104 protein-coding genes, 1 tRNA gene, 3 rRNA genes and 1 riboswitch are annotated in these 112,961 nt (G+C 72.9%); of the genes, 57 read left to right on the plus strand and 51 right to left on the minus strand.

What is annotated here, in order from left to right; translation table 11 throughout:
• Positions 1–89 precede the first annotated feature (89 nt).
• Positions 90–860 (plus strand): nucleotidyltransferase domain-containing protein, encoded by a 771-nt coding sequence (locus ACN265_RS13290; RefSeq protein ID WP_421407739.1) that lies wholly within the window; start codon positions 90–92, stop codon positions 858–860.
• A gap of 128 nt (positions 861–988) precedes the next feature.
• Here ACN265_RS13290 and ACN265_RS13295 read toward each other — a convergent pair whose 3' ends face one another.
• Positions 989–1,735, minus strand: a complete 747-nt coding sequence (locus tag ACN265_RS13295; RefSeq protein ID WP_421407741.1) for an SAM-dependent methyltransferase — start codon at positions 1,733–1,735, stop codon at positions 989–991.
• A gap of 164 nt (positions 1,736–1,899) precedes the next feature.
• Positions 1,900–3,246: a DivIVA domain-containing protein gene (locus tag ACN265_RS13300; RefSeq protein ID WP_357934739.1), complete on the minus strand. Its 1,347-nt coding sequence runs from the start codon at positions 3,244–3,246 to the stop codon at positions 1,900–1,902.
• Between the two features lie 1,212 nt (positions 3,247–4,458).
• Between ACN265_RS13300 and ACN265_RS13305 the strand changes: the two genes are divergently transcribed.
• From ACN265_RS13305 to ACN265_RS13325, 5 genes are all read left to right on the plus strand, one after another.
• Positions 4,459–5,973: ribosomal RNA gene (locus tag ACN265_RS13305) — 16S ribosomal RNA — on the plus strand.
• 389 nt (positions 5,974–6,362) lie between these two features.
• Positions 6,363–9,475: ribosomal RNA gene (locus tag ACN265_RS13310) — 23S ribosomal RNA — on the plus strand.
• Positions 9,476–9,570: 95 nt separating this feature from the next.
• Positions 9,571–9,687 (plus strand): 5S ribosomal RNA (gene rrf, locus ACN265_RS13315).
• The 16S, 23S and 5S rRNA genes sit together here, the layout of an rRNA operon.
• Before the next feature lie 288 nt (positions 9,688–9,975).
• Positions 9,976–10,563, plus strand: a complete 588-nt coding sequence (locus tag ACN265_RS13320) for a DNA-binding response regulator (RefSeq protein WP_421407743.1) — start codon at positions 9,976–9,978, stop codon at positions 10,561–10,563.
• A gap of 110 nt (positions 10,564–10,673) precedes the next feature.
• A complete protein-coding gene (locus ACN265_RS13325) occupies positions 10,674–11,366 on the plus strand; it encodes a LuxR C-terminal-related transcriptional regulator (protein ID WP_420117862.1) in 693 nt (230 codons plus the stop codon).
• A 200-nt stretch (positions 11,367–11,566) separates the two neighbouring features.
• On the opposite strand, the gene ACN265_RS13330 is transcribed toward ACN265_RS13325, so the two are convergent.
• The 17 genes from ACN265_RS13330 to ACN265_RS13410 form a co-directional block, all read right to left on the minus strand.
• A complete protein-coding gene (locus tag ACN265_RS13330; protein WP_421407745.1) occupies positions 11,567–13,333 on the minus strand; it encodes an ATP-binding cassette domain-containing protein in 1,767 nt (588 codons plus the stop codon).
• On the minus strand, positions 13,330–14,997 hold the full coding sequence (locus ACN265_RS13335) for an ABC transporter ATP-binding protein (RefSeq protein WP_421407746.1): 1,668 nt from the start codon (positions 14,995–14,997) through the stop codon (positions 13,330–13,332). The genes ACN265_RS13330 and ACN265_RS13335 overlap by 4 nt, the downstream gene beginning before the upstream one ends.
• A 70-nt stretch (positions 14,998–15,067) precedes the next feature.
• On the minus strand, positions 15,068–15,187 hold the full coding sequence (locus tag ACN265_RS13340; RefSeq protein WP_067312693.1) for a SapB/AmfS family lanthipeptide: 120 nt from the start codon (positions 15,185–15,187) through the stop codon (positions 15,068–15,070).
• Positions 15,188–15,268: 81 nt separating this feature from the next.
• Positions 15,269–15,388 (minus strand): SapB/AmfS family lanthipeptide, encoded by a 120-nt coding sequence (locus ACN265_RS13345; RefSeq protein WP_067312693.1) that lies wholly within the window; start codon positions 15,386–15,388, stop codon positions 15,269–15,271.
• Positions 15,389–15,469: 81 nt separating this feature from the next.
• Positions 15,470–15,589: a SapB/AmfS family lanthipeptide gene (locus tag ACN265_RS13350; protein WP_088647629.1), complete on the minus strand. Its 120-nt coding sequence runs from the start codon at positions 15,587–15,589 to the stop codon at positions 15,470–15,472.
• A gap of 69 nt (positions 15,590–15,658) precedes the next feature.
• Positions 15,659–18,265, minus strand: a complete 2,607-nt coding sequence (gene lanKC, locus ACN265_RS13355) for a class III lanthionine synthetase LanKC (protein ID WP_421407748.1) — start codon at positions 18,263–18,265, stop codon at positions 15,659–15,661.
• A gap of 276 nt (positions 18,266–18,541) precedes the next feature.
• Positions 18,542–19,240 carry an aspartate/glutamate racemase family protein gene (locus tag ACN265_RS13360; RefSeq protein WP_088647631.1) on the minus strand — a complete coding sequence of 233 codons (699 nt, stop codon included), beginning with the start codon at positions 19,238–19,240 and terminating at the stop codon, positions 18,542–18,544.
• On the minus strand, positions 19,237–20,538 hold the full coding sequence (locus ACN265_RS13365; RefSeq protein ID WP_421407749.1) for an NAD(P)/FAD-dependent oxidoreductase: 1,302 nt from the start codon (positions 20,536–20,538) through the stop codon (positions 19,237–19,239). Before ACN265_RS13365 ends, ACN265_RS13360 begins: the two co-directional genes overlap by 4 nt.
• Positions 20,539–20,550: 12 nt before the next feature.
• Entirely contained in the window at positions 20,551–21,426 is an 876-nt protein-coding gene (locus tag ACN265_RS13370; RefSeq protein ID WP_357927817.1) for a family 3 encapsulin nanocompartment shell protein, read from the minus strand.
• Positions 21,427–21,472: 46 nt separating this feature from the next.
• Entirely contained in the window at positions 21,473–22,318 is an 846-nt protein-coding gene (locus ACN265_RS13375; RefSeq protein WP_421407750.1) for a class I SAM-dependent methyltransferase, read from the minus strand.
• 45 nt (positions 22,319–22,363) lie between these two features.
• Positions 22,364–23,191, minus strand: coding sequence for an SDR family NAD(P)-dependent oxidoreductase (locus ACN265_RS13380; protein ID WP_421407752.1), 828 nt, complete (start codon positions 23,189–23,191; stop codon positions 22,364–22,366).
• Between the two features lie 5 nt (positions 23,192–23,196).
• Positions 23,197–24,153, minus strand: coding sequence for a sulfotransferase (locus ACN265_RS13385; RefSeq protein WP_421407753.1), 957 nt, complete (start codon positions 24,151–24,153; stop codon positions 23,197–23,199).
• Positions 24,150–25,322 carry an MFS transporter gene (locus ACN265_RS13390; RefSeq protein ID WP_421407755.1) on the minus strand — a complete coding sequence of 391 codons (1,173 nt, stop codon included), beginning with the start codon at positions 25,320–25,322 and terminating at the stop codon, positions 24,150–24,152. The genes ACN265_RS13385 and ACN265_RS13390 overlap by 4 nt, the downstream gene beginning before the upstream one ends.
• Positions 25,319–26,680: a DegT/DnrJ/EryC1/StrS family aminotransferase gene (locus tag ACN265_RS13395; RefSeq protein ID WP_421407758.1), complete on the minus strand. Its 1,362-nt coding sequence runs from the start codon at positions 26,678–26,680 to the stop codon at positions 25,319–25,321. Before ACN265_RS13395 ends, ACN265_RS13390 begins: the two co-directional genes overlap by 4 nt.
• Before the next feature lie 481 nt (positions 26,681–27,161).
• Positions 27,162–28,571 (minus strand): RCC1 domain-containing protein, encoded by a 1,410-nt coding sequence (locus ACN265_RS13400; protein ID WP_421407760.1) that lies wholly within the window; start codon positions 28,569–28,571, stop codon positions 27,162–27,164.
• A 572-nt stretch (positions 28,572–29,143) separates the two neighbouring features.
• A complete protein-coding gene (locus ACN265_RS13405) occupies positions 29,144–30,517 on the minus strand; it encodes a M23 family metallopeptidase (RefSeq protein WP_421407763.1) in 1,374 nt (457 codons plus the stop codon).
• A 123-nt stretch (positions 30,518–30,640) separates the two neighbouring features.
• A complete protein-coding gene (locus tag ACN265_RS13410) occupies positions 30,641–31,234 on the minus strand; it encodes a LysE/ArgO family amino acid transporter (RefSeq protein WP_421407764.1) in 594 nt (197 codons plus the stop codon).
• Between the two features lie 69 nt (positions 31,235–31,303).
• Here ACN265_RS13410 and ACN265_RS13415 point away from each other — a divergent pair, with 69 nt between their 5' ends.
• Positions 31,304–32,185 carry a LysR family transcriptional regulator ArgP gene (locus ACN265_RS13415; RefSeq protein WP_421407766.1) on the plus strand — a complete coding sequence of 294 codons (882 nt, stop codon included), beginning with the start codon at positions 31,304–31,306 and terminating at the stop codon, positions 32,183–32,185.
• 48 nt (positions 32,186–32,233) lie between these two features.
• On the opposite strand, the gene ACN265_RS13420 is transcribed toward ACN265_RS13415, so the two are convergent.
• Positions 32,234–33,187, minus strand: a complete 954-nt coding sequence (locus ACN265_RS13420; RefSeq protein WP_421407768.1) for a GlxA family transcriptional regulator — start codon at positions 33,185–33,187, stop codon at positions 32,234–32,236.
• A gap of 101 nt (positions 33,188–33,288) precedes the next feature.
• Here ACN265_RS13420 and ACN265_RS13425 point away from each other — a divergent pair, with 101 nt between their 5' ends.
• The 6 genes from ACN265_RS13425 to ACN265_RS13450 all read left to right on the plus strand — a co-directional run bounded on the left by ACN265_RS13425 (position 33,289) and on the right by ACN265_RS13450 (position 37,562).
• Positions 33,289–33,945, plus strand: coding sequence for a DJ-1/PfpI family protein (locus ACN265_RS13425; protein WP_421407771.1), 657 nt, complete (start codon positions 33,289–33,291; stop codon positions 33,943–33,945).
• Between the two features lie 9 nt (positions 33,946–33,954).
• Complete coding sequence (locus tag ACN265_RS13430; RefSeq protein WP_421407773.1) at positions 33,955–34,287, plus strand: hypothetical protein; 333 nt, start codon at positions 33,955–33,957, stop codon at positions 34,285–34,287.
• Between the two features lie 140 nt (positions 34,288–34,427).
• Complete coding sequence (locus ACN265_RS13435) at positions 34,428–35,375, plus strand: hypothetical protein (RefSeq protein ID WP_421407775.1); 948 nt, start codon at positions 34,428–34,430, stop codon at positions 35,373–35,375.
• A 260-nt stretch (positions 35,376–35,635) separates the two neighbouring features.
• Positions 35,636–36,310, plus strand: a complete 675-nt coding sequence (locus tag ACN265_RS13440; protein WP_421407777.1) for a DUF6308 family protein — start codon at positions 35,636–35,638, stop codon at positions 36,308–36,310.
• On the plus strand, positions 36,307–36,570 hold the full coding sequence (locus ACN265_RS13445; protein WP_420118793.1) for a hypothetical protein: 264 nt from the start codon (positions 36,307–36,309) through the stop codon (positions 36,568–36,570). Before ACN265_RS13440 ends, ACN265_RS13445 begins: the two co-directional genes overlap by 4 nt.
• Complete coding sequence (locus tag ACN265_RS13450) at positions 36,567–37,562, plus strand: hypothetical protein (protein WP_421407778.1); 996 nt, start codon at positions 36,567–36,569, stop codon at positions 37,560–37,562. The genes ACN265_RS13445 and ACN265_RS13450 overlap by 4 nt, the downstream gene beginning before the upstream one ends.
• A gap of 174 nt (positions 37,563–37,736) precedes the next feature.
• Here ACN265_RS13450 and ACN265_RS13455 read toward each other — a convergent pair whose 3' ends face one another.
• From ACN265_RS13455 to ACN265_RS13470, 4 genes are read right to left on the minus strand one after another with little or no spacing between them, the layout of a single operon-like run.
• Complete coding sequence (locus ACN265_RS13455; protein WP_421407780.1) at positions 37,737–38,060, minus strand: hypothetical protein; 324 nt, start codon at positions 38,058–38,060, stop codon at positions 37,737–37,739.
• On the minus strand, positions 38,057–39,250 hold the full coding sequence (locus ACN265_RS13460; protein WP_421407782.1) for a WXG100 family type VII secretion target: 1,194 nt from the start codon (positions 39,248–39,250) through the stop codon (positions 38,057–38,059). The genes ACN265_RS13455 and ACN265_RS13460 overlap by 4 nt, the downstream gene beginning before the upstream one ends.
• A complete protein-coding gene (locus ACN265_RS13465; RefSeq protein ID WP_421407783.1) occupies positions 39,247–39,567 on the minus strand; it encodes a type VII secretion target in 321 nt (106 codons plus the stop codon). Before ACN265_RS13465 ends, ACN265_RS13460 begins: the two co-directional genes overlap by 4 nt.
• Positions 39,554–39,955 (minus strand): YbaB/EbfC family DNA-binding protein, encoded by a 402-nt coding sequence (locus tag ACN265_RS13470; protein ID WP_421407785.1) that lies wholly within the window; start codon positions 39,953–39,955, stop codon positions 39,554–39,556. The genes ACN265_RS13465 and ACN265_RS13470 overlap by 14 nt, the downstream gene beginning before the upstream one ends.
• 285 nt (positions 39,956–40,240) lie before the next feature.
• Here ACN265_RS13470 and ACN265_RS13475 point away from each other — a divergent pair, with 285 nt between their 5' ends.
• Both ACN265_RS13475 and ACN265_RS13480 read left to right on the plus strand, forming a co-directional pair.
• Positions 40,241–40,882 (plus strand): hypothetical protein, encoded by a 642-nt coding sequence (locus ACN265_RS13475; protein ID WP_204928380.1) that lies wholly within the window; start codon positions 40,241–40,243, stop codon positions 40,880–40,882.
• A 154-nt stretch (positions 40,883–41,036) separates the two neighbouring features.
• Positions 41,037–42,503: an SDR family NAD(P)-dependent oxidoreductase gene (locus tag ACN265_RS13480; RefSeq protein WP_421407787.1), complete on the plus strand. Its 1,467-nt coding sequence runs from the start codon at positions 41,037–41,039 to the stop codon at positions 42,501–42,503.
• Positions 42,504–42,538: 35 nt separating this feature from the next.
• Here ACN265_RS13480 and ACN265_RS13485 read toward each other — a convergent pair whose 3' ends face one another.
• The 4 genes from ACN265_RS13485 to pip all read right to left on the minus strand — a co-directional run bounded on the left by ACN265_RS13485 (position 42,539) and on the right by pip (position 46,941).
• Complete coding sequence (locus tag ACN265_RS13485) at positions 42,539–42,910, minus strand: hypothetical protein (protein ID WP_421407790.1); 372 nt, start codon at positions 42,908–42,910, stop codon at positions 42,539–42,541.
• A gap of 115 nt (positions 42,911–43,025) precedes the next feature.
• Complete coding sequence (locus tag ACN265_RS13490) at positions 43,026–44,600, minus strand: glutamate synthase-related protein (RefSeq protein ID WP_421407792.1); 1,575 nt, start codon at positions 44,598–44,600, stop codon at positions 43,026–43,028.
• A gap of 58 nt (positions 44,601–44,658) precedes the next feature.
• On the minus strand, positions 44,659–45,792 hold the full coding sequence (locus ACN265_RS13495) for a peptidoglycan-binding protein (protein ID WP_421407794.1): 1,134 nt from the start codon (positions 45,790–45,792) through the stop codon (positions 44,659–44,661).
• A 195-nt stretch (positions 45,793–45,987) separates the two neighbouring features.
• Positions 45,988–46,941 carry a prolyl aminopeptidase gene (gene pip / locus ACN265_RS13500; protein ID WP_421407796.1) on the minus strand — a complete coding sequence of 318 codons (954 nt, stop codon included), beginning with the start codon at positions 46,939–46,941 and terminating at the stop codon, positions 45,988–45,990.
• A gap of 51 nt (positions 46,942–46,992) precedes the next feature.
• Here pip and ACN265_RS13505 point away from each other — a divergent pair, with 51 nt between their 5' ends.
• The 4 genes from ACN265_RS13505 to ACN265_RS13520 all read left to right on the plus strand — a co-directional run bounded on the left by ACN265_RS13505 (position 46,993) and on the right by ACN265_RS13520 (position 51,836).
• The gene (locus tag ACN265_RS13505; RefSeq protein ID WP_421407798.1) at positions 46,993–47,523 is read left to right on the plus strand and encodes a MarR family winged helix-turn-helix transcriptional regulator; all 531 of its coding nucleotides are present in this window, start codon (positions 46,993–46,995) and stop codon (positions 47,521–47,523) included.
• A 139-nt stretch (positions 47,524–47,662) separates the two neighbouring features.
• Entirely contained in the window at positions 47,663–49,282 is a 1,620-nt protein-coding gene (locus tag ACN265_RS13510) for a protein kinase domain-containing protein (RefSeq protein ID WP_421407800.1), read from the plus strand.
• Positions 49,283–49,375: 93 nt separating this feature from the next.
• Positions 49,376–50,377, plus strand: a complete 1,002-nt coding sequence (locus tag ACN265_RS13515; RefSeq protein WP_421407803.1) for a mechanosensitive ion channel family protein — start codon at positions 49,376–49,378, stop codon at positions 50,375–50,377.
• 205 nt (positions 50,378–50,582) lie between these two features.
• Entirely contained in the window at positions 50,583–51,836 is a 1,254-nt protein-coding gene (locus ACN265_RS13520) for an MFS transporter (protein ID WP_421407805.1), read from the plus strand.
• 39 nt (positions 51,837–51,875) lie between these two features.
• On the opposite strand, the gene ACN265_RS13525 is transcribed toward ACN265_RS13520, so the two are convergent.
• Positions 51,876–52,271, minus strand: a complete 396-nt coding sequence (locus ACN265_RS13525; RefSeq protein WP_421407807.1) for a YchJ family protein — start codon at positions 52,269–52,271, stop codon at positions 51,876–51,878.
• A 63-nt stretch (positions 52,272–52,334) separates the two neighbouring features.
• On the minus strand, positions 52,335–52,985 hold the full coding sequence (locus ACN265_RS13530) for a C39 family peptidase (protein ID WP_357927746.1): 651 nt from the start codon (positions 52,983–52,985) through the stop codon (positions 52,335–52,337).
• 513 nt (positions 52,986–53,498) lie between these two features.
• Here ACN265_RS13530 and ACN265_RS13535 point away from each other — a divergent pair.
• Entirely contained in the window at positions 53,499–54,503 is a 1,005-nt protein-coding gene (locus ACN265_RS13535) for a phosphotransferase family protein (protein ID WP_421407809.1), read from the plus strand.
• Positions 54,504–54,516: 13 nt separating this feature from the next.
• Here the strand turns inward: ACN265_RS13535 and ACN265_RS13540 are convergent, their stop codons facing one another.
• From ACN265_RS13540 to ACN265_RS13555, 4 genes are all read right to left on the minus strand, one after another.
• Positions 54,517–55,626 carry a magnesium and cobalt transport protein CorA gene (locus tag ACN265_RS13540; protein ID WP_421407811.1) on the minus strand — a complete coding sequence of 370 codons (1,110 nt, stop codon included), beginning with the start codon at positions 55,624–55,626 and terminating at the stop codon, positions 54,517–54,519.
• A 71-nt stretch (positions 55,627–55,697) separates the two neighbouring features.
• Positions 55,698–56,330, minus strand: coding sequence for a class F sortase (locus ACN265_RS13545; RefSeq protein WP_421407813.1), 633 nt, complete (start codon positions 56,328–56,330; stop codon positions 55,698–55,700).
• Between the two features lie 110 nt (positions 56,331–56,440).
• Positions 56,441–56,932, minus strand: a complete 492-nt coding sequence (locus ACN265_RS13550) for a hypothetical protein (protein WP_357927740.1) — start codon at positions 56,930–56,932, stop codon at positions 56,441–56,443.
• Positions 56,933–57,237: 305 nt separating this feature from the next.
• The gene (locus ACN265_RS13555) at positions 57,238–58,098 is read right to left on the minus strand and encodes a class I SAM-dependent methyltransferase (RefSeq protein WP_357927738.1); all 861 of its coding nucleotides are present in this window, start codon (positions 58,096–58,098) and stop codon (positions 57,238–57,240) included.
• A gap of 109 nt (positions 58,099–58,207) precedes the next feature.
• On the opposite strand from ACN265_RS13555, the gene ACN265_RS13560 reads away from it, so the two are divergent.
• A complete protein-coding gene (locus tag ACN265_RS13560; protein ID WP_421407816.1) occupies positions 58,208–59,473 on the plus strand; it encodes an MFS transporter in 1,266 nt (421 codons plus the stop codon).
• Positions 59,474–59,501: 28 nt separating this feature from the next.
• Here the strand turns inward: ACN265_RS13560 and ACN265_RS13565 are convergent, their stop codons facing one another.
• Both ACN265_RS13565 and ACN265_RS13570 read right to left on the minus strand, forming a co-directional pair.
• The gene (locus ACN265_RS13565) at positions 59,502–60,572 is read right to left on the minus strand and encodes a Gfo/Idh/MocA family oxidoreductase (RefSeq protein ID WP_421407819.1); all 1,071 of its coding nucleotides are present in this window, start codon (positions 60,570–60,572) and stop codon (positions 59,502–59,504) included.
• Between the two features lie 74 nt (positions 60,573–60,646).
• Complete coding sequence (locus ACN265_RS13570; RefSeq protein WP_420115404.1) at positions 60,647–61,744, minus strand: serpin family protein; 1,098 nt, start codon at positions 61,742–61,744, stop codon at positions 60,647–60,649.
• Between the two features lie 99 nt (positions 61,745–61,843).
• On the opposite strand from ACN265_RS13570, the gene ACN265_RS13575 reads away from it, so the two are divergent.
• Positions 61,844–63,022: a lycopene cyclase family protein gene (locus tag ACN265_RS13575; RefSeq protein ID WP_421407821.1), complete on the plus strand. Its 1,179-nt coding sequence runs from the start codon at positions 61,844–61,846 to the stop codon at positions 63,020–63,022.
• Between the two features lie 13 nt (positions 63,023–63,035).
• Here the strand turns inward: ACN265_RS13575 and ACN265_RS13580 are convergent, their stop codons facing one another.
• Complete coding sequence (locus tag ACN265_RS13580) at positions 63,036–64,142, minus strand: serine hydrolase domain-containing protein (RefSeq protein WP_421407824.1); 1,107 nt, start codon at positions 64,140–64,142, stop codon at positions 63,036–63,038.
• A 115-nt stretch (positions 64,143–64,257) separates the two neighbouring features.
• Between ACN265_RS13580 and rnhA the strand changes: the two genes are divergently transcribed.
• Complete coding sequence (gene rnhA, locus ACN265_RS13585; protein WP_421407826.1) at positions 64,258–64,722, plus strand: ribonuclease HI; 465 nt, start codon at positions 64,258–64,260, stop codon at positions 64,720–64,722.
• A 68-nt stretch (positions 64,723–64,790) separates the two neighbouring features.
• Here the strand turns inward: rnhA and ACN265_RS13590 are convergent, their stop codons facing one another.
• Positions 64,791–65,042, minus strand: coding sequence for a hypothetical protein (locus ACN265_RS13590; protein ID WP_420115408.1), 252 nt, complete (start codon positions 65,040–65,042; stop codon positions 64,791–64,793).
• Positions 65,043–65,126: 84 nt separating this feature from the next.
• The gene (locus tag ACN265_RS13595; RefSeq protein ID WP_421407828.1) at positions 65,127–65,975 is read right to left on the minus strand and encodes a pentapeptide repeat-containing protein; all 849 of its coding nucleotides are present in this window, start codon (positions 65,973–65,975) and stop codon (positions 65,127–65,129) included.
• A 234-nt stretch (positions 65,976–66,209) separates the two neighbouring features.
• Between ACN265_RS13595 and ACN265_RS13600 the strand changes: the two genes are divergently transcribed.
• Positions 66,210–67,685, plus strand: a complete 1,476-nt coding sequence (locus ACN265_RS13600) for a flavin-containing monooxygenase (RefSeq protein ID WP_421407829.1) — start codon at positions 66,210–66,212, stop codon at positions 67,683–67,685.
• 48 nt (positions 67,686–67,733) lie between these two features.
• Positions 67,734–68,642 carry an SDR family NAD(P)-dependent oxidoreductase gene (locus ACN265_RS13605; RefSeq protein WP_421407831.1) on the plus strand — a complete coding sequence of 303 codons (909 nt, stop codon included), beginning with the start codon at positions 67,734–67,736 and terminating at the stop codon, positions 68,640–68,642.
• Between the two features lie 62 nt (positions 68,643–68,704).
• Here the strand turns inward: ACN265_RS13605 and ACN265_RS13610 are convergent, their stop codons facing one another.
• Positions 68,705–70,153, minus strand: coding sequence for a cryptochrome/photolyase family protein (locus ACN265_RS13610; RefSeq protein ID WP_421407834.1), 1,449 nt, complete (start codon positions 70,151–70,153; stop codon positions 68,705–68,707).
• A gap of 292 nt (positions 70,154–70,445) precedes the next feature.
• On the opposite strand from ACN265_RS13610, the gene ACN265_RS13615 reads away from it, so the two are divergent.
• The 4 genes from ACN265_RS13615 (at position 70,446) to ACN265_RS13630 (ending at position 74,579) form a co-directional block, all read left to right on the plus strand.
• A complete protein-coding gene (locus ACN265_RS13615; protein ID WP_421407837.1) occupies positions 70,446–71,834 on the plus strand; it encodes an MFS transporter in 1,389 nt (462 codons plus the stop codon).
• Between the two features lie 67 nt (positions 71,835–71,901).
• On the plus strand, positions 71,902–72,990 hold the full coding sequence (locus ACN265_RS13620; protein ID WP_377682259.1) for an S-(hydroxymethyl)mycothiol dehydrogenase: 1,089 nt from the start codon (positions 71,902–71,904) through the stop codon (positions 72,988–72,990).
• Complete coding sequence (locus tag ACN265_RS13625) at positions 72,987–73,616, plus strand: MBL fold metallo-hydrolase (RefSeq protein WP_421407840.1); 630 nt, start codon at positions 72,987–72,989, stop codon at positions 73,614–73,616. Before ACN265_RS13620 ends, ACN265_RS13625 begins: the two co-directional genes overlap by 4 nt.
• Before the next feature lie 270 nt (positions 73,617–73,886).
• Entirely contained in the window at positions 73,887–74,579 is a 693-nt protein-coding gene (locus ACN265_RS13630) for a hypothetical protein (RefSeq protein ID WP_204928351.1), read from the plus strand.
• A gap of 54 nt (positions 74,580–74,633) precedes the next feature.
• Here ACN265_RS13630 and ACN265_RS13635 read toward each other — a convergent pair whose 3' ends face one another.
• From ACN265_RS13635 to ACN265_RS13645, 3 genes are all read right to left on the minus strand, one after another.
• Complete coding sequence (locus ACN265_RS13635) at positions 74,634–76,259, minus strand: alkaline phosphatase D family protein (RefSeq protein WP_421407841.1); 1,626 nt, start codon at positions 76,257–76,259, stop codon at positions 74,634–74,636.
• Positions 76,260–76,382: 123 nt separating this feature from the next.
• Positions 76,383–77,804, minus strand: a complete 1,422-nt coding sequence (locus ACN265_RS13640) for an MFS transporter (RefSeq protein ID WP_421407843.1) — start codon at positions 77,802–77,804, stop codon at positions 76,383–76,385.
• A gap of 121 nt (positions 77,805–77,925) precedes the next feature.
• Complete coding sequence (locus tag ACN265_RS13645) at positions 77,926–78,162, minus strand: hypothetical protein (RefSeq protein WP_204928348.1); 237 nt, start codon at positions 78,160–78,162, stop codon at positions 77,926–77,928.
• Between the two features lie 139 nt (positions 78,163–78,301).
• Here ACN265_RS13645 and ACN265_RS13650 point away from each other — a divergent pair, with 139 nt between their 5' ends.
• On the plus strand, positions 78,302–79,459 hold the full coding sequence (locus ACN265_RS13650) for a geranylgeranyl reductase family protein (RefSeq protein ID WP_421407844.1): 1,158 nt from the start codon (positions 78,302–78,304) through the stop codon (positions 79,457–79,459).
• Positions 79,460–79,492: 33 nt separating this feature from the next.
• On the opposite strand, the gene ACN265_RS13655 is transcribed toward ACN265_RS13650, so the two are convergent.
• Positions 79,493–80,527: an NAD(P)-dependent alcohol dehydrogenase gene (locus ACN265_RS13655; RefSeq protein WP_421407845.1), complete on the minus strand. Its 1,035-nt coding sequence runs from the start codon at positions 80,525–80,527 to the stop codon at positions 79,493–79,495.
• A 79-nt stretch (positions 80,528–80,606) separates the two neighbouring features.
• On the opposite strand from ACN265_RS13655, the gene ACN265_RS13660 reads away from it, so the two are divergent.
• Entirely contained in the window at positions 80,607–80,783 is a 177-nt protein-coding gene (locus tag ACN265_RS13660; RefSeq protein ID WP_204928345.1) for a hypothetical protein, read from the plus strand.
• Positions 80,784–80,850: 67 nt separating this feature from the next.
• On the opposite strand, the gene ACN265_RS13665 is transcribed toward ACN265_RS13660, so the two are convergent.
• Positions 80,851–82,653 (minus strand): bifunctional metallophosphatase/5'-nucleotidase, encoded by a 1,803-nt coding sequence (locus tag ACN265_RS13665; RefSeq protein ID WP_421407847.1) that lies wholly within the window; start codon positions 82,651–82,653, stop codon positions 80,851–80,853.
• A 234-nt stretch (positions 82,654–82,887) separates the two neighbouring features.
• Here ACN265_RS13665 and ACN265_RS13670 point away from each other — a divergent pair, with 234 nt between their 5' ends.
• Positions 82,888–83,790, plus strand: coding sequence for an SDR family oxidoreductase (locus tag ACN265_RS13670; RefSeq protein WP_307826437.1), 903 nt, complete (start codon positions 82,888–82,890; stop codon positions 83,788–83,790).
• Positions 83,791–83,833: 43 nt separating this feature from the next.
• On the opposite strand, the gene ACN265_RS13675 is transcribed toward ACN265_RS13670, so the two are convergent.
• Both ACN265_RS13675 and ACN265_RS13680 read right to left on the minus strand, forming a co-directional pair.
• Positions 83,834–84,487 carry a nucleotidyl transferase AbiEii/AbiGii toxin family protein gene (locus tag ACN265_RS13675; RefSeq protein ID WP_421407848.1) on the minus strand — a complete coding sequence of 218 codons (654 nt, stop codon included), beginning with the start codon at positions 84,485–84,487 and terminating at the stop codon, positions 83,834–83,836.
• Positions 84,484–84,816, minus strand: coding sequence for a hypothetical protein (locus tag ACN265_RS13680; RefSeq protein WP_204928342.1), 333 nt, complete (start codon positions 84,814–84,816; stop codon positions 84,484–84,486). Before ACN265_RS13680 ends, ACN265_RS13675 begins: the two co-directional genes overlap by 4 nt.
• 389 nt (positions 84,817–85,205) lie before the next feature.
• Here ACN265_RS13680 and fdh point away from each other — a divergent pair, with 389 nt between their 5' ends.
• The 8 genes from fdh (at position 85,206) to ACN265_RS13720 (ending at position 94,529) form a co-directional block, all read left to right on the plus strand.
• Positions 85,206–88,511, plus strand: a complete 3,306-nt coding sequence (gene fdh, locus ACN265_RS13685; protein WP_421407849.1) for a formate dehydrogenase — start codon at positions 85,206–85,208, stop codon at positions 88,509–88,511.
• Positions 88,504–89,577 carry a 4Fe-4S dicluster domain-containing protein gene (locus tag ACN265_RS13690; RefSeq protein WP_421407850.1) on the plus strand — a complete coding sequence of 358 codons (1,074 nt, stop codon included), beginning with the start codon at positions 88,504–88,506 and terminating at the stop codon, positions 89,575–89,577. The genes fdh and ACN265_RS13690 overlap by 8 nt, the downstream gene beginning before the upstream one ends.
• A 191-nt stretch (positions 89,578–89,768) precedes the next feature.
• Entirely contained in the window at positions 89,769–90,767 is a 999-nt protein-coding gene (gene nrfD / locus ACN265_RS13695) for an NrfD/PsrC family molybdoenzyme membrane anchor subunit (protein ID WP_377685524.1), read from the plus strand.
• 45 nt (positions 90,768–90,812) lie between these two features.
• Positions 90,813–90,908 (plus strand) — tRNA-Sec (locus ACN265_RS13700).
• A gap of 26 nt (positions 90,909–90,934) precedes the next feature.
• Positions 90,935–92,230 (plus strand): L-seryl-tRNA(Sec) selenium transferase, encoded by a 1,296-nt coding sequence (selA, locus tag ACN265_RS13705; RefSeq protein ID WP_421407851.1) that lies wholly within the window; start codon positions 90,935–90,937, stop codon positions 92,228–92,230.
• Between the two features lies 1 nt (position 92,231).
• On the plus strand, positions 92,232–93,989 hold the full coding sequence (gene selB, locus ACN265_RS13710) for a selenocysteine-specific translation elongation factor (protein WP_204928338.1): 1,758 nt from the start codon (positions 92,232–92,234) through the stop codon (positions 93,987–93,989).
• 73 nt (positions 93,990–94,062) lie between these two features.
• Positions 94,063–94,260 (plus strand): hypothetical protein, encoded by a 198-nt coding sequence (locus ACN265_RS13715; protein WP_204928337.1) that lies wholly within the window; start codon positions 94,063–94,065, stop codon positions 94,258–94,260.
• Between the two features lie 77 nt (positions 94,261–94,337).
• Positions 94,338–94,529 (plus strand): hypothetical protein, encoded by a 192-nt coding sequence (locus tag ACN265_RS13720; protein ID WP_204928416.1) that lies wholly within the window; start codon positions 94,338–94,340, stop codon positions 94,527–94,529.
• 12 nt (positions 94,530–94,541) lie between these two features.
• On the opposite strand, the gene ACN265_RS13725 is transcribed toward ACN265_RS13720, so the two are convergent.
• Positions 94,542–95,192, minus strand: a complete 651-nt coding sequence (locus ACN265_RS13725; protein ID WP_204928336.1) for a hypothetical protein — start codon at positions 95,190–95,192, stop codon at positions 94,542–94,544.
• Positions 95,193–95,323: 131 nt separating this feature from the next.
• Here ACN265_RS13725 and ACN265_RS13730 point away from each other — a divergent pair, with 131 nt between their 5' ends.
• The gene (locus ACN265_RS13730) at positions 95,324–95,524 is read left to right on the plus strand and encodes a hypothetical protein (protein ID WP_204928335.1); all 201 of its coding nucleotides are present in this window, start codon (positions 95,324–95,326) and stop codon (positions 95,522–95,524) included.
• Positions 95,525–95,625: 101 nt separating this feature from the next.
• Here the strand turns inward: ACN265_RS13730 and ACN265_RS13735 are convergent, their stop codons facing one another.
• The gene (locus ACN265_RS13735) at positions 95,626–95,835 is read right to left on the minus strand and encodes a phosphatidylethanolamine-binding protein (protein ID WP_204928334.1); all 210 of its coding nucleotides are present in this window, start codon (positions 95,833–95,835) and stop codon (positions 95,626–95,628) included.
• Positions 95,836–95,926: 91 nt separating this feature from the next.
• On the minus strand, positions 95,927–96,817 hold the full coding sequence (locus ACN265_RS13740; protein WP_421407854.1) for a universal stress protein: 891 nt from the start codon (positions 96,815–96,817) through the stop codon (positions 95,927–95,929).
• A gap of 156 nt (positions 96,818–96,973) precedes the next feature.
• Here ACN265_RS13740 and ACN265_RS13745 point away from each other — a divergent pair, with 156 nt between their 5' ends.
• From ACN265_RS13745 to gcvP, 16 genes are all read left to right on the plus strand, one after another.
• The gene (locus tag ACN265_RS13745; RefSeq protein ID WP_421407855.1) at positions 96,974–98,149 is read left to right on the plus strand and encodes a PP2C family protein-serine/threonine phosphatase; all 1,176 of its coding nucleotides are present in this window, start codon (positions 96,974–96,976) and stop codon (positions 98,147–98,149) included.
• Between the two features lie 47 nt (positions 98,150–98,196).
• On the plus strand, positions 98,197–98,667 hold the full coding sequence (locus ACN265_RS13750; protein WP_421407858.1) for a MarR family transcriptional regulator: 471 nt from the start codon (positions 98,197–98,199) through the stop codon (positions 98,665–98,667).
• Between the two features lie 277 nt (positions 98,668–98,944).
• Entirely contained in the window at positions 98,945–99,577 is a 633-nt protein-coding gene (locus ACN265_RS13755) for a CDP-alcohol phosphatidyltransferase family protein (RefSeq protein ID WP_421407860.1), read from the plus strand.
• The gene (locus ACN265_RS13760) at positions 99,574–100,527 is read left to right on the plus strand and encodes a DUF881 domain-containing protein (RefSeq protein WP_204928329.1); all 954 of its coding nucleotides are present in this window, start codon (positions 99,574–99,576) and stop codon (positions 100,525–100,527) included. Before ACN265_RS13755 ends, ACN265_RS13760 begins: the two co-directional genes overlap by 4 nt.
• Complete coding sequence (locus ACN265_RS13765; RefSeq protein ID WP_067311500.1) at positions 100,524–100,856, plus strand: small basic family protein; 333 nt, start codon at positions 100,524–100,526, stop codon at positions 100,854–100,856. Before ACN265_RS13760 ends, ACN265_RS13765 begins: the two co-directional genes overlap by 4 nt.
• Before the next feature lie 9 nt (positions 100,857–100,865).
• Positions 100,866–101,807, plus strand: coding sequence for a DUF881 domain-containing protein (locus ACN265_RS13770; protein ID WP_204928328.1), 942 nt, complete (start codon positions 100,866–100,868; stop codon positions 101,805–101,807).
• A 54-nt stretch (positions 101,808–101,861) separates the two neighbouring features.
• Positions 101,862–102,242: a glycine cleavage system protein GcvH gene (gene gcvH, locus ACN265_RS13775; RefSeq protein ID WP_204928412.1), complete on the plus strand. Its 381-nt coding sequence runs from the start codon at positions 101,862–101,864 to the stop codon at positions 102,240–102,242.
• 217 nt (positions 102,243–102,459) lie between these two features.
• Positions 102,460–102,912 carry an oxoglutarate dehydrogenase inhibitor Odhl gene (odhI, locus tag ACN265_RS13780; RefSeq protein ID WP_067311506.1) on the plus strand — a complete coding sequence of 151 codons (453 nt, stop codon included), beginning with the start codon at positions 102,460–102,462 and terminating at the stop codon, positions 102,910–102,912.
• Positions 102,913–102,962: 50 nt separating this feature from the next.
• Positions 102,963–103,658: a MerR family transcriptional regulator gene (locus ACN265_RS13785; protein ID WP_421411484.1), complete on the plus strand. Its 696-nt coding sequence runs from the start codon at positions 102,963–102,965 to the stop codon at positions 103,656–103,658.
• A 181-nt stretch (positions 103,659–103,839) separates the two neighbouring features.
• Positions 103,840–104,304, plus strand: coding sequence for a bifunctional nuclease family protein (locus ACN265_RS13790; protein WP_088647333.1), 465 nt, complete (start codon positions 103,840–103,842; stop codon positions 104,302–104,304).
• Positions 104,305–104,480: 176 nt separating this feature from the next.
• Complete coding sequence (locus tag ACN265_RS13795; protein WP_421407864.1) at positions 104,481–105,083, plus strand: MerR family transcriptional regulator; 603 nt, start codon at positions 104,481–104,483, stop codon at positions 105,081–105,083.
• A 395-nt stretch (positions 105,084–105,478) separates the two neighbouring features.
• Complete coding sequence (locus ACN265_RS13800) at positions 105,479–106,681, plus strand: nitric oxide synthase oxygenase (RefSeq protein ID WP_420115367.1); 1,203 nt, start codon at positions 105,479–105,481, stop codon at positions 106,679–106,681.
• A gap of 2 nt (positions 106,682–106,683) precedes the next feature.
• Complete coding sequence (locus ACN265_RS13805; protein ID WP_204928326.1) at positions 106,684–107,913, plus strand: globin domain-containing protein; 1,230 nt, start codon at positions 106,684–106,686, stop codon at positions 107,911–107,913.
• Positions 107,910–108,545 carry a hypothetical protein gene (locus ACN265_RS13810; RefSeq protein ID WP_421407865.1) on the plus strand — a complete coding sequence of 212 codons (636 nt, stop codon included), beginning with the start codon at positions 107,910–107,912 and terminating at the stop codon, positions 108,543–108,545. Before ACN265_RS13805 ends, ACN265_RS13810 begins: the two co-directional genes overlap by 4 nt.
• Positions 108,546–108,605: 60 nt before the next feature.
• On the plus strand, positions 108,606–109,478 hold the full coding sequence (locus ACN265_RS13815) for an NAD-dependent protein deacetylase (protein ID WP_421407867.1): 873 nt from the start codon (positions 108,606–108,608) through the stop codon (positions 109,476–109,478).
• Positions 109,479–109,545: 67 nt separating this feature from the next.
• A riboswitch (glycine riboswitch) is annotated at positions 109,546–109,643 on the plus strand.
• A gap of 79 nt (positions 109,644–109,722) precedes the next feature.
• On the plus strand, positions 109,723–112,545 hold the full coding sequence (gcvP, locus tag ACN265_RS13820) for an aminomethyl-transferring glycine dehydrogenase (RefSeq protein ID WP_421407868.1): 2,823 nt from the start codon (positions 109,723–109,725) through the stop codon (positions 112,543–112,545).
• Positions 112,546–112,665: 120 nt separating this feature from the next.
• Here the strand turns inward: gcvP and ACN265_RS13825 are convergent, their stop codons facing one another.
• The gene (locus ACN265_RS13825; RefSeq protein WP_421407871.1) at positions 112,666–112,866 is read right to left on the minus strand and encodes a DUF5999 family protein; all 201 of its coding nucleotides are present in this window, start codon (positions 112,864–112,866) and stop codon (positions 112,666–112,668) included.
• Positions 112,867–112,961: the final 95 nt, after the last annotated feature.

Below are 112,961 nucleotides of genomic sequence, written 5' to 3' on the forward strand. Positions count from 1 at the left end.
CCCCCAACCCGACGCCGCCCGGCGGCCCTTACCCGACCCGCCGCAGCCGCACCACGACGGCCACCGGCGCGGGCGGCAGGATGACCGGCATGGACACCACCGTGCACCGCTACCTCGCCGACCTGGTCGGCACCGCCCGGGACGTGCTCGGGTCGGATCTGGTGGGCGCCTACGCCGCCGGATCGGTGGCGCTGGACGCATACCAGCCGGGCCGCAGCGACGTGGACGTGGTGTTGGTCTGCCGGGACGCGCTACCCCGACCCACCCGGCAGGAACTGGTCACCCGGCTGCGGCACGAGGCGCTGCCCTGTCCGGCACGCGGCCTCGAACTGGTCGTCTACACCCGTGCGGTGGCCGCCTCCGGCACCGGCGAGCCGGGCTTCGAGGTGGAACTCAACACCGGGGCGGCGATGCCGTTGCGGGCCACCCTCGACCCGTCCGAACGGCCCGCCGCCGACGGCCGGTTCTGGTACGGCCTGGACCGCAGCATCCTGCACCAGCGGGGCCACCGGCTGACCGGCCCGCCCCCCGGTGAGATGTTCGCCGACCTGTCCCCGGACGACCTGCGCACGCTGACGGTGGCGGCGCTGCGCTGGTGGCTGGCCCGGCCCGTCCCACCCGGGGACGCCCCCGCCCCCGGCGCGGAGGACGCGGTGCTGAACGCCTGCCGCGCGCTGGTCCGCCTCCGTGACGGCGACTGGCTCTCCAAGGTCGCTGCCGGCCACCGGGCGATCGCCCTCGGCGGCGACCTCGAACTGGTGCGTCGCTGCGTCGACGCCCGTGCCGGCGGCCCCCCGCCGACCGCCGCCGCGGCCCGCGCCTTCCAACAGCGGGTGCTCGACGAGATCACCGCCGGCTGACCGCTCGACGCCCACCGGTGCCGCTTCGCCCTCCCACCGCGACCAGCCGCCGGGTTCGCACAGCCCGCGCCGGTCCGCGTCGCCGCAGGCAGGCCGGGGGCGGCCCTGACGGACCGCCCCCGGCCGGGTCAGCGCCGCAGCAGGGCGAAGACACCCCAGCCCAGGTACTCCCGCCGGTACCGGACGTGCCGCAGCGGGTCCTCGGTCAGCTCCCGCCGGAACGACCCGGCGAGCGCGTCGTCGGGATGCGCGTCCAGCCAACGGCGCAGGGTCAGCCAGTGCGCTGCGGCGTACCGGTCCCAACTGTCCTGGTCGGCGAGGACCATCTCGACCACGTCCCAGCCGTGCCCCTGCATGCGGCCGATCAGCCCGGGAAGATCGTCGAAGTCGTCCCGCACGGTGGCGTGGCACGCGGCGACGGTCTCCTGGTCCGGCGGTTCCCGCCGCCAGTACGGCTCCCCGACCAGCAGCATCCCGCCCGGACGCAGCGCCCGCGCCAGCAGGTCGATGGTGCCGGTGACACCCCCGCCGATCCAGGTCGCCCCGATACAGGCGGCCACGTCGACCGGTACCGGGTGGACGTACCCGGCGGCGTCGTCGTGGACGAAACGGACCCGGTCGGCCACGCCGAGTGCTTCCGCCCGACGCCGGGCGGCGGCGGTGAACGCGGTGCTGATGTCGACACCGGTGCCCCGGACCCCGTGTGCGCGGGCCCAGGTGCAGAGCAGTTCACCCTTGCCGCTGCACAGGTCGAGCAGGGTGTCGTCGTGACGCAGCCGGATCACCCGGCCCAGGGTGGCCAGCTTGTCGGCGTCGAACGGGTTGAGGATGCGAAGGTCGCCTTCGCGGATGACGAAACTACGGTCGAGATCCATGTCGATGACTCCGGAGGTGCGTGGACGGACGCGGAAAGCGGACGGTCGGCACACGGAGCACGGGCACGGGACACACCTCGTTCGCTGGTCGTGGTGACGGGGCCGTCAGGTTACGTCCCCACCGGCCCGGGGCACAGCGAATTCGCCCCGGGCCGGACCGCACGTCAGACGTTGGTCGGCACCTTGTCGGCGGGCGGTTCGGTGGCCGCCTCGACCGGTGGTCCGGCGGCGGGGCGGGCCGCCACCGTCGGGTACTCGGCGGTCTCCCCGCCCCCGGCGGCAGCCGCCATCACGGCGGCGGCGGCCAGGTCGGCGACCCGCTTCGCCTCCCGCTGCACGCGGGCCCGGACGTCCTTGGCGTGCCGCTCCACACTCTCGGCGGCCTGCCGGGCCTCCTCCAACCGTCGGTTCTCGGCGGTCAGGTCGCGACGCACCTCCTCCAGCCGCTGCCGGGAACGCGCCAACTCCCGCTCGGTGGTGTCACCCTCCTGCTGGATCTCGGCCAACTGCGCCCGGGCCGTCTCCAGCTCGCCCTGCACCTCGGCGAGGGCCTTCTGCCGGTCGCCGATCTCCCGCTGCACCGTGGCGAGCTGCTCCTGGTGGCTGCTGGTCTGCTCGTCGGCGCGCTGGCGGACCTCGGTGGCGTACTGCTGCGCCTCGGCGATCAACGCGGCGATCTGCTGCTCGGCGGCGCTGTGCTGGTTGGTCAGCTCCCGTTCCGCCGCCGCCCGCTGCTCGGCCAGCTCCTGCTCGGCCGCGGCCCGCCGCTCGCCGACCTCCCGCTCCACCGTGGCCTGCCACTGGGCCAGCTCCTGCTGGCTCTGCGTCCGGGCCGCCTGAATCTCCTGCTGGATCTGGGTACGGGCAGCCTTGGTCAACGCCTCCGCGGCGGCCCTGGTCTGGGTGATCTGCTTCGCGGTCTGCTCGCTGATCCGCTTGGCCTCCTGCTGGGCCCGCTCGTGGGCGGACTCCCCCTCGGCCCGCAGCTTCTCGGCCCGCTCCCGGATCTCGGCCAGCTCGGCGTCCGCCGCCGTCCGCCGTTCCTCGTACGCCTTCTCCTGCTCGTCGCGGCGGGCGATTAGTTCCTCGTCCAGGTCCCGCAGCGCCTGGGCGGTCCGCTCCCGGGCCTCGAGCAGCGTCTTCTCCGCCTCACCCTGGAGCTGGTTCGCCCGCTGGGTGGCCGTGTCGGTGATCACGGCGGCCTGCTTCTCGGCCAGGGCGAGGATCTGGTCCACCATCGGCCCGAGGTCACGGAAGGACGCCCGGTCCACCTGGACGGGACGCTGGCGCAACTCGGTCAGCTCCGCCTGCAACCGCTGGATGTGCGCGGTCAGGCCCTGGATCTGGCCGGCCGCCTGGACCCGCTCGGCGGTCAACGTCGACAGTGCGCCGTCCATCTGCTCGACGTACCGGTCCACCTGCCGCTTGTCGTAGCCCCGCAGCGCGAGCTCGAAGCTCGGCCGTGTCGACCCGTCGTCACGCGACGCGTACGACTCCTCCCCGGTGGACATATGGCGCCAGCCTCCGTACTCCTCGGTGATCCAGGTCGGCGCGGGCGACCCCACGCCCGCGATGGGGCGAAACACTACCGCCGGCCGGTGTCCCGGGCGACCGGGCCCCGGTGGGGTTCACGCACCGGTCCGGGCCGGCCAGCAGGTCCGCCGTACGCGATCGGGATCGGTGCCCGTCAGTCTCGTCGGCGCTGCGGCGACCGCGTGGTGGCGGCAACCGGCAGCAGTCTGCCCACCGGACGGTGCGTCTGACCGTCGCCGAGCGGTTGACCAGGACAGTCACCCCGGGCGGGCGGGGGTTCTCGGTGGACGGCGCCACGGGGCGCCGCACGTTCCGGCGGAACCCGTACCCGAAGCCGGTGATCACCGGGAACAGGACCGGTACACCGGGGATGACGGCAGGGGTGCGGCCCTCTCCTTCCGGCACCAGAAGCTGTGCGCGAAGGAGGGGGTCGCGGTGCAACCGGTGGCGGCACGAACTCGCGGCGTGGTCGTCGACGGTCGTCGCAGGTTCTGGCCGTTCGGCCAATCCGGGTCTCATCCCAGTGGTCTTTGCGCAGCTCAGCCGCGGACGTCGCGCGAGCTGAACGGGCCGGCCCGGGATGCCGGCACGCCATGTGACCGGAGACGCCCCCTGCGGATTTGACGATCATCTCGGCGGACGCGTAACTTTCTCTCTGTCAGCGCGGAACGGACGAAACAGGTCGAAAGACCTGGAGGCCGGAGCGCGGTTCCTGATCCCGGGTGGTGCTTCCGGATCGGCCCGGGGGGTCGGTGTGGTGAGGCGAAACCGACCGGGTAGAGTGAACAGCCGGCAGGGAATCGGGCGAGTACGCGGGAAACCGCGGCGGCCGTCCTGCAGGAATCCACGACATTGCCGGTGTGAGCCGGGTGTGTTTGTGGTGTGTGGAAATTGTGGTGGAAGTGGTGTGGATCGCTACAGAGCGGTTTGACATGGCGGATACCACCGGGTAACGTAGTAAAAGTGCCCAGCGCGGGAGCGCGGGGTGTGGTGAAGGAAATGCCCCAGGTCGGGGGTTCTGCTGTTGCGGGGCTTTCGGGTGGTGTGTGGTTGTTCTTTGAGAACTCAACAGGGTGCTTGTAAAGCCAGTGCCAATTGTTTTATACCCCGGGCTGGCCGAATCTTCGGGTTTGGTTGGCTGGGATTCCTTTGGCAACACTTTTGTTGTCAGGATGCTGTTCAACAGGTTTTTGTTGGAGAGTTTGATCCTGGCTCAGGACGAACGCTGGCGGCGTGCTTAACACATGCAAGTCGAGCGGAAAGGCCCTTCGGGGTACTCGAGCGGCGAACGGGTGAGTAACACGTGAGTAACCTGCCCTAGGCTTTGGGATAACCCTCGGAAACGGGGGCTAATACCGGATATGACCTTGCCCTGCATGGGGTTTGGTGGAAAGTTTTTCGGCCTGGGATGGGCTCGCGGCCTATCAGCTTGTTGGTGGGGTGATGGCCTACCAAGGCGACGACGGGTAGCCGGCCTGAGAGGGCGACCGGCCACACTGGGACTGAGACACGGCCCAGACTCCTACGGGAGGCAGCAGTGGGGAATATTGCACAATGGGCGGAAGCCTGATGCAGCGACGCCGCGTGAGGGATGACGGCCTTCGGGTTGTAAACCTCTTTCAGCAGGGACGAAGCGCAAGTGACGGTACCTGCAGAAGAAGCACCGGCCAACTACGTGCCAGCAGCCGCGGTAAGACGTAGGGTGCGAGCGTTGTCCGGATTTATTGGGCGTAAAGAGCTCGTAGGCGGCTTGTCGCGTCGACCGTGAAAACTTGGGGCTCAACCCCAAGCCTGCGGTCGATACGGGCAGGCTAGAGTTCGGTAGGGGAGACTGGAATTCCTGGTGTAGCGGTGAAATGCGCAGATATCAGGAGGAACACCGGTGGCGAAGGCGGGTCTCTGGGCCGATACTGACGCTGAGGAGCGAAAGCGTGGGGAGCGAACAGGATTAGATACCCTGGTAGTCCACGCTGTAAACGTTGGGCGCTAGGTGTGGGGGGCCTCTCCGGTTCCCTGTGCCGCAGCTAACGCATTAAGCGCCCCGCCTGGGGAGTACGGCCGCAAGGCTAAAACTCAAAGGAATTGACGGGGGCCCGCACAAGCGGCGGAGCATGCGGATTAATTCGATGCAACGCGAAGAACCTTACCTGGGTTTGACATGGCCGCAAAACTTCCAGAGATGGGAGGTCCTTCGGGGGCGGTCACAGGTGGTGCATGGCTGTCGTCAGCTCGTGTCGTGAGATGTTGGGTTAAGTCCCGCAACGAGCGCAACCCTCGTTCGATGTTGCCAGCGCGTTATGGCGGGGACTCATCGAAGACTGCCGGGGTCAACTCGGAGGAAGGTGGGGATGACGTCAAGTCATCATGCCCCTTATGTCCAGGGCTTCACGCATGCTACAATGGCCGGTACAATGGGTTGCGATGCCGTGAGGTGGAGCGAATCCCAAAAAGCCGGTCTCAGTTCGGATCGGGGTCTGCAACTCGACCCCGTGAAGTCGGAGTCGCTAGTAATCGCAGATCAGCAACGCTGCGGTGAATACGTTCCCGGGCCTTGTACACACCGCCCGTCACGTCACGAAAGTCGGCAACACCCGAAGCCGGTGGCCCAACCCTTGTGGAGGGAGCCGTCGAAGGTGGGGCTGGCGATTGGGACGAAGTCGTAACAAGGTAGCCGTACCGGAAGGTGCGGCTGGATCACCTCCTTTCTAAGGAGCACCATCCGGTGAAAGCCGGTATGGAGCCCGCGGCCTGCGAATGTCGGGTCGGGGTGCTCAGATGGCGGAGACACTGGCAAGTTTTTCCCTGGCAACGGCCGGGATACCTAGTACAGCTGCTTCGGTGGTGGGAACGGGGTCCTGGTGCGGCTGGTGGAGGGATGTGAGCACCCTGTTGGGTCCTGAAGGAACAACCTGAGGTTGTTTTTTCGGAGGACTGTTCTGGAGCGTGAGCTTCGGTGGTCTGCCAGGCATGGCCTGGTCTCGCATACCGGATTCTGTTCTGCCTTGTGGGGTGGGGTGGGGTTGCTGGTGTGGGGCTTTCGGGTTGTGGGTTGGTTGTTTGTTGAGAATTGCACAGTGGACGCGAGCATCTTTGTGGTCAAGTTGTCAAGGGCGAACGGTGGATGCCTTGGCACCAGGAGCCGATGAAGGACGTGGGAGGCCGCGATAGGCCTGGGGGAGCTGTCAACCAAGCTGTGATCCCAGGGTGTCCGAATGGGGAAACCTGGCACCAGTCATGTGGTGTCACCCGCACCTGAACACATAGGGTGTGTGGGGGGAACGCGGGGAAGTGAAACATCTCAGTACCCGTAGGAAGAGAAAACAATGTAGTGATTCCGTGAGTAGTGGCGAGCGAAAGCGGATTGAGGCTAAACCGGTTGCGTGTGATACCTGTCAGGGGTTGCGTGGTCGGGGTTGTGGGACCCTGCTGAGTGTACTGACATGCATTCGAGGAGTTATAAAATCAGTGGCTAGCCGAATGGTGTGGAAAAGCCAACCGTAGTCGGTGAGAGTCCGGTAGGTGAAAGTTGCTGATCTTCTGTGGGTGTTCCCGAGTAGCGGCGGACTCCTGAAATCTGCCGTGAATCTGCCAGGACCACCTGGTAAGCCTAAATACTTCCTGGTGACCGATAGCGGACGAGTACCGTGAGGGAATGGTGAAAAGTACCCCGGGAGGGGAGTGAAATAGTACCTGAAACCGTTCGCCTACAATCCGTCGGAGCCTTGCGGGGTGACGGCGTGCCTTTTGAAGAATGAGCCTGCGAGTTAGTGGCATGTGGCGAGGTTAACCCGTGTGGGGGAGCCGTAGCGAAAGCGAGTCTGAATAGGGCGTCGTAGTCGCATGTTCTAGACCCGAAGCGGAGTGATCTAGCCATGGGCAGGCTGAAGCGCGGGTAAGACCGCGTGGAGGGCCGAACCCACCAACGTTGAAAAGTTGGGGGATGACCTGTGGTTAGGGGTGAAAGGCCAATCAAACTCCGTGATAGCTGGTTCTCCCCGAAATGCATTTAGGTGCAGCGTCGTGTGTTTCTTGCCGGAGGTAGAGCACTGGATGGTCTAGGGGGCCTACAAGCTTACCGAAATCAGCCAAACTCCGAATGCCGGTAAGTGAGAGCGCGGCAGTGAGACTGCGGGGGATAAGCTTCGTAGTCGAGAGGGAAACAGCCCAGATCACCAGCTAAGGCCCCTAAGCGTGTGCTAAGTGGAAAAGGATGTGGGGTCGCATAGACAACCAGGAGGTTGGCTTAGAAGCAGCCACCCTTTAAAGAGTGCGTAATAGCTCACTGGTCAAGTGGTTCCGCGCCGACAATGTAGCGGGGCTCAAGCACACCGCCGAAGCTGTGGCATTCACATTTTAATCTCGCTTGGACTTGATTCCTTGTGCAGGTGTGTGGATGGGTAGGGGAGCGTCGTGCCGGGGGTGAAGCAGCGGGGTGACCCAGTTGTGGACGCGGCACGAGTGAGAATGCAGGCATGAGTAGCGAAAGAAGGGTGAGAAACCCTTCCGCCGGATGACCAAGGGTTCCAGGGCCAGGCTAATCCGCCCTGGGTGAGTCGGGACCTAAGGCGAGGCCGAGAGGCGTAGTCGATGGACAACGGGTTGATATTCCCGTACCCGCGAAAGAGCGTCCCTGATGAACCTCGTTGTGCTAACCACCCGAGCTGGCTGATGTCTTCGGACGGATGTTGGGGAGCGTGGGAACCTGGCGGGTAGTAGTCAAGCGATGGGGTGACGCAGGAAGGTAGCTGAGCCCGGCCGGTGGTTGTGCCGGGGTAAGCGTGTAGGCCGACATGTAGGCAAATCCGCATGTCATGGGGCTGAGACGTGATGCCGAGCCGATTCAGGTGAAGTCAGTGATCCTATGCTGCCGAGAAAAGCCTCTAGCGAGTTCTGAGCGGCCCGTACCCCAAACCGACACAGGTGGTCAGGTAGAGAATACCGAGGCGATCGGGCGAACTGTGGTTAAGGAACTCGGCAAATTGCCCCCGTAACTTAGGGAGAAGGGGGGCCGGAGACGTGAAGCCCCGTGCGGGTGGAGCGTTGTATGGCCGCAGAGAGCAGGGGGAAGCGACTGTTTACTAAAAACACAGGTCCATGCGAAGAAGTAATTCGATGTATATGGACTGACGCCTGCCCGGTGCTGGAACGTTAAGGGGACCTGTTAGCTCCTTTTGGGGGCGAAGCGGAGAACTTAAGCGCCAGTAAACGGCGGTGGTAACTATAACCATCCTAAGGTAGCGAAATTCCTTGTCGGGTAAGTTCCGACCTGCACGAATGGCGTAACGACTTCCCCACTGTCTCAACCACAGGCCCGGCGAAATTGCAGTACGAGTAAAGATGCTCGTTACGCGCGGCAGGACGGAAAGACCCCGGGACCTTTACTATAGCTTGACATTGGTATCTGAATGGACTTGTGTAGGATAGGTGGGAGCCGGTGAAACCTGTACGCCAGTATGGGTGGAGGCAATCTTGAAATACCACTCTGGTTGATTTGGGTATCTAACTTCGGACCGTTATCCGGTTCAGGGACAGTGTCTGGTGGGTAGTTTAACTGGGGCGGTTGCCTCCTAAAGGGTAACGGAGGCGCCCAAAGGTTCCCTCAGCCTGGTTGGCAATCAGGTGTTGAGTGCAAGTGCACAAGGGAGCTTGACTGTGAGACTGACAGGTCGAGCAGGGACGAAAGTCGGGACTAGTGATCCGGCACTTGCGTGTGGAAGCGGTGTCGCTCAACGGATAAAAGGTACCCCGGGGATAACAGGCTGATCTTCCCCAAGAGTCCATATCGACGGGATGGTTTGGCACCTCGATGTCGGCTCGTCGCATCCTGGGGCTGTAGCAGGTCCCAAGGGTTGGGCTGTTCGCCCATTAAAGCGGTACGCGAGCTGGGTTTAGAACGTCGTGAGACAGTTCGGTCCCTATCCGCCGTGCGCGTAGGATACTTGAGAAGGGCTGTCCCTAGTACGAGAGGACCGGGACGGACGAACCTCTGGTGTGCCAGTTGTCCCGCCAGGGGCACGGCTGGTTAGCTACGTTCGGAAGGGATAACCGCTGAAAGCATCTAAGCGGGAAGCCTGCTTCAAGATGAGGTATCCCACCCCACTTTGTGGGGGTAAGGCCCCCAGCTAGACGACTGGGTTGATAGGCCGGAAATGTAAGCTCGGTAACGGGTTGAGTTGACCGGTACTAATAGGCCGAGGACTTGATAACAAGGCTGCTACGCGTCCACTGTGCAACTCTGAACAAACACCAAACAACCCCCCACAGTGTGTGGGTGTGTGTGTTGTTTGATATGTTCATAGTGTTACGGCGGTCATGGCGGAGGGGAAACGCCCGGTCACATTCCGAACCCGGAAGCTAAGCCCTCCAGCGCCGATGGTACTGCACTCGGGAGGGTGTGGGAGAGTAGGACACCGCCGGACAACCTTTCAGTTGAGGCCAACCCCGAACAGGGGTTGGCCTCAACTGCTGTATCCGTCAGATCGGTGCTTTCCGGACGTCCGGCAGTCCGCCGGCTCGCTTCTTCCGTCACATGATGCATTTCGACCGCTTTTCCGTTGGCCGGGAACGGGTCGTCATTCCGACAGTCGCGTCTGCGGCCGCCTCCGTTTGGGAAAATGTGACGGATGGACGAACTGGCGAGCGGAAAACAATCATCGTCGGGTCCGGACCGGGCGGCAGAAAACGATGAACCGACGATTCGTGTCGTCGTGGTGGGGCCGCCGGGACTGTTGCGTACCGCCCTCGCGGCGATCCTGGCCGCAGCCCCCGGATTCGAGTTGGCCGGCGAGAGCGATCCCGACCACCATCTGACGGATGGGGTCGTCACCCGACGTCCCCACGTCGTCCTGGTCGATCTCGACGCGATCGAGGACCCCGCCGTGCTCTCCGGGCGATGGCACGCCCGGCTGCCGGAGTGTGCGGTGGTGGTGCTGACCTCCCGGCGGACCGCCCGGGCACTGCGCCGGGCCCTCGGCGCCCGGGCCCGGGGGATCATCGCCAAGGACGTCGCGCCCCAGGAACTCCTGGACCAGCTTCGTCTGGTCGCGGAGGGGCAGCGGATGATCGACCCGGTGACCGCCCTGGCCGCACTGGACGCCGCGGTCAATCCCCTCAACGAGCGGGAGCGCGAGGTGACCGCCGCGGCCGCCCGGGGAATGTCCACCAAGGAGATCGCCGGTCACCTGCACCTGGCGCCGGGCACCGTCCGCAACCACCTGTCCACGGTGCTCCGTAAGACCGGTGCCCGCAACCGGTGGGAAGCGGTTCAGCGGGCCCAGGACGCCGGGTGGATCTGACCGCCCGTGGGAAGGGGTGTCGAACCAGTTACGGATTCAATAAGATTCCGAACCGTGCGTCATCGACCGCACACATTTCGTCAACACGGGCATCATCTCGGGAGTCGCTTATGGTTCGCACATTGCTCGCCCTCCAGGGCGGGCTGCTCCGGGGCGCACTCGCCCAGCTGCTCGCCGCCGAACACGACATCGAGATCGTGGGTGAGGTGGACAGTCCACACCACCTGCATGCGGCGGTCAGGGCCGAGCGCCCCGACGTGGCAGTGGTCGAGTTCGACATGTTGACCGTGACGGAACTGGTCCGGCTGGCCACCCTGGGCGTGGCGGAACCCGTCGTTGAAACCACTCCGGCTGCCGGTGGCGGGTCCACCGCCCCGGCGCTGCGCTCGCCGACGGAGCCGACGAGCACACCCGTGGGTTCCCTGCTGGTTCTCGTCGAACAGCGACGGGCCGGCCGGCTCGGGCCGGTGCTCGCCGAGCACGGCCACCGCATCGGCTTCCTCAGCCGCGACGTGCCACCCGGCCGGATCGTCGACGGGATACGGCAGCTCGCCGAGGGACGGGTCGTCCTCGACCCCGATCTCGTGGTCGCCGCCCTCGAGGTCGCCGACAACCCGTTGACCAACCGGGAGCGGGAGGTGCTCGACGTGGTCGCCGAGGGGCATCCGGTCCAGGAGATCGCCGAACGGCTGGTGCTGTCGGCCGGCACGGTGCGTAACCACCTTTCGCGGATCATGGCGAAGACCGGAGCGCGGACCCGCTGGGAGGCGGTGCGGATCGCCCGGGAATCCGGCTGGCTGTGACCGGCACCCACCCGATCCCGGCACCCGGCGTGCCCGCCGGCACCGCCGCGGGGCCCTCCCTCGGCGTGACCCCGGCCCCACCGCTGGCCGTGCCTCCGATCTGCCCCCGGGCGATGCCGCCGGCCGCGCCCCCGACCTGACCCCGGGCACCGCTCGGGACGTACCTCCGAGGTGGCCTGTTCGGCTGAGGCTCGCGGCGCCTAGGCCCGGGCCGCCGGTGTCCCGTCCGACGCCGTCCAGAAGGTGGCGGGGTCCGACGGTTCCGTCTCGCCGTAGCCGACCAGGGCACGGTAGGCCGCTGAGCGTTCCAGCAGCCCCTGGTGGGTGTCCAGCAACGCGGTCCGCCCGTCGAGCAGCAGGACCCGCCGCGCCCGCAGCGCCGAACTGACCCGGTGGGCGATCACCACCAGTGTGCCGGGTCGGGCGGCGAAGGCCGTCTCCAGCCGGGCCTCGGTGGCCGGGTCCAGGTGACAGGTCGCCTCGTCGAGGATGGCCAGCGGGGCGGGGGAGAGCCAGGCCCGCAGCAACGCCACCTGCTGGCGCTCCCCGGCCGACAGGTCCGCCGGGCGCAGCATCGCGTCGTACCCGCCGAGCCGGGTCAGCAACCCGGTCAGTCCCAGCCGGGCCGCCGCCCGGTCCACCACGTCGTCCGGCACACCGGGGGTCAGGTAGCCGAGGTTGTCGCGGAGCGTGCCGGTGAAGACGTACGCCTCCTGGGGGATGAGCACGCGCCGCTCGGCCAGTTCGCCGGGCGTCGCCCCGCCCACCGGCGACCCCCCGACGTGGACGGTGCCCGACTGGGGGTGCAGCACCCCGGCGATCAGCCCCGCCAGGGTCGACTTGCCGATCCCGCTGGCCCCGACGATCACCAGGTGGTCCCCGACGGGCACCTCGAGGTCGAGGTCGTCGAGCACCGGGTCGGCGTGCGGGCCGTACCGGAAGGTCACCCCGCGCAGCGACAACGCCGCACCGGTCCGCCGCGGCGTGGGGCGGGGCGGCGGCGACCCGGCCGGGTCACTGTCGGCCGGCGCGGCGGTACGCAGCAGCCGGTCCAGGGTGACGGCGAACCGGAGGCCACCGGCCGCGACGCCCTGCACCAGGCTGTGCAGCGCCGGCTGCACCCCCCGCGTGACATAGACGAGCGCGCCCAGCAGCGCGCCCGGCCCCAGCCCCTGACGGACCAGCCACGGCGCGGCCAGCAGCAGCGCCGGCACCGGCAGCCAGCCGCCCAACGCGAGGCTCAGGCTGCGGGTCGCCGCCATGGTGGCCAGCCGGCGTTCCACCCGGGCCTGCGCGTCGACGGACCCGCCGACCCACCCGGTGACCTGGTCGCGGGCCCCGCTGGCGGTGACGTCGCGGTGCCCGCTCACCGCGGTCACCACGGCCCGGCCGAGCTGCTCGTCGGCCAGCACGTACTCCCGCTGCCGGGTCACCATCACCGGCAGCGCCACGGCGAACAGGCCGAGACCGGCCAGCACCGGCACCGCGACCAGCAGCGCCACCGGGGCGGCCAGCGAGAACAGGCCGAGCACGGCGGCGCCGAGGGCGAACAGGAAGCCCCGCACCACCATCAGCAGGCCGGCGTAGGTGTCCCGGACCAGTTCCACCTGGTGGGTGAGCCGGGCCACCGCCGCGTCGTCGGCCCGGCCGCCGGCCGCGCCGGCCACCGCGCCACGCACCACCCGGCGCAGCAGGTCGTCGCGGAACGGCTCCACCACCGCGCCGAGCAGCGCGTACGACCGGTTGGTGCCGGCCGCGCCGACCAGCACCGCCAGCCCCAGCAGGGCCAGCCAGGCCAGCCCGACGCCCGGCCGGCCGGCCAGGAAGCCGCTGTCCACGGCCCGCGCGGTGAACAGCCCGGACAGGGCGGCCGGCAGCACCTCGGCGGCCGACCAGCCGGCCAACCGCCACAGCTGCGCCCGTCGGGCCCGCAGCGCGGCCCGGGTCACGCCGACGACCGTGGTCACGACCGGAACACCTCCCGGTAGTCGGGGTCGGCCCAGAGCGCCCCGTGCGGGCCGACGGCACGGACCCGCCCGTCGGCCACCCACGCGACCAGGTCCGCGCGGGCGGCCATGCCGAGCCGGTGGCTGACCACCACCCGGGTACGCCGGTCACCCGGCCCGGTCAGCGCCCGGGTCACCTGGTACTCGGTTGCGGTGTCCAGGCTGGACGTGGCGTCGTCGAGGATCAGCAGCCGTTCGGCGCGCAACGCGCGGGCCAGCCCGAGCCGTTGCCGTTCACCACCGGACATGGCGACCTCGGCCAGCGGAGTGCCGTACCGGTCGGGCAGCCGTTCGACGAAGTCGTGGATGGCGGCGGCGCGGGCCAGCGGCACCGGGTCCGCACCGGCCCCGACGGCGGCTGCGACCGTGTCGCCGACGAGCACCGGACGTTCGAACCCGTAGCCGATCGCGGCGTGCAGGGCGGCCGGGGTCAGTTCCGGCAGCGGCACACCGTCCAGGAGCACCACCCCGTCGTCGGGGTCGCGTAGCCGGCCGGCGACGGCGGCGAGCAGGGACTTGCCCGCACCGGAGGCGCCGACGACGACCAGCAGCGTGCCGCCGGGCACCCGCAGGTCCACCCGGTCGAGCAGGGCCCGGCCGTCGGCGTCGCGGACGGTGACGCCGCGCAGTTCCAGGGTGCCCGGCCCGGACGCCAGCGGCCGGACGCCGTACGGGCGGACGGGATCGGTGAGCACGTCGGCGGCCCGGCGGCAGCCGGCGCGTACCCGCACGGCGGTGTTGAGGGCGGCGACCACGGTGCCGAGGCCCGCGCCGAGGGCGGCGTACTGGATGGCGGCCAGCAGTTCCCCGGGGGTCAACCGGCCGGCGGTCAGCGACAACCCGCCGACGGCGACGATCGCGACCTGGAGCAGCGGGTTGAGCACCGCGCCCCGGGTGGCCGCGCCGGCGAGCACCGTCCAGGTCCGTGCCCCGTGCCGGTGCAGCGCGGCCAGCGGGGTCAGCACCCGCTCGACCTCCCGTTCCCCGGTGCCGGCGGCGGCGATGGTGCGCGCCCCGGCCAGCGCCTCCACCAGCCGCCCGGCGAGCTCGCCCTGGGCCTGCTGGTAGCCGGCGACGGCGGCGGAGGCGTCGGCGACGAAGCCGCGCAGCAGCAGTCCGAGCAGGAGCAGCCCCGTGACGAAGGTGACGCCGAGCCACGGGTCGATCAGGGTGAGCGCCACCAGGCTGCCCACCGGTGGCAGCGCCACGGTGGCGGCCGTGACCAGTGTCGGGGCGGCCTGACCGGCGTCGGCGACCTGGCCCACCACCCGTCCGGCGAGGTCGCCCACCGGGCGGCGGGCGGCGGTCTGCGGGGCGAGCGCGAACAGGTGCCGGACCAGGGTGTGCCGCAGGTGGGCCACCGAGCGGGCGGTGGCCGCGCCGGTGCCGTAGTCCCGCACGACGCCGACGACGACCAGCAGCGCGATCAGCCCGACGACGGCGGCCAGCCACCGGTCGGGGGAGTCCTGCGGCGCGGTGCCGACGGCGGCGTCGACGGCCCGGCCCAGCACGGCCGGCAGGGCCAGCTCGGCGAGCGTGCCGGCCACGGTGACCACGGCCAGCGTCGGGGTCCACCAGCCGGCTGCGCGGACGGCCCGCAGCAGGAGCCGGTCGGTCGGTGTCATCGCGTCCCCTCCCACGCCGCGCGGCCCCGGACCGGCAGGTGCCGGTCCGGGGCCATGCGATACCGGTCGATCAGTTGCAGGTGGTGACGCTCAGCGAGCTGTCGCCGCAGAGCAGCAGGCTGGCCTGGCTGCCGCCGCCGGTGCGCTCGGTGGCCGGCAGTTCCATCGCCTGGAGGTCGAGCAGAGCCATGGTCTTACCTCTTTCTGTCGGTGTTCGGTATTGATGTGCCTGGTGTGAATCCGGTCGGGTCGTCGGGTGACGACCGTCGGTTCAGTTGCAGGTGGTGACGCTCAGCGAGCTGTCGCCGCAGAGCAGCAGGCTGGCCTGGCTGCCGCCGCCGGTGCGCTCGGTGGCCGGCAGTTCCATCGCCTGGAGGTCGAGCAGAGCCATGGTCTTACCTCTTTCTGTCGGTGTTCGGTATTGATGTGCCTGGTGTGAATCCGGTCGGGTCGTCGGGTGACGACCGTCGGTTCAGTTGCAGGTGGTGACGCTCAGCGAGCTGTCGCCGCAGAGCAGCAGACTCGCCCGGCTACCACCGCCGGTACGCTCGGCGGCCGGCAGCTCCATCCCCTGAAGGTCGAGCAGGGCCATGTCTTTCCTCCTTTCCACAGTCGTCGGGTCGGGTGGCCCCGGGGTGACCCCCGGGGAGCGGGTGGGCCGTCAGTCGGCCGTGGTGGGGTCGCCGGTCGGCGCCAGCAGCGGCAACCGGACCGGATCGGTGGGTCGGCTGGCGGCCACGGCGGCCAGCACGCCGGCGGTGCCGGTGGCCAGATCCATCGAGAGCCGCAGCAGCTGGTCGCCGGGGAAGGCGGTGCCGCCGGCGTACGGCAGGGCGTGCCAACCCAGCAGGCGGGCCTGGTCGTGGGCCACGTCGTACTCGCCCCGGGCGGCCAGGTAGGCCACGATGCCGGCGCGTCCGGCGAACAGCCCGGACTGGGCGTAGAACGGGAAGTCGGCGCAACGGCGGATCGCGTCGGCCTGCTCGCGCAGGGCCTCGTCGGGCCGGTGGCGCAGGTACCGGTCGAGCACCAGCCCCACCCCGACGCTGCCCTCCGCGAGGTACGGCATGGTCCGCCAGCCCTCGTTGACCTCCAGGTGCCCGTCGTCGCGGCGCACGCAGCGGCGCAGGTCCTGCCGCAGCGCGGTCTCGGCGTGGTCGAGCAGCCGCGCGTCGGGTTCCCGTTCGTGCCGGTGCAGCAGCATCAGCGCCACTCCCGCGCCGCCGCGCATCAGCCCGGCGTACGGGTGCCGGCCGCCGCTGACCTCGGCCACCGAGTCGACGTCGCCGAGCCGGTCGACGACCAGGTCGACGGCCTGTCGGGCGGCGGCCTCGTAGCGGTCCTCGCCGGTCAGCGCGGCGAAGTGGGTCAGGTTCAGCGCGATGCCGGGCAGCCCGCCCACCAGGTCGTTACCGAGTTCCGTCCACGGTTCGCCGAGGCAGCGGTCGAGCAGCCGGCGGGCCTCGTCGCGGTGCCCGAGCAGGTCCAGCACGTACGCCACCCCGTGCAGCCCGTCGAAGAAGCCGAGTCGGCTGCCGGAGGCGGGTTCCCGGACCCGGTCGATCAGCCAGCGGACGTGGTCGGGGTCGACGGGGGCGCCGGTGGCGTGCAGCGCCCAGAGCACCCCGGCCGCGCCGTGGGCGAGGTTCAGCCCGCCGTCGTTGCCGCTGAACTGCCGGATGTCGCCGGGGAAGAGCCGGTCGTCGCGGTGCGGCGTGGCGCTGGCGGTGATCGCCCGGACCAGCCGGTCGCGCAGGCCCGGCCAGTCGTCCGGTTCGACCCGCACCACGTCCGGGTCCAGCCGGGTCGGTGCCGTCGCGGCGGGTGTCGTCGGGGTCGTCGGGTCGGCGGTGCCGGTGGCCGGTGGGGGACCGACGATCACCGCGACGGTCTCGTCGAGCACCGCCCGGTCGACCGGGAAGTGCTCGGCCACCAGGTCGGCCAGGTGCGCCGCCTTGTCCGGGGCCAGCCGCAGCATCGCGGTCAGCGGCAGGAACAGGGCGAGTCGCAGGCAGGCCAGGGCGTACCGGTCGACGTCGGGGCCGACCCGGTCGCGGGGCGCGGCGAACGCCTGGTTGCGCAGCGCCGGGCGGCTCGCCTCGGCGGCCGGCGCGGCGACCTCGAAGTCGATCAGGGTGACCGCGCCGTCGTCGCCGACCATGATGTTGAACATGTGCAGGTCGCCGTAGACGATGCCGTGCGCGTGGATGGCCTCGACCGCCTCGGCGACCTGCCGGTGCACGTCCAGCGCCCAGCGGGTGTAGTCGGTGCGGTCGGCGTCCGGGTGCACCAGCGGGTAGCGCTGCACGACGACCTGGTTGAGCGGGCGGCCCTCGACGAACTCCAGGGCGAGGAACTCGTGCCCGCCGAAGCTGAACTCGTCGTGCACCCGCACCAGGTGCGGGACGTCGGCGAGTTGGCGCAGCACCGTGGCCTCCCGGTGCAGCCGGGTCACCGCGTCCGCCCCGGTGGCGTCGAGGCCGGCGTACGGGCGGGCCTCCTTGAGCACCACCCGGGTGTCGGTCCGGGTGTCCCGCGCCTCGTACAGGCCGCCGCCGTTGGAGAAGTGGATGACCTTCTCGATCCGGTAGGGCAGTTCGGTGGTGCTGGCAGCGTTGCGGGCGGCCAGGTGCGGGCCGAGGAAGTCCGGCAGGGTCACCCAGTCGGGCAGGTGGAACACCGGGTCGCGGCGGTCGGGGACCAGGGTGCCGGTGGCGTCGGCGATGGCCGGCACCACCTGACCCTCGGGTGACAGGCAGTAGCGGGCGGCGAAACCGCCGTAGCGCAGGTAGACCGGGCCGTCGCCGTAGCGCAGGTCGCTGAGGATGTAGGGCCCCTGCTCGCCGTCGAGCAGCGCCGCCAGTTCCTTGGCGGTCAGCTCCAGCTCGGCGTCGTCACGGGGGTAGACGGTGACGAACTTGCCGCTGCCGCCGCGGCGGGCGTACTTGCTGTTGCGCATCAGCAGCATCCGGGGGCCGCGCAGGTGCTTGAACGGGATGCCGCGTGGCTCGCAGTAGTCCATCACCCGGGTGAGGACCCGCTCGGCGTTGTCCAGCCGGGCCGAGACGTGGATCTTCCAGCCCTGGGCGGGCAGGGTGCCGCCGACCGGCGCGTGGATCAGCCAGTCGTCCTTGACCTCGCGTTCCCAGTCCGCCGGCTGCGGGCGGTCGGTGGCGTAGCCGATGCCGGTGGCGGTGGCGCTCGCGCTGGACAACGAGTCGTAGAAGAGCGGATCGACCGCGCAGTACGCGTCGTATCTGTCGTCCATCCCGGCTGCCTCCCATCCCCTGATCGGTTGATGTCAATCCTGCGATCGGCGGGCCGTCGCGCACAGTGCGATGCGTCATCGACCGACGGTGAGGATCCGGCCGGAAACTCGTGACAATGGCGGAGTTTGAAATCGTGAATACCGCATCACCTGCGGATCGGCCCCGGCGTCGGCCCCGGCCCGCGCGACCGCCGCGCTACCCGTGGGATGCCACAAAAGACCGCCGGCCGGCCGGGTCCGTGGGACCCGACCGGCCGGCGGAACAGGGAGCGCGACCTACCGGCGGTCGGCGTACGGGTGCCGGGCCAGGCCGGCGTGCACCATCGTGGTCAGGGTGACGATGTCGTAGACCGGCACCCCGAGCCGGGCCTGGACCAGGTGCGCGAACGGCACCAGGTCGGTGCACTCGATGACCACCGCCCCCAGGTCCGGCCCGGCCAGGGCGTCCGCCCGGGCCACCACCTCGGCGGCCAACCGGTCGACGTCGAGGGCGTCGCGCCGACCCTCCAGCATCACCTCGCGGAACTCCGGCGCGTCGGCCATCCCGGCCACCCGGATCGGTACGTCCTGCGCGCCAACCGCGGCCAGGTGCCGGCGGGTCAGCGCCGCCGCGTCGGCGGTCAGCACCCCGACCGTCCGGCCCGGACCGAGCATCCGGTGCACCATCGGCAGTTGCAGCAGGCTTGACGAGTGCAGCGGCACGTCCACGGCGGCGGCCAGCTCCGCCTGGAACAGCACCAGGAAACCGCACGCCCCGGTGATCGCGGCGACCCCGGCGCCCTGCAGGTCCCGGGCCGCCGTGACGAACGGCGTGAGCAGGGTCGGGTCGGCCTCGCGGACCAGCCGCTGCGGGGTGGCCCCCTCGACGACCCGGTACACCACCGGGAAGTCGAACGTCGCCGGGTTGCGGATGTGGCCGGGGATCTTGTCGAAGCTGGTCTGCAGGCAGAGCACCCCGATCGTGGGGGCGCTCACCGGTGCCCCCGCCGGTGCCGGTCCACCGCGAACGTCGCCAGTGGCACGTCCGGTGGCGTCCCGGTGACGAGCTGGGCGAGCAGCCGCCCACCGGCCGGGGCGAGCCCCATCCCGATGTGTCCGTGCCCGGTCGCGACGCTGACGTTGCGGTACGACCCGAGCCGGCCGATCAGCGGCAGGCTGTCCGGGGTGCACGGCCGCAGCCCGCTCCACACCTGCACCCGGCCCCCGGTGTCGCACCCCGGCAGGTACGACCGCACGGTGCGCCGGATGCCGTCCACCCGGCGTGGGGACACGCTGGTGTCCAGACCGGTCAACTCCAGCGTCCCGGCCAGACGTACCCGGTCGCCCAACGGCATGACGGCCACCTTCCCCTCACTGAGCAGAACCGGCAGGGTCGGGGTGGCCGGGCCGGCGTCGACGGTCACCGCGTACCCCTTGGCGGGTTGCAGCAGCAGGCCGACGCCCAACTGCCTGGCGCACGCCGCCGACCACACCCCGGCGGCGAGCACCACCTCACCGGGGCGCAGGTCGCCCCGGCTGGTACGGACGGCGCGGACCCGACGGTCCACGGTGTCGAAGCCGCGTACCTCGGTGTCGGTGAGGATCTCCACCCCGGCCGCCCGCAACAGCCGGGCGAAGGCGAGCAGGAACGCCGGGATGCGCAACGCGGCGCCCTCCTCGTTGAGCAGCGCCCCGGCGACGGCGAACTCGACGCCCGGTTGCAGCCGGGCCAGCTCCGCCCGGTCCACGGTGCGCAGCGGCACCCCCCGGGCCACCGCCGCCGGCACCGACGCCCGCGCCTGCGCGTACCCCTCGGGTGTACGGCAGGCCAGCAGCATGCCGCGGGCGGTGAGGGTGCCGGCCAGGTCGTCGTGTGCGCACACCTCCCGCAGGATGGCCAGACTGCGCTGCTTGAGGTCGAGCAGCACCTCGAAGCCGGCGCGGGCCTGCCGCTGCGTGCAGTTCCGGCGGAAGTGCCACAGCCAGGCCAGCAGCTCCCGGTCGAGCCGGGGCCGGACGTGGAACGGGCTGTCCGGGTGCAGCAGCCAGCGCAGCCCCTTCGCCGGCACCCCCGGCTCGGCCAGCGGGGCGGCCCCCTGGGTGCCGACGAAACCGGTGTTGCCCGACGAGCAGGCGGCCGGGTCGCCGACCTCGCCCCGGTCCACCACGGTCACGCTCAGCCCGGCCCGGCGCAGGAACCAGGCGCAGAACAGCCCGGCCACGCCCGCGCCGACGACCAGGACGTCGGGGTCGGACCGTGCGGGTACGTCGTCCGGCGCGGGCGTCGTCGCCATGTCGGGCCCCCGCTACAGGGTGACGACGAAGAAACAGGTGGGCAGGTTGACCACGACCCGCTCCCAGATCTCGGCGCACAACGCCCGCCCCGGTTCGGCGAAGGTGCCCGGCGGCGGCTCGGCGAACCGGATGGTCGACCGGCCGGCGTCGAACAGCACCGCGCCGTGGCCGAAGTCGCCGACGATCGCGGTGCCCGGGTCGACCAGCCGGGTCCGGACGATGAAGACGCCGTTGTCCTCCACGTCGCGCATCAGGTTCCCCTCGCCGAGCAGCCGGTAGTAGTCGGCCGGGTTGATGATCAACCCGTCGGCGGTGCTGCCCATCTGCTCCACCTCGTTGCAGGCGGCCAGGATGGTCGACGTGAACGGCGCGGGGTCGGTGAGCCGGCCGAGCTGCGGCATGTTCAGCAGCCCGCCCTCGCCACGCAGGATGGTGTGGTTCTCGGCGGTGGCCAGCCGCACCACCAGGCGGTAGTCGATGAACTGGGCGAAACCCACCGGGTCGGCCCACAGCTCGTCGGGCACCTGCACCCAGGCCCGGGTGGTCAGCAGCTCCGGGATGGGGGAGCGGTGGAAGTGGTTGGCGGCCTCCCGGCGCAGGTCCGCGCCGTCCACGACCGGGTCGCCGGGGCGCGGTGGGCTCTCGTGCCAGTAGAACTCCTGCGGCTCCCGGGACAGGTCCACCACCTTGAGCATGTTCCGCGACGGGTAGCGGGGCTTGCGCCGGGAGCTGGTCAGCGAGTCGGTGATGGTGACGTCGTAGTCGACGCTGGTGTCGAAACCGTCCTTGCTGAACGCCTCGACGAACAACCCGCCGGGCGACATCTGGGTCCTGCGTTCGGCGACCACCTCGGCGATCGTCCGCTTGACGGCGTCGGTGCGCTGCATGACTACCCTCCTGGTCCGAAGCTGGTACGCGGGTCGGTGCGGCCGGTCAGGCCGGCTTGCGGGCGACGAACATGCCCCAGCCGAACTCGCCCCGGTCGATCGCCGCCTGGATCTCGTCGCAGGAGGCGGCGAAGCCGAGGATCCACCGCCGGGCCGCCTCGTCGTCGCTTGCGGCGGCCCGCTGCCGGGCGGTCTCCCCGAGCACCCGGTACGTCTGCCGGATGTGCGTGTCGAGGCTGCGGGCGACGGTCACCTCGAACCCGGCCGCCGTCAACGCCTCCCGGTAGCCGTCGAGGGAGTAGCCGCTGCTCCACCGCACCCGGTCGTAGACGTGCCGGCGGGCCGCCTCGCCGACCTCGGCGACGGGTTGCAGGAAGTCGGTGACGGCCAGCGTCCCGCCGGGGGTGAGCACCCGGAACATCTCCGCGTGGCTGCGCGCCTTGTCCGGCACCAGGAACAGCGCGTCCTGGCTGACCACGTGGGTGAAGCTGCCGTCGGCGTACGGCATGGCGGTGGCCGAGCCGTGCCGGAAGGCCACCGGCAGGCCACCCCCGCGTTCGGCCAGCTTGGTCTGGGCGAAGCGGACCCGTTCGATGCTCAGGTCCAGCCCCTCGCCCCGGCAGCCGGTGTGTCCGGCCAGCCGCAGCAGGAAGTTGCCGCAGCCGCAGCCGACGTCCAGCACCGTCGAGGACGCGTCGATGCCGGCCTCGGCGGCGAGGATGTCCGACGTCCGGTCGGCCGCCGCCGGGTAGTCGGTGTCGTCGGCGTCGGCGTCGGCGAAGTAGCCGGTGTGCAGCACCCCCTCGCTGTCCCAGAAGCTGAGGTACGTCTGGGTGGTCTGGTCGAAGAACTCGGAGACGTCCCGTTCGGTGAACTGGCTGGTCGTGGACATGCGGCACTCCTTCGTGCGCGGGGGCGGGCGGGGGTGTGGGCGGGGTCAGGCGTAGGTGTCCCGGCCGACGCCGGTCAGGTGGGGCAGCTCCGGGCCGGTCGCGGCGGCCCCGCCGTCGATCAGGTGCACCCCGGCGGTGACGAAGGAGGCCCGCTCGCTGGCCAGGAAGGCGGCCACCGCGGCCACCTCGTCCGGCCGGGCCAGCCGGCCCACCGCGCTGTGGTGGCCCATCGCCGCCAGCCGGGCCTCCACGTCGCCGTCGGTGGCGAGCCGGGCGGCGGCGCGTTCCATCGGCGGGGTCCGTACCCCGCCCGGGGCGAGCACGTTGACGGTGATGCCGTCGCGGCCCACGTCGACGGCGAGGCCCTGGGCGAACCGGACCAGCGCCGCCCGGGTCACCCCGGAGAGCACCAGCGGCCCGATCGGCACGCAGGCGGTCTCGGAGGCGACGAAGAGCAGTCGTCCCCAGCCGGCGGCCCGCAGGTGCGGCAGTGCGGCCGTGGCCAGCGCCACCGCCGGCAGCAGCACCCGGTCCACGGCGGCCCGGTAGTCGTCGACGGCGAAGCCGCTGGCGGTGCCGACCGGCGGGCTGCCGCCTCCGGCGACCAGCACGTGCACCCCGCCCAGGTCGGCGGCGACCGCGTCGACCCAGTCGCGGGCCGCGTCGGGATCGGTGAGGTCGACGCTGGTGGCGCTGACCCGACCGGTCGCCACCTGCGTCAACTCCCGCTCGGCGGCGGCCAGCCGGTCCGGGTCGCGTCCGCAGATCGCCACCTGGGCGCCCTCGGCGGCGAACTCCTTCGCGCAGGCCAACCCGATGCCGCTGGTGCCACCCGCGACCAGGGCGACCCGCCCCTTCAGCCCGAGATCCACGCCCGTTACCTCCCGTTGTCCGATGTGCTGCCGACCGTCGCCGGGGCGGGGCCGGGGGAGCGGTAGCCGTAGCGGCCGAACAGCGGCCAGGCCAGCGCGGTCGCGGCCCACCGTCGGCGGGTCGACAGGGTGCGCCGCCAGCCGTCGTCGGAGTCCCGGATGAGCGTCGGCCCGGTGCGGAACCGGTCCGGGTTGCCGGTGACCGTGTGGTTGGTGTGCAGGTGCACGGTGCGGCCCTGCACCGGGTTGCCGGCCGGGTCGGCGGCGCAGAGCCGCAGCAGCGCGTCGACGGTGCCGGCCGGGTCGGCGGTGAACTGCTCGTAGCGCAGGAACATCGACCGGTCCGGGTACCGGCGGGTGATCGCGGCGGCGGCCCGGTTGAAGCCGTGCCAGTAGCCGGTGCTGCGGGTGGCGGACATCGCGTAGACGTACTGCTTCGGCTCCCGCCACGAGTGCGCCACCGCCCGGGGGTCGCGGACCAGGTGCACGTAGTACGGCCGGATACCGGGCAGGTGCGCCAGCAGCGCGGCCTCGCCGGGAATCTTCGTGGTGTCCACGATCACCCGCGCCCCGGTCCGGTCGGCGATGCCGTGGTAGACCAGGCCCATCAGCTCGGCGTGCGCGCGGATCTCGTCGTCGTGCAGGCCGCGTCGCAGCACCCGCCAGGTGTGCCGGGTGCGCACCCGGGACCACTGCCGCCGGATCACCGTCGCGGCGTGCGCGTCCGGGGACGTCCCCTCGGGCCGGCCGATCGGCAGCACCGTCGACCAGACCGGGCAGCCGGTCAACGCCGCGCCGCAGCCGCACCTGTCGTTGACCCCCCGACCGGTGGCGTTCTTCCACAGGAAGTGCAGCTCACCGACGTGGAAGAAGCCGGGTATCTCGTTGAGGACGTTGCCGATGATGGTGCTGCCGTTGCGGCACCAGCCGGTGATGCACAGGACGGTCAACGGCTCGCTCATCCGGCGGGTACCTCCGTGGGTGTGGTGGGGCGGCCGATGCGTACCGCCAGGGCCGCCGCGACCAGCGCGCAGGCCGCGCCGACGACGAAGACCGCCGGGTAGCCGAAGCCGGCGGCGACCAGGCCGGTGACCGGCCCCCACACCGCGAGCCCCAGATCCCAGAACGAGGTGTACGCGCCGATCGCCGCGCCCTGCCGGGCCGGGTCGGTCCGGTCCATCACCATCAGTGCCAGCGACGGGTGCAGCAACGAGAAGCCGATCCCCATGACCACGCTGCCGGCCACGGCCACCGGCAGGTTCGGGGCGACCGCGACGACGGCCAGCCCGACCGCCTCACCGACCCCGCACCAGGCGGCCACCCGACGCGGCCCGAGCCGGTCGGGCAGGTGCCCGATGACCAGCCGGGTGCCGGCGTAGACGGCGCTGAAACAGCTCAGCACCACCACCCCGTGCCCGATGTCGCGGGCGTCGAGGTGCAGCACCACGAACGCGGCGAGCCCGGCGTAACCGGCGGCCCCGAGGGTCAGCGCGATCCCGGGCAGCAGCGCCGGGCGCAGCAGCAGGCCACCGCCACCGCCGGTCGGGGCGGTCCGGGGCGGCGTCGGCACCACGGCGACCAGCCCGGCGGCGAGAAGCGGCGCGGCGGCGCTGAGCACCCACACCGCGGTGAAGGAGACCTGTTGCAGGGTCGCGCCGAGGAACGTGCCGGCCGAGATGCCGCCCCACATGCTCACCCCGTACAGGCCGATGAGCTGGCCGCGCCGGTGGTGCGGGGCCAGCGCGACCGTCCACACCGCACCGGCGGTGAACAGGGCGGCCTCACCGGCCCCGAGCAGCAGCCGCACCGCGACCAGTGCGGGCACGCCCAACGGCAGCAGGTAGAGCAGGCCCCCGGCGCCGACGACCAGCGCCCCGGTCAGCATCACCGTGCGGTGGCCGTACCGGTCGGCCAGCGCGCCGGCGACCGGGCGGACCAGCAGCGCGGTCACCGCCGTCACGGTGACCACCAGGCCGACGGTGAAGTCCCCGGCGTCGTGCCGGTCGCGCAGGAACGCCGGGAGCACCGGGATGACCGCGGTGAGCCCCAGGTAGCCGGCGAAGAGACCACCGAAGATGCCCACCATCGCCAGCCGGGGGACGGCGGTGTCCCGGGTCGGGGCGGTGGTCATGCCCGCACCGACTCCACCCCGACGGCCGCCGGGAGCGACCCGTCCGGTGCCGCGCCGCCGGGCCTCCCCGCCGCGGCGGCGACCTTGCGGACCGCGCGGATCAGCTGGTCGCAGTCGTCGGGGGTGAGACTGGACGACAGCGGCACGTCGACCGTCTCGGCGAGCAGCCGGGCGGTGCGCGGCAGGGTGGCCCGTACCCGTGCCGGGTCGCGGTCGTCGTACATGAACCGCCAGTTCCAGAAGGCCCGCACGTTGAGGTCGTCGTCCGCACCGATGTTGCGGGCGTCGATGCCCTCGGCGCGCAGGGCGCGGGTGAACCAGCCGGCGTCGCCGCCGGGCACCCGGAACACGAACGCCTCACCGAGGTACGCCCCGGGCGCGACCGGGTTGCGGATCGCGATCCCCGGCAGATCGGCCAGCGCGCCGCTGACCTGGGCGTAGTTGCGGTGGAACAGGGCCAGTCGCTGCGGCAGCCGGGTCAGTTCGGCACGCAGCAGGGCGGCCCGGATCTCGTCCATCCGCAGGCTGAGCAGGGGCAGGTCCAGCCCGTCGACGGGCGGCTCGGTGCCGGGGAAGTGCCGCCGCAGCCGCCCCTCGTACGCCCCGGACAGCGCCACCGCCCGAGCGAACAGGGTGCTGTCGTCGGTGACCAGGAAGCCGCCCTCACCGCAGTTGAGCGCCTTGTCGGACTGGGTGCTGAACGCCCCGGCCACGCCGAACGTGCCCAGCTTGCGGCCGTGCAGTTCGGCACCGAGGGCGGGCACCGCGTCCTCGATCAGCGGTACGCCCATCTCGGCGGCGAAGGCGGCCAGCGCGGCGACGTCGGCGGCGAAACCGCGCATGTGCACGACCAGGATGGCCTTGATCTCCGGCCGCCAGCGACGGCGCAGGTCGTCGAGGTCCATCCGCAGGTCGTCGTCCACCTCGACCAGGAATGGTCGGCAACCGGCCAGCACAATGGCGCTCGGGGTGGCGACGAAAGTGAATCCCGGGCAGGCCACCAATGAGCCGGGCGGAACGGCGGCACCCATGATCGCCAGGGCGAGCGCGGCGGTGCCACTGGATACGGCGAGGGCGTGCCGGGTGCCGAAATAACGGCACAGTTCCGCCTCGAACTGCCCGCACTCCGTTTCCGCCTCGGTGCGATGGTCGTAGCGGAAGTAGAGGTGGCTGCGGATAGCGCGCATCGCCGCTTCCTCGTCGTCGGCGCAGACGTGTACCGCGCCTTTGTCGTAGGTGGGCCAGGGAGTGCGGCGGATCGGTGCGCCACCGTGCAGGGCAAGCTCTTCGTGCAGCTCAGCGCCGTGTGAAGCCGGCCGGGGCCGGGTCGGCGCGGGATCTTCGTCGTTCCCGTTCACCGGTGTGCTCCTGACTGCCTGCGGCAGTTTTCCCGACTGGGTCGACAGGGAATTGCGCACGGGGCATCCGCCTCGCGGGCAACCGCGTCGAAACGCCGGAACAACTACCAGATCCGACATTTGCGCGGGCCGGGAATCCGGTGAACAACATGATTGCCCTCGGGATGCGGGCCGTCAACCATGTGCCGGGAATGAGCGTCGACTTAACACCCGTTGAGGTCAGTCGGCCGTGCCCCTGGTGGCGGACAGTGACCATTACGAATGGCGAATGTCGGGCATTCCGCCGGGCCGGATCGTCCCGGCCTGCCGTTATGCGCCGCCGGCCGCGGGACGGCCTCCTACCGTGCGTGTGGGCGGCCGGCCCGGCTCGGAGCCGTGCTTGCGCCGAGCGGGCGTTCCGCCCCGAACAGGAGGATGGGCCGGCTCCTGCGGCCGGGGCCCGGGTGGGGCCCCGGCCATCCAGCCCGGCCCCGGTCTCCCGCTAACTCTGGGGTGCGAGAACCTGGACCGGGGTGGGACGAGGCTCGTCACTGCCGTCCCCGAGTTGGCCCTGGCCGTTGGCACCCCAGGCGACCACCGTGTAGTCAGGCTGAAGCGCCAGGCTGTGGTAGCCGCCGGCGGCGATGTCCCGGATCCCGTACAGGAACCGCTCGCAGGGGGCGATCTGTCCCACCGCACACACCTGCCCCGGGACCGTTCGGCCGGTGAACGTGCCGTCGCCGAGCTCACCTGTGAAGTTGTCGCCCCAGGTCAGGACGCCGCCGCTACTCAGTTGCGCCATGGTGTGGACCGGGCCGGCGGCGATGTTCCGGATTCCGTACAGGAACCGGTCGCAGGGTGCCGTCTGCCCCACGGCACACACCCGCACCGGCGTTGCCCGGCCGGTGAACGTGCCGTCGCCGAGCACACCTGTGAGGTTGTCGCCCCAGGTGACGGGGCCGCCGTCACCCAACAGGGCCATGCTGTCGGCGACGTTGGCAGCCACGGATTTCGCCGCGTACAGGAACCTGGTGCAGGGGGCGACCTGTCCCACCGCGCACACCCGCACCGGGGTGGCGCGGTCGATGGTGGTGCCGTCGCCCAGTTGCCCGGCCTGGTTCCAGCCCCAGGCCAGGGCCAGCGCGTTGTCGGCCACCGCCGCGGTGTGGACCCAGCCGCCGGCGATGGACCTGACTCCGCTGAGGAACTTGGTGCAGGGGGCTACCTGCCCCACCGCGCACACCCGTACGGGAGTCAGACGGGTGTAGATGGTGCCGTCTCCGAGCTCGCCCAAGGAGTTGTAGCCCCAGGCGACGGCGGAGGTGTTGTCCAGCACCGCGAGACTGTGGAACGCGCCGGCGGCGATGGACCTGACTCCGGTCAGGAACCTGGTGCAGGGGGCGACCTGCCCCACCGCGCACACCCGTACCGGAGTGGGGTGGTTGTTACGGGTGCCGTCACCGAGATCCCCCCAGTTCTCGCCCCAGGCGACGACGGTGTGGTCCCTGAGCAGGGCGAGGTTGTGATTGCTGCCGGCGGCGATGGCGATCACGCCGGTGAGGAACCGGGTGCAGGGAGCGCCCTGTCCCACCGCGCACACCCGTACCGGGGTGGTGCGGTCGACGGTGGTGCCGTCGCCCAGCTGCCCGGCGTAGTTTCCGCCCCAGGCGACGACGGTGCCGTCCGAGCGCAGCGCGAGGCTGTGGCTCTCACCCGCGCCGAGGGCGGTCACGGCACCCAGTTTCGCCGGCGCCCGCCCCGTCGCGTCGTGCGCCGGCACCGCAGAGGTGACGGCACGTTCGACGGGTACGCCGCTGGCGTGTCCGGCGGACGCGTCGCCGATCGCCGCCACCATCGCGAGTACCGCCACCCCGGCGGCGAGGACCGATCGTCGGCAACGGGCCGTCGTCACGGCGACGGTGCGTTGTGACGACCTTCCGGGTGGTCGGCTGCTCATTCTTCTCTCCCCTCTGAGGGTGGCGTGGACTGCGCGCCGATCCGATCAGGATGGTCGGTCAGGTGGGTGGGGTTCGCCCTCTTCGGGAATTGAAGCGCCCTCGGGAAAATGCCGGCGGGGGCGGGAATGCGATCGCTTTTCGCCTTATCGTCCGCAGATTTGCGGGTGGTTGTCCAGCGGAAATATATACCGATGCTGAATGATCAGAAAACAGGCGTGTCGAATGAGTGTTCCGCTCACCATTCGGAGCTTTCGTGCCGCCGTCGGGTCCGCTGCGCGTGCCCGCCACATGCCGGCGGAGAAGGCGCGCGTGGTGCGCCGCGTCCGTGCTGGCTCTTGCGGCGACGGGGTCGGGTGGTCGCCGGCGACCGGCAGCCCACGGCCCGACACGGGCGTACGGCCGAGGTGCCCGGCGGCGCGGGCCGGTGGCTGCGCCGCCGGGCACCTCGGCCTGTCCGGCCGGCGGCAGCCACCGGCCACGGTGCGGGCGGGGGTGATCAGCCGGGGCGTTCGGAAACAGGTGACCGTCAGACGGTGTAGAGGACCTTCACGCCGGTGACGGTGGTCGCCGAGACGGCGGTGCCCCGGACGTTGGAGTTGAGGTTGCGCCAGCCGTTGTTGCTGGCCGCCTCGTGCACCATTCCGCCGACCACGGTGTAGATGATCTTCACGCCGTTGAAGCTGATCGCGGCGAGGGCGTCGGGGCTGACCCCGGAGATGCCGGAGTTGAGGTTGCGCCAGCCGTTGATGCTGTTCGCCTCGTGCACCCAGCCGCCGACGACCGTGTAGATGTACTTGACGCCGTCCATGCTGATCACGGCGAGGGCGTTGTTGCTGACGCCGGAGATGCCGGTCCACAGGTTGCGCCAGCCGTTGTTGCTGGCCGCCTCGTGCACCAGGCCGCCGACCACGGTGTAGATGATCTTCACGCCGTTGTGGTTGATGGCGGCCAGGGCGTTGGGGCTGACCCCGGAGATGCCGGTGTTCAGGTTCTTCCAGCCGTTGGCGCTGGACGCCTCGTGCACCCAGCCGCCGACCACGGTGTAGATGTACTTGACGCCGCCCACGTTGATCACGGCCAGGGCGTTGTTGCTGACGCCGGAGATGCCGGTCCACAGGTTGCGCCAGCCGGTGTCGCTGGACGCCTCGTACACCAGGCCGTTGTTGACCGTGTAGAGCAGCTTGTTGGTGCCCATGACCATGGCCGCGGTGGCCGAGCCGGTGATGCTGTTGACCGGCAGCATCTGCCAGCCGCTGTGGCTGCCCGACTCGTACACCTGACGGTTGGCGGCCTGGCCGCAGTTCTGGCTGGTCATGTTCCGGGCCGGCGAGGTGGGGCCGGAGATGTAGAGCGGGCCGGTGGACGGGCTGCCGTCGGAGGTGATGCCGGAGGGCACCCCGTTGAAGTACGACTCGGTCTTGACGCCGTCGCGTACCTGCTCGTAGTGCAGGTGCGGGCCGGTGGAGTTGCCGGTGCTGCCGACCCGGCCGAGCTGCTGGCCGGTCGACACCCCCTGGCCGGCGGCGACCATCGGCGTCTCGATCATGTGCAGGTAGAGCGTCCGCCACCCGCCGCCGTGTTCGATGATCACGTGCCATCCGCCGCCGCTGCCCCAGCCGGCGAAGGAGACGGTGCCGCTGGCGGAGGCGAGGATCGGTCGGCCGTTGCTGGCCCCGCCGGTGAAGGTCAGGTCGATGTCGTAGTCGTCGTGACCGTAGTAGGTGGCCATCCGCCACGTCTCGCCGCAGGGCACCGGCATCTGGAAGTTCGGCCGGGGGCCGGCGGCCTGGGCCGGGGTGGTCACGACGGCGGCGGCGCCCGCGAGCGCGAGCACCGTGACGCCGGTGGTCGCGAGCATCAGTCGGGCGGCGGTGCGGAGCCGGGCGAGTGGACCCGTCATGCGCGGTTCCCTCCAAAGTGGATCGTGGGGTTGAAGGATGTCGATCCTACGGGTCCCGAGGTCCGCCCGGAGGGCCCGCGCCGGTGCCGGATCAGCAGAGTGGGTGTCCCTACCGGCCGCCGTTCAGCCGGTGGCGACCGAGACGGCGACGGCCACCATGATCACGGCGATCGTCCCGTCGACGGCCCGCCACGCCGCCGGACGGGCGAGCAGCGGCCCCAGCCGACGGGCACCGAAGCCCAACCCGGTGAACCAGACCAGGCTCGCCGCCGCCGCGCCGGCACCGAACGCCCACCGGTTCGGGTCCTGGTGGGCGACCGTGCCGAGCAGCACCACCGTGTCGAGATAGACGTGCGGGTTGAGGAACGTGAACGCCAGACAGGCCAGCAGCGTCGCCCGCAACGTGGCCGCAGGGCGGTCCAACGGGCTGAGGGCTGAGGGGCGCAGGGCGCGGCGGGCGGCCAGCAGCGCGTACCCGAGCAGGAACGCGACGCCGCCCCAGCGGACGGCGACCAGGACGGCCGGCGTCGCGGTCAGCGCCGCCCCCAGGCCGGCGATGCCGGCGGTCATCAGGGTGGCGTCGGCGGCCACGCAGATCGCCACCACCGGCAGCACGTGCTCCCGGCGCAGCCCCTGGCGCAGCACGAAGGCGTTCTGCGCCCCGATGGCGACGATCAGCGCGAGGGAGAAGCCGAAACCGGCGAGCACGGAACCCATGACGGCCACGCTAGGGCGGTAGCCTCCTGCACTCCAGCTAAAGAATCTGCATCACCGTTAGAATCGCTTATGCCGCTCGACCCGGTCCAGCTCGCGACGTTCCAGGCCGTCGTCACCCAGGGCAGCTTCGACGCCGCCGCGCGGGCGATGAACGTCACCCCGTCGGCGGTCAGCCAGCGCATCAAGGCCCTCGAACAGGCCGTCGGGCAGGTGCTCGTCCGCCGCACCCGGCCGTGCGTGCCGACCGCCGCCGGTGCCCCGCTGGTCCGCCTCGGCGGGCAGGTGGCGCTGCTGGAACAGGAGGCCCTCGACGCGGCGCGCGGCACGCTGGGCGACGGCACCCGCACCCGGGTCGCCGTCGTGGTCAACGCCGACTCCCTCGCCGGCTGGTTCCTGCCGGCCCTGACCGCCGTGCCCGACGTGCTGGTCGACCTGCGCACCGACGACGAGGGGCACACCGCGCGGCTGCTGCGCGACGGCACCGTGATGGCGGCGGTCACCACCGAACGCGTCGCCGTGCAGGGCTGCCGGGTGCTGCGCCTCGGCGCGATGCGCTACCTCGCCGTCGCCGCACCCTCCCTGCACGCCGCATGCTTCGCCGACCGCGACCCCGCCACCGTGTTCCCGACCGCGACGATGATCCGCTTCGACCGCAAGGACACCCTGCAACACCGCTTCGCCCGTACGCTCACCCGCCGCGACGTCGACCCGCCGACGCACTTCGTGCCGGGGACGGCCGCCTTCACCGAGGCGGTCCGGCTCGGCCTCGGCTGGGGCCTGCTCCCCGAAGCCGTCGCCCGCCCCGACCTCGCGGCCGGCCGCCTCGTCGAGATTGCCGCCGGCCGGCACCTCGACGTGCCGCTGTACTGGCAGTACTGGCGACTGGAGTCGACGGCGCTGGCGGCGCTGACGGCGGCGGTCCGGGCCGCCGCGAGCACCGCACTGCGCTGACGGTGAGCGGGGCGGACCCCGTCGGGACGGCGCACGGCGGGCCTCCGCTCAGCCCGCCACCCGCCCGGCGACGAACGTCCTGCGGTACACCTGCGGCGACACTCCACTGAGCCGCTTGAACTGGACCCGGAAGTGCGCCGGTGAGGCGAAACCGACGAGGTGGGCGATCCGGTCGACGCCGTGGTCGGTGCGTTCCAGCAGCTCCTGCGCCCGGCGGACACGCACGGCGGCGACCCACTGCATCGGGGTGCGGCCGGTCTCCTCGTGGAAACGGCGATTGAGCGTCCGCACGCTGAGCCCGGCCCGGGCAGCTACGTCGGCCAGGGTCACCCGCTCGTCCGCGTGCGACTCCAACCACTGCAGGACCGGGCCGAGACCCACCCCGGCGGGGTCCACGCCGGGGCGCACGATGAACTGCGCCTGCCCCCCGTCGCGGTGCAGCGGGGCCACGGCCTGCCGGGACGCGTCGGCGGCGACCGCCGCCCCGTGGTCCCGGCGGACCAGGTGCAGGCACATGTCCACGCCTGCGGTCGCCCCGGCGGAGGTGACGAACTGGCCGGTGTCGACGAACAGCACCGCCGGGTCCACCCGGACGGCCGGGTACGTCGCCTGGAACAGCTCGGCGGCGGCCCAGTGCGTGGTGGCCCGCCGCCCGTCGAGCAACCCGGCGGCGGCCAGGGTGAACGCGCCCACGCAGATCGAGGCGATCCGGACGCCGGCGGCGGCAGCCGCCCGCAACGCGTCCAGCACCGCGCCGGGCACCGGCGCGGCCGGGTCGTACCGGCCTGGCACGATTACGGTGTCGGCGTCGGCGAGCGCGTCGAGGCCGTGGTCGACGGCCAGCCGCAGCGGGCCGGCGTCGACCACCGGCCCGCTGCCGCAGACCAGCACCCGGTAGCCGGGCCGGCCGCCCGGCAACCGCACCCGGCCCAGCACCTCGATCGGGGTGGCCAGGTCGAACGCGATCGTGCCCGGGAGCGCCAGGACCAGCACGGTGTGCACGGCGGCACCTCCCCAGGATCGACCACGTGCGGCAAGAAACAGTCGGACCATGGCAATCCTGCCACTGGCCGGGTCGGGCGGCGAGGCCGAGGATCGGTGGCATGTTGGTACAGATCGTGTTGTTCGACGGGTTCGACCCGCTCGACGTCATCGCGCCCTTCGAGGTCCTCGCCGCCGGCGGCGACACCGTCGAGGGCGCACTGGCGGTGGAACTCGTCTCGGCGCAGGGCCCGAGGGAGGTGGTCAGCGGCACCCGGGGCCTGACGCTGCGGGCGACCGGGACGCTGGACCCGACCCGGCCGGGCTACGTCGTGGTGCCCGGTGCCAGCGGTCCGAGCACCGGCGACCCCGACGAGGGCGTGGTGACCATCCCCGTGCTGCTGGCCCGGTTCGCCGACTCGGCGGCCGTACCGCTGCTGCGCGCCGCCCTCGACAACCCCGACGTGACGGTGGCGGCCGTCTGCGGCGGGTCGCTCGCCCTGGCCATGGCCGGCCTGATCGAGGGCCGCCACGCGGTGACCCACCACCTCGGCATGGACGTGCTCGACGCCACCGGCGTACACGCGGTGCCGGCGCGGGTCGTCGACGACGGCGACCTCGTCACCGCGGGCGGCGTCACCTCCGGCCTGGACCTCGGGCTGCACATCCTGGAACGGGAGTTCGGCCCCCGGGTCGCGCACGCCGTGGAAACCCTCTTCGAGTACGAGCGACGCGGCACCGTGTGGCGTGCCGCCGGCCACCTCCCCGTCCCGGTCTGAGGAGAAACGGTGGTACACCCCGTCATCGGCACCTGGGACGTAAGCCTGAAGACCCCCATCGGCACGCTCCGCGCCACCTACGTCTTCCACGACACCGGCGGCGCGCTCACCGGAACCGCGTCGACCGCGACGGAGAGCGTGGCGCTGGCGGCGGTGACCTGCGCCGGCCCCCGGGTGACCTGGCGACAGTCGGTGACCCGGCCGATGCGCCTGCACCTCGACTTCGACGTGGTGGTGGACGGCGACACCCTGGCCGGTCACTCCCGGGCGGGTCGGCTGCCCCGCACCGTGGTCACCGGCATCCGCCGCCCATCCGCGCAGGTCACCCGACCCGCCGGGTAGGTGTCGAGCCGGGTGCCGCCACTCGGGTGCACGACGAGGGTGGGCACATCAGGTGTCGTGCACCAGGCATCCAGCCCATTCCTGCCGTCGATCCGGGGACGGAGGTCCCGACCCTCGGCAGCGTGAGGAAAGATCGGGGTATGCAGAGCTTCCTGACCCCGGAGCAGATCGCCCACCGTACCCGGCGAGCGGTCGACGCGGCCGTCCACGCCGGACGCGCACAGGGGCTCGACGTGACCGACCCTCGCGTGCTCTACGAAGCCTTCTCCGTGGTCGTGCACCTGGCACCGTCGCCGGTCGTGGCCCGGGTGCCCACGGTCCTGCCCGCATACGCGGACCTCGACAGTGTGGCCGGTCGGCAGCGGGCGGAACTGGACGTGACGGGATGGCTCACCGAGCGGGGCGTGCCGGTCATCCCGCCCAGCCCGCTCGTGCCCCGCGAACCCGTCCGGCACGACGGCTTCTCGATGACGTTCTGGCAGCTGATCGAGCTGGCACCGGCCGGGGAACCCGACTACGTGGCGAACTGTGGCCTCGTGCCCGAGCTGCACGCCGCCCTGCGTGACTATCCGGGTGAGTTGTCGTTCCTGTCCGCCGCCGAACCGCAGTTCGTCGAGGACGGCCTCGTCGCGCTCGACGGCCAGCCCGAGCTGATCGACCCGGCGGACCTGGACCGTGCCCGCCGCGAATGGCAGGTGCTGGCACCACTCGTACGCTCCCGCGAACTGTTCGAGAAGACGTTCCCCGGGGTCGACCTCCAACCCGTCCACGGCGACTCCCCGGTCGTGAACATGGTCGCCGGGGTGGACGGGTACCGCTACGCCGACTTCGAGATGGTGACGCTGGGGCCCGTCGAGTGGGACGTCGTCGGCGTCGGCCCGGAGGGGGAGGCCGCCTACCGGAGTGCGGCGCAGCACCGGAACATGCGGCAGCTCGACGAGGGCGTGCTGCGCTTCGTGACGGCGGTGGGGATGCTGCGGGGCGTCGCGTGTCTCGCCCTGGCCCCCCAGCTGCCGATGCTGGCGGACGCCCTCGGCGGCATGCTCGACCAGTGGCGGTCGACGCCGTTCGCCGGAGGGCTCGGCTGACCGTGTGATCCAGCTCCGCCGGCTGTCGTGTTTACGACGCGATGGCGGTGGCCATCGATGCAGATGGTGACGTGTACCCGCTCCCCGGCATCGCCGACCGGGCGAAAGCGCAGGTAGGCGACGACTGCGGGGGCGTTCTTCCTGGCCACCCACGAGTGATGGCCCTGCTGCGGAGTGGTGTTGCCCCGCCGGTCACCGATCTGGTTGTCTTGCCGACCTGTAGTTGGCTGCTGGGACCACAGAGCCCTCGAAGGAGAAGCGTGCCGCAACCCCTGACGCTCGCCGAGATGCTGGCCGTCCTCGATGATCCCCGGTCGGTTTCCGACCTGCACAGTTACTACCTCGGCACCGACGACGAGACGTTCACCGGCGGACAGTTCGACCAACTCGGTGGTGGCGGCAGCCGTCCTGAGGCGGCCGCCGCCATCACCGCCGAGGACCTTGTCGCGGTGGAACTGCTGAGTGTGCGAGTGCCGCCGCAGCAGGCGCTCGACCTGTTGCAGGGGCCGCTCGGCGAGCGGGTCGCCGCCGAGCTGGGGAGGATTCCGGTCGACGTGGCGCTGGGCGCAGACGAGGCGTACCCCCTGGTGGTGGCGGGTGGTCCCGCTGACACCGCTTGGCGGGTGCTGCGCGACGCCAAGGGCATCGGATGGGTCGTCGCCGGCAAGTTGCTCGCCCGCAAGCGTCCGAAGCTGGTGCCGGTATACGACGCGGTGGTGTCCTGCGCCTACCGCACCGGCACCGGCTTCTGGGAGTGGTTGCACGGCAGGCTCCGCGAGGACGATGGCGTACTGGGACAGCGGCTGCACGCACTACACAAGGATGCGGGCCTGCCCGAGTCGGTGAGCCTGCTCCGCGTCCTCGACGTGGTGTTCTGGACGCGGCACCGTCCGGTGCACAGCGGCGACCACTGTGCCGGAATCCGTCTGCCGTGAGCCAGGACGAACGGCAGTTCACGGTACGCATCAGGGGCGTAAAGCCGGAGAAGTACGCCGACATCGTCAACGCGGTGTGGATGCAGTTGGAGGCGATCGGAGGCGACTTCGCCGTGATCCCGGACCGATCTGCGAATGCGGCTGCACTCGACGCCCGCTGGGACTCGTACAGTCGGGTTTCCTGGACAGCGGGCGGCCGGGGCGGGACGCCGCAGGCGAAGGCGGCGGGCAGGCGGCGCTCCACCGACAACGGCCGATGACGGCACCGAGGTCACGCGTTCGTCCGACGCAGTGCATCTGCGTCAACTGCGGCGACACCGTCCACGGCCGGGCGAACACCCGCCAGCGTGGGCCGGACATCGCCTGGTATGCCCACTGCCGACCCTGCGCGAACCTGGTCACCGACCAGATGCAACCGCTCGGCCTGCTGCCGGGCGGGGGCGTCGACGTCTACCAGTGCCGCACCTGCGGCAGCCTCCGGGTCTGTCGTACCGGCTGGCGGACCCGATGCCACATCTGCCTGGACGAGCGCTCCGCCGGGCCGAGCCTCGCCACCGGGGCACGCCTGCTGACCCGGTTGCCGGACGAACCCGCGCTCGCGGATCGGGTACGCCACTTCGCCGGCCTCGCAGGCACCGACACCATCCCCACCCGGGCCGCCGCCGAGTTCCAGGCCGCGATCGCCCTCGGCGAGGAACTCGACAGGCACCGCCGCGACGGCTGGGCCGACCTGGCTGGCGACGTCCACGGCCTACCGTGGTTCGGCGTACGGCAGGCGCCCTTCTCCCACGGTACCTGGGGCCTGCACCTGCGCTGCGGCTCGTGGCAACGGCTGCGCGACCGCACCTGCGCCCAGTGCCCGCCCGAGCCCGAGGACCGGACCTTTGCCGCGCTCCGCGACACGCCGTACCTGCTGTATCTGGTGCGGCATCGCGGATTGCTGAAGTTCGGCGTCGGCGGAGCGGGCCGGGTACGGCAACACCTGCGGGCGGGTGCCCGACTGGTGGAGGTCGTCGAGGGTCGGCACGCGGACGTCATCGAGGCGGAGGCGGTCCTCAAGCGGCAGAAGCGGGCGGCGGGGGAGCCGTTGCGCTGGTGGCGTACCCGACGGATGCCGGAGTCGTTCGGAGCGGGCACCGAAGTGGTCCGCAACGGCGTACGGATCAGGCTCGGCGACTACCTGCGTGACGGGATCGACGTGACCAGCCGCTTCACGAGCGCCCCCGGTACGACGCGGGGAAGTACCCGATGATCCGCAGGGGCCGGGATGCCGCTTTGGGTTAGCTATACCATGAGGCGGGTCGCGGTAACGGCATGGGTGTATCCCTGGCGCAGGATGGAGAGGAGGCCAGGACTGCTCCGTACTGTGGTTTGGTCAGCAGCCGTCATCGCAGTGAGGCTGTCAAGCGCATGATCTCGTCCTGCCTCAGTCTGGATCGGCCGCGTACGTGGCGTCCACCAGATTCTGGAGGTGGCGGAGAACGTCGGTCTTGTGGTCGTTCTCCGGGAGATCCTCCTCGCCTGCTTTCACCAGGCCGCGTCGCCAGTGATCGAAAATCTCCGTCTGCGCGCTTGGTGGCAGTTCATGGACCCAGACCGAGCCGAGATTGTTGTCGACGATCTCCTGAAGTTGATCCGCGACCTGCCTGTCGGAGAGCCTTGCGATGAGGAACTCCAACGTCCAGTCGAACAGTCCGCCGGTCGCACTCCAGTCGACGCCGGGCTTCAGCACGATAAGGCCAGCCATCATTTCCCCACAATGAACACTCGCGGGCCCAGGCCGCGATCGGCTATGAACCGCTCGATCGTAGCGATCTGCTCCGCTGAGAACTGCGAAACGTCGACCGGTACGAGGTCGGCCTTGGTCAGATGTCGCTCGATCTGATACTGCAACTGGGGCCACTGCTGATCGAAGTAGTGGCCAGGGAAGTTGCCGACCGCATCGTAGGTTCGTCCGTTGCCGTCGACCCAGTCGGCAGACGAGCCGACAGGTGCCCGGGACAACGTCACCTCCAACTCCCGCTCTAGCCGGGCAGCCGTCTCGGCCTCACCGGGCCGGAACCTGCCGGTCGCCGGGTCCATGCCGAGTGCGCGGAACCGTTCTTCCTCGTCCAGATGCGGCGGCTCGGAGCTACGGGGAGTGGCGGGATGAGACGTGTTCCTTCCGCCTGCCGGATCGTCCCGATGGAGCCGGCTGAGGAGTTGCTTGAGTTTCTCGATGAGGTCGCCGAGGCGACGTAGTTCCGGCAGCAACCGCCGCAGGCTGGCCAGCAACCCGCGCAGCAGCCGGGCGATCCGCGCCGCCCACGAGCCCACCAGCGTGGTCACCTGCTCCACCACCCACGGCGTGGCGAGCCCACCGGTGGCGAGCAGTTCGCCGGCGTACACGATGAGGCGGGAGACGCAGGCGGCGATGGCGTCGCGGACGAGGAGCCGGACGGCGGCGACGAGGCCGGCGGCACCCTCGGTGGCGGCGGCGAGGGTGTCGGCGCCCTCGGCGAGACCGGTGATCGCCCGGTGCTGCTCGGCGGCCCAGGCCCGGTAGGCGGTGCCGGCGCTGCCATCCCAACCGGTGACCTCGGTGCGCACCGCGTGGGTCAGTTCGGCGGCGTCCTGCCGGAGCGCTGCGGCGACGTTGCGCCAGGTCTGGGCGTGGGCGGTGATCTGTGCGGGGTCGCCGGCGAGCCAGTCGAGGGCTTCGCTGAGCGGCCTGACGTGTTCGATGAGCCAGGCGATGCCGTACTGGAGCAGCGCGCCGACCGGGTCGGAGACGAGAGCGAGGGCGTCCAGGCCAGCGCTGACCACGCCGAGGCTGCCGTCGATCCAGCTGCCGGTGCGGACGCCCTGGGCGATGAGTTCGATGTCCTCGCAGATCCAGATTCCGGCCCACGCGCTGGGGCCGGTGTCCGACGCCGTGGCGACCAGCGGGTTGCCGGTCACCGGCCGTCCCGTATCCGGTCGAGGTGTCGGGCGGCGCGGGTGTCGGCGGCCCGGTAGCCCGCGGCGCTGGACCGCAGCTTCGCGGCGGTGTCACGAACCGATCCGGCGGCGGTGCCGACGCCGTCGACCAGCCTCTGCTGGAGGCTGCCGAGCAGAGCCGGCATGATCGCGCAGAGTTGTCCGTACGCGTCGGCGTCGAGCTGGACGTGTCGGCCGGCTCTGCCGGCGGTGTCGAGGCTGTCGGCGCAGCGGTCGAGGTGGGCGGCGTGCCGGTTCAGGTCGTCCGGGTCGACCCGGATGCCGTCACCGGTGGGCATCCGGCGTGCCCGGCCCGGCGTCGAGTCGCCGCCGGTGGGACTCGATGATCGCCCGGGTGGCCGGGTCGTCGACGCCGAGGGCCCGGGTGGTGGCCTCGGTGAGCTGCCGCAGCAGGTCGGTGCGGGCGGCCCGGGTGGTCGCCATGATCTGGCGGGCGGTGTGGGCGGCGGAGTGCTGCCGGGTCTGCTCGTCGAGCCGCAGGTCGACCAGCAGGCCGGTGGAGTCGACGGTGACCTTGATGGTGCGGTCGGAGCTGCGGGCGGTGCCGGTCAACGCCTGCGCGCTGGCGGACAGGGCGCGCGCCCGTTCCGCCTGCCCGACGAGCGACGACTCCCACTTGTCGAGCCGGCGTGCTGTGGCGTCCAGTGCCGCCTCGTCCGCCCACATCCGACCCTCCCCAGGGGACAGTGGCCCCGACGCCACCTCGCCCGGTGGCGTCGGCCCGCCGTGGTCGACCGACCCGACGTCACCGACACGGTAGCAACCGGTTACGCGCGGCAGTGTCCCGTCGGTGGGAGCCTGGCGGCCGGCGGTACCGCTGTCCGCCCCTCATTGCTTCCGGGTCAGGGCCGGGGGTTGCCGGGCGACCCCCGAGCGTCCATTATGCTCACAGCGCGTATCGGCAACGACGCCCTCGGTAGTCGCGCACTCCGTGAGTGAAGGGAATCCCGCGTGAACTGGATCGCCCGGACGGGCCTGCCGCTGCGGCGGCGGGGCCCGGGAACGACCACCCCCCTGCGCGCCGTCCTGGCCGCCCTCGCCGTCCTGGTCGCGGGGGTGGCCGCCACGTTCACCGTCGCCACGCCGGCCAGCGCCGCGACCACGACGATCTGCAAGAGTTCCCCGATCCCCGCCGGCTACGTGATCGTGGCGGAGGGGTCGTCGGCGTCCTGCCCGTACAGCTTCCCCAACACCTGGACCATCACCACGCCGTCGACCACCTCGACCACCGTCGTGTGCAAGGTCTCCACCATCCCGCCCGGCTACGTGATCCTGGCGGAGGGGTCGTCGGCGTCCTGTCCGTACAGCTTCCCCAACACGTGGACCATCAAGATCCCGCCGACCGGCTCGGCGAGCGTGATGTGCAAGGCGTCCACCCTGCCGTCCGGTTTCGTGATCGTCGCGCAGGGCTCGTCGGCGTCCTGCCCGTACAGCTTCCCCAACACCTGGACCATCACCACCCCGTCCACCACGGGCATCACCGTCATCTGCTCGGCCTCGCCGATCCCCGCCGGTTATGTCGTGGTCGGCACCGGCTCGTCGGCGTCCTGCCCGTACAGCTTCCCGAACACCAAGAGCATCAGGCTGCCCTGACGGGCGGGCTCGGGCTGCGGCTCCGGACGGGGCCGTGGCCCGGCTCACCGCCGACGTCGAGCCCCGCGCGTCGCGTCGGCCCGTCGCGGGTGCGTAGAGTTCCCGGGTCGGGCCGGCGGTCGGCCCCGGACGCGAGGGCGGGACGATAGCGGACATGACGGTGGACAACGTCGGACAACCGGTCCCCGACGCCGGCACCCCCGGCGTCGACCAGGACGAGCTGGCGGTCGCGCTGCGGGTCTTCGCGGCGCTGGAGTCGCTGCCCAGCGACCACCCGGACGTGGTGCGGGTGCAGCGCGCCACCGCCCGGCTGTTCAAGATGGTGAAGCAGCGGCGACGCGAGGAACGGCGGGACGCCGTCCTGGCGCACGACCGGGCCGTGACGGCCGCCACCGCCACCGGTGCCCCGGGGCGGATCGACGACGAGACCAAGGGCATCCCGCTGGCCTCACCCACCGCCGGGGACACCGCCGGAACGCTGATCAACCCGCGCGGCTGCTACATCTGCAAGACCCGGTACCGCCAGGTGGACGCGTTCTACCACCAGCTCTGCCCCGACTGCGCCGCGCTCAACCGGGAACGCCGCGACGCCCGGTGCGACCTGACCGGGCGGCGGGCCCTGCTCACCGGGGGCCGCGCCAAGATCGGCATGTACATCGCGCTGCGCCTGCTGCGCGACGGCGCGCACACCACGATCACCACCCGGTTCCCGCACGACGCGGTCCGCCGGTTCACCGCCATGCCCGACAGCGCCGACTGGCTGCACCGGCTGCGCGTGGTCGGCATCGACCTGCGCGATCCCGCCCAGGTGGTGGCGCTTGCCGACTCGGTCGCCGCGCAGGGCCCGCTGGACATCCTGATCAACAACGCCGCGCAGACCGTCCGCCGCACCCCCGGCGCGTACGCCCACCTGGTCGCCGCCGAGGCGGCGGCACTGCCCGAGGGACCGCTGCCGGAGCTGCTCACCTTCACCGGTGGCCGGGGCGTCACCCTGGCGCTGCCCGAGGGCACCCTGCCGACACCCACCATCGCCCCGCACGCGCTCACCGCGCTGGCGTTGACCGGCCGGTCCGCCACGCCGGAGCGGATCGCCGCCGCCACCGCCGTGGACGCCGGTGGGCTCGCCCCCGACCTGGGGGACACCAACAGTTGGGTGCAGCGGGTGCACGAGGTCGACCCGGTCGAGCTGCTCGAGGTGCAGCTGTGCAACGTGACCGCCCCGTTCGTGCTGGTCAGTCGGCTCCGGCCGGCGTTGGCCGCCGCGCCGACCGGGCGGGCGTACGTGGTGAACGTGTCGGCGATGGAGGGGCAGTTCGCCCGGGGTTACAAGGGGGCGGGGCATCCGCACACCAACATGGCGAAGGCGGCGCTGAACATGCTCACCCGCACCAGCGCCGAGGACATGCGCGCCGACGGCATCCTGATGACCAGCGTCGACACCGGGTGGATCACCGACGAGCGCCCGCACCCGACGAAGATGCGCCTGGCCGACGAGGGGTTCCACGCCCCGCTGGACCTGGTCGACGGGGCCGCCCGGGTGTACGACCCGATCGTGCGTGGCGAGCGGGGCGAGGAACTGTACGGCTACTTCCTGAAGGACTACGCGCCCTGCGCCTGGTGAGCGGCACGGGGCAGCCCGGGACGCGATCCGCCGCGTCAGGCCACCCGGGGGACCGGCAGCATGCCCCGGTGGGCGGTGCCCGAGATGTCGCCGGTCTGGTCGACGGCCGGTGATCTCGGCGCGACCGGGGCGGTAGCGTCGAGCGGACCGGATGGCCCGCCGGCGGGCGGGACGGCCGGCAGCACCGTGGTCGGGGTGGACGACGCCTCGATCTCGGCCAGCACGGCGCGCAGCCGGGACACGTCGTCGAGGGCCATCCGGAACGACCCCCGGCAGGTCGTTCCGCTCCACAGGGACAGCACCACCGCTGCCCGCTCCGGGTGGTAGCTGACCCGCATCGTCCGGTCGTCGCCCCGCGTGTCGGTGAACAGGTCACCGAAGCTGGGCATCGGCAGTACCTCTCCCATCGGTCCAGCATGCCCGAGCCGACGGCGACCGGGAAGCCCCGACGGATCAGTCGGGCAATCGGGGCGTTTCCCGGTCGGGTCGGATGGCTCGGCGTCCCCGCAGGAGGGAACCGGGTCAGCCCTGGGCGGTGGCCGAGGGGAGTGCGCTGCCGCCCCGGGGCGCCTCGCCGGCCATCAGTCGGGCGATCTCCGCCCGGTCGGCCGCCGACGGCAGCCCCCACTGCGGTTGGTAGCCGTAGACCTCCCGCAGGGGGCGGGCCGAGGTCCGGCCGTCGAGGATCTCGATGGCGTCGGTGTCGATCAGCCCCGGGTGCTCGACCCCGCACGCCTCGGCCACCTTGACCAGGTCCCGGCGCAGGGTGCCGATGTAGTTGGCCGCCCGCACCGACTTGCGGGCCGGGTCCAGGCCCCGGGCCAGCCAGGCGTTCTGGGTGGCCACCCCGGTGGGGCAGGTGTCGGTGTGGCACTTCTGCGCCTGGATGCAGCCGATCGCCAGCATCGCCTCCCGGCCCACGTTGACCAGGTCGCAGCCGAGCGCGAAGGCCACCACCGCGTTGTCCGGCAGGCCGAGCTTGCCCGCGCCGACGAAGACGGTCTGCTCGTGCAGCCCCCGCTCGGCGAAGGTGCGGTAGACCCGGGCGAAGCCCTGCTGGAACGGCAGCGACACCGAGTCGGTGAAGATGAGCGGTGCGGCGCCGGTGCCGCCCTCGCCGCCGTCGACGGTGACGAAGTCGACGCCCCGGCCGGTGTCGCGCATCAGCGTGGTCAGCTCCTCCCAGAACCCCAGGTCGCCGACGGCGGACTTGATGCCGACCGGCAGCCCGGTCTCGGCGGCCAGCAGCTCCACCCAGTCCAGCAGGCTGTCGCAGTCGGAGAACTCGGCGTGTCGCGACGGGCTGACGCAGTCCTGCCCGGGGGTGATCCCCCGGGTGGCGGCGATCTCGGCGGACACCTTCGCCCCGGGCAGCAGCCCGCCCAGGCTGGGCTTCGCGCCCTGGCTGAGTTTGATCTCCAGGGCCCGCACCGGTGCCCCGGCGACTAGGTCGCGCAGCCGGGCGAGGTCGAACCGGCCCCGGGTGTCCCGGCAGCCGAAGTACGCCGTTCCGAGCTGGAAGACCAGCTCGCCGCCGTGACGGTGGTACGGCGACAGGCCGCCCTCGCCGGTGTTCTGCAGGCAGCCGGCCAGCGCCGCCCCCTGGTTGAGGGCGGACACCGCGTTGCCGGACAGCGAGCCGAAGCTCATCCCGGAGATGTTGACCACCGACCCGGGGCGGAACGCCTTCGCCCGGCCGCGTGGCCCGCCGAGCACCTTGGCCGCCGGCAGCCGTACGTCGTGCCCGGCGGCCGGAACCGACGACGGGACGGTTCGGGCGAACGTGCGGTGTTTGATGATCGGGTAGCCGGGGCTGCGTTCGACGTCGTTGTCGGTGCCGAACCCGAAGTAGTTGTTCTCCTGCTTGGCCGAGGCGTAGATCCACCGCCGCTGGTCCCGGGTGAACGGGCGTTCCTCGTCGTTTCCGGCGACGATGTACTGCCGCAGCTCCGGACCGATCGCCTCCAGCAGGTAGCGGGCCCGCCCGACCAGCGGGAAGTTGCGCAGCAGCGCATGGTCACGTTGGAGGACGTCCCGGGCGGCCAGGCCGGCGACGGCGGCGGCGATCACGGGTACGGTACGGCGGGCCCACGTCATGCCGGCCACACTCCCCGCTGCCGCCGCCGCCCAAACGGCCTGCCCGCGTGGCGTGTGGTCAGCGCCGCAGCGACTGCCGCACGATGCCGCCGACCAGGGCGCACCAGGTGCTGGTGGAGACCCGGCCGGTGCGGGGCAGATTGTGCAGCGCCTGGAGGTCCTGCACGGCGCGGCGGGTGGCTGGGTCGTAGCTGCCGGTGACGGTGACGTCGGCGTAGCCCTTCCAGTTCAGGATGAACTGCACCGCCTGCACGGGCAGGCCGGTGGCGTCGCGGTCCAGTTCGGGCGCGAGGGTTTCCCAGGTGGGGGCGGTCAGGGTGGCGTCGACGTCGACGGGGATGCCGTTGCGGGCCTGCCAGTCGCCGACGGCGGCGACGGTGGCGGCGTCGAACGTGCCGCTCGGGGTGACCGGGTAGCCCCGGTAGGCCAGCAGGTACTGGGCGACCTGGACGCCGGGGGCGTTGACGAAGCGCCACAGGTCGGGCCAGCGGCGCTCCGGCACGTCGACCGGGCGGGTGCCGAGCCGGCGGAACACCTCCCGGCGTACGCCGGGGAAGAGGCGGTAGAACTGCGCGCCGGGGCAGAGCGTGGCGCGGAAGTCCCAGTGGCCGAAGATGTCGTGGGCGTGCAGGCCGTACTGCCGGCAGATGGTGGTGCAGAGCCGGACCAGCGAGTCGAGCAGCGCCTGTGGCGGGGTGTCGGTGACGTAGGTGCCCTCGTTCTCGATGCCGATGGCCCGGCCGTTCTCGCCGGGGCAGTGCGCCGAGATCATCTGCCGGTCGCCGGCCCGCAACCGCTCCAGGCTGCCGTGCCGTCCCTCCAGGACGTACCCGCCCCGGCTGACGGTGAAGTGCTGGCCGGTGTCCGACCAGCCGTTGCCGTCCATGTGCAGGTCCTGGCAGTCGTGGGCCAGGGTGACCGCCTGCTCGCGGGAGTAGTCGGTGACGTTCGGGAAGGCCATGTGGTGCACGATGATCTTGTTGGTGGGGATCGTGCTGACCGACAGCGGGTCGGCCGGCGGGCGGGCGTCCCACTCGTCGCACCCGATGATCCAGTCCAGGTCCGCGCCGGGGGCGGCGGCCCGGGCCTCGCCCGGCAGGGCCAGTTCGGAGCCGACGACCGCGACGGTGGCCGCGCCGAGGCCGGCCCGCAGCAGCGTACGACGGTCGAGTGCGGGGCGTACGACGGGCATGGCATCTCCTCGGCGACCGGCGACGGCACTGGCGACGAATCTGAAAACTAGCTCCAACGATTGCGCGTGAGATGGAGGATATTGCCACCCCGGCGGTCGGCGCTAGAGGGCGTCATCGATCGATTCTGCCCATCGTTGCGGCGTGCCGGGCAGAACTGTCCGAATTTCCTGCCGTCGGGGTCCCGGGTCGACCGCTCAGCCGGCGACGGCGAAGTCGTCCAGGGCGGCCAACAGGTGCCGCCGGGTCTGCACCGTGCCGAAGTGACCCGCCCCCTCGACCACGTGCAGGCGCGAATCCGGCCAGGCCCGGTGCAGCTCCCAGGCGGTGGCCAGCGGGCTGCCCAGGTCGACCCGGCCGTGGATCAGCACCCCCGGGATGCCGGCGAGCCGGTCGGCCCGCCGGATCAGCTCACCCTCGGCCAGCCAGGCCCCCTGCGAGAAGTAGTGCGCGCAGATCCGGACCATCGCGGTCCGCTCGGCCGACGGGCGGTCGCCGTACGGGTTGCCCACCCCCTCGGCGGAGACCACCGCGTCCTCCCAGGCGCACCAGTCCCGCACCGCCCGCTCGCGGACCGCCGGGTCCGGATCCTCCACCAGCCGGGCGTACGCGCCGACCACGTCGTCGTCCGGGCCGACGCCGCCGCCGGCGAGGAACCGTTCCCACTCGCGGGGGAAGTACCTGCCGACACCCCGGTAGAGCCAGTCGACCTCCGACCGGCGGGTGGTGGTGACCGCCCCGATCACGATCGCCGACACCCGCTGCGGGTGCCGCTGCGCGTACGCCAGCAGCAGCGTCGAGCCCCACGAGCCGCCGTAGAGCAGCCACCTGTCGACGCCCAGGTGCTCGCGCAGCCGTTCCATGTCGGCGACCAGGTGGGCGGTCGTGTTGTGCCGCAGGTCGGTGGCCGGGTCGGCGGCGTGCGGGGTGCTGCGTCCGCAGTTGCGCTGGTCGAACAGGACCACCCGGTAGCGGGCCGGGTCGAAGTACCGCCGGGCCCACGGGCCGCAGCCCGAGCCCGGTCCACCGTGGACGACCAGCGCCGGGCGGCCCGCCGGGTTGCCGCAGACCTCCCAGTAGACCGCGTTGCCGTCGCCGACGTCGAGCATGCCCTGGTCGTACGGCTCGATCGGCGGGTACCGCTCGTCCATCGGTGGACCTCCCCGGGGTCGCGAGATACAACAGCGCTGTTACATTACGGCATGCCCGACGAAACGTCCGACCCCGCACTGCTCGGCACCCGGCTGCGGCACCTGCTCGAACTGCTCGACGGCGACGTCGCCGCCGTCTACGCCGACCTCGGGCTGCCCGGCTTCCGACCCCGATACACCCCGGTGCTGATCGCGCTGGACCGGCTCGGCCCGGCGTCCATCCGTACCCTCGCCGGGGCGACCGGGGTGACCCACTCCGCCGCCAGCCAGACGATCGCCCGGATGGCCGCCGACGGGCTGGTCACCCTCACCCCCGGCGTCGACGCCCGGCACCGCATCGTCACCCCCACCGACCGGGCCCGGGACCTGCTGCCCGTCCTGCACGCCGAGTACACCGCCACCGCCACCGCCGCCCGCCGGTTCGAGGCGGAGCTGGCGTACCCGCTGAGCCGCCTCGTCGACGAGGCCCTGGCCGCGCTGCGGCGGCGGTCGATGCGGCAACGCGTCGCCGACGTCGCCCCGCAGTTCGCCCGCCCGACCGGCCACGACCCGGACGACCGGCCGGCGACCCCGACCGGGTGACCGGAAACAATCTCCGCAGCCGGACGTCCGGACGCGAGGAAACAACCGTTGCGCCGATGGACCGCAGCTCGACCCGGGTAAGAATGATCAGTGTGGCCCTGACCTGTGACCAGTCCCGGCGGACCGGAAAGGCCGGCGGGTGACCGGCGACTGGCGGTTGTCCGGCTACACCCCGGTACGGCAGCTCGGCACGGGCGCGTCCGGCCGGGTGCTGCTCGCCACCCACGACGCCACCGGCACCCCGGTCGCCATCCGCTACCTCACCCCGTCCCTCGGCGCCGACCCCGCCTTCCGGATGGCCTTCCGGGAGCAGGCGCGGCTGCTGGTCGACGTGGACGATCCGCACGTCTGCCGGCTCTTCGAGTACGCCGAGTCGCACTCCGCCGCCGCGATCGTCACCGAACTGGTCAACGGGGTGACGCTGCGCGACCTGCTGCGCGCGCACGGCCCGGTCCCGCCGGAGGCCGCGCTCCACGTCCTCAAGAGTTCGCTCGCCGGGCTCGCCGCCGCGCACGCCCGGGGCGTGGTGCACGGCGACCACCGGCCGGAGAACGTCCTCGTCACCCCGGACGGGCGGGGCAAGCTCACCGACTTCGCCGTCGTCCTGCCCACCGGCACCGGCCGCCGGTTGGCCCCCGAACAGTGGACGGGCGCCCCCGCCGAGCCGGCCGGCGACATCTACGCCGCCACCGCCACGTTCGCCGAGTGCCTCACCGGGCGACCCCCCTACGACGGGCGGGACCTGGCGACCCTGCGCGCCCAGCACAGCGCCGCGCCGGTCCCGGACGCCCCGACCCCGGCACCCGTGCACGACCTGCTCCGGCACGGGCTGGCCTGGTGCCCCGGCGACCGTACCCAGCCGGCCGAGATCTTCCTCACCGAGCTGGAACACACCGCCGCCCGCTCGTACGGCGGGGACTGGGAGGAACGCGGCCGGCGTCAGCTCGCCCAGCGTGTCGCGCTGCTCGCCGCGTCCCTCCCCCTGCCCGACGGGGCACCCGGAGCCGGCGAGGCGGCGGACGCCCCCGACGCCGGTCCCCACCCGGCCCTGCGGCGCGGCGGCCTGCGCAGCGTCCTGGTCGGGGTGGGCCTGACCGCCACCCTGCTGGTCGGCGTCGTCGCGCTGGGTGTCGCCGCCCGGCGGTCCGGGCCGCTCACCCTCGCCGACGGCGCCGTCGGGCCGGGCGCGACCGCCGCCGCCACCCGCAGCCCCGCGCCGCTGGCCGCCGCGCCGGCCATCACCGTCGTGCCGGCCGAGCCGAGCCGCAGCCCCACCCCGGCGGCGAGCACCGCCGGTGCGCCGACCAGCACCGCCCCGACCCGGTCCGCCGCCGCGACCACCACCCGGGTACGCACCCCGAGCCCCTCGCCGCCGACGACGCCGAACGTCCCGCTCCTGCCGCCGGACGTGTCGCCGCCGACCGTGTCCACCCCCGACGTCACCCCGACCACCGTGGAGCCGCAGGGCTGCGTCAACGGGGTCACCGCGACCACGGTCACCGCGACGGTCGTCGACGACCGGGCCGCCGGCGACGGACTCCGGGTGGTGTTCCGGTACACCCTCGACGGTGCCACCCGGACCGTCGGCATGGACCAGACCGCGCCGGACGTCTTCCAGGGCACCCTCGGCGACCTGCCGGCACCCTCGGCGACCGCCCGGATCCCGGTCCAGGTCGTCGCCGTCGACGACGCCGGCAACGCCTCGGCGCCCACCGGCCCGGTCGTGGTGTCGCTGCTGCCCGCCTGCACGTCGCGCTGACCGGGCCGGCCGGGTGCCGGGCCCGTGGGGTTTCCGGCGACCGGGCCGGGGGTAGCTTCGGGGGCCGACCGAGCTGACGGTGGAGGACCACGGATGACAGACAAGTTCAGCGACGCGGTGGGCGACGCCCTACGGGCGGTGCTGCTCTTCCTGCCCAAGGCGGTCGCCTTCGTGGCGATCCTGGTGGCCGGCTGGCTGATCGCCAAGGCCGTCCGCAGGATCGTCGACAAGGTGCTGGAACGGGTGCACTTCGACCGGGCCGTCGAACGGGGCGGCATCAAGACCGCGCTGGCCCGTTCCCGCTACGACGCCAGCGACATCGTCGCCAAGCTCGCCTACTACGGGGTGCTGCTGGTGACCCTCCAGCTCGCCTTCGGCATCTGGGGCCCCAACCCGATCTCCGACCTCATCGCCGGCGTGATCGCCTGGCTGCCCCGGGCGTTCGTCGCGATCGTCATCGTGGTCGTCGCCGCCGCCATCGCCAACGCGGTCAAGGACATCATCAGCAGCGCGCTCGGGGGTCTGTCCTACGGCCGGGTGCTGGCCAACATCGCCTCGGTGTTCATCCTCGGCCTGGGGGTGATCGCCGCGCTCAACCAGATCGGCGTCGCCACCGCGGTCACCACGCCGGTGCTGGTCGCCGTGCTCGCCACCGTCGGCGGCATCCTCGTCGTCGGGGTCGGCGGTGGGCTGATCCGCCCGATGCAGGCCCGCTGGGAGTCCTGGCTGACCCGCGCCGAGCAGGAGTCGCGCACCATCGCCACCCACGCCCGCGCCTACCAGGCCGGCCGGCGCGACGTCGAGACCCGGCTGGACCCGTACGCGGAGGCCGAACGCACCCAGCCGGTGCCCACCACGCCCGCCCCAGCCGCCCCGGTCCCCGCCCCGCCCGCGCCCGCGCCGGTTTCCCCCACGCCGCCTGCGGCGGTGGCGGTGGACGACGACGCCGAACGTACCCAGGTGGTGACCCGCCCCGACGACGTCGAGGCGACCCAGGTCGTGCCGCGCCAGGCCGGACCGGCCGACGGTCCCGCCACCGACAGCGAGGCCACCATGGTCATCCCCCCGGTGGCCCCGGACACCCCCGGCCGCTGACCGTGCCGCGCGACGGGGGCGGACGCCGCAGCAGGCTCCGCCCCCGTCGGCAGGTGGACACCGCGCCGGGGCCGCGCCGACGGCCGCAGCCGGCTAGCATCGGGCACATGACCTGGCGATGTTGATCCGGCACTGAAGGCCGAAACCGTGGACCGCCACGGACGCCGCACCTCCCGCGTCCGTTCCGTCCCCGGGAAAGGCCCTGATGAATCTCCTCTCCGCGCGGGTGCCCGACACCCGTGTCCGCCGGCTGTCCGTCACGCTCTACGGCTACCTGTTCCTCAGTGATCTCGTCCTGCTCTACCCGGTGTACGTGCTGCTGTTCAGCGACACCGGGCTCACCGTCGGACAGATCTCCGCGCTCTTCGTGATCTGGTCGGTGACCGCGATCGTGCTGGAGGTCCCCTCCGGGGCCTGGGCCGACGCCGTCTCCCGACGTCTGCTGCTCTGCCTCGCGCCGCTGCTCACCGGGGCCTGCTTCGCGCTGTGGGTGCTGGCCGGGTCGTGGTGGGCGTTCGCGCTCGGCTTCGTCCTGTGGGGGGCGGGCGGCGCGCTCGGCTCCGGCGCCCTGGAGGCGTTGGTCCACACCGAACTCGACCGGCTCGGCGCGGCCGGCCGCTACGCCCGCACGATGGGGCGGGGGCGGACCGCCGGGGTGCTCGGGGTGCTCGCCTCGATGGTGCTGGCCGGCCCGGTCCTCGCCGCCGGCGGCTACCGGGCGGTCGGTGCGGCGAGCGTGCTGTCCGCCGTCCTCGCCGCCGCCGTCGCCACCCGCTTCCCGGAGCACCGGCCCGTCCCGCCGCCCACCGCTCCCGCCGACGGGCCGGCCGGGCCGGGCTGGCGGGCGGGCCTGCGTGCCGGTCTCGCCGAGGCCCGCGCCGACCGGCGGGTACGGGCGGCCGTGCTGCTCGTCCCGGCGGTGACGGCGGTCTGGGGAATCCTCGACGAGTACGCCCCGCTGCTGGCCCGCGACACCGGCGTCGCGGCGTCCACGGTGCCGCTGCTGCTCCTGCCGGTCTGGCTCGGGATGACCGTCGGCGGGCTGCTCGCCCCAGCGGCGGAACGCCTGACCGACCGCGGCTACGCGGCACTGCTCACCCTGGCCGCGGTCGCCCTGGCCGCCGGGGCCGCCGTCCGGCATCCGGGAGGCTTCCTGCTGCTCGGGGTGGCGTTCTGCGCGCTGCAACTGGCCACCGTGCTCGCCGACGCCCGCCTCCAGGACCGGATCACCGGCCCGGGACGGGCCACCGTCACCTCGGTCGCGGGCATGGGCACCGACCTGGCCATGGTCGTGGCCTACGCCGGTTACGCGCTGCTCGCCGCGACCGGCGGGCACCCGCTGGCGTTCGTGGCGGCGGCCGTGCCGTACCTGCTGGTGGCCGGGGTGCTGGCGGTGTCGGGGCGGGCCGGTGACCGCCCGGTGGCGCCGCAGCGCCCGACGACGTCGGCGGCGCGGTGAACCGGCCCGTCGGGAGCGGGCACGGCGGCGGTGCCGGGATCAGTCCGCAAGCGCGTCCAGGTAGACCCAGTTGCCGTCCTCGCGGACGAACCGGCTGTGCTCCGCCATCGTGCCCGGCTGCCCGGCCTCGCGGTAGTGGGCGCGGAACGTCACCGTGCCGGCGGTGTCCAGCAGGCCGCCGCGCGTGCTGTCGACGATCTCCAGCCGGATCCACCGGGTGGCGGGGTCGAGGTGCAGCCGACGGGGCCGGGTCGTGGAGTGCCAGCTCCGCAGCAGGTAGTCGGCGTCGCCGACGGCGAAGGCGCTGAACCGGGAACGCATCAACGCCTGCGCGGTCGGGGCCGTGCCGTGGCCGGCGTGCAGCGGCCCGCAGCAGTCGTCGTACGGCAGGCCGGTGCCGCAGGGGCAGGGCCGAGGGGACGCGTGTTTCGCCACCCGCCCATCCTGCCGCAAAGGCCGGACGGGCCGACCCAGGGTCGGCCCGTCCGGGTGCGGCGGTCAGGAGGCGTAGCCGCGGCTGGCGATCCAGTCGCCGAGGTTGTCGACGGTGATGCGGTACGAGGCGGTGTCCGGGTTGGCGGAGTCGGCGATGGTGACGGTCCTGCCGTCGTCGTGGTAGCCGGTGACGCTGATGTAGTGGCCGCCCTCGAAGGAGTGGGCGTTGCCGTCGGTGTCGGTGGTGGTGCCGGCGATGTTGGCGACCACGGCGCGGCCGTCGTCGATGGCGCGGACGATGTCGGCGCGCAGCGTGTCGGTCTGCTTGTCGTCGGCCTTGCTGCTGCGGATCTCGGTGCTGTGGTAGGCGTCGCGGCCGGTCTCCCGGTTGAGCACCGGGGTGATGTCGTTGATGCTGTCGGTGCCGTCCTCGGTGGTGCGCATGTGCTTGGCCATGGTGTCCACGTCGATGTTCTTGCCCTGCACGCTCAGCGCGTTGCGGGCGGCGGCCGGGCCGCAGTAGTAGAAGTTGGGCTGCGCCTCGTAGTCGACCTTCAGCTCGCGCTCGCCGGCCGGCTTGCGGTCGGCCTGGACGGCGGCGGGGCGGGTGGTCCCGGCGGCGTGGGCGGCGATCGCGGGGCCGGCGACGCCACCGGCGGTGGCGGCCAGGCCGGCGACGGTCAGGGCGGTCTTGCGCAGGATGTCGGTACGCATGGGGAGGCTCCTCTGCGTCGGGGGTGCGGTGGACGCCGGGGGGAGAGGGCGTCGCGGAAGTCAGGAGGGAAGCGCGCGGCGGTCGGGGGGACCTGCTCGGGCGTCCGGGGGAGGTGTAACCAACCCGGTGGCGACCGCATTCCGTGGTCGGTGTCCGGGGCCTGCTCCCCGCGGGGAGCGGCGGTGGTATGCCAGGTACAACGCCCCGGCCCCGGCGACGATTCCGCCGTGGGGGTGGCCCCGGCCACGCGACACCGGCCCCGGAGGCGACACACCGGCGGTGACCGCGCGCCAGGCCGGCCCGCCCACCGGACACCGACGGCGACGTCGCCCCGTACCGGCCGGCGGGCCGCGTGCCGCGCAGGCGGGCGGTGGCGACCTGGGCGAACCCGACATTCCGCGCAGACGGCGATGCCCGGGGCGAACCCATGTCCTCGCCCCGGAGCGGGGCGGCGGTCCACCGCTAGCCTGGACGGTCATGAACGTCGCACAGCGGGACGGCCGGTGGCGCCGGTGAGCCCCACCCAACGCCTCCTCGACCCCGACCAGGTCCGCCGGTACGTCGCGGCCTCCCTCGGGCCCGCCGTGCGGGTCACCGACTGCGGGCCACTGCGCGGAGGTGGATTCGCCGCCGTCTGGTGGGTACGGCTCGACGACGGGCGTGCCGTGGTGCTCAAGGTGGGGCCACCGCCGTCGGTGCCGCTGCTGCGCTACGAACGCGACCTGATCGGCGCCGAGGCACGCTACCTGCGGCTGGTGGCGGCGCACGCGCCGACCGTGCCCGTGCCCCCGCTGCTGCACCACGGCAGTGACCCGGTCCTCGGGGACTGGCTGCTCACCGGCCACCTCCCCGGGCGGATGCTGTACACCCTCGTCGCCGAAGGCGCGCCGGTCGACGGGGTGTGGACCGGGTTGGGTGCCGCGTTCGCCGCCCTGCACCGGGTGACCGGCGACCGGTACGGCTACGACGGCGGTCGGGCCGCCGGGTCGACCTGGCGCTCGGCGTACACGGCGATGCTGGACGACCTCCTCGCCGACGCGGCCGACTGGGCGGTGCCGCTGCCGCTGCCGGCCGACCGGTTGCGGGCCCTGGTCGCCCGGCACGCCGGGGTGCTGGACGTGGTGCGTCGTCCGGCGCTGCTGCACTTCGACGGCTGGGCGGGCAACGTCCTCGCCGTACCGGGCCCGGACGGCGGGCACCGGCTCGGCGGGCTGGTCGACGGTGAGCGGTTCCTGTACGGCGACCCGCTGCTGGATCTGGTGTCGCCGCTGCTGTTCCGCCGCGCCGAGGACACCCCGGACGACCCGTTCCTGCGCGGCTACCGCACGGCCGGGGCGCGGGTGACGCTGGACGAGCCGGGGGTACGCCGCCGGCTCGGCCTCTACCGGCTCTACCTCTACCTGCTGATGACGGTGGAGGCGCCCAGCCGGGGGATCACCGTGGAGACCGAACCCGACCGGTTCCGGATCCTGACGCGGCTGCTCGACGAGGAACTGTCCGACCTGGACGGGAGCTGACCGGGCGGTGGGGTCAGAGCCAGCCGGAGCGGCGGAAGAGCCGGTGCAGGGTGAACGCCGCGGTCGCCATCAGCGCCAGCGCGGCCGGGTAGCCGTACCGCCAGGACAGTTCGGGCATCCGGGCGAAGTTCATCCCGTAGACCCCGGCGACCGCCGTCTGGGTGGCGGCGATCGCCGCCCACGCCGCGATCTTGCGCATGTCGTTGTTCTGGTCGATGGCGAGCTGGGCCAGCCGGGACTGCAGGAGCGAGTTGAGCAGTTCGTCGTAGGCGGTGATCCGGTCGACCGCCCGGGTGAGCCGGCCCTCCACGTCGACGTACCAGCGGCGCAGCCCCGCCGGCAGGCCGCCGTCGGGGCCGGCCACCAGGGCACGCAGCGGCTCCTGGAGCGGCAGGACCGCCCGCTTGAACTCGACCAGCTCCCGTTTGAGCTGGTAGATCTGCTGGATGTCGGCGGCGTGCTCGGGGGCGAAGACGGTCTCCTCGACGCGTTCCAGGTCCCGTTCGAGGTGGGCGGCGACCTCGAGGTAGAGGTCGACCATGCGGGCGGTCACCGCGTACGCCACCGCCCACGGGCCCTCGGCGAGCAGCGACGGGCGGCCCTCGATCTCGCGGCGGACCGGCGCGAGGGCGCCGGACGCGCCGTGCCGGACGGTGACCACGAACCGGTCGCCCAGCAGCACCATCACGTCGCCGGTGTCCACCACGTCGGAGGTCGCGGTCAGCTCGCCCTGGGCGACGTAGGCGGCGGTGCGCAGCACCAGCAGGGTGACCGGGCCGTGCCGCTGCACGGTGGGGCGGTGCCCGTCGGCGAGCGCCTGCGCCACGGTCAGCTCGTCGAGGCCGAACACCTGCCCGACGGCGGCGAGCACGGCCGCGCCCGGGTCGTGCAGGCCCAGCCAGACGAAGGCGTTGCGGCCGCGTCGGGAGCGGGCGTACGCGTCGGCGTAGTGCGGCCGGCCGGCCTCCCGGCGACCGTTGACGTAGACCGCGCAGTCGACCACGGCGTCCGGGTTGGAGCGTCGGGCCGGCCGGTCGGGGGTGTCCCCGGGACGTCGGCGCAGCCGGCCGACCAGGGTGCCGAGCCGGGGTCCGAGCAGGGTCGTCAGCGCTCGCCGCTCCACCGGGTACCTCCGCCTCGCCGCCCGTCCGCCGGCCCACCGTAGTAGGGCGGCGCGACACCGGGCGGGGCGGGTCAGCCGACGGCGGTGGCCCGTACGACGACGTTGTCGGAGTAGTCGCGGGACCGTTCGTCGAACCGTCCGCCACAGGTGACCAGGCGCAGCGTCGGTCCCGGTCCGCCCGGCCCGTAGACCATCGCGGTGGGGAAGTTCCGCTTCGGGTACGCCCCGACGCCGTCGACCGCGAACCGCACCACCCGCCCGTCGGCGCGGGTGACCCGGACGGTGTCCCCGGGGCGCAGCCGCCCCAGGTCGAAGAAGACCGCCGGCCCGTCGCGGGTGTCGACGTGCCCGACGACGACGGCGTTGCCCGCCTCGCCGGGGCTGGCCCCGGGCCGGTACCAGCCGGCGACGGTGGGCTGGTCCAGCGGCGGCACCTCCAGGGTGCCGTTCGGGTCGCCGGCCACGGGCACCAGGTCGGCGTGCACGCCGATGGCGGGGATGTCGATGCGCACCGGGGTGGAGCGGGGCAGGGCCGGGATCGGGGAGCGGCTGGTGTTGCCGCCGCTGACGTCGATGCTCGGCTGAGGTGGGCCGACCGGTCCGAGGGTCAGCCCGGCGGCGATCAGCGCGATCCCGGCGGTGCCGCTGACCGTGACCGCGGTGACGGCGGCGCGGGTCCGGCCCGCCCACTCGCGTACGCCCATCGCCCGTCCTCCCCGACGTCCGATGTGGTCGGGGTGCCCGTACCGGTTCGGTGCGGGCACCCGTCCCCAGGGATGGTGTGGCGCGTCGTCGACCGACGCCTGTCGTGTCGTCAGGCGACGGTGCCCGCCGCCGCCCGGCGTCGGCGGCGCAGCAGCACGGTGGTGCCGAGCGCGGCGGCACCGGCGAGGGCGCCCCCGGCGGCCAGCAGGCCGGTGTTGCCGGTGCCGCCACCGGCCCCGGCGGGCGCCGCGCCGATCGGCGTGACGGTGAAGGTGGCGCTGCCGGCGGAGCTGCCGTCGCCGCAGGTGGCGGCCACGGTGTAGCTGCCCAGGGTGAACCCGGCGGTGAAGAGTTCGGCGCTGAGCCCACCGCCCGCCGCGGCGGTGGTGGAACGGACGTTCTGGTCCCGGTCCGGGCCGGTGACGTGGAAGAGCACGTCGCCCGCCTTCGGGTTGCAGGTCGTCGCGGTGAGCACGACCGTCCCGCCGACCGGTGTGGTGGCCGGCGACACCGTGGTGTCCGCGAGTGCGGCGGTCGGGAGCAGGAGCGTGCCGAGTCCCACGCCGAGCGCCGTCGATACGAGAACCTTCTGTGCCTTCATACGCGTCTTCCCTCACTTTTCGTCCGCTGTCTGCGTGGGACGTCGTTCGGGTGGCCAACTCCGTAACTAGCACCGGTGTGCCCAACACTAGGAGGGATGGGCCCTCCTACCGGGGTAAATGAGAAATCTTCGTTGCCGTCACGTGTTTTCCCGTCCGCCACCGAGCTGCGGAAATGCCCGGACACTGCGGACACCCCGCGCCGACCCCACAACCCAGCCTCCTAGGACGCTCTAGGGATGGTGACCGTCGCGCCCACCCACCGGCGGGCCCGCCCCGAAACGCGACGGACCCGCCGGAACCGGGATCAGCGTCGACGGGCCTGGAGGGTGTACGTCTGGGGGAGCCGCCACGGGCGTTCGGTCAGCCGCCACTCGCCGTGCTCGTCGCGGGTCTGCCGCCCCGGCAGCGCGTCCCAGGGGGCGCTGTCGTGCTCGTGCAGCATGGTCAGCTCCAACCCGGCGTCGAGCAGGGCGGTGACCACCTCCCCGAGGCCGTGGTTCCACTCGTGGGTGGTGTTGTGGGTGAAGGTGGCCTCGGTGCTCACGTAGGTGCCGCCCTCGTCCCACACCAGCGGTTCGGCGCGCTCGAAGTACGGGTGCTCGACGGCCAGCACGCCGTCCGGGCGGGTCTCGTCCAGGGCCCACAGCATCGGGTGCCCCTCACGCAGGAACAGCCGCCCGCCCGGACGCAGCAGGGCGGCGACCACGCCCGCCCAGCGGCGGATGTCCGGCAGCCAGCACAACGCGCCGACGCCGGTGTAGACCAGGTCGAAACCGCCGACGCCGAGCACGTCGGGCGCGTCGTACACGTCGGCCCGGACGAAGTCGACGGCCGCGTCGGTGCGGTCGGCCAGCGACCGGGCCTGGGCCAGCGACGCGCCGGAGAAGTCCAGGCCGGTCATCCGCGCGCCGAGCCGGTGCAACGACACGGTGTCGGTGCCGATGTGGCACTGCAGGTGCACACCGCGCAGCCCGGCCACGTCACCGAGGCGGGGCAGGTCGAACCGGACCACCTCGCTGAGGTAGCCCGGGTCGGCGGCGAACCGCTGCACGGCGTAGTCCGGGGAGGCAGCGTGGGCGGCGGCCCGGTCGTCCCAGCTGGCCCGGTTGAGGGTGCGGTAGTCGGTGCCGGGCGTCTGCCGGCCCGGCTCGTCGTCGTCGGTCACCGGCTGACGGTGGCAGATGCGCCAGATCGGCTCAACGGCAATTCGGCGGCCGGTAACGGGCCCGGTGACCGGCGGTGGGTGTCAGAGCTGCCTGGTAGGTTGCCGGCCCGTGACGGGGGAAGGGTTGGACGCCCGGTTCGGCCGGCTCTGGGCGGCGAGCACGCTGTCGGCGCTGGGCAGCGGTATGGCCACGGTGGCGGCCCCGCTGTACGCGGCGGCCCGCAGCGACGATCCGCTGGTGGTCGCTGCCGCCGCCGGTGCGTCGTGGCTGCCCTGGCTGCTGTTCGCGCTGCCCGGCGGGGTGCTGGTCGACCGGCTGGACCGGCGGCGGTTGATGGTGGTCATCGACTGGGTGCGGGTGGTCGCACTGGTGTCGCTGGGTGTGGCGATGCTGGCCGGGCGGGCCGGGATACCGCTGCTGTACGCCGTGCTGTTCGTGGTGAACACCGGTGAGATCGTGTTCCGGTCGGCCAGCCAGGCGATGTTGCCGACGATCGTGCCCACGGCCCGGCTGGAACGGGCCAACGGCTGGCTCGGCGGCGGCACCACCCTGGCTCAGGGGATGCTGGCGGGCCCGCTCGGCGGGTTCCTGTTCGTCTTCGCCGAGAGCCTCCCGTTCCTCGCCAACGCCGGCACGTACGCCCTCAGCGCGGTGCTCGTCGCGCTGATCGGCGGCTCGTTCCGGGGCGGTGGGGACGCCGTCCCGGTGGGCACCCGGTCGATGCGGGCGGAGATCGGCGCGGGCTTCCGGTTCCTGATCGGCCAGCGGCTGCTGCGCGCGATGGCCGTGCTGATCGGCCTGCTCAACCTCACCCTGACGGCCGCGATGGCGGTGCTGGTGCTGTTGGCGACCGAACGTCTCGGCCTGGACTCCGTCGGCTACGGGCTGCTGTTCACCAGCATGTCGGCCGGGGGGCTGCTCGGCGCGGTGGTCGGTGACCGGCTCATCGCCCGGGTCGGCGCGACCTGGACGGTGCGGGTGGGATTGCTGGTGGAGGCGGGGCTGCACCTGGCGTTGGCCGCCTCGACCAGCGCCTGGCTCGTCGGGTTCGCGCTGTTCGCGTTCGGGGTGCACGGTGCCCTGTGGGGGATCGTGTTCCATTCGCTGCGGCAGCGGCTGACCCCGTCGGAGCTGCGTGGCCGGGTCGGTGCGACGACGCTGTTCATCGCGGCCGGCGGCAACTGCGCGGGCGCGCTGCTCGGCGGGGTGGTGGCCGGCAGGTTCGGGCTGACCACGCCCTACTGGGCGGGGTTCGTGGTGGCCCTCGTCGTCGCGGTGGGAACCTGGCGGGTGTTCGACCGTGCCGCCGTGGCCGCCGCCTACGCCGGCACGCCGTCCCGACCGGCCGCCGCGCCCGGTGCGGTCACGGGGTGAGGAGGGCGGGGAGCCCACCCGCGCGCCGTCAGGCGGGGACGGTGAGCACGGTCCGCTCGGCGGCACTGCGGTGTGCCAGCTCGATCAGTTCCACCGTGCGTACCGCGTCCCGGGGGTCCACCGGCAGCGGTCCGTCGCCGCGTAACGCCGCCTCGACCTGGGCGTAGAAGTCCTGGTAGCGGCCCGGTTCGGTGGGTGTCGGGCGGAGGTCGTCGCCCGCGCCGAGCAGGCCGTACCGGTCGGGGGTGACCTCGCCCCAGCCCGGGGCGTCGGGCCGGCCGCCGCGACGCAGCGCGTCCTCCTGCCCGTCGAGGCCGTGGCAGGTGTACGCGGCGCGGTCGCCGAGGACCCGTAGCCGGGGGCCGAGCTGGGCGGTGACCGCGCTCATCCACAGGTGGGAGCGGACCCCGCCGACGTGGGTGAGCGCCACGAACGCGTCGTCGTCGACCTGCGCGCCGGGGCGACGCCGGTCCACCTCGGCGTAGACGGTGTCGACCGGCCCGAACAGCTGCACGGCCTGGTCGACGAGGTGCGCGCCGAGGTCGTAGAGGACCCCACCGGCGTCGGCGGGGCTGCCGCCCTCCCGCCAGCCGGCCCGGATCTGCGGCCGCCAGCGTTCGAAACGGGACTCGAACCGGGTCACCCGGCCGAGCGCGCCGGCCTCGACCAGCCGTCGTACGGTGCGGAAGTCGCCGTCCCACCGGCGGTTCTGGAACACGGTCAGCGCGACGCCCCGGCGGTCCGCCTCGTCGACCAGCGCGCGGGCGTCGGCGCTGGTGGCGGCGAGCGGCTTGTCCACCACCACCGGCAGCCCGGCGGCGAGCGCCGCCCGGGCGTGGGTGACGTGGGAGCTGTTCGGGGTGGCCACCACCACCAGGTCGAGGGCGTCCGGGTCGGCCCACAACGCCCCGGCGTCGTCGACGACCCGGGCGTCGGGGTGCTCGTCGGCGACCTGCTGCCGGCGCTGCGGGTCGGCGGTGACGACGGCGGCCAGCCGTAGCCCGCCGGTGGCGGCGATCAGCGGGGCGTGGAAAACCCGGCCGGCGACGCCGTAGCCGAGCAGTCCGACCCGCAGGGGGTGCCGCGTGCCGTCCGTCATGCTGGTTCCCCGATCGTCGCCGCCGGTGGTCCGGTCCCCACCGAACCTACGCGCCGGTCGGTGCGGGTCCGGTGTCAGGCCGGCGTCGGGTCGGTCACCCAGCCGGCGACCAGCACCAGGCCGGTGGGGCGGTGCACGGCGAGGAAACCGAACGGGCGGTCCACGTCGAGGCGTACCCGGCGCCGCCGGACGGTGGCGCGGGGTGCCGCGCCGCCGGCCCGCATGGCCAGGGCGGTGACGGCGGCGGCCCGCAGGCCGGTGGCGGTGAACTCGGCGCGGGCGCTCTGCCGGGCGTCGGAGACCGACAGGCGGGGGCTGATGTCGGGGAAGTGGTCGCCGTCGCGGGCGGCGGTGGCGAGGCCGAACAGGTCGGCGTGGTCGAGCAGGTCGTGCTCGCCGGTCACGGTGAACCCGACGGTACGTACCAGCAGCTCCGGCCGGTCGTCGTGCCCGTCGACGGTGTCCTCGGTGACGCCGGGCCCGGCCGGTGCGGGCAGGGTCGCCGGGTGGTCGAGCGCGTGGATCGCGGCGGGGAGCACCCGGGCGGCGGGTTGCCCGGGCGGGCCGAGGGCGAGCAGCACGTCGACGTCGGCGTCCCCGGTGACGGTGAGCAGGCTGACCGGGCCGGCGGCGGTGTCGGCGACCCGCAGCGCCGTCGGGTCGCCGCCGCCCCGGTGCAGTCCGGCCAGGGTGCGGCCCTGCCACGGCCCGGTCGCCGGTCGGCAGGGGGCGGGGTGGAACGGGGTTGCCCAGTCGACGAGCACGCTCAGCGCGGTGGCCAGCACCAGCGCGGTGCCGGGGCCGACCGGGACGGGCATCCGGGGGACCAGGCCGTCGGTGTGGTCGTGCGCCCACCGGTCGAGACGCGGCTGGTCGACGGTCGGGTCGCCGGTCAGCTCGCCCCGGGTCGAGGCGTCCACCTCGGTCAGCCACCGGTGGCCCAGGGGCAGTCCGGCCCGGGACCAGAAGCCCGCCGCGAGGCGGGTGGTGGGGGAGTCGACCGGGGTGGCCGGGGTGGGGGCGACGGCGTGCAGTTCGGTGCGGGCCGGGCCGGTGGCGTACCGGGCGAGCAGGGCGAGCAGCGGGTACGCCCCGGCACCGGACAGGACGGTCTGCCGGTCGTCCAGGCGGGCCGCCCAGCGGGCGGTGAGGGCGTTGGCGGGCGGGCTCATGGGGCGGCAGGCTACCCGGCGCACCCTGTCGGGTGCCCGCCCGGCGTGGTGCGGTGGGGTCGGTGCGGCCGGCCGGCGGTGGTGTGACAGCGTGGCCGGGTGGGTGTACGCGAGGTCGACCTTGCCGTCGTCGGTGGTGGTGGGGCCGGTTCGCTGGTGCTCGCCGCGCTGGCCCGGCACGAACTGCCGGGGTTGCGGGTCGCCGTGGTGGACCCGGTGCGCAAGCGCGGCCAGGACCGCACCTGGGCGTTCTGGGGCGCTCCCGGCGGCGATCTGGAGCCGATGCTCAGCGCCAGCTGGTCGCGGGTGGAGGTGGCCACCCCGGCGGCGACCCGGGTGCTGGAGCTGACCCCGCTGCGGTACGCGATGCTGCGTTCCGCCCCGGTCTACGAGCGGGCCGCCGAGGCGGAACGGCGCCTCGGCGCGGCCCGCCACGACGTGGCGGTGGGGGCGCTCGACGACGACGGCACGACGGTGACGGTGCGCGACACCGACGGGCGGGCGGTGCTGCGCGCCGGGTGGGTCCTCGACTCGCGTCCCCGCCCGCCCCGCCGGCCCGGCCGGACGGCCTGGTTGCAGCACTTCCGGGGCTGGTGGTTGGAGTCGTCGACGCCGGTGTTCGATCCGGGGCGGGCGGTGCTGATGGACTTCCGCACCCCGCAGCCGACCCGGGGGGTGTCGTTCGGCTACGTGCTGCCGGTCAGCGACCGGTACGCGCTCGTCGAGTACACCGAGTTCTCCCCGGCGGTGCTCACCGACGCGGGCTACGACGCCGGCCTGCGCGGCTACGCGGGGCTGCTCGGGCTGGACCTGGCGGCGTTGACGGTGCGGGAGGTGGAGGACGGGGTGATCCCGATGACCGACGCGCCGTTCGACGGCCACCCGTCGCCACGGGTGGTGCGCCTGGGCACCGCCGGTGGGGCGACCCGCCCGTCGACCGGGTTCACCTTCGCGGCGATGCACCGTCAGGCCGGGCAGGTCGCCGCCGCGCTCGCCGCCGGTCGTCCGCCGGTGCCCCGGCCGGCGTACCCGGGGCGGCACCGGTGGATGGACGCGGTGGCGTTGCGGGCGTGGGACTCCGGCGCGGTGGGTGGGCCGGAGTTCTTCGACCGGCTGTTCGACCGGAACCCGGCGTCGCGGGTGCTGCGGTTCCTCGACGGCGCGACCGGCCCGGCGGAGGACGTGGCCCTGATGCGGTCGAGTCCGCTGCTGCCGATGACCTCGGCGGTGGTCGGTGACGCGGTGGGTCGGCTGCGGGCCCGGCTGACCCGGCGCTGAGCGGGGGCGTCGGTCAGCCGGCGGCGCGGACCGTGTCGCGGACCAGCGTCCGCAGGCCCTCCATCGGGTCGCCGTCGTTCGCGCCGAGCCGGTTGCGGGTCGCCGCCACCGACAGGCCCAGCTCCGGGTACGCGTAGGCGAGGCTGCCGCCGCTGCCGGAGGTGCCGAACGAGCCGTCGTCGTCGACGGTGTAGCCGAGGCCGAACGCCATCTCCTGCCCGAACACCCATTCGACGCCCCGGACAGCCACCGCGCTGACCTGGCGCAGCCGGTCGGCGGAGATCAGGCGTACCCCGTCGACGTCGCCGATGAGCGCGGCGTAGAGCCGGGCGGCGGCGCGGGCGGTGAGGGTGCCCACGGCGGGCACGTCGGCGCGCAGCACGTCGGGTCGGCTGCCGATGCCGGCGTCGGGGCGGACGGCCGGGGGGGCGACGGCGTCGAAGTGCGGCAGGTTGGCGGAGGCGAATGCCATCAGGTCGGTCAGGCCGTTGTCCTCCAGGGTGGCCAGCCGGGGCAGGTCGGTGTCGGGTACCCCGAGGAACAGTTCCCCGGTGACGCCCAGCGGGGCGGCCACGTCCTCGGCGAGCACGGTGGAGATCGTCCGGCCGGTGACCCGGCGGACCACCTCGCCGACCAGCCAGCCGTACGTCCAGGCGTGGTAGGCGATCTGTTCGCCGGGCGCCCAGCGGGGCACCGCGTCGGCGACGAGGGCGCACATCCGGTCCCAGTCGGTGAAGTCGGCGGGGGTGACGTCGGCGGGCAGGGCGGGCACCCCGGCGGTGTGGGTGAGCACGTGCCGCAGGGTGACGGTGTGCTTGCCGTGCCGGGCGAACTCCGGCCAGGCGTCGGCGACGCGCAGGTCGTAGTCGAGCCGGCCCGCTTCGGCGAGGACGTGCACGACGCTGCTGGTCAGACCCTTGCCGGTGGAGACGCTGAAGATCGGGGTGTCGGCGGTCAGCGGCCGGCCGGTGGTGGTGTCGGCGGTCCCGGCGGTCTCGTCGACGATCAGCCGGCCGTGCCGGTAGGCCGCCACCTGCACGCCTGCCTCCCGGCCGGAGTCGACGAGCGTGTGGATGGTCCGGCGTACCTCGGCCCGTAGGGCGTCCCCGTCGTTGGTCACGGTCGCCGACTCTGCCAGAGCCGGCCCGGGGCCGCCGCCGGTTTTCCGGCCGGTGGCGGGGCGCGTCCGTGTCCCTGCGGCGGGGGCCCGGTGGGGTGCCGGTAGGTTCGGCCGCATGGTGGACGGGGTCGTGGAGATCTGGACCGACGGGGCGTGCAGTGGCAACCCGGGGCCGGGGGGTTGGGGTGTGCTGCTCCGCTACGGCGGGCACGAGCGGGAGCTGTGCGGTGGCGAGGCCACCCCGACCACCAACAACCGGATGGAGCTGACCGCGGCGATCGAGGCGTTGGAGGCGCTGACCCGGCCGGCCACGGTGCGGCTGCACACCGACAGCACGTACGTGCGCAACGGCATCACCAGCTGGCTGGCGTCGTGGAAGCGCAACGGGTGGCGTACCGCGGCGAAGCAGCCGGTGAAGAACGCCGACCTGTGGCAGCGGCTGGAGGCGGCCTGCACCCGGCACGAGGTGAGCTGGCACTGGGTGAAGGGGCACAACGGTCACCCGGAGAACGAGCGCGCTGACGCGCTGGCCAACCGGGGGATGAAGCAGGCGCGGGCGGCGGTGGGCGTCTCCCGCTGAGCACGGGTCCCCGTGCGCCGACGCGCACCGCGCCCCCCGCGACCGCGTCGGGGCCGACCGGTGGCGCGCTACTCGGTGGGCGGGTGGGCGGCCTCCTCCTCGGCGGGGTCGCCCGCGCCAGAGACGGCGGCCACGTCGTAGCCGGCGCGGCTGGTCTCCCGGGCCGACCGGTGCTCCTCGGCGGGCAGGTCGGCGAAGTCGTCGCCGGTGTCCCCGCCGTCGCCCAGCGACTCGCCCGGCGGGCGCAGCGACGCCTCGTACGCCGGCACGCCGTTCGGCTCGTCGGTGTCGGCCCGGTCGGTGCGTGGTTGTTCCGTCATGCCGACCTACCTGCCCGCCCTACCGCCCGGCAAACCCACCCGCCGGGGCGCGGCCACGCCGGTCGCCGTCAGCGGCGGGGGCTGTCAGCGGCGGGGGCGGCGCGGGCGGCGGGTCGGGGTGAGCGGCACCACCGTGGTCCAGTGCGCGGGGCGGCGCAGCCGTGCGGGCAGGGTGGTGTGCCGGTCGCCCCGGGCCGCCTCGAGCTGGGACTGGTGCAGGAACAGGGTGTCGGACAGGTCCGCCCCACGCAGGTCCGCGCCGCGCAGGTCGGCCCCGGTGACGTCGGCCCGGCGCAGATCGGCCCCGCGCAGGTCCGCGCCGAGCAGCCGGGCTCCGCGCAGGTTCGCCCCGCGCAGGTCCGCGCCCCGCAGGTCCGCGCCGAGCAGCAGCGCGCCCCGTCGGTCGGCCCCGCCGGTGCCGGCGCGGGCGGCGTCGCTGGCCGCCGCGAGCAGCGGGTTCACCCGGTCGCGGTGGGCGTCCACGTCGACGGTGGAAAGCTCCTGCGGCGTGCCGCCGGCCAGCGCGTCGGTGGCGTCGCGTGCGGCGCGCAGCTCGTCGTGCAGCGGGCCGGCGGGGGTGAGGGTGAGCGCCTCGGTGAGATACCAGAGCAGCTCGTGCAGGGGGCGGGTGACGGTGAACGCGGCGAACATGCCGGCGGCGGTGGCCGGGTCGGTGCGCCAGTCCCGGCCGGCGAAGGTGACCTGACTGACGCGCTGGCCGGCGCCGAAGCAGTCGAACACGACGCAGCCGGGGTAGCCGCGGTCGCGCAGCTCGTCGTGGATGCCGCAGCGGGAGTCGACGCGCAGGTGGTGGCAGGGGCGGCCGGCGGGCTTGTCCCGGGCGAAGTCGGCGGAGGCGGCGAACGCCGGGGCGACGCAGCACAACCCGACACAGCGGGCGCAGTCCGCCCGCAGCCCGGTGGTGTCGGCCATGCTGTCCGTCGTCTCCCTCGTCCGGTGGTCGTCTCCGGTGCCGGCCCCGCGTCCGGGCCGGTCCGCCCCGGCCATTGTCCGCCGAGCCCCGGCCCGCCGACCGGGAGGGTCCCGCCCGCCGACCGGGGCGACGGGTACGGCCGGGCGGTCCGGATGCACGGGAGGGTCGGCGGCACCCGCCGCCCCGGGAGGGTGGGATAGGGTCCGGTCACCGCCTCGGACCCGGGAGATGCGATGCCCACCGACCACGTCGACGTGCTCATCGTCGGCGCGGGGTTGTCCGGTGTCGGTGCCGCCTGCCACCTGCGGCGCACCTGCCCCGACACGACGTACGCGGTGGTCGAGGCGCGGGACGCGATCGGCGGCACCTGGGACCTGTTCCGCTACCCCGGCATCCGCTCCGACTCGGACATGTTCACCCTCGGCTACGTGTTCCGCCCGTGGACCGCGCCGCAGGCCATCGCCGACGGCGACACCATCCTGCGCTACGTGCGGGAAACCGCCCGGGAGTACGGCGTCGAGGAGCACATCCGGTTCCGTCACCGGGTGCGCCGCGCCGAGTGGGACAGCACCACCGCCCGCTGGACGGTCCACGTGCACCGCGACGACACCGCCGACGACATCGTCCTGACCTGCGGTTTCCTCTTCTCCTGCACCGGCTACTACCGGTACGACGCCGGCTACACCCCCGACTTCCCCGACGTCGGGCGGTACACGGGTCGGCTGGTGCACCCGCAGCACTGGCCCGACGACCTCGACCACACCGGCCGACGGGTGGTGGTGATCGGCAGCGGGGCCACCGCGGTGACCCTGGTGCCGGCGCTGGCGCGGCGGGCCGGGCACGTCACCATGCTCCAGCGTTCCCCCACGTACGTGATCGCGTTGCCGGCCCGGGACCGGCTGGCCGACGTGCTGCGCCGCCGGCTGCCCGCCCGCGCCGCCCACCGCCTGGTCCGCGCCAAGAACGTGCTGTTCGGCACCGTCAACTACCAGCTCGCCCGACGTGCGCCCCGAACGGTGCGGGCGTTCCTGCGGCGGGCCGCGAAGGGCCGGCTGCCCGCCGGGTACGACGTGGACCGGCACTTCTCGCCCCGCTACGACCCGTGGGACCAGCGGCTGTGCGTGGCACCCGACGGTGACCTGTTCGACGCCCTGTCCACCGGCCGCGCCTCGGTGGTCACCGACACCGTCGACGCGTTCACCCCGGACGGCGTCCGGCTCGGCTCCGGGGCGGAGCTGCCCGCCGACATCGTGGTGACCGCCACCGGGCTGCAACTGCTCGCCCTCGGCGGGATGACCCTCACCGTCGACGGCGTCGACGTCGACCTCGGCGCGACGGTGGCGTACAAGGGGATGATGCTCTCCGGGGTGCCGAACTTCGCGTTGACCATCGGCTACACCAACGCCTCGTGGACGTTGAAGGCCGACCTGGTCGCCACCTACGTGTGCCGGCTGCTGCGTCACCTGGACGCCACCGGCCAGCAGGTCGTCACCCCGGTCGCACCACCCGACGGCGACCTGTCGCCGCTGATCGACCTGCGGTCCGGGTACGTGCTGCGCAGTGTGGACACGCTGCCCCGGCAGGGTGCCCGCGCGCCGTGGCGGCTGCACCAGAACTATCCCCGCGACGTCGTGCTGATGAAACACGGTCGGCTCGTCGACGAGGGGGTGCGTTTCTCCCGGGCGACCGCCGACACCCCGGTCGGCTGAGCCCTTTCCCACCGTCCTATCGTCTCTTTCCCGCAGCAAGGAGGCCGCGTGCGTAACTTCGACTTCACGGCCGGGACCGCCGTGGTCACCGGTGCCGCCAGCGGAATCGGCGAGGCCCTCGCCCACGGGCTGGCCCGCCGCGGCAGCGACCTGGTCCTGCTCGACCGCGACGGCGACCGGCTCGACGCGGTGGCCGCCGCGGTCCGCGTCGCGCATCCCGGGCGTCGGGTCGACACCCACCTGGTCGACCTGGCCGACCTGTGCACCACCGCCCGGGTGGCCGAGGAGGTCATGGCCCGGCATCCCCGGATCCGGCTGCTGGTCAACAACGCCGGGGTGGCCCTCGGCGGCCGGTTCGACCAGGTCACCATGGACGAGTTCCACTGGGTCGTCGACATCAACTTCCGGGCCCCGGTGCAGCTCACCCACGCCCTGCTGCCGGCGTTGCGGGCCGAACCCGGCGCGCACCTGGTCAACGTGTCCAGCCTGTTCGGGCTGATCGCCCCGGCCGGGCAGGCAGCCTACGCGGCCAGCAAGTTCGCCCTGCGGGGCTTCACCGAGGCGCTGCGGTACGAGCTGGCCGACGACGGCATCGGGGTGACGTCGGTGCACCCCGGCGGCATCGCCACCCGCATCGCCCGCAACGCCCGGGTCGGCAGCGGGGTGCCCCGCGAGGAGTTCGACGCGGCGCGGCAGCAGTTCGAGAGGCTGCTGTCCATTCCGCCCGGACGGGCCGCCGAGGTGATCCTGCGCGGGGTCGAACGTCGTCGCGGCCGGGTGCTGATCGGCTGGTCGGCGAAGCTGCCCGACCTGCTTGCCCGGGTCGCGCCCGGATCGCACGGCCGGCTGGTCGCCGCCGGGGTCCGGCTCGTCGGTGGTCCGGGCCCGCGGTCCGCGCCGGCCGCCCGGGTGGCGGCCCCGGTGCCGACGGAACTACCCGCCGGTGAGGTCGCCTGACCCGGGCCCGGGCACGACGCCGCCGACCGCCGGCCGCGACGGTGGCGGCGGAGGAGGGCCGGTCAGGGCGGGTTGCTGCCCCGCTTCTCCTCCTGCGCCAGCACCGCCTCCCGCAACTCCGGGTCGTCGCGGGCGGCCAGTTCCGCGGCGAGGCGGGGATCACCCACCAGCCGCTCCCGGTTACGGTGCAGGAACGCCGCGAACCCGCCGGTGTACGGGCAGGCGAGATCACCGAGTTCCCGGTCCGGCTGGTAGCGGCAGCCGGTGCAGTAGTCGCTGATCTCGTCGATGTACCGGCCGTCCACGGCGTACGGGCGGGTGTCCACCCGGGCCAGGTCGGCGTACTGGCTCATGCCGAGCACTGTCGTGTTCATCACCCACTCGGCGCCGTCGACGAAGCTGCGCTGGAACCAGTCGACCAGTTCGGTCGGCCGCCAGCCGCGCTGCAACGCGTGGTTGCCGAGCACCAGCAGCCGCTGGGCGTGGTGTACCCAGGCCCGGTCCCGGACCCCGGCGAGCACGTCGGCCAGGCAGCGCGCCTCCACCGCGTCGGCGTCGAGGTCCTCGAACCACTGCGGCAGCGGTTCGGTCGCGGCCAGCCAACCGGTGCCCCGGTAGGGCGGGTCGACGTACCAGTAGAGCTGCCAGAGGAATTCCCGCCAGCCGAGCACCCCCCGGACGAACGCCTCCACCGAGGCCAGCGGGGCGTCACCCGACCGCCACGCCGCCTCCGCCCGGGACACGGCCGCCGCCGGGTCGAGCAGCCCGAGGTTGAACGCGGCGGAGAGCATCCCGTGCGCCAGCACCGGGTCCTCGGCGCTCATCACGTCGCCGTAGCGGCCGAACGCGGGCAGCCGGTACCGCAGGAAGTGCGCCAGCCGGTCCTCGGCCTCGGCGGCGGTGGCCGGATGGGAGCGGGGGGCGTCCCGGCCGACGAACCGCACCCCGTCGCGTTCCCACCGGTCCAGGTCGGCCCGCACCCCGGCGTCGATGTCGTCCTCGACGATCGGCGGTGGGGGTGGCACGTCCAGGGTGCGTCCGGCCGGGGCGCCGCGGTCACCGTCGGTCGGGCCGGGACCGGTGAGCACCCCGTGGCGGCGCTTGGCGTACCGGTAGAAGTCGACCATCCGCAGCGGCCCGCGCCGGGGCCGGTCCGCCCAGTCGGCGAAGTCGGCCCGGTCGGTGACGAAACCCCGGGGCGGTAGCACCGTCAGCCCCGGCACGGACCGGACGAAGTCCCGGGCCGCCCGGGTGCTCGGGTGGCAGACCTCGACCGGGCCGTCGACGGCCGCCAGGGCCTCCCGGAACGTCGCGGTGCGCAGCAGCACCGCCCGGTCGCCGAGTTCGGCGGCGCGGTGGCGCAGCGCGCTGAGGATCAGGTGCGCCTTCTGCCGGTGCAGCCGCCGACGCCGGAACAGGTCGGCGACCTCGACCAGCAGCACCGGTTGCCGGCCGTCGTCGAGGAAGTGCGGCCCGAGTTGATCGGCGAGCAGCCACCGGCGGGGAGACATGCGTCGATTGTGCCCGCCGTCCGGTCACCCCACGTGCCGGGGTCGAGCGGTCGCGGTGATCGCCCCTGCCCGCCCGCCCGGCGACCGCACCGTGCGTCCGACAGTGGCGCGGGCCACCGGCGTCGCACCCGCCGCCGCCCGCCCCGCCGGCCCCGACGCACCATGGTGGTATGACGGATAGCCGTACGCGGATGTTCCCGTGTCGGAGCACCACGCGGACCAGCGGGTTTCCGGCCCGGTACGGCGGGCACGTCGACCGGCCCGGCGCGCCTGACGCCGGCCCGGCCCACCGGTGAGCGTCCTCCCCGCGCCCAGCGTCCGGCGGGCCACCGTGGTCTGGGCGGTGGCCGTCACCGCCTACCTGGCGGCGGTGTTCCACCGCAGCTCCCTCGGGGTGACCGGGGTGGAGGCCACCCACCGGTTCGCCATCAACGCCTCCGCGCTGGCCGTCTTCTCGGTCGCCCAGCTCGTCGTCTACGCGGCCATGCAGATCCCGGTCGGCGTGCTGCTGGACCGGTACGGTTCCCGCCGGCTGCTGCTGGCCGGCGGCACGCTGATGGTCGCCGGGCAGCTCTGCTTCGCCGTCGCCACCGACGTGCGGCTCGCCGTCGCCGCCCGGGTGCTGGTGGGCCTCGGCGACGCGATGACCTTCATCAGCGTGCTGCGGATCGTCGCGTTCTGGTTCCCGGGGCGCCGCAATCCGCTGCTGGTGCAGCTCACCGGCACCGTCGGTCAGCTCGGTGCGATCCTCGCCGCGGTGCCGCTGGTGGCGCTGCTCCACCGGGCCGGCTGGACCCCGGCGTTCCTGGTCGCCGCCGGATTAGGGGCGACGACGGTGCTGCTGGTGCTCGTCGCCGTCCGGGACGCCCCGCACGTCGGGCCGGGGGCCGCCGTGACCCCCGCCCTGTCCGTGGTGCGGCGGGAACTCGCCGCCGCCTGGGCCCAGCCGGGCACCCGGCTGGGCCTGTGGACGCACTTCGTCGCCCAGTTCTCCGGGGCCGTCTTCGCGCTGCTGTGGGGGTACCCGTTCCTGGTGCAGGGGCAGGGGCTGGCGCCGACGGCCGCCGCGTCCCTGCTCAGCCTGATGACGGTCGGGACGCTGGTCGCCGGGCCGGTGGTCGCCCACCTGTGCGCCCGGCACCCGTTCCACCGCTCGGCGCTGGTCCTCGTGGTCACCGCGGCCAGCGCCGCGGTCTGGGCGGTCGTGCTGGCCTGGCCGGGCCGCTCGCCGCACTGGCTGCTGGTGGTCCTGGTGCTGGTGCTGGCCCTGGGCGGCCCCGGCGCGGTGATCGGCTTCGACTACGCCCGCACGTTCAACCCGGTGCACCGCATCGGCAGCGCCACCGGCATCGTCAACGTCGGCGGGTTCGTCGCCTCGATCGTGCTGGTGCTGGCGATCGGGGTGGTGCTGGACCTGACCACCCCGGCCGGCGCGTCGGCCCCGCCGCTGTCGGCGTTCCGGTGGGCGTTCGCCGTGCAGTACCTGCTCTGGGCGTTGGGTGCGGTCCAGGTGCTGCGGTACCGCAACGCCGCCCGGCGACGACGCGCACCGGCCACCGACGCCGGGCCGGTGGCGACGCCGGAGGTGACGGTGTGCGTACCGCCGGGGGAGCCGGCCGACGGTGGGGGTGAGCGGGCGGCGGGCGGCGAGTCCGGCGGACCGATGGGTCGGGCGGCATGATCGCGGTAGGTTCGGCGGTGAGCGGGACCCATCCGGCCGTCGGGCCGGCAGGCAGGGAGGACACAGCGTGAGCCAGGAAGTCCGGGGCGTCATTTCACGGAGCAAGGGCGCTCCGGTCGAGGTCACCACCATCGTGGTGCCCGACCCGGGGCCCGGCGAGGCGGTGGTGCGGGTGCAGTCCTGCGGGGTCTGCCACACCGACCTGCACTACCGCGAGGGCGGCATCAACGACGACTACCCGTTCCTGCTCGGCCACGAGGCGGCCGGGGTGGTGGAGCAGGTGGGCGAGGGCGTCACCGACGTCGCCCCCGGCGACTTCGTGGTGCTCAACTGGCGTGCCGTCTGCGGGCAGTGCCGGGCCTGCCGCCGGGGCCGGCCGTGGTACTGCTTCAACACCCACAACGCCGCCCGCAAGATGACCCTCACCGACGGCACCGAGCTGACCCCCGCCCTGGGCATCGGCTCGTTCGCCGAGAAGACGCTGGTCCACGCCGGCCAGTGCACCAAGGTCGACCCGGCGGCCCGGCCCGCCGCCGTCGGGCTGCTCGGCTGCGGGGTGATGGCCGGCCTCGGCGCGGCCATGAACACCGGGCAGGTCACCCGGGGTGACTCGGTGGCCGTCATCGGCTGCGGCGGGGTCGGCGACGCGGCGGTCGCCGGGGCCGTCCTGGCCGGCGCGACCACGATCATCGCGGTCGACACCGACGGCCGCAAGCTCGACTGGGCGCGGAAGTTCGGCGCCACCCACACCGTCGACGCCTCCGCCGAGGACGCCGTCGAGGCGATCCGGGCCGCCACCGGCGGCTTCGGCGCGGACGTGGTGATCGACGCGGTGGGCCGGCCGGAGACCTGGAAGCAGGCGTTCTACGCCCGGGACCTCGCCGGCACCGTCGTGCTGGTCGGGGTGCCCACCCCGGAGATGACCGTCGACCTGCCGCTGCTGGACGTCTTCGGCCGGGGCGGCGCGCTGAAGTCGAGCTGGTACGGCGACTGCCTGCCCAGCCGGGACTTCCCGCTGCTCACCCAGCTCTACCTGCAGGGCCGGCTCGACCTGGACGCCTTCGTCACCGAGGAGATCGCCCTGGACCAGGTGGAGGAGGCGTTCCGCCGGATGCACCACGGGGACGTGCTGCGGTCGGTGGTGGTGTTCCCGTGACCGCCCGGATCGACCACGCCGTCACCTCCGGCACGTTCTCCCTCGACGGGCAGACCTTCGACGTCGACAACAACGTCTGGGTCGTCGGCGACGACACCGAGTGCGTGGTGCTGGACGCCCCGCACGACGTGGCCGCGATCCGCCGGGTCGTCGGCGACCGGCGGGTGGTGGCGATCCTCGCCACGCACGCCCACGACGACCACGTCCGGGTCGCTCCCGACCTGGCCAAGGCCACCGGCTCACCGATCCTGCTGCACCCCGCCGACCGGGTGCTGTGGGATCTGGTGCACCCCGGGCTGGCCCCCGACGGGGAGCTGACCGACGGGCAGGAGATCACCGTCGGGGACACCGTCCTGCGGGTGCTGCACACCCCCGGGCACAGTCCCGGCGCGTGCAGCTTCCACGCCCCGGCGCTGGGTGCGGTGTTCACCGGCGACACCCTGTTCGCCGGGGGACCGGGGGCGACGGGGCGGTCGTACAGCGACTTCGCCACGATCGTCGAGTCGATCCGTACCCGGCTGCTCACCCTGCCGGCGGACACCGTGGTGCACACCGGGCACGGCGACGACACCACCGTCGGCGCGGAGGCCCCCCACCTGCAGGAGTGGCTGGCCCGCGGCCACTGACCGGCGGGCACCGCCCGCCGTCGTACTGTCGCCGATACGGCGGTATCCGAACGTCCGGATACCGCCGTATCGGCGTTTTCGCGCCGCGTGACCGGTTTCGGGGATGAGGCGGGCCACAGCCCGAGCTGGCCTACACATTTCCGGAATGACGGACAGGGGCGGTGGGTTGTGTTCCCCGTACGCCGGTCACCACACCTCCGGCCGGCGGGGCAGTTCCCCCGAGGCCCGCTCACCCCGGAGCGCGTCGCCACGATCGAAAGGGCAACCATCGTGAAGCTGGACTTCACCCGATGGCTCCCGGCCATCGCGAAGGACCGCAAAACCGCACTGAGCATCGCCGGCGTCGCCGCCCTCGGCGGCCTGGCGTTCGGACCGGCCGCCGTGGCCGCCCCCGTCACCAGCGGCCCCCACGAGGGGGCCCGTGCCGCGATCGACCTGGCCACCGGCAAGGGCCGGCAGGGCGTCACCGTCGAGTCCGGCCTGACCACCGGCACCCCCACCACCGAGGTGCCGGCCGGCAAGCCGAGCACCGACGACCTCATCCCGCGCGGCGTCGAGGGTGCCCAGTCCCGCGTCCCGCTCGACGACGCGCAGCTCGCCAACGCCAAGGAGATCATCGCCGAGGCCAAGCGCAGCGGCGTGGGCGAGCGCGGCGCGGTGATCGGCGTGGCCACCTCGCTGCAGGAGTCGAAGCTGTACAACCTGGGGCACCTCGGCGCGTACAACGACCACGACTCGCAGGGCCTGTTCCAGCAGCGCCCGTCGTCGGGGTGGGGCACGCCCGAGCAGGTCACCGACCCCCGGTACGCCTCCCGGGCGTTCTTCGGCGCGTTGAAGAACGTGCACGGGTGGCGGGACCTGCCGCTGACCACCGCCGCGCAGACCGTGCAGGTCTCGGCGTACCCGTACGCGTACGCCCAGTGGGAGCAGCAGGCGGCGGACATCGTCCAGCAGCTCTGGTGACCCACGACCGGCCGGTCCCCACGACGGGGGCCGGCCGGTCGGCGTCCGCCCGGGTCAGGCCGGGGCGTCCTCCCGGCGCAGCTTCGCCGACCCGACGCCGACGGAGAACCCGGCGGCCCACCGGCTCGCGCTGTCGGCCCGGGTCCGGTCGAGCAGGTGGTACCAGTCCATCCGGCAGCGCTGTGGGGTCACCTCCAGCACGCCGTAGCCGTGCCCGTCCAGCTCCGTCCACTTCACGTGCGGGTTCGTCGAGCGCAGCAGGGTCGCGCCGAGCAGGCTCAGCCCGTTGCCGGCCGGCAGCCCGAGGACGTCGTCGAGGTTGTCGCTGGTCACCGAGGGCACCACGAACTCGGCGGCGGCCGGGTTGGTCAACCCCGTCGAGCGGGTGGTCACCTCGCTGGCCCACGAGGTGTGGATGTCGCCGGTGAGGAAGACCACGTCCCGGGTGCCGGTGGCCCGCAGGTGGTCGACCAGCCGGTCCCGGTCGGCGTTGTAGCCGTCCCACTGGTCGGGGTTGAGCACCGCGCCGTTCTGCGGGATGCCGAGCAGCTTGGCCAGCGGGCCGAGCAGCCACGCCGGCAGCGAACCGAGGTCGACCCGGGCCATCATCACCGGGTTGCCGACCAGCTTCCACTGTGCCGTCGAGCCGGACAGCCCGTCGGCGAGCCACCGCAGCTGGGCCGCGCCGGCGATGGTGCGGGCCGGGTCGTCCACCGCCGTGCCGCCGGCCTGCTGCGACCGGTACGACCGCAGGTCCAGCATGGACAGCTCGGCGAGCCCGCCGAAGCGCAACCGCCGGTAGATCGTGCCGTCCGCGCCGATCCGTACCGGCATCCACTCCTGGTACGCCTGCCGGGCGGCGGCGACCCGGTCGGCCCACGCGCCCTCGCTGCCCGGGGTGTGGTTCTCCGCCCCGCCCGACCAGGCGTCGTTGGCGAACTCGTGGTCGTCCCAGGTGATCACCCAGGGCAGGGCGGCGTGCAGCGCCTGCAGGCCCGGGTCGGTCTTGTAGAGCGCGTGCCGGACCCGGTAGTCGGCCAGGGTCAGCATCTCGTGTTCGGGCTCGACCGGGCGTACCACCGTGCCGCCGGCGTCGAACTCGCCCGTGCCGTACTCGTAGAGGTAGTCGCCGAGGTGCACGACCAGGTTGAGGTCACCCCGGTCGGCCAGCCGCCGGTAGGCCGCGAAGTGCCCGGCCTCCCAGTTCGCGCAGGACACCACGCCCAGCCGCAGCCGGTCGATCGCCGCGTCGGCCGCCGGGGCGGTCATAGTCCGACCGGTCGGCGACCAGGTGTCACCGTGACCGAACCGGTACCAGTAGGTCGTCGCCGGGGCCAGCCCGGTCACCGTGACCTTGACGGTGTGGTCGCGGGCCGGGCCGGTCGGTGCCACGCCCTGCGCGGTCACCGTGGCGAAGTCGGGATCGGCGGCGACCTGCCAGCGTACGTCGACGTCCGGGCCGAGGCCGGAGCCGGGCAGCGCCTCCACCACGGGGGTGACCCGGGTCCACAGCAGGATGCCGTCGGGCAGCGGATCGCCGGAGGCGACCCCGTGCCGGAACGCGCCGTCCGCCGCGTGGGCGGGACCGCCCGCGGCGAGGGTGGCGCCGGCGAGGACGGCGGTGCCGGCGGAGGCGCCGGCGAGGCGCAGCATGGTACGACGGTCGAGGGTGTTCGTCATGGTCTATGTGTCTACCGGGTGCTGCGGTGCGTGCGCAGCCCCGTGCGGTGAGTGTTCGCCGACGGTTCCCCCGTGGTTGGTGTCGTCGGTGGACTCCGGTTTCGGCGGCGGTGCGCGGCGGACTCAGCGGCGGTGCGCGGCGCGGTGGTTCAGCACGATGTCGGTCGCCGCGGCGACCAGGGCCAACGCGACGATGCCCATGGCCAGCAGCAGGGAGTGTCGGAACGCGGCGGCCCACTGGCCGTCGGTGCTGGCCAGCGACGAGAAGAACAGCGCGCCGACGGCGGCGATGCCGGCGGCCGACCCGATCCGCTGCCCGGTCTGCAACATGCCGGCCGCGCTGCCCGCCTGCGGCACCGGCACCTCGGACAGGGTCAACGTCTGGTTCGGGGTGATCACCAGGCCGCTGCCCAGCCCGGCGAGCAGCAGGGGCAGCGCGGTGAGCAGCGGGACCGAGCCGTGCGGGTCGCCGCGCAGCACGAACACCACCCCACCCAGCCCGACCAGCACCATGACCAGCCCGATCCCGACCAGCGGCCGGCCGAACCGGTTGACCAGCCGGCCACCCAGGGCGGCGGCCAGCGCCGAGCCGAGGGCGAACGGGGTGATCGCCAGGCCGGCGGTCAGCGCCCGGTAGCCGAGGCCGTTCTGCAGGTAGAGGGTGAAGATGAAGAAGATCGCGGTGAAACCGCCGAAGTAGATGAGCGCGATCACCGCCCCGATCGTGTACGACCGCAGCCGGAACAACCCCAGGTCGAACAGGGGCGTGCGGGTGCGCCCGTACCGGTGCTCCCAGAACCCGAAGCCGGCCAGGACCACCAGCCCGACCGGGATCAGCGCCCACTTCCACGGGCTGGGCCACTGTTCCCGCTGCACCAGGGGCAGCAGCAGGAGTGTCACGCCGACGCCGAGCAGCAGCACCCCGAGCGGGTCGAGGCGGTGCCGGTCGAGCCGGCCGGCGGCCCGGGTGGGCAGCAGCCGCCAGCCGAGCAGCACCGCGACCACCCCGACGGGGACGTTGACGAAGAACACCCACCGCCAGCCGTGGTCCTCCCCGCCGAGTTGGATGAGCAGGCCGCCGAGCAGGGGGCCGACGGCGGTGGAGATGCCGATGGTCGCGCCGAGCAGGCCGAACGCGCGACCCCGCTCCGCGCCCCGGAACAGCTGCTGGATCAGGCCGGTCACCTGCGGGTTGACCACTCCGGCGGCGACGCCCTGCAGGAGCCGGGCGGCGACCAGCCAGGTCGGGGACTGGGCCAGCCCGGCCAGCGCGCTGGTGACGGTGAACAGGGCTACCCCGACGACGAAGGCGTTACGGCGGCCCCGGGCGTCGCCGAACCGGCCGGCCGGCACCAGGACCAGCCCGAAGGTCAGCGCGTAGCCGGACAGCACCCACTGCAGGTCGCTCGGGCTGGCCTGCAACGACCGTTCCATCGACGGGATGGCGACGTTGACGATGCTGACGTCCAGCAGCGTCATGAACGCCGCGACCAGGCCGACGCCGAGGGCCTGCCAGCGGCGGCGATCGTCGGTGCGGCTGCTCATGGGACCGTCGGCGGTGGCGCGGTCCCGCACGGACCGGTGATCGGGCATGCCGCAGCGCTACCCGGGGGCCGGTGCGGCAAACCGGTGTCCGGCCCGGCCGCCCGGCGGGGCGCGGCGGCGCTCACGCCGGCTGGCGGGCGCACCAGCGGGGGCCGAAGTCCAGCCCGGCCAGCGGCGAGTCCTCCCGGTGAAGCAGGCCCTTCTCGGTGAGCTGGCGCAGGGGCGCGTGGACGTCCTGCTCGGCCAGCCCCGCCTCCTCGGCGATCAGGTCGGGGTAGGGAACCTGACTGCGTGTCTCCAGCACGCTGACCGCCTCGTAGACGCGCACCTCGACCTCCGACAGACGTACCTGCTGCATCGTGCCCCTCCTTGCCGTCACCCCGGCCGGCCGGTCGGGCGGTCCGGGTGGCGCGGCTTACCCGCTGGCCGCCCGACGATGCCTGCCGACGGCCGGTCGTGCGCGCTACCGGACGGGCCGGTGCCCTAGGCTGGACGGCATGATCATCTGGGATCTCGTCGTGGTCGGTGCCGGGCCGGCCGGGCTCAGCGCGGCCCGGGAGGCCGCCGCGGCCGGCGTGCGGACGCTGGTGCTGGACCGGGCCGTGCACCCCCGCTACAAGACCTGCGGAGGTGGCCTGATCGGCACGTCGCTGTCGATGGTGGCCGGCCGGATCGAGGTGCCGGCGCACGACCGGGTCGACCGGGTCACCTTCACCCGCGACGGCCGGTGGGGCTTCACCCGCCGGCACGGCACACCCCTGGTGACCATGGTGCGCCGCGAGGAGTTCGACGACCGGCTGCGCGCGGCGGCGGTGTCCGCCGGGGCCGAGGTCCGCGAGGGCGTCGCCGTACGTGCCCTCGACCAGGACCCCGACACGGTACGCGTCCGACTGGCCGACGGTTCCACGGTGACCGCCCGGACGGTGATCGGGGCCGACGGTTCCGCCGGGGTGACCGCCCGGCACGTGGGGGTCCGGTACGGGCAGGTGGATCTGGGCCTGGAACGGGAGTTGCCGGTGTCACCCGCGCAGGCGGCCCGCTGGCGGGGGCGGCTGCTGCTGGACTGGGGCCCGTTCCCCGGCGCGTACGGCTGGGTGTTCCCCAAGGGGGACCTGCTCACCGTCGGCGTGATCGGGGCCCGGGGCGAAGGGGAGCGCACCCGTGCCTACCTGCACAGCTTCCTCGACCGGCTGGGCCTGGCGCAGGTGCCCGCCGCGCACGACTCCGGGCACCTGACCCGGTGCCGGGTCGACGACTCGCCGCTTGCCCACGGCCGGGTGCTGGTGGCCGGGGACGCGGCCGGCCTGCTGGAGCCGTGGACCCGGGAGGGGATCAGCTACGCGCTGCGCTCCGGGACGCTGGCCGGCGCGGCGGTCGCCGCCGGTGACCTGGACCGCTACCCCCGCGAGGTGCACGAACGCCTGGTGCCGTCGATGCGCGCCGGGCGGCGGATGCTGACCCTGTTCGCCCGCCGCCCGGAACTGTGCCACGCGTTGGTGGCGACCCCGGCCGGCTGGTCGATGTTCGTCCGGTTCTGCCAGGGCCGGCTGAGCTTCGACCGGACCATGGACCGGCTGCCGGTACGGGCCGTGACGGCCCTGCTGGACCGGTGGCCCGCCCGGGGCCGGCGGCCGGCCGGGCCGCCGGTGCCCTGACCCGCCGGCCCGTGGCGGGCCGACGGAGCCGGGTCAGGGCACGATCACCGCGCGGCCGTGGATCTCGCCGGCCCGCAGCAGGTCGTACGCCTCGGGCGCGCGGTCCAGCGGGAAGGTCTGCACGTCGGCGGTGAGCAGCCCGGCGCGGCCCAGGGCGATCACCTCCTGGAGTTCGGCCCGGGTGCCCCAGAACGGGACCGTGACGCTGGTCTCGAACGGCACGGTGGGCGGTGCGTCGGCGACCGGCCGTACCGGCATGGTGCCGCCGCCCAGCCCGACCAGCAGCAGCCGGCCACCGGTGGCCACGACGCCGCGGGCGGTGGCGAGGGTGGCGTCGACCCCGACGCAGTCGATCACCACGTCCGCGCCGTCGGGCGCCGGGCCGACCAGCTCCCGGATCCGGTCGACGGTGTCGGGGCCGGCCGGCACCACGTGGTGCGCGCCGACCCGGGTGGCCAGGTCGAGGGCGGCGACGTTGCTGTCCACCGCGATGATCCGTACGGCGGTGGTGGCGGCGAGGATCTGCACCGCCATGTGCCCCAGCCCGCCGATGCCGATCACCACGGCCGACGTGCCGGGCCGCAGCGCCGGCCGGGCCAGCTCGATCGCGTGGTACGGGGTCAGCCCGGCGTCGGTCAACGGCGCCGCCTGGGTCACCGCCAGGTCACCGACGGACAGCAGCCGGGAGGCCGGCACCACCACGTGTTCGGCCAGCCCACCGTCGCGGCTGAGGCCGATCCCGCCGAGCGGCACGGTGCGGCACTGGTTCTCCAAGCCCCGCAGGCAGCCCCGGCAGGTGCCGCAGCCGATGATCCCGTAGACGGCGACCCGCTCCCCGGCGGACCAGCCGGTGACGCCGTCGCCGAGGGTGTCCACGGTGCCGGCGATCTCGTGGCCGAGGGTGATCGGGGTGGGGAAGGCACCCGGCGGGGCGTCGAGGATGTGCAGGTCGGAGTGGCAGGCCCCGACCGCGCCGACGCGTACCAGCACCTCGCCGGGGCCGGGCGTCGGGGTGGGCACCTCCACCTGTTCGAGCACCCCGGGGGCGGTCATCCGTACCGCGCGCATGGTTTCGTCCTCTCGTCGCCGACGGTCCCGCGCGCTTACCCCTCCCGCCGGCCTTGATGCCGGGTGCACACTGAGCGTCATGAGCGAATCGTTCACCGACGAGCAGTACGCGTTCCTACGGCACGCGCGCTTCGGCGAGCTGCCACCGTCGGTACGCCCCGACGAGCGGTCGGCGTCGACCGAGACCGACCCGCCCCGCTACCAGCCCGATCCGACCCCCGGCCAGTACGAGCAGGACCTGCGCGCGGGCGGCTGAGCCCCCGGGGCCCCGGGGTGGCACCCCGGGGCCCGTCGACCTGCGCGGTGAGCGTCGGCCGGGCGGCTCAGAACACTGGCACGCCGGCGCGGACCAGCCGCCAGTTCGGCACGAAGAAGTCGGCCGGGTCGATGGTGCCCCGGGCCTGCGCCCAGTCGATGAGCAGCTGGCGGATCTCCTGCTGGGCGTTGTAGACCTGGGTCTTCACGATGCCGGGGAAGTTCCCGCCGCCGCTGCGCCGGTAGTTGTTCACCGCGACCACGAACTGCGCGTCGGCGGCGACCGGGGTGTCGGTGCCGGGCAGCACCAGCCGGGTGATCCGCTGCCCGACCGGCCGGGAGACGTCGATGTCGTAGTCCAGCCCGGAGATCACGTCGTAGTTGTAGTCCGGCACGGCCGGGTCGCTGATCGTCGCCGGGTCGACAGGTGCGCCGACGGGCAGCGTGGTGAAGTACTTCGCCGAGTACTCCAGGTACGCCTTCACCTCGGCGCCGGTGAGCACCACCGCCTCCAGGGTGTTGTCGTAGACGTACAGCCCGGCGACGTCACGGATGCGCACGTCGCCCTGGGGGAACACGGCGGTGCGGCTGAACGGTGCGGCGATCGACAGCACCGGCAGCGCCGCGTACGGGCCGCCGGTGAGCGCGGCGGTGACCACTTCGGTCTGCACGTGGTTGATGAAGTCCAGGATCGGGGTGTCCCGGTAGCGCGACTCGGCCGCCGACAGTTCCTGCGCGGACCGGGCGACCACCGTGTTGACGTACCCGACGGTCTTGTCGTGCTGGCCCCGCACGGCGGCGAGCACCTTCGGGTCCTCGACCACCGTGTTGGTGTTGAGCATGGTGGCGCCCTTGGCGACGACCTTCCAGCGGCCCCGCTCCCGGGTGAGGGTGAAGTCCATCCGGGTCAGCCGCTGCCCCCACTTGGACGGTTCGGCGGTGAGCACCTGCGCACCGGTGGCGGTGTTGGTGACGAACTTCTCCACCACCTCGTTGTGGGCGTGGCCGAACAGGATCGCGTCGATGCCGGGGACCTGCTGGGCGATCAGCGCGACCGGGTTCTCGTTGGGCAGCTCCGGGCCGTAGCTGGAGGTGCCGCTGTCGCCACCGTGGGCGGAGACGATGACCAGGTCCGCGCCGCGTGCCCGCATGACCGGCACCCACTTCGCGGCGGTCTCCACCATGCCGGGGAAGACCAGCTTGCCCTCCACGTTGCCCTTGTCCCAGATGGCCACCCCGGGGTTGGTCAGGCCGAGGATACCCACGGTCAGGGTCGGCGAGCCGGGCCCGCCGGGCCGCACCCGCCTGAGCACGTACGGCTGGAACGCCGGCTTGTCGGTCTTCGCGTTCACCGCGTTCGCGGCCAGCGCCGGGAAGCCCAGCTGGTCGATCCAGGTGGCCAGCAGCGGCAGCCCGTAGTTGAACTCGTGGTTGCCCAGCGTCACGGCGTCGTACCGCAGGATGTTCATCGCGCGGGCCATCGGGTGCGTCGCGCCGGTGACGGTGATCGGCTCCTGCTTGGCGTAGTACGTGGCCAGCGGGGTGCCCTGGATGGTGTCGCCGGCGTCGAGGACCAGGGTGGCCCGACCCCGGCGCTCGGCGCGGATCTGGTTGACCAGGGTGGCGAGCTTGGCGATGCCGACGTCGTTGTGCTTGCTGTCGTCGAACTCGGCGTCGCGGTAGTAGTCCCAGTTGTAGACGTTGCCGTGGGTGTCCGAGGTGCCCAGGACGGTCAGGTCCCAGGTCTTCGGACCCTTCGGGCCCTGCCGCTGCGCCGCCTGGGCGGGCGCGCCGGCGATCAGCGGGGCGGTGGCCGCGGCGGCGGCGACGGCCAGCACCTGGCGGCGCGACGTGCCGGGGGAGGAGGTCATGGGGGTGCCCTTCGACGGGGATGGACGCGCCTCGTAAGCGCCGTTGCGCACCATAACGAGCAGCGGTCACTCCTGCCACAGTGGCCCGCACTGTTCCACCACCGCGCCGTCGCCGGCCACCTGCCTGTCACACCGCCGTCGTCGGATGCCCGGCGCGGGTTGTTTCCGGCCGATCCGTCGGGGTAGGTGACCGAGAGACCCAGAACGCACCAAACCAGACAGGGGAGCCGCACGGTGAGCCAGGACCAGTACACCCCGCAGGACCCGAACACCCAGTACGGCCACCAGGAGGGTCAGTCGGCCCAGCAGCAGTCGACGCCCGGCCGGACCGACCGGATGGGTCCGGAGCCCGACCACGGCGAGACGTCGTACCGGGGCAGCGACCGGCTGGCGGGCAAGCGGGCCCTGATCACCGGCGGCGACTCGGGCATCGGCCGGGCGGTGGCGATCGCGTTCGCCCGGGAGGGCGCCGACGTGGTGGTGTCCTACCTCGACGAGGACGAGGACGCCGACGCCCGGGAGACCGTCCGGCTGATCGAGGAGGCCGGCCGCCGGGGGGTCGCGGTGCGCACCGACCTGACCGACGAGCAGCACTGCCGTGACCTGGTCGACCGGACGGTGACCGACCTCGGTGGCCTGGACATCCTGGTCAACAACGCGGCCTACCAGATGGCCCAGGACGACGGCATCGAGGCGATCAGCACCGACCAGTTCGACCGGGTGATGAAGACCAACCTGTACGCGATGTTCTGGCTCTGCCGCAGCGCCCTGCCGCACCTGAAGGAGGGCGCGACGATCATCAACACCACCTCCATCCAGGCGTTCGACCCGTCGCCGCCGCTGCTGGACTACGCCACCACCAAGGCGGGCATCGCCAACTTCACCAAGGGGCTCGCCGCGCAGCTCGCCGACCGGGGCATCCGGGTCAACGCGGTCGCGCCCGGCCCGATCTGGACGCCGCTGATCCCGGCGACCATGCCGCCTGAGAAGGTGGAGCAGTTCGGCACCGACACCCCGCTGGGCCGGCCCGGCCAGCCCGCCGAACTGGCCCCGGCGTACGTCTTCTTCGCCTCGCAGGAGTCCAGCTACGTCACCGGGGAGATCCTGGGCGTGACCGGCGGCCGGTTCACCAAGTGACCGCCCCGTCCGCCGGGCCGGGGCCTTGGCCGCGGCCCGGCGGTCAGCGGGGCCAGTCCGCCAGCCGGGTTCGGACCTGCGCGATCTGCGCCGGGTCCAGGCCGTAGCGGGCGAGCCGCCGGTCCGGCAGCCGGTCCAGGTAGCGGCCGGCGGCCCGCACGTCGTCGTCGGCCAGCGCCGGGTCCACCTGCCGGGCCAGGGTCAGCAGCTCGTCGACCGGGTACTGCGCCAGCGCGGCGGCGACGTCGATGTAGTCGCGGGCCTCCCGCCGGTTGACCAGGGCGGCGGTCTTGTTGGCGATCAGGTCGCGGACGTCCATCACCGGGCCGAGGTCCATCACCACCGGTGAGCGGTAGCGGTCGAGCCGGGCCAGGCTGAGCCGGATCTGCCGGTCGTCCCGCCCCACCACGAAGTCCCGGATGTCCCGGTCGAAGCCCTCGAACAGGTCACCGAGGTCGCTGTCCGGGTCGGCCGGCGCGACGGTGTACCCGGCGCGTTCCAGCGCGGCGCACACCTCGGCCGCCGCGGCGGCGGCCGCCCCCTCCACGTCGGCGAATAGGTCGACGTCCTCGGTGGGGCGGGTGACCAGGCCGTGCGCCGCCCACGCCACCCCACCGCCGAGGACGAACCGGTGCGGCCCGGCCGCGGTGAGGGCGACCCGGGCGACCTCCCGGTAGAAGTCGTGCAGGTGGGTCACGCGGTCCGCAGACCCCGGTGCCGGCTCTCCCAGGCCGACCGGACCCCCCGGGGCAGGTTGAGCCGCCGCCACACCCGGCGCAGGGTGCGTCCGTCGATCAGTGCCCGCAGGTCGTCGGCGCGGGTGGTCTCGCGCAGCACGTTCTCGTACAGCCAGAGCAGGTCGTCCGGTTCGGCCAGGTCGAACGTGCGTTCGCTGCTCCACATCAACCGGACCGGCAGCTCCACCACCCCGCCGGTGGGGCCGGTCAGCTCCGCCAGGGTGCGCGCCACCACCACCGGCCGGCCGGGCCGGGCCAGGTGGGCGGTGGTCGCCAGGGTGGCCTGCATGCTGTCAGGGTAACGCCGCCGCGACCTGCGCCGGCACGCGACTTTCCCCGAACCGGCCCGGGCCGCCACGCGCCGGCCCTGCGCGACCGGGACGCGGACGGCCGGCGCGGGGTATCCTGGTGGGCAGGAGCGTCGGTGTGTCCAGTGTCCCCGGGCCTCACCTGAATTGCCGTCGCGGAGTTCCGTTCGGCTGGAGCCGCGTTGCGCCACGCGCCGAGAGGCGACATGCACACCGGCGCTCCGCCACCGCGATACGGCGCTGCCCCCGACCCCTCAGGTCGGGGGCAGCGCCGTATCGGTGCGCGGGAGATCCCCGCACCCGGGTCGCATCCTCCGCCCCGCTGGCCTATGTTCAGTAGGTCGGATCATGCCCGGGAGGGAGGTGCGCGGTGGGTCTGCGGACGTTCATCGCGGGCTGGCCGGTCTACCGGCAGCTCACCGGCACCGACCCGCTCGGCCGGGGCGCGGCGGCGCAGTCGGACCGGTCCGCGGGGCTGACCGCCCGTACCGAGACCGCCGACCGGGTGGCCCGCTCGGTCTGCCCGTACTGCGCGGTCGGCTGCGGGCAGCGGGTGTACGTCTCCGACGACCGGGTCACCCAGATCGAGGGCGACCCGGACAGTCCGATCTCCCGGGGGCGGCTCTGCCCGAAGGGCTCGGCCAGCAGGAGCCTGGTCACCAGCCCGCTGCGGCAGACCACGGTCCGCTACCGCCGACCGTATTCCACCGAGTGGGAGGATCTCGACCTCGACACCGCGCTGGACATGATCGCCGACCGGGTCCTCGCCGCCCGCGAGCAGACCTGGGAGGACGTCGACAGCGACGGTCGTCCGCTGCACCGCACGCTGGGCATCTCCAGCCTGGGCGGGGCGACGCTGGACAACGAGGAGAACTACCTCATCAAGAAGCTGTTCACGGCGATGGGGGCGCTCCAGATCGAGAACCAGGCCCGCATTTGACACTCCGCCACCGTCCCCGGTCTGGGGGCCAGCTTCGGTCGCGGTGGCGCGACGGACTTCCAACAGGACCTCGCCAACGCTGACGTCATCGTCATCCAGGGTTCGAACATGGCCGAGGCCCACCCGGTGGGCTTCCAGTGGGTCATGGAGGCCAAGCGGCGCGGCGCGAAGGTCTTCCACGTCGATCCCCGGTTCACCCGCACCAGCGCGGTGGCCGACTCGTACCTGCCGATCCGGGCGGGCACCGACATCGCCCTGCTCGGTGGCGTGGTGCGCTACATCCTGGACAACGAGCTGGACTTCCGGGAGTACGTGCTGGCGTACACGAACGCGGCGACGATCGTCAGCGAGCAGTTCGCCGACACCGAGGACGGCGACGGCCTGTTCTCCGGCTACGACCCGAACACCGACAGCTACGTGCAGACCAGCTGGCAGTACGCCGGGCACGAGGGGGACTCCGGCAGCGGGCACACCGCCAAGGAACGCGACAGCGCGGCCGGCCTGCGGCACGAGTCGCACGGCGCGCAGGTGCACGGGCAGACCGAGCGGGACGAGACCCTGCAGCATCCGCGCTGCGTCTACCAGATCCTGCGCCGGCACTTCGCCCGCTACACCCCGGAGATGGTGGAGCGGGTCTGCGGCATCCCTGCGGAGAAGTTCCTGGAGCTGGCGCGGGCCTGGACGGAGAACTCGGGCCGGGACCGCACCGGCGCGCTGGTCTACTCGGTGGGCTGGACCCAGCACAGCGTCGGTGTGCAGTACATCCGCACCGGGGCGATCATCCAGTTGCTGCTGGGCAACATGGGCCGGCCGGGCGGCGGCATCCTGGCGTTGCGCGGGCACGCCAGCATCCAGGGCTCCACGGACATCCCGACGCTGTTCAACCTGCTGCCGGGTTACCTGCCGATGCCGCACCACGCCGACCACCCGACGTTCGACGAGTGGGTGGACAGCATCCGCCATCCCGGGCAGAAGGGCTTCTGGGGCAACGCGCGGGCGTACGCGGCGAGCCTGCTCAAGGCGTACTGGGGGGACGCGGCGACGCCGGACAACGACTTCTGCTATGACCACCTGCCCCGGATGACCGGCGACCACGGCACCTACCAGCAGGTGCTGAACATGATCGACGGCAAGATCAGGGGATACTTCCTGCTCGGCCAGAACCCGGCGGTGGGCTCGGCGCACGGGCGGGCGCAGCGGCTCGGCATGGCCAACCTGGACTGGCTGGTGGTCCGCGACCTGTTCATGATCGAGAGCGCCACGTTCTGGAAGAACGGCCCGGAGGTGGCCACCGGCGAGATCGTGCCGCAGGAGTGCCGCACCGAGGTGTTCTTCCTGCCGGCGGCCTCGCACGTGGAGAAGGAGGGCACCTTCACCCAGACCCAGCGGCTGTTGCAGTGGCGGGAGAAGGCCGTCGAGCCGCCGGGCGACGCCCGCTCCGAGCTGTGGTTCTTCTACCACCTGGGGCGGCGGCTGCGGGAGCGGCTGGCCGGCTCCCCCCACCGCCGTGACCGTGCCCTGCTCGACCTGGCCTGGGACTACCCCACCCACGGCCCGCACGACGAGCCGAGCGCCGAGGCGGTGCTGCGCGAGATCAACGGCTACGACGTGTCCACCGGCCGTCCGCTCTCCTCGTTCACCGAGGCGAAGGACGACGGCAGCACCGCCGTCGGCTGCTGGATCTACTCCGGCGTCTACGCCGACGGCGTCAACCAGGCCGCCCGCCGCCGGTCCCGGCACGAGCAGGACTGGGTGGCCGCGCAGTGGGGCTGGGCGTGGCCGGCGAACCGGCGCATCCTCTACAACCGGGCGTCGGCCGATCCGCAGGGCCGACCGTGGAGCGAACGCAAGAAGTACGTCTGGTGGGACCCGCAGGCCGGCGAGTGGACCGGCTACGACGTGCCGGACTTCGAGAAGACGAAACCGCCGGGGTACCGGCCGCCGCAGGGGGCGTCCGGGCCGGCGGCACTGGCCGGCGACGACCCGTTCGTCATGCAGGCCGACGGCAAGGGCTGGCTGTACGCGCCGAGCGGGGTGCTCGACGGTCCGCTGCCGACGCACTACGAGCCGGCGGAGTCGCCGATGCGCAACCCGCTCTACGGCCAGCAGGCCAACCCGACCCGCAAGGTGTACGCCCACCCGGTGAACTCGGTGAACCCCAGCCCGCCGCAGCAGCACAGTGAGGTCTTCCCGTACGTGTTCACGGTCAGCCGGCTCACCGAGCACCACACGGCCGGGGCGATGAGCCGTACGGTGCGTCCGCTGGCCGAGCTGCAACCGGAGATGTTCGTGGAGGTGTCCCCGGAGCTGGCTACCGAGGCGGGCCTGACCCACCTCGGCTGGGCGCACCTGATCAGCGGGCGAGCGGTGATCGAGGCGAAGGTGCTGGTCACCGACCGGCTCACCCCGTTGCGGGTGGACGGTCGGATCATCCACCAGCTCTGGTTGCCGTACCACTTCGGGTACGAGGGCCTGGTCACCGGCGACTCGGCCAACGACCTGTTCGGCATCACCCTGGACCCGAACGTGCTCATCCAGGAGAGCAAGGTCGGCACCTGCGACATCCGGCCGGGCCGGCGACCGACCGGCCCGGTGTTGCGGGACCTGGTCGAGGACTACCGTCGACGGGCCGGGATCGTGCCCGGCGAACGCCCGCCGACGGTGACGACCCCGGTGCTGCGGCCGGCCGGTCGAAGCGACGACGGCCCACGGGAGAAGGGCGCCGACCATGCCTGACGCCAACAGCCTCTACGGCCCGCTCGATCCGGCCCCGGACGCGGGCTGGACGGCTGCCGGCCCCCGGATGGGGTTCTTCACCGACACCAGCGTCTGCATCGGCTGCAAGGCGTGCGAGGTGGCCTGCAAGGAGTGGAACGCCGTCCCCGAGTCCGGCTTCGACCTGCTCGGCATGTCGTACGACAACACCGGCGCGTTGACGGCGAACTCCTGGCGGCACGTGGCCTTCATCGAGCAGCCGGTGCCGGCCGGGCACCGTACGGCGACCTTCGCCGGGAACCCGACCGGCGGCTCGGCCGGTGCCACGTCGGCGGCGGTCGCCGCCGGCACCGGCAGCGCCAGTGGCACGAACCCGGGCGTCCCTGTGGGTGACGCCGACGCCGCCGCCCGGATGGCCGACGCCGGGTCGTCCACCGCCCGGGACGGCACGGGCACCCGGTTCCTCGGGATGCCGGGGGCCGCACCGCCCGGCCGGGGCACGGGTGCCGAGACCCGCACCGACTTCCGCTGGCTGATGATGTCGGACGTCTGCAAGCACTGCACCCACGCCGCCTGCCTGGACGTCTGCCCTACCGGGTCGCTGTTCCGCACCGAGTTCGGCACCGTCGTGGTGCAGGAGGACATCTGCAACGGCTGCGGCTACTGCATCTCCGCCTGCCCGTACGGGGTGATCGACCAGCGTAAGGGTGACGGTCGGGCGTGGAAGTGCACGCTGTGCTACGACCGGCTCGGCGCGGGGATGACCCCGGCCTGTGCCCAGGCCTGCCCGACCGAGTCCATCCAGTACGGTCCCCTCGACGAGCTGCGGGAGCGGGCCGCGCAGCGGGTCGCCACGCTGCACGAGCGGGGCGTGCCGGAAGCCCGGCTCTACGGCCACGACCCGACCGACGGTGTCGGCGGCGACGGCGCGTTCTTCCTGCTCCTCGACGAGCCCGAGGTGTACGGGCTGCCCCCGGATCCGGTGGTCACCACCCGGGACCTGCCCCGGATGTGGCGGCGGGCCGGGTTGGCCGCGTTGGCGATGACGGCGGCGGCCGTCGCGGCGTTCGTCGGGGGGTCGTCGTGACCGCCGGCCGGCTCCCGGTGGGGCAGCGGTTCCGGGGCTTCCGCGCCCGGCTCGCCGCCGACGGTGTGTTCCGGCCGCAGCGCTCCTCGGCACGGCTCGGCCACGGCCCGAAGGTCGGCCCGGCCGGCACCACACCCCCGACCGGTGCCGTGGGCGCTGCCGACGCGTCGGTCGTCGTACCGCCCCAGGACGTGCCACCGGTGCCGGGGCGGCGGCGTGGTCGGGGTGGGCGCGGCGGCGAGGAGCTGCGCGTCCCGGAGGCGGAGTTCACCTCCTACTACGGCCGGCCGATCCTCAAGGCCCCGGTGTGGCGGTGGGACATCGCCGCGTACCTGTTCACCGGTGGGTTGGCCGCCGGGTCGTCCCTGCTGGCCGCTGGAGGGCAGCTCACCGGTCGGCCGGCGCTGCGCCGGGCCGGTCGGGTCACCGCGTTGGGTGCGGTCACCGCCAGCGCCTACTTCCTGATCCACGACCTCGGGCGGCCGGCGCGGTTCCACCACATGCTGCGGGTGGCGAAACCGACCTCGCCGATGTCGGTGGGCACCTGGATCCTCACCGCGTACGGCCCGGCCGCCGGGTTGGCCGCCGTCGCCGAGGGTGCACCGCTGCTACCGGCACGCGGCGTGTTCTCCCCGGTGCGTCGGCTGCTGCCGCCGGCCGGGCAGGTCGCCGGGCTGGCCGCCGCCGCCGTCGCGCCGGCGCTGGCCACGTACACGGGTGTGCTGCTGGCCGGTACGGCGGTGCCGTCCTGGCACGAGGCGTACCCGGAGCTGCCGACCATCTTCGCGGGCAGCGCCCTGGCCAGCGGTGCCGGCGTGGGGCTGCTGGCCGCGCCCTGCGCCCAGGCCGGCCCGGCCCGGCGGATGGCGGTGGCCGGGGCGGCCCTGGAACTGTGGGGCGCGCACTCGGTGGAGACCCGGCTGGGGCTGCTCAGCGAGCCCTATCGGCTCGGTACGGCAGGTCGGCTGCTGCGCGCCGGTCGTCTGCTCACCGCCGCCGGGGTGGTCGGGGCGCTGGCCGGGCGACGCAGCCGGGTGCTGTCCGCGCTGTCCGGTACGGCGTTGCTGGCCGCGTCGGTGGCCACCCGGTTCGGCATCTTCCACGGCGGGGTGGCCTCGGCGCGGGACCCGAGGTACACGGTGCTGCCGCAGCGGGAGCGGATCCGCCGCCGCGAGGCCGGGCAGGTCTGACACCTCGCCGTGTCACCGGCGGGGTCCTGTGGTTGACTCGGGGGCGGAGGCGTTCAGGCGGCTGGTGCCCCTCCCAGCCTTCAAAGCTGGTGTGGTCCGGGACCCGGGCCAGGCGGGTTCGATTCCCGTCCGTCTCCGCCAACCGTCTGCGGGGGAGATGACGACGCATGGGTGAGGCGGTCGATCCGCGTCGGCGGGTGCCCCGCACCGACACGATGCTGGCCGATCCGGCGCTGGCCGCGGCGGCGGCGACCCTCGGTCGGGCCCGGGTCAAGGCCGCCGTCGGCCATGCCCAGCAGCGGGCCCGGCACGGTGAGATCGGCCCCGAGCAGGTCCGCGACGCCGCCCTCGCCGCATTGCCCGCCCCGACCCCCCGGGCGGTGCTCAACGCCACCGGGGTGGTGCTGCACACCAACCTCGGTCGGGCCGTGCTGTCCCCGGCCGCCGTCGACGCGCTGGTCGCCGCCGCCGGCAGCACCGACGTGGAGCTGGATCTGGGCACCGGCCGGCGGGCCCGGCGCGGCCGGGAGGCGCTGGCCGCGCTGGCCGCCGCGGTGCCCGACGCCGCCGCCGTGCACGTGGTCAACAACGGGGCGGCGGCCCTGGTGCTCGCCGCGACCGCGTTGGCCGCCGGCCGGGAGATCGTGGTCAGCCGGGGTGAGCTGGTGGAGATCGGCGACGGGTTCCGCCTGCCCGACCTGCTGGCCAGCACCGGCGCCCGGCTGCGCGAGGTCGGCACCACCAACCGCACCACCCGCGACGACTACGCCCGGGCGCTCGGCCCGGACACCGGTTTCGTCCTGAAGGTGCACCCGTCCAACTTCGTCGTCACCGGCTTCACCTCCGCCGTCGGCGTCGACGACCTGGCCACCCTCGGCGTGCCGGTGGTCGTCGACATCGGCTCCGGCCTGCTCACCGCCGACCCGCTGCTGCCCGCCGAGCCGGACGCCGCGAGCACCCTGCGCGCCGGAGCGCACCTGGTCACCGCCAGCGGCGACAAGCTCCTCGGCGGCCCGCAGGCCGGGTTGCTGCTCGGCGACGCCGACCTGGTCGACCGGTTGCGTCGGCATCCGCTGGCGCGGGCGCTGCGGGTCGACAAGCTGACCCTCGCCGCGCTGGCGGCCACCCTGCACGGGTCGAGCACCCCGACCCGCGACGCCCTGCACGCCGACCCGGCCGTGCTGCGGGACCGCTGCGAACGGTTGCGTGACGCTCTCGGTGCCGAGGGGCACAAGGCCGAGGTGGTGCCCAGCGTCGCCGTGGTCGGCGGGGGTGGTGCCCCGGGCGTCGAGCTGGACTCCTGGGCACTGAGCCTGCCCGAACGGTACGCCGCCGCACTGCGGCTGGGCGACCCGCCGGTGCTCGGCCGGGTGGTCCGGGGCCGGCTGCTGCTGGACCTGCGCTGCGTGTCCGCCGACGCCGACGACACGCTGCGCGACGCGGTGCTGCGGACGGCCGGCTGAGATGCACGTCGTCGCCACCGCCGGGCACGTCGACCACGGCAAGTCCACCCTGGTCCGGGCGTTGACCGGGATGGAACCGGACCGGTGGGCGGAGGAACGCCGCCGGGGGATGACCATCGACCTCGGCTTCGCCTGGACCACCCTGCCCGGCGGCGACCCGGTCGCCTTCGTCGACGTGCCGGGGCACGAACGGTTCGTGCCGAACATGCTCGCCGGGGTGGGGCCGGTGCCGGCCGCCCTGGTGGTGGTCGCCGCCGACGAGGGATGGATGCCGCAGTCGGCCGAACACCTGGCCGCCCTGCACGCCCTCGGGGTGTCCCACGGGCTGCTGGTGGTGACCCGGGCGGACCTGGCCGATCCGGGGCCGGCGACGGCGCAGGCCCACGCGCGGCTCGCGGCGACGTCGCTCGGCGCGGTGGAGTCGGTGGCGGTCAGTGCGGTAACCGGTGTCGGCCTGCCGGAGCTGCGCGCCGCCCTGGACCGGTTGGTCGCCCGGCTGCCCGCGCCGGACACGGACCGGCCGGTGCGGCTGTGGATCGACCGGGCGTTCACCATCCGGGGCAGCGGCACCGTCGTCACCGGCACCCTCGGCGGCGGTGAACTGCGCGTCGGCGACCAGTTGACGCTCGCCACCACCGGCGAACCGGTCCGGGTGCGGGGCCTGCACCGGCTCGGGACGGCCGCGTCTCGGGTCGCCGCGGTGGCCCGGGTGGCGGTCAACCTGCGCGGGGTGCCCCGGGAGCGGCTCGGACGCGGCGACGCGCTGCTCACCCCCGACCGGTTCCACCGGACCGACCTGGTCGACGTGCGGCTGGCCGGGGATCCGGCAGGTGACCTGCCGGCGACGCTGACCCTGCACGTCGGGTCGGCGGCCGTTCCCGTCCGGGTCCGGCCGTTGGGCGGCGACACCGTACGGCTGCGGCTGGCCCGTCCGCTGCCGCTGCTGACCGGGGACCGGGCGTTGCTGCGTGACCCCGGTCGGCACCACGTCTGCGGTGGGGTGACGGTGCTGGACGTGGCCCCGCCGCCGCTGTCCCGCCGGGGTGCCGCCGCCGCCCGCGCCGCCGTCCTGGCCGACCTGGACGGGCGTCCCGACCTGGCCGGTGAGCTGCGCCGCCGCCGGCTCGTGCGGGCCGCCGAGCTGACCCGGATGGGCGTCACCGGCGACGCGACCCCGGTCGTCGGGGACTGGCTGGCCGACCCGGCGCACTGGCGGTGGCTGGGGGCGCGGCTGGTCGAGGAGGTGGCCGCCTGGGCGGCCGCGCACCCGCTGGAGCCCGACGCCCCGACCGAGGCGGTGCGGCAGCGCCTCGGCCTGCCCGACCGGGCCCTGGTGGAGGCGCTGGTCCGGCCGCCGTTGACGCTGCGGGCCGGCCGGATCGGCACCGGCGTCCCCGGGCTGCCCGAGCCGGTGGCCCGCGCGATCGACCGGGTCCGGGGCGAGTACGCCGCCCATCCGTTCCGCGCGCCGGAGGCCGACCGGCTCACCGCGCTGGGCCTGGGTCCCCGGGAGGTGGGCGCCGCCGTACGGGCCGGTGCGCTGCTGCGGCTGGCGGAGAACGTGGTGCTGCTGCCCGACGCCGCGGACGACGCGGTACGGGTGCTCGCCCGGCTGCCGCAGCCGTTCACGCTCAGCGCCGCCCGGCAGGCCCTGGACACCACCCGTCGGGTGGCGGTGCCGCTGCTGGAGCTGCTGGACCGGCGCGGGGTGACCCGGCGGCTGCCCGACGACGCCCGGATGGTCGTCGGCTCCGGTTGACCGGCAGGTGTTCGCGGGGTGCGGTGCTGGCGAACGGCCCTCGGCCCGCCCCGGGGTCGCCTACCGTGACGCCATGGACCCTTCGGCGGTCTGGCGGGACCGGAACCATCGCTGGCGGATCGAGGCGTACCGGGCGCCGGACCTGCGGTTCGCCGTCTTCGCCACCAACGGCACCACCGAGTCGGCCCCGCTGTGGTTGTTCGGCATGGCGGCGTTGGCCCGCTGGTTGATGACCCACGCCATCTCCCTGGACGACCTGGAGACCGTCTGACCGGGGGCGTCGCCCGGACGGGGGAATCCGCCCGGAACGTCGGCCTGCGCGCCGGGCCCGCCCGTACGGTGCGGGGCGTGAAGGACCGAGGAATACGGACATTTCTGGCGGTACTCGCCGGCCTCGCGGTGTTCTACTTCGGGGTGACCGGGCACCGTTCCACCGAGGACGGTGGCGGGGTCTCCGGCGGTGTGGTGCTGTTGGCCCTGCTGGCCGCCCTGCTGGTGTGGTACCTGACCAAGCCGACGGGCAACAAGCCGGTCGACTGACCGACCGACTCTCTAGCGGGCGGCGGTGCGGGTAACCTCCCCCGCCGACTCCTCACCGAGGGCCACCCGCACCAGCGCCGACGCGAGCCGGCCGAAGTCCGGCGCGGCGACCAGCCCGGCCAGCCCGTGCGGATCGGCCGGGAGGCCGAGGCGTTTCGCCCCGGCCAGGGTGCGCCGGTCGGCGTACGGGCGGACGTCCGGCCAGACCGTCTGCGCCTCCCGCAGGAAGATGTCCGCCCCGGTCGGGCCGATCCCGGGGAACTCGGTCAGCCGTCGCCGCAGCGCCGCCGGTTCACCCCCGGTCTCCCGGTGCATCCGCCGCAGGTCACCGTGCCAGCGGTCCAGGCACAGCCGGGCACCGGTGCCCAACATGGTCGCGGTCCGTTCGTCGTAGCGGCGGTAGTGGCCGCGTCCCAGCGCGTCGACCCGGTCCTGCCACCCCGACGCCTCCATCGCCTGCGCGGTACGCCAGCCGGCGGCGAACAGTTCGCGGGCGGCGGCCACCGCCACCTGGGCCCGGATCCGGGTGCTCAGCAACGTGGTCAGCACCAGCAGTTGGTAGAGCGGACCGGGCCGGTCGGCCAGCGTGATGCCGGCGTCCTCGGCGTAGGTGCTGCCCTGGCGGGCCAGCAGCGTCCGGGCCACCCGTCGGTCGTCTCCCATCACCCGGTACTACCCGTCGTGGCGCCGCTCAGCCCTGCTCGGGCCCGGCGGTCCGCATGCGCACCGTGCCGGCGGGTAACCCGACGACGGGCGCGGAGCAGCCGTGCCCGTCCACCCGGAAGGAGACACCCGTGACGAACGTGCAGCAGCCCGAGATGCGCCGCAACGGGAAGAACCCGACCGTGCAGGACAGCAAGGGGCCCGGCGCGACAGGTCACCCGGCCAACCGGGGCAGCTCGGCGGGGGACCGGGGCCGCCCGACGCCCCGTGGCCAGGCGTCCCCGTACGGTCCGGGCGCGTCGACCGCCGACGACGACAGCGACCGCCGCTGACCGCGCCGCCGCCCGGCCGGTGATCCCCACCGGCCGGGCGACGCGTACGGGCGGCCGGGTCGACGCTCCCCGCAGGGGTGTCGGCCCGGCCGCCGTGTGTCTCACTTCGGGTCGCCGGGTCCGCGTTCGCCCTTGGGGCCGTAGGCCCGTTCACCCCGGACCATGCCGCGCTGGCCCCGGTCCTCCTGGAGGATCCGGTTGGCCACCTGGTTGGCCTCCTTGTCCGACGCGCGTCCCGACTGTTCGATCAGGTCGCGCAGCCGCGCCCGTTCCTTGTCGTACGCGTTGCTTCCCGGCCGTGGTCCTGGCATGTCGCCTCCTCGGTGGTCCGCCTGCGGTACCCGCGCCGACTACCCGTCCCCGGCCCGGCCAACCGCCCCCCACCGCGTGCCGGAGGACGGCCTACCGGTCGGTCGCCGGCTCCCGTACCACCGCCACCGGGCAGGCGCTGCGGTGCAGCACCCCGTGGCCGACCGAGCCGAGCAGCAGCCCGGCCAGCTCGCCGTGGCCCCGGCCGCCGACCACCACCAGTTGGGCCCGGCGGGACGCCTCGGTGAGGGCGGCGACCGGGCGGGCGTGTACGGGCTCCCGGTCGACCGGCAGGTCGGGGTGGCGTTCGGCGAGCCCGGCGAGGCCTGCGGCGAGCACGTCGTCCTCCTCGTCGCGCAGCCGGGCCTCGTCGTACACCAGGGGTTGGAAGTCACCGGGGCCGGTGGAGGCCGGATGGGTGTAGGCGTGCACGGCCCGCAGCCGGACCCCACGCGCGGCGGCCTGCGCGGCGGCGAAGTCCACCGCGGCGCGGGAGGCCGCCGACCCGTCGACCCCGACCACCACCGGGCCGCCGTCGGTCGGGGTGCCCCGGGCGACCAGCACCGGGCAGTCGGCGTGGGTGCTGACCTGGATCGCCACCGAGCCGACCACCAGGGCGCCGAACCCACCGAGGCCCCGGTCGCCGAGCACGATCATCGCCGCGGCGGGGGAGGTGCCGAGCAGCACCGCCGACGCCTCGCCGTCGATGATCTCCCCGGTGACCCGGATGCCGGGGCTGACCGTGCGGGCCTGCGCCACCGCCGCCTCGACCAGGTCCTGGGCGGTGCGGCGCAGCCCGCCGCCGGGTGGGTCGGCGGCGACCGGGTCGACCGGGGTGTGCAGCAGCGGCCAGATGAAGCCGTGCACCACCCGCAGCGGCCGGCGCAGGCGGGCCGCCTCGGTCGCGGCCAGCCGGACGGCGCGCAGCGCCGGCTCGGAGCCGTCCACGCCCACCACGATCGCCGCGCCGTCCGTCGGGTCCACCGTGCGCACCTCCTGCCGGGGTCAGTATCGCGGCTGGCCGGGGCCGGCGGGCCGATACCGCCACCGGTTCCCCCGTGCCGCCCGGTGCCCCGGGTGGGGGTGGACCGGCCGCTCCGTATGATGCTTGCTCTGTAGCAAGAATCTCGGAGGACAACCATGCCGGACGCGCTCGCAGCGATGTCGCGTGCGCTACGTGAGGCCCTGCCCGACCAGGTGGTGGAGGCCGTCGATCGGGCCCTCCGGTCGGAGTTGGCCGCGGTGCGGGTCGACGCGTTCCTGGCCGACTACCGGATCAGCGGGTTGTGGTCGGTGCTCGACCCGGAGGTGTCCGCCGGGTCGCTCACCGGCCAGAGCGCCGCGCAACGCTGTTTCTCAAGCCAGCAACCGGTGCGTGAGCCGTCCGACGGCGGATGCTGCCGGGTCTGGGTGCCGCTGACCACCCGGGGGGAGCGGCTGGGGGTGTTCCTGGTCGAGTTGGCCGTCAGCCCGGACGATCCGACGGTGGAGCTGATCGTCGACCTGGGCGTGGACCTGGCGACCACGTTGCGGGCGGCCGACCGGGAGACCGACCGGTACCGGCGCACGCGGCGTCGGGAGCGACTGAGCATGGCCGCGGAGATGCAGTGGGACCTGCTGCCGGGGCGCAGCGTCACGCACGAGGCGTTCCTGCTGGCCGGGCAGCTCGAACCGGCGTACTCGGTGGGCGGTGACCACTTCGACTGGTCGGTCGACCCGGGGCGGCTCACCCTCACCGTCCTCAACGGTGCCGGCACGGGCCTTTCGGCGGCGATGCTCACCGCGCTCACCGTCAACGCCATCCGCAACGCGCGCCGCTCGGGCGGTGGGCTGGTGGAGCAGGCCGAGTTGGCCTCGGACACGCTGTTCTACCAGCACCGGGGGCAGCGGCACGTGGCGACGCTGCTGTTGTCGGTGGACACCGCCACCGGCCGGGTGCGGGCGGTGGACGCCGGGTCGCCGCGGGTGCTGCGGGTGCGGGGGACCACTGTCGAGCGGATCGCCCTGGAGCAGCAGCTGCCGTTGGGCATGTTCGCCGAGACCCGCTACACGGTGCAGGAGTTCGACGTACTGCCCGGTGACCGGCTCTTCGTGGTCAGCGACGGCGTGTACGACGCGCAGCCGGGGGGTCAGGAGGCCTACGGTGAGCGGGCGATGGCCCGGTCGATGCGGTCGACTCGGCTGCAACCGGCGACGGAGGCGGTTGGTACGGTGATGCGCGAGCTGTTCGCTTATCATGCCGACACTGATCTACGTGACGACGCCGTTGTCGTGTGCCTGGACTGGTGCGGGCCGGGCGGGCGGCGCGAACGGTGATCGGCCGGCAGCGACTTTCGACAGCGCACAATCGCAGGGGACAGCGGGTGGAGCGACCTCCGGATCTTGCTGCGGCGATCGATGCCGCAGCCGAGGCGCTCGTCGGCGTGCTCGATTCGGCCACCTCCCGTCACCAGGTGGCGGTCCCGCCGACCCAGCTACGGGTGCTGGCGCTGATCCGGGACCGGCCGGAGACGAACGTCAACGGGCTGGCCGAGCTGCTCGACGTGGTGCCCTCGTCGGCCAGCCGGCTCTGTGACCGGCTGGAGGCGACCGGGTTGCTGCGCCGGACCCCGGACCCCCGGGACCGGCGGGAGGTGCGGTTGGTGCTCACCGCCGCGGCGGTGAGCCTGCTGACCGAGCTGCGGGAGCGCCGGCACCGGGCGGTGCAGGCGGTGCTGGACCGGATGCCACCGCGCGCCCAGCACGAGCTGCTGCTGGCGCTGTTGGCGTTCGGCCACGCGGCGGCCGCGGGCACGCCCACCGCGCAGCCCGACGCTCCCGCCCGCACCGCGTGAGCAGTTCCCCAGCCGTCCACTAGTGTCCTAGGACGCCTTAGCGGTGGTGACACACCACACACAGCGCCGGACCGCCCCGGGCAACGCGCGCCCCACCGGGGCAGCCGCCCACGCCCGATATAGTGGCTGCCGGTCCGGGGTGCCGAGCGCCACGGACCACACCAGGGGGAGGTCCCGGCCCGGGATCACCGAGACACCGGCGAGCGCCGGTCCGGTAAGCGCACGGCTGACCGTGGTGCCCGCGTGGGCACCCGGACCGTCTGCGGGGGGAGGTTCGGTGTCACGTCGGGCTCGGGCAGAGCATCCGCGCGGACCGGGCGGTGACGACAGCGCCGCCGACCGGGTGCTGACGTTGCCGAACCTGATCAGCTTCGTCCGGCTGCTCGGCGTACCCCTGTTCCTCTGGCTGTTCCTGGTCGTGGAGGCGGACGTGGCGGCGATCGTGGTGCTCGCCATCGGCGGCACCTCCGACTGGGTGGACGGCTGGATCGCCCGCCGGCTCGGGCAGGTCAGCCGCCTGGGCGAGCTGCTCGACCCGTTGGCCGACCGGCTCTACATCCTCGCCACGCTGCTCGCCTTCACCGCCCGGGAGGTGGTGCCGTGGCAGTTCACGGCGGCGCTGCTGGCCCGGGAGGCGCTGCTGCTCGGTTCGTTGGCGGTGCTGCGCCGGCACGGGTACGGGCCGCCGCCGGTGCACTACGTCGGCAAGACCGCCACCTTCCTGCTGTTGGCCGCGTTCCCGGTCCTGCTGGTGGCGGCGGCGACCACGTCGGTGACGGCGACGACCGCTGCGGCCATCGGCTGGGGACTGGCCTGGTGGGGTCTGGTGCTGTACTGGGTGGCCGGCGCGATGTACGTGGTGCAGGCGGCCCGGCTGGTGCGCGCGGGCCGGCGAGGGGTCGCCGCGTGAGCGCGCCGGGGGACGGGTCGAAGCGTCCGGCGCGGTTGTTCACCCCGGACTTCCTCACCGAGCTGTTCCAGAACCCGTTGGACCCGGGTTACGCCGACGCGGCGGCCCGGCGGCGGCGGGACCCGGCGTCGGGTTCCGGGTGGCGGGGCGCGTCCGCGCGGGCGGTGGCGGTCGTGGTGGTCGCGGCGGTGGGGTTCCTGTTCGCGGTGGCGTACCGGGAGACGATGGCCGACGAGCCGAGCCGCAGTCAGGCGCGGGCCGCGTTGATCGCGCAGATCAAGCAGCGGGAGGCGGAGACCGACGCGATGACGGCGCGGGCGGCGCGGTTGCGTGAGGAGGTCGGTCGGCAGCGGGACGCGGCGTTGAGTGGTTCGCAGGCGGCCCGGTTGCGCAACCTGGAGGCGGGTACGGGGCTCGGCCGGGTGCGTGGTGACGGGGTGGTGGTGAAGTTGGCCGACGCCGCGGTGCAGGACGACGGCGCGGTCAACGGTGACTCGGGGGCGGGTCCGTCGCGGGTGATCTATTCGGATCTGCAGAAGGTCGCCAACGATCTGTGGGCCTCGGGTGCGGAGGCGATCGCCATCAACGGGCAGCGGTTGACGGCGACGTCGACGATCCGTTCGGCGGGGGCGGCGATCCTGGTGGACTTCCGTCCGGTGACCAGCCCGTACGAGGTGTCGGCGATCGGGCCGCGGTCGTTGCGGGACCGGTTCGACGACAGTCGGTCGGCGTATCTGATGCGTCGGGTGGCCCGGGACACCGGGTTGTCTTTCGAGGTGCGCCGGGCGGAGGACCTCACGTTGCCGGCCGCGCCGGAGCCACGGCTACGCTACGCGCAGCCGTCGGTCAGTCCGAGTCCGTCGCCGGCGGGTTCGGGTGCTGTCGGTTCGTCCGGTGCCGGGTCGTCCGGTCCGGGTTCGTCTTCCCGCCCCTCCGGAGGTGTCCGATGATCGCGGTGCTGGCGTTGCTCGCCGGTGTGGTGCTGGGGATCTATCTCGATCCGACGGTGCCGGCGGCGTTGCAGCCGTACCTGCCGATCGCTGTGGTGGCCGCGCTGGACGCCGTGTTCGGTGGGGTGCGGGCGAAGCTTGATCGGATCTTCGATGACAAGCAGTTCGTGGTGTCGTTCATTTCGAACGTGCTGGTGGCGGGTCTGATCGTGTATCTGGGTGACCAGTTGGGGGTGGGTGGGCAGTTGTCCACGGGTGTGGTGGTCGTGTTGGGGGTGCGGATCTTCGGGAATGTGGCGGCGATCCGTCGGCACCTGTTCCGGGCGTAGGTTGGTGTCGTGAGCGACGAGCATCGGGAGACGGGTACGGGGTGGCCGCAGCCGGTGGAGCCGGTGCGTCCGCCGGGGCCGGCGGGTGAGCCGGATCCGCGGCCGGACGCGCCGGATGCGGACGAGTTGAGTCCGTTGGTGCCGGGGGAGCCGTCGCGGGAGCAGCCGTCGGAGTCGGGTGACGACGACGGGGCGACGGTGAACCTGGCGGAGGTGGCGTCGGCTGAGGTCGGGCCCTCGGCGGGTCCGGCGGGGCGGAGGGTGTCGTCGGCGGCGGTGATGATCGCGGCGTTGCTGGCGTTGTTGGGGTTCACGTTGGTGGTGCAGTTGAAGACGACCTCGACGGATCCGACGTTGGCGGCGACCCGGCAGGAGGACCTGGTGCGGATCTTCTCGGATCTGGATTCCCGGGAGAAGCGTCTGCAGCAGGACATCGAGGGCCTGGAGGACAGTCAGCGGCAGTTGCGTTCGGGTGAGCAGGGTCGGCAGGCGGCGTTGGAGGAGGCGACGAAGCGGGCCGACGAGTTGGGGATCCTGGCGGGTACGTTGCCGGCGCGGGGGCCGGGGTTGGCGGTGCGGTTCGAGCCGGGTGGTAAGCCGATCCGGGCGGACCGGGTGTTGGACGCGGTGCAGGAGTTGCGGGGTGCGGGTGCGGAGGCGATGCAGATCTCGGGTGGGGATCGGGCGTCGGCGCGGATCATCGCCTCGACGTACTTCCTGGACGGGGCGGGGGACGTGTTGGTGGTGGACGGGCGGCCGTTGACGGGTCCGTACACGATCACGGTGATCGGTGATCCGGAGACGATGCGTACCGCGTTGAACATTCCGGGCGGGGTGGCCGCATCGGTTCGCGGTGACGGCGGTAACGTGAGCGTCGAGGATCGTGAGGTTGCCGAGGTTTCGGCGCTGCACGCGCCGTTGAAGCTGGAACACGCCCGTCCGGTCTCCTGACCGGCGCGGCCGCGCCGGGTGGTCCCGGTGCACCGATGGATGAGGGACGCGCTGGTGATTCCTGAGGATCTGCGTTACACCGCCGAGCACGAGTGGGTGGTGGGTGCCGAGGGCGGTAACGTTCGGGTGGGTATCACCCAGTTCGCGCAGGATGCGCTGGGTGACATCGTGTTCGTCCAGTTGCCGGACTCCGGTGCGGTGGTGGAGGCCGGTGAGTCGTTGGGCGAGATCGAGTCGACCAAGAGCGTGTCGGAGATCTACGCGCCGGTGAGCGGGACGGTGGCGGCGCGCAACGAGGCGTTGGCCGACACTCCTGAGGTGATCAATTCTGATCCGTACGGTGCGGGTTGGTTGGTGGAGATCGTGCCGGCGGATCCGGCGGCGGTGGACGGGTTGTTGACCGCTGCCGCGTATCGTGAGCTCACCGAGAGCTGAGTGGTGTCGTGCCGGGCGCGGGTGTTTTTGCCGCGCGTCCGGTTGCCCTGCATTTCGGCGCTGGCTAGGCTCGCCCAGTCGACCGAGAACCCCAAATTGGTGCAGTGTTGGGTGATTGCCTTTCGTGGGCAGGGGGAGCCAGCCGTCGGGTGATCTTCCCGGGGGCCGTACCCGCCGTTATCCTGTGCTGACCGAAACTGATCCGTGAGGTGGTCCCATGACGCGCCCAGGCGACGAGTTCCCCCCGCTCGACGTCACTTCGACGCTCAATCTCGGTTCGTTGGACGAAGTGCTGGAGGGTCCGGACACCGATGTGGTGCCGAGTCGGATGTCCGGCTCGTTGCCGCCGGGTATGGCGCTGCTGGTGGTTCGTCGGGGCCCGAATGCGGGTGCCCGGTTCCTGTTGGACCATGATGTGACGACGAGTGGCCGGCATCCGGACAGTGACATCTTCCTGGACGATGTGACGGTGTCGCGGCGGCATGCGGAGTTCCATCGGGATTCCGGGACGTTCACGGTGCGGGATGTGGGGAGTCTGAACGGCACCTACGTGAACCGTGAGCGGGTGGAGGCGGCCACGTTGAGCAATGGTGACGAGGTGCAGATCGGTAAGTTCCGGGTGGTGTTCATCGCCGGTCCTCGCCCGGAGGAGGAGGCCGGCCGGGGGTGAACGAGCCTGCGGCCTCCATGCCGTCCGGGGCGGCCCGGTCGCACCCGCTGATGAGTATCGGTGAGGTGTTGGGTCAGCTGCGGGTGGAGTTTCCGGACGTCACGATTTCGAAGTTGCGGTTCCTTGAGGCCGAGGGTCTGGTGGAGCCGCAGCGGACGGCGGCGGGGTACCGGAAGTACAGCTGGGATGATGTGGCCCGGTTGCGGTTCGTGGTGACTGCGCAGCGTGATCAGTATCTGCCGTTGCGGGTGATTCGTGAGCAGTTGGCGCAGTGGGACGGTGGTGAGGAGGCGCCGGGTCGGCAGCGGCCGACGTTGGTGGCGGTGGGTCCCGGTGGTGAGGTGCCGGGCCGGTCGGCGGAGGAGCCTGAGTCGCAGGTGCGGCTCGGGCGGGCCGATCTGGTGGCGCGTAGTGGGATCGCCGAGTCGACGTTGGGTGAGTTGGAGCGGCTCGGGGTGTTGGTGCCGGATCCGCCGGGGTGGTATGACGCGGATGCGTTGATCATCGCGCGGGCGGTGGCGGGTTTGGCGGCGTACGGGTTGGAGCCTCGTCATCTGCGGGGTTACCGGTCGTCGGCGGATCGTGAGGTGGGTTTGTTCGCGCAGTTGGTGGCGCCGTTGGCGCGGCAGTCTGATCCGGCGGCGCGGGCGCGGGCGGCGGAGACGGCGCGGGAGTTGGTGGCGTTGTCGCAGCAGTTGCATGCGGCGTTGGTGCGGGTGGGGTTGCGGTCGACGTTGGGTCGGTGAGGGGTTCGGCTGGTGTGTGCGGAAGGTTCTGCCCCGGGAAGCGTGCCGTAGGCTTGCCGGGGTAACCCCTTTTCCGGCGCGGTGCGGGGCTGGTGCGGTGGGGACTGCCGTGTCGTGGTCCGTGTACCGTGCAGGGACGGGGCGCGGTGCGGGTGTAGGCGACAACGACACGGAGGCGGCGGTGCGCGAGCTGAGCGTGGTCGGGGTTCGGGTGGAGCTGCCCAGCAACCAACCGATCGTCCTGCTCAGGGAGGTCGAGGGCGACCGCTATCTGCCGATCTGGATCGGTGCGGTCGAGGCCACGGCCATCGCCTATGAGCAGCAGGGGGTCAAGCCGGCCCGGCCGTTGACGCATGATTTGTTGCGGGACGTGCTGGCGGCGTTGCAGGCGCCGTTGCGGGCGGTGGAGATCACGGAGTTGAAGGAGAACGTCTTCTACGCTGATCTGTTGCTGGGTGACGGGGTGCGGGTGTCGGCCCGGCCGAGTGATTCGATCGCGTTGGCGTTGCGGGTGGGTGCGCCTATTCGTTGTGCGGAGCAGGTCCTCAGTGAGGCGGGGATCGTGATTCCCGACGAGCAGGAGGATGAGGTGGAGAAGTTCCGGGAGTTCCTGGAGCAGGTGCGTCCGGAGGATTTCGCGGGCTGATCGTGGCTTCGTCGTGGGTGTCGCGGTGGCGATGCCGGTGTTGTGGTGTGTCGTCGCGCGGCGTGTCGCGGCGGTTTCTCCGTGGTAACCGCTTGGTGCGGCGTTAGGGTTGCCGTGTCGAGGGGTGTGCGTCGGTCGCACCGGCGTGTTACCGCACTGACGGGGAGGTTGTCGGGATGCACGAGCCGCGGGAGCCTGAGCCAGGTGTTGAGCGGGGCGAGTCGGTGGCACCGTCGGTGCCGGTGGACGGTGACGGTGCGGTCGGTTACCGGGGTGTGACGGCCTGTCATGCGGCGGGGATCAGTTACCGCCAGTTGGACTACTGGGCGCGGACGACGCTGGTGGTGCCGAGTGTGCGGGACGCGTCGGGTTCGGGGACGTCGCGGTTGTACTCGTTCCGCGATCTGGTGGTGTTGAAGGTCGTGAAGCGGCTGCTGGACGCCGGGGTGTCGTTGCAGAACATCCGTAAGGCGATCGAGGCGTTGCGGTCGCGGGGGGTGGAGGACCTGGCGGGGATCACGCTGATCTCGGACGGGACGACGGTGTACGAGTGCCGGTCCCCGGAGGAGGTGGTGGATCTGTTGCAGGGTGGTCAGGGGGTGTTCGGGATCGCGATCGGTGGGGCGTTCAAGGAGATCCAGGGTTCGTTGTCGCATCTGCCGGCGGAGCCGGCGGTGCCGGGTGGTGGTGAGGTGGTTCCGGCGGTGCAGGAGGGTGTGTCGTCGGAGGTGGTGGGTGATGAGTTGGCGGCGCGGCGGGCGCGGCGTCGGGCGGGTTGATCGGGGTGGTGTGGACGCCGCGGCCGGGTTCCGGTCGCGGCGTCGTCGTGTCCGGGTGGTGCCGGGTGTCGGATCGGTGTGGTGGGTGGCCGGTGGTGGTGCCGGGGGTGGGGCGGGTCGTCGTTGTCGTCCATAAGGGACGTTCCGGGGTGGAGTGCCCTTGTTGACAGGTGTGGTCCGGCCAGGAATCCTGTCCAGGGCGATCACCAGAGACACCGATCGGGTCACGGTGAGTGACGGTTGGTGGTGGCGTCGAGCTGATGCGTGGAGCATGGTGCGGGGGTCGCATCCGTGGTCCCGCCGAGGACGGGAAACGAACCGAAGTGCACATCGATCACTATGTCGGCCTGGGTTCCGCGCGGGCCGGCGGTGCTGTCGCCGATCATGCCGCCGAGTTGCGTTGCCCGGTCACCGCCGCGTCGCCTGCCGAGCCGGTCGGCTCCGACGGGGACGTGCTGGCCGAGGCGACGGAGTTCCTGGAGGCGTTGCACGCCGAGCGGGAGTTGCCGGGGTTGGCGGCGCGGCTGGCGGAGGTGCGGGAGGAGGTCGCGGTGACCGGCTCGTACCGGCACACCCGGGAGGAGTTGGAGTACGGGGCGAAGGTGGCGTGGCGGCAGTCGGCGCGGTGTGTGGGTCGGGTGCGGTGGGCGGGGTTGCGGGTGCGGGACCGTCGGCACGTGACGACGGCGGCGGGGATCGCGCAGGAGTTGGCGGCGCATCTGGCGGCGGGGGACAACGGGGGTCGGATCCAGTCGGTGATCACGGTGTTCGCGCCGGACCGGCCGGGGGTGGGTCCGCGGGCGCGGATCTGGAACGACCAGTTGGTGCGGTACTGCGGTCATGTGCGCGCCGATGGTGGGGTGTTGGGTGATCCGGCGCAGGTTCCGATGGTGCGGGCGGCCCGCCGGTTGGGGTGGCGTCCGCCGCCGGTGCCGGGTCGGTTCGATCTGTTGCCGTGGGTGATCGAGACGGCGCAGGAGTCGCCGTCGGTGTGGGAGGTGCCGCGGGAGTTGGTGCGGGAGGTGGCGTTGACCCACCCGGATCATCAGTGGTTCGCGGATCTGATGCTGCGTTGGCATGCGCTACCGGTGATCAGTAACATGCGTCTGCGTATCGGCGGGGTCGACTACAGTTGCGCGCCGTTCAACGGTCACTACCTGGGTGACGAGATCGGGACCCGGAACATGGGCGACCGGGAGCGGTACGACCAGTTGCCGGTGGTGGCGGCGGGGTTGGGGTTGGACACGTCGCGGGAGGACACCCTGTGGCGGGAGCATGCGGCGTTGGTGTTGAACCAGGCGGTGCTGCACTCGTTCCGGGTGGCGGGGGTGCGGGTGTCCGATCCGCACACCGAGTCGGAGTTGTTCATGAAGTTCTGTGCGCAGGAGGAGCGGGCGGGTCGGCCGGTGCACGGTGACTGGTCGTGGTTGAACGGGAGTGTGGGGTGGGCGGCGTTGCATGCGGTGCATCACCGTTACTACGACACCCGGGTTCCGAATCCGAATCTCTGGCAGACTGACCGCGTTTACGACCCGGATGGTGTGGTGGCGATGACGTTGCGTGAGCGTCACGACGTGGCTCGCGCGCAGGAGGACTGACGATGGACAACGCGGCGTTGCGCCAGAGTTGGAGCCAGTTCTCCGCCGCCGGGCCGGAGGCGGCGAAGTATTTCTATGCCACGTTGTTCGTGGTGTCGCCCGAGGCGCGGTCGATGTTCCCGACGAACATGCAGTACCAGGAGGACAAGCTCCTGGCCGCGTTGGGGCACATCATCACCAGTTTGGACGATCCGGAGGCGTTGACGGCGTTCGCGCAGCGGTTGGGTGCGGATCACCGGCGGTTCCACGGCCACGACCAGCGGGGTAACCCGGTGGTGTTGGGTGAGCGGCACTACATCTGGGTGGGTCAGGCGTTGCTGGCCACGTTGGAGCGTTTCCTCGGCCCGTACTTCACGCCGGCGTTGCGGGCGCAGTGGGCGGCGGCGTACGAGCTGGTGGCGAAGATGATGCTCGACGGGGCGGCGGAGGCGGAGCGGTCGTCGCCGCCGCACTGGGAGGCGGAGGTGGTGACGGCGGAGCGTCGCCGCGCCGACATCATGGTGTTCACGGTGCGTCCGAACTATCTGTGCAACTACCGGCCGGGGCAGTCGTTGCCGGTGCAGGTGCCGCAGTTGCGGACGTGGCGGTACCTGTCGCCGGCGAACGCGCCGCGGGCGGACGGGACGATCGAGTTCCACGTGCGGGCGGCGGGCCGGTTCTCCACGTATCTGGTGCGCCGGTTGCGGGCGGGGGAGCGGTTGTTGTTGGGGCATCCGACGGGGTCGGCGTTGTCGTCGTACGACCGGTCGCCGCACCTGCCGTTGTTGCTGATCGCCGGTGGGACGGGGTTGGCGCCGTTGCGGGCGGTGGTGGAGGCGGTGCAGCAGGGCGCGGGGCGGCGTACGACGCTGGTGGTGGGGGGTCGTACCCCGGATGACCTGTACGACGAGGCGGCGTTGTCGCGGTTGGCGGCGATGCCCCCGGCGGCGGGGTGGCAGCACACGGGCACGGGCTGGTTGCGGTATGTGCCGACGGTGGAGACGGGGTGGGGTTGGCAGGGGGCGATCGGTCGGGCGGGTGACACGGCGGTGCGGTTGGGGCCGTGGGCGGACACGGAGATCCTGGTGTGTGGGAGTCCGGAGATGACCCGGGAGACGGTGGCGATGCTGGTGCGTGCGGGTGTGGCGCCGGAGCAGATCCTGACCGAGAGCTATGATCATTCTCTCTATCCGCCGCTCGCCGAGGCCGGTGCCGTGGGCCCGCGCGACTTCAGTGGGACAGGTGCCCGATGAGCGTCGACCACTCCGACCGGGTTTTGGCCGAGCAGGGTGAGATCGCCCGCCAGTTGTCGGTGTTGGAGGAGCGGCGGTTCCGGGGCAGCCACTGGTTGTCCGCCGACGAGGTCGCGGCGGTGGTGCGGGCGGCCGACGACCGGATCGGGTTGTTGACGGCGGAGTTGGAGCGGCAGCGGCGGGAGAACCAGGGGCTGCTGAGTCAGGTGGAGATGCTGCGGCACGGGACGTTGCCGAGCACCGCGCCGCAGGGGCCGGATCCGATGACCGTCGAGTTGGCGATGCGGGCGCAGGACGAGGCGAACCGGACGATCGGTGAGGCCAGCGCGGAGGGCGCGGAGATCATCGCCGATGCGCGGCGGCAGGCGGAGGAGATCCTCGCCGATGCGCACCGGCGGGCCGGTGAGGCGGGTTCGGCGGTTGTGCCGGCTGCCGTGCCGTCGCCGGAGTTGGCAGGGAAGTTGCAGGCGTTGGAGGAGCGGCACGCGGCGGCGTTGGCGGCGGTCGCGGCGGCGCAGCAGCAGCTGAACCGGTGGCAGTCGTATCTTGCGGCGCAGTCGGAGCAGCTGCGGGCGGACGCGGCGGCGGCCGGTGGGGCGAGCGCGCAGCTGCGGGCGGTGCTGGGCGGCTGACCCCCGCCGGCCACCACGCGCGCCTGTGCGGGTCGCCGCCGGTGGGGTCGCTGAGGCAGCATGGGACGGGTGACGGAGACGATCGACGCGGTGGCCGCCCTGGTGGCGGCCGGTGGGGTCGTGGTGGTGAGTGGGGCGGGCCTGTCCACCGAGTCGGGTATCCCCGACTACCGGGGGCCGACGGGTGCGGCCCGCCGGCACACGCCGATGACGTACCAGGCGTTCGTCGGGGATGCGGCGGCGCGGCGACGCTACTGGGCGCGTAGCCACCTGGGGTGGCGCACGATCGTGGGGGCGACGCCGAACGACGGGCACCGGGCGGTGGCCCGGTTGCAGGCCGCCGGCCTGGTCGACGGGGTGATCACGCAGAACGTCGACGGTCTGCACACGGCGGCGGGCAGCGGGCAGGTGGTGGAGTTGCACGGCCGCCTGGACACGGTGGTGTGCCTGCGCTGCGGTGACCGGTCGTCCCGGGCGGAGCTGCACCGGCGGCTGGTGGCGGCGAATCCGGGGTTCGACGCGACGGTGGCGGTGGTGAATCCCGACGGTGATGTTGATCTCGATGACGCCCGGGTGGCCGGGTTCCGGATGGTCGACTGCGGCTGTTGTGGCGCGGGGATGCTGAAACCGGACGTGGTGTTCTTCGGGGAGTCGGTGCCCGTGGCGCGGGTGGCGCGGTGTTTCGCGATGGTCGACGCGGCGCGGTCGGTGCTGGTGCTGGGGTCGTCGTTGACGGTGTTGTCGGGGCGGCGGTTCGTGCTGCGGGCGGCGAAGTCGGGTATTCCGGTGGTGATCGCCAACCAGGGTCCCACCCGCGGTGACGGGTATGCGGTTCTGCGGGTGGACGCCCCGCTGGGGTGGTTCCTGCCGGCGCTCGCCGACCGGGTGGCGGCGGTCGTGCCCCCCGGGTCGGGTCTGGTGCCGGCCGGCTGACCTCCGCGCGGGCGGGGGTACGACATCCGCCGGTAACGGGGGCGCTGGTAGCGTTGACCATGCCGACACCACCCGCGCGGGAGAGATCGCCCAGCAGTATCCGGGCGGCGCCGAAGGGGCAGATTCTCCCCGGAACCTCTCAGGCAGAAGGACCGCGACGGGCAGGCACTGTGGAGCGCCCTGCGGCGTGACTCAGGGGGAGGCCGATCCGTCGACCTCGCCGCCTGAGTCAGGAGCGTCACGCATGACCGTAGAGCAGTTCGCCGACCGGCACATCGGTCCGGGTCCGGACGACGAGCGCCGCATGTTGGAGGCCGTCGGGTACGGGTCGATCGACGAGCTGATGGACGCGGCGATTCCCGAGGTGATCCGCTGGCACGGGGCGTTGGATCTGCCGGCGCCGGCCACCGAGCGGGAGGCGATCGCCGAGCTGCGGGCGTTGGCGTCCCGTAACACGGTGGCGGTGTCGATGATCGGTCTGGGCTACCACGGCACCCACACCCCGGCGGTGATCCGCCGCAACGTGCTGGAGAACCCGGCCTGGTACACGGCGTACACGCCGTACCAGCCGGAGATCAGTCAGGGCCGGTTGGAGGCGCTGCTGAACTTCCAGACGATGGTGACGGACCTGACCGGCCTGGCGACGGCGAACGCGTCGATGCTCGACGAGGCGACCGCGGCGGCGGAGGCGATGACGTTGGCGCGGCGGGCGTCGAAGAGCCGCAGCGCCGTGTACGTGGTCGACGCGGACGCGTTGCCGCAGACCGTCGCGGTGCTGTGTGGGCGGGCCGAGCCGTTGGGTATCGAGGTGCGGGTGGTGGACCTGGCCGTCGAGGAGTTGCCGGCGGAGTTCTTCGGGCTGCACCTGCAGTATCCGGGGGCGTCCGGTGCGGTGCGGGACCATGCGCCGCTGGTTGCGGCGGCGCATGCGGTGGGCGCGTTGGTGACGGTGGCGGCGGACCTGTTGGCGTTGACGCTGCTGCGGGCGCCGGGGCGCATCGGGGTGGACATCGCGGCGGGCACCACGCAACGGTTCGGGGTGCCGATGGGCTTCGGGGGGCCGCACGCCGGTTACCTGGCGGTGCGGGCCGGGTTGGAGCGGATGCTGCCGGGTCGGCTGGTCGGGGTGTCCCGGGACGCGGCCGGTGAGCCGGCGTACCGGTTGGCGTTGCAGACGCGGGAGCAGCACATCCGGCGGGAGAAGGCGACCAGCAACATCTGCACCGCGCAGGTGCTGCTGGCGGTGATGGCCGGCATGTACGCCGTGTACCACGGGCCGGACGGGCTGCGGCGGATCGCCGACCGTACCCGGTCGATGGCGCTGCGGTTGGCGGCGGGGCTGCGCGCCGGTGGCGTCGAGGTCGTCGAAGGGGTGTTCTTCGACACGGTGACGGCGGTGGTGCCGGGTCGCGCGGGGCAGGTGGTGGCGGCGGCGCGGGAGCGGGGGGTGAACCTGCGGCTGGTCGACGCCGACCGGGTGGGGGTGTCGTGTGACGAGACGACCACCGGGGAGCACCTGGCGGTGGTGTGGGAGGCGTTCGGGGTGGACCCGGTCGTCGGTGACGTGGCGGAGGCGTTGCCGGCCGGGTTGGCGCGGGACACCGATTTCCTCACCCATCCGGTGTTCCGCAGCCACCATTCGGAGACGGCGATGCTGCGGTACCTGCGTCGGCTGGCGGACTTCGACTACGCCCTGGACCGGGGCATGATCCCGTTGGGGTCGTGCACGATGAAGCTGAACGCGACCACCGAGATGGAGCCGGTGACGTGGCCGGAGTTCGCGCACCTGCACCCGTTCGCCCCGGACGAGCAGACCGCCGGTTACCGGGAGCTGGTCGGGCAGTTGGAGGGGTGGCTGGCGGAGGTCACCGGGTACGACGCGGTCAGTGTGCAGCCCAACGCCGGGTCGCAGGGGGAGTTGGCCGGGTTGTTGGCGATCCGCGCGTACCACCGGGACCGGGGTGACGGTCACCGGGACGTGTGTCTGATCCCGTCGTCGGCGCACGGCACGAACGCCGCGTCGGCGGTGATGGCCGGGATGCGGGTGGTGGTGGTCGGGTGTGACGCCGACGGCAACGTCGACCTGGTCGACCTCGACGCGAAGATCGACAAGCATCGGGACGTCCTCGCGGCGATCATGGTGACGTACCCGTCGACGCACGGGGTGTACGAGACGGGCATCGCGTCGCTGTGCGCGAAGGTCCACGACGCCGGCGGCCAGGTGTACGTGGACGGGGCGAACCTCAACGCGCTGGTCGGGTTCGCCAAGCCGGGCCGGTTCGGTGCGGACGTGTCGCACCTGAACCTGCACAAGACGTTCTGCATTCCGCACGGTGGGGGCGGGCCGGGGGTGGGTCCGGTGGCGGTGCGGGAGCACCTGGCGGCGTACCTGCCGGGTGACCCGTCGGGTGCCCGGGTGCAGGGTGCGCCGGCGATCTCGGCGGCCCGGTACGGGTCGGCGGGCATCCTGCCGATCCCGTGGGCGTACCTGCGGATGATGGGCGCGGCGGGCCTGGCCCGGGCGACGGGGGTGGCGGTGCTGGCCGCGAACTACGTGGCGGTGCGGCTGCGCGACCACTTCCCGGTGCTGTACGCGGGCAACAAGGGCCTGGTGGCGCACGAGTGCATCCTGGATCTGCGTCCGCTGTCGAAGGCGACCGGGGTGAGTGTCGACGACGTGGCGAAGCGGCTGATCGACTACGGGTTCCACGCGCCGACGATGTCGTTCCCGGTGGCGGGGACGCTGATGGTGGAGCCGACCGAGAGTGAGGACCTGGCCGAGCTGGACCGGTTCTGCGCCGCGATGATCGCCATCCGGGCGGAGATCGACGAGGTGGCCTCGGGCGGGTGGCCGGCGGGGGACAATCCGCTGAGCAACGCCCCGCACACCGCGGCGATGGTGTCCGGGGACGAGTGGCCGCACCCGTATCCGCGGTCGGTGGGCGCGTACCCGGCCGGGGTGGACCGGGTGGGGAAGTACTGGCCGCCGGTGCGGCGTGTCGACGGCGCGTACGGCGACCGGAACCTGATGTGTTCGTGTCCCGCGCCGGAGGCGTTCCAGGACTGAGGCGCGGTGCCGGGGCGGCGGTCGTGTGCCGCCCCGGTGCGGCGACCGGGGGAGGGCGGCCCCCCGCGTGGGGGCTAGCCTGGTGCGACGGGTCGGCGTCGCCGACGCATCGTGATCAGGTCAGGCGACGAGGGCGTGCCGGGCCGGCCCGCGGTGCGGGGCGATGGTGCTGCCGTCAGGGAGGAGTTCACCGGTGTCCTCGAAGAGGATGACACCGTTGCAGAGCAGGCTCCAGCCCTGCTCAGGGAAGCAGGCGATGACTCGGGCGGCGTCCCGGTCGGTCGCTTCGGCGGAGGGACAGGGGATCTGGTGCTGGCACATCGGGTTCTCCGGACTGTGGGGGCACTGTGTCATGGTTCACATGACCAGTGACGCACAGTACCAAGGGACGGCGCACCGGATCGAGCAGGCTTCCG

The sequence above is a fragment of the Micromonospora sp. WMMD730 genome (assembly GCF_049178955.1).
GTDB classification, from domain to species: domain Bacteria; phylum Actinomycetota; class Actinomycetes; order Mycobacteriales; family Micromonosporaceae; genus Micromonospora; species Micromonospora wenchangensis.

Bases quoted from the DNA above. Each gene is read 5' to 3' on its own strand.
- ACN265_RS13290 (WP_421407739.1), top strand. From the start codon at position 90: ATGGACACCACCGTGCACCGCTACCTCGCCGACCTGGTCGGCACCGCC.
- ACN265_RS13295 (WP_421407741.1), bottom strand. From the start codon at position 1,735: ATGGATCTCGACCGTAGTTTCGTCATCCGCGAAGGCGACCTTCGCATC.
- ACN265_RS13300 (WP_357934739.1), bottom strand. From the start codon at position 3,246: ATGTCCACCGGGGAGGAGTCGTACGCGTCGCGTGACGACGGGTCGACA.
- ACN265_RS13325 (WP_420117862.1), top strand. From the start codon at position 10,674: ATGGTTCGCACATTGCTCGCCCTCCAGGGCGGGCTGCTCCGGGGCGCA.
- ACN265_RS13335 (WP_421407746.1), bottom strand. From the start codon at position 14,997: ATGACACCGACCGACCGGCTCCTGCTGCGGGCCGTCCGCGCAGCCGGC.
- ACN265_RS13340 (WP_067312693.1), bottom strand. From the start codon at position 15,187: ATGGCTCTGCTCGACCTCCAGGCGATGGAACTGCCGGCCACCGAGCGC.
- ACN265_RS13345 (WP_067312693.1), bottom strand. From the start codon at position 15,388: ATGGCTCTGCTCGACCTCCAGGCGATGGAACTGCCGGCCACCGAGCGC.
- ACN265_RS13350 (WP_088647629.1), bottom strand. From the start codon at position 15,589: ATGGCCCTGCTCGACCTTCAGGGGATGGAGCTGCCGGCCGCCGAGCGT.
- lanKC (WP_421407748.1), bottom strand. From the start codon at position 18,265: ATGGACGACAGATACGACGCGTACTGCGCGGTCGATCCGCTCTTCTAC.
- ACN265_RS13365 (WP_421407749.1), bottom strand. From the start codon at position 20,538: ATGGCGACGACGCCCGCGCCGGACGACGTACCCGCACGGTCCGACCCC.
- ACN265_RS13370 (WP_357927817.1), bottom strand. From the start codon at position 21,426: ATGCAGCGCACCGACGCCGTCAAGCGGACGATCGCCGAGGTGGTCGCC.
- ACN265_RS13375 (WP_421407750.1), bottom strand. From the start codon at position 22,318: ATGTCCACGACCAGCCAGTTCACCGAACGGGACGTCTCCGAGTTCTTC.
- ACN265_RS13385 (WP_421407753.1), bottom strand. From the start codon at position 24,153: ATGAGCGAGCCGTTGACCGTCCTGTGCATCACCGGCTGGTGCCGCAAC.
- ACN265_RS13390 (WP_421407755.1), bottom strand. From the start codon at position 25,322: ATGACCACCGCCCCGACCCGGGACACCGCCGTCCCCCGGCTGGCGATG.
- ACN265_RS13405 (WP_421407763.1), bottom strand. From the start codon at position 30,517: ATGACGGGTCCACTCGCCCGGCTCCGCACCGCCGCCCGACTGATGCTC.
- ACN265_RS13410 (WP_421407764.1), bottom strand. From the start codon at position 31,234: ATGGGTTCCGTGCTCGCCGGTTTCGGCTTCTCCCTCGCGCTGATCGTC.
- ACN265_RS13415 (WP_421407766.1), top strand. From the start codon at position 31,304: ATGCCGCTCGACCCGGTCCAGCTCGCGACGTTCCAGGCCGTCGTCACC.
- ACN265_RS13425 (WP_421407771.1), top strand. From the start codon at position 33,289: ATGTTGGTACAGATCGTGTTGTTCGACGGGTTCGACCCGCTCGACGTC.
- ACN265_RS13435 (WP_421407775.1), top strand. From the start codon at position 34,428: ATGCAGAGCTTCCTGACCCCGGAGCAGATCGCCCACCGTACCCGGCGA.
- ACN265_RS13450 (WP_421407778.1), top strand. From the start codon at position 36,567: ATGACGGCACCGAGGTCACGCGTTCGTCCGACGCAGTGCATCTGCGTC.
- ACN265_RS13455 (WP_421407780.1), bottom strand. From the start codon at position 38,060: ATGATGGCTGGCCTTATCGTGCTGAAGCCCGGCGTCGACTGGAGTGCG.
- ACN265_RS13465 (WP_421407783.1), bottom strand. From the start codon at position 39,567: ATGCCCACCGGTGACGGCATCCGGGTCGACCCGGACGACCTGAACCGG.
- ACN265_RS13470 (WP_421407785.1), bottom strand. From the start codon at position 39,955: ATGTGGGCGGACGAGGCGGCACTGGACGCCACAGCACGCCGGCTCGAC.
- ACN265_RS13480 (WP_421407787.1), top strand. From the start codon at position 41,037: ATGACGGTGGACAACGTCGGACAACCGGTCCCCGACGCCGGCACCCCC.
- ACN265_RS13485 (WP_421407790.1), bottom strand. From the start codon at position 42,910: ATGGGAGAGGTACTGCCGATGCCCAGCTTCGGTGACCTGTTCACCGAC.
- ACN265_RS13490 (WP_421407792.1), bottom strand. From the start codon at position 44,600: ATGACGTGGGCCCGCCGTACCGTACCCGTGATCGCCGCCGCCGTCGCC.
- ACN265_RS13495 (WP_421407794.1), bottom strand. From the start codon at position 45,792: ATGCCCGTCGTACGCCCCGCACTCGACCGTCGTACGCTGCTGCGGGCC.
- pip (WP_421407796.1), bottom strand. From the start codon at position 46,941: ATGGACGAGCGGTACCCGCCGATCGAGCCGTACGACCAGGGCATGCTC.
- ACN265_RS13505 (WP_421407798.1), top strand. From the start codon at position 46,993: ATGCCCGACGAAACGTCCGACCCCGCACTGCTCGGCACCCGGCTGCGG.
- ACN265_RS13515 (WP_421407803.1), top strand. From the start codon at position 49,376: ATGACAGACAAGTTCAGCGACGCGGTGGGCGACGCCCTACGGGCGGTG.
- ACN265_RS13520 (WP_421407805.1), top strand. From the start codon at position 50,583: ATGAATCTCCTCTCCGCGCGGGTGCCCGACACCCGTGTCCGCCGGCTG.
- ACN265_RS13530 (WP_357927746.1), bottom strand. From the start codon at position 52,985: ATGCGTACCGACATCCTGCGCAAGACCGCCCTGACCGTCGCCGGCCTG.
- ACN265_RS13545 (WP_421407813.1), bottom strand. From the start codon at position 56,330: ATGGGCGTACGCGAGTGGGCGGGCCGGACCCGCGCCGCCGTCACCGCG.
- ACN265_RS13550 (WP_357927740.1), bottom strand. From the start codon at position 56,932: ATGAAGGCACAGAAGGTTCTCGTATCGACGGCGCTCGGCGTGGGACTC.
- ACN265_RS13565 (WP_421407819.1), bottom strand. From the start codon at position 60,572: ATGACGGACGGCACGCGGCACCCCCTGCGGGTCGGACTGCTCGGCTAC.
- ACN265_RS13570 (WP_420115404.1), bottom strand. From the start codon at position 61,744: ATGAGCCCGCCCGCCAACGCCCTCACCGCCCGCTGGGCGGCCCGCCTG.
- rnhA (WP_421407826.1), top strand. From the start codon at position 64,258: ATGGTGGACGGGGTCGTGGAGATCTGGACCGACGGGGCGTGCAGTGGC.
- ACN265_RS13590 (WP_420115408.1), bottom strand. From the start codon at position 65,042: ATGACGGAACAACCACGCACCGACCGGGCCGACACCGACGAGCCGAAC.
- ACN265_RS13595 (WP_421407828.1), bottom strand. From the start codon at position 65,975: ATGGCCGACACCACCGGGCTGCGGGCGGACTGCGCCCGCTGTGTCGGG.
- ACN265_RS13600 (WP_421407829.1), top strand. From the start codon at position 66,210: ATGCCCACCGACCACGTCGACGTGCTCATCGTCGGCGCGGGGTTGTCC.
- ACN265_RS13610 (WP_421407834.1), bottom strand. From the start codon at position 70,153: ATGTCTCCCCGCCGGTGGCTGCTCGCCGATCAACTCGGGCCGCACTTC.
- ACN265_RS13635 (WP_421407841.1), bottom strand. From the start codon at position 76,259: ATGACGAACACCCTCGACCGTCGTACCATGCTGCGCCTCGCCGGCGCC.
- ACN265_RS13640 (WP_421407843.1), bottom strand. From the start codon at position 77,804: ATGAGCAGCCGCACCGACGATCGCCGCCGCTGGCAGGCCCTCGGCGTC.
- ACN265_RS13645 (WP_204928348.1), bottom strand. From the start codon at position 78,162: ATGCAGCAGGTACGTCTGTCGGAGGTCGAGGTGCGCGTCTACGAGGCG.
- ACN265_RS13650 (WP_421407844.1), top strand. From the start codon at position 78,302: ATGATCATCTGGGATCTCGTCGTGGTCGGTGCCGGGCCGGCCGGGCTC.
- ACN265_RS13655 (WP_421407845.1), bottom strand. From the start codon at position 80,527: ATGCGCGCGGTACGGATGACCGCCCCCGGGGTGCTCGAACAGGTGGAG.
- ACN265_RS13660 (WP_204928345.1), top strand. From the start codon at position 80,607: ATGAGCGAATCGTTCACCGACGAGCAGTACGCGTTCCTACGGCACGCG.
- ACN265_RS13665 (WP_421407847.1), bottom strand. From the start codon at position 82,653: ATGACCTCCTCCCCCGGCACGTCGCGCCGCCAGGTGCTGGCCGTCGCC.
- ACN265_RS13680 (WP_204928342.1), bottom strand. From the start codon at position 84,816: ATGCAGGCCACCCTGGCGACCACCGCCCACCTGGCCCGGCCCGGCCGG.
- ACN265_RS13690 (WP_421407850.1), top strand. From the start codon at position 88,504: ATGCCTGACGCCAACAGCCTCTACGGCCCGCTCGATCCGGCCCCGGAC.
- selA (WP_421407851.1), top strand. From the start codon at position 90,935: ATGGGTGAGGCGGTCGATCCGCGTCGGCGGGTGCCCCGCACCGACACG.
- selB (WP_204928338.1), top strand. From the start codon at position 92,232: ATGCACGTCGTCGCCACCGCCGGGCACGTCGACCACGGCAAGTCCACC.
- ACN265_RS13715 (WP_204928337.1), top strand. From the start codon at position 94,063: ATGGACCCTTCGGCGGTCTGGCGGGACCGGAACCATCGCTGGCGGATC.
- ACN265_RS13725 (WP_204928336.1), bottom strand. From the start codon at position 95,192: ATGGGAGACGACCGACGGGTGGCCCGGACGCTGCTGGCCCGCCAGGGC.
- ACN265_RS13735 (WP_204928334.1), bottom strand. From the start codon at position 95,835: ATGCCAGGACCACGGCCGGGAAGCAACGCGTACGACAAGGAACGGGCG.
- ACN265_RS13745 (WP_421407855.1), top strand. From the start codon at position 96,974: ATGCCGGACGCGCTCGCAGCGATGTCGCGTGCGCTACGTGAGGCCCTG.
- ACN265_RS13765 (WP_067311500.1), top strand. From the start codon at position 100,524: ATGATCGCGGTGCTGGCGTTGCTCGCCGGTGTGGTGCTGGGGATCTAT.
- odhI (WP_067311506.1), top strand. From the start codon at position 102,460: ATGACGCGCCCAGGCGACGAGTTCCCCCCGCTCGACGTCACTTCGACG.
- ACN265_RS13785 (WP_421411484.1), top strand. From the start codon at position 102,963: ATGAGTATCGGTGAGGTGTTGGGTCAGCTGCGGGTGGAGTTTCCGGAC.
- ACN265_RS13795 (WP_421407864.1), top strand. From the start codon at position 104,481: ATGCACGAGCCGCGGGAGCCTGAGCCAGGTGTTGAGCGGGGCGAGTCG.
- ACN265_RS13805 (WP_204928326.1), top strand. From the start codon at position 106,684: ATGGACAACGCGGCGTTGCGCCAGAGTTGGAGCCAGTTCTCCGCCGCC.
- ACN265_RS13810 (WP_421407865.1), top strand. From the start codon at position 107,910: ATGAGCGTCGACCACTCCGACCGGGTTTTGGCCGAGCAGGGTGAGATC.
- ACN265_RS13815 (WP_421407867.1), top strand. From the start codon at position 108,606: ATGGGACGGGTGACGGAGACGATCGACGCGGTGGCCGCCCTGGTGGCG.
- gcvP (WP_421407868.1), top strand. From the start codon at position 109,723: ATGACCGTAGAGCAGTTCGCCGACCGGCACATCGGTCCGGGTCCGGAC.
- ACN265_RS13825 (WP_421407871.1), bottom strand. From the start codon at position 112,866: ATGTGCCAGCACCAGATCCCCTGTCCCTCCGCCGAAGCGACCGACCGG.